This is a genomic window from Gordonia sp. (in: high G+C Gram-positive bacteria) (assembly GCF_047602025.1).
Lineage (GTDB): Bacteria > Actinomycetota > Actinomycetes > Mycobacteriales > Mycobacteriaceae > Gordonia.
The window spans coordinates 1-115,343 of the sequence record NZ_JASGII010000001.1 but is presented as its reverse complement, the minus strand read 5'-3'; the positions used below and the strand labels follow the sequence as shown (position 1 = coordinate 115,343).

Below are 115,343 nucleotides of genomic sequence, written 5' to 3'. Positions count from 1 at the left end.
ATCCGCGTCGCCGCCGCGGGCGTCAACCGAGCCGACCTCCTGCAGCGCCGCGGCCTCTATCCGCCGCCGCCCGGTGCCAGCGACATCATCGGACTCGAGGTCTCCGGCACCGTCGTCGACGTCGGCGGCCACATCACCGAATTCCGGACCGGCGACCAGGTCTGCGCCCTCCTGTCCGGCGGCGGCTATGCCGAGTTCGTGGCCGTCCCCGCGTCGCAGGTCATCCCGCTGCCCACCGGGGTCTCACTGCACGACGCCGCCGCCCTACCCGAGGTCGCCTGCACGGTCGTCTCCAACCTGCTGCTCACCGCGCACCTGCAGCCGGGCGAGACCCTCCTCATCCACGGCGGCAGCAGCGGCATCGGCACGCACGCCATCCAGCTCGCCAAGCACCTCGGCGCCCGCGTCGCCGTCACCGCGCGCACCCCCGAGAAGTTGGCCGCGTGCCGCGACCTCGGCGCCGACATCACCATCAACTACGCCGACGAGGACTTCGTCGAGGTGATCAAGGAGGCCGGCGGCGCCGACGTCATCCTCGACATCATCGGGGCGAAGTACCTGCAGCAGAACGTCGCCGCCCTGAGCACCGGCGGACGCCTCGTCATCATCGGCATGCAGGGCGGCATCACGGGGGAGCTGAACATCGCCCAACTGCTCGCCAAGCGCGCGGCGGTCATCGGCACCACGCTGCGCGCCCGCCCCACCTATGGGCCGGGCAGCAAGGCCGAGGTCGTCGCGGCCACCCTGGAGACCACGCTGCCCCTGCTCTCCAACGGGACGATCAAGCCCGTCGTCGACTCCCGTTTCCCGCTCGCCGACGCCGCCGCCGCCCACGCGCGCCTCGACAGCGGCGACGCCATCGGCAAGGTCTTGTTGATCGTCGATGAGTAAGCGCATCTGGCTGGTCCTCGCCGCCATCGCCGCCCTGGTGATCGGGCTGTCGATCGTCGACGGCCGCACCCGCCACGAATCACCGACGCCGCCGACCGCCTCACCCGCCGGAAAGACCGGAAACACCGGTAAGACCGGGCCGCTCAGCGGCCTCGCCCGCCGCACCCCCGACGATCCGCGCGCGCTCGGCCGTGTCGACGCCCCGGTCGTCATGGTCGTGTTCTCCGACTTCCGCTGCCCGTTCTGCGGCGTCTACGAACGCACCATTCAGCCACGGCTGATCCGCAAGTACGTCACTCCGGGCAAGCTCCGCATCGAATGGCGCGACGACCCCACCTTCGGAAAGCAGTCCGACTTGGCCGCGCGCGCCGGCTGGTCCGCGGCGGCACAGGGTCGGTTCTGGGAATTCGTCAGCGCCGTCTACCGGGACGCGCCCGAAACCGGCCACGCGGACCTGACCATCGACGTCCTCGTCGCCCGCGCCAAAGCGGCCGGGGTCAAAGACCTGAAGAAGTTTCGCGCCGACACCACCGGTGACACCTACGCCCACCAGGTGACCGGCGACGCCGAGCCGGTCCGCCGCTACGGCATCACCGGCACCCCGGCATTCGTCATCAACGGCGAGCCGATAATCGGGGTGCAGCCGATGGACGTCTTCGAGAGTCTGATCAACGACGCCGGCGGGCGCTGAGGATCAGGCGAGCTTGCCGTAGATCTCGCCGAGCGCGCGGAAGTCGTCCTCGCCGAGCACATCGATGACGTGTTGGCGGACCATCGCGTCGCGGCACGCGACGAGCTCACGCAGGTGCTCACGGCCGGCCGCGGTCGGGCGGACCCAGCGGTGGCGGGCGTCGTCGCCCTCGACGTCGTCGACGCGCTCGACCAGACCCTGGTCGATGAGTCGGCTGATCTGGCGCGAGATGGTGCTCATCTGGATGTGCGTGGCGGCGGCGACGTCCGAGATGCGCATCCGCGGCTCACGACCGAGCGTCTCCAGCACCCGCAGATCCGGCGACGACGAGAAGCCGGCGTCGGACAGTCCCTGGTTGACCTGCTCCAGCAGCTTCCAGCCGCCGCTGGTCACCGACTCCCAGACCCGACGTTCCTCCGGCGTGAGCTGCCCCTCGACGCCTCGGTTGTCGTGCTCGGGATTGCCTACCGCAGTCATGTGCCTCATCTCGTCTCCGTTGACTACGCGACAGTCTACCGAGTTCCATCGGTGACACCGCCGCCGCCTAATCGGACAAAACGGACCAACGCCGCTAAGCGAGCGAACCGAGCGTGCGCACCAGGTGGTCGACCTCGTACGGCGTCGAGTACGGCCCGAGTCCGACGGTCACCACGCCGCCCTCGTCGTCGACGCCGAGTTGCTCGAGCGCCGGGCTCGGCACGTTGGCGAGCGCCCGGATGCCGTTCTCGGCCAGCCGCCGCACGACCTGCTCGGCCGGCACGCCGTCGACCATGAAGCTGGTGATCGGGACGCGCTGCTCCGAGATTCCGTACACCTGCACCGACGACAGGCTCTGCAGCGAATTGATCAGATAGACGTCGAGGCGCTGGACGTACTCGAACAACCCGTCCATCGAGATGGACAGTCGCCGATGCCGTTTGCCGAGAGCGTCCTCGTCGAGGTCGGCGAGGTGCTCAATCGACGCAACGAGGCCCGCGAGCAGCCCGCCCGCCGGAACGTCGAGCTCCAGCCGGGCCGGTCCGGCGGCCGCGGGGTCGAGGGCGATCGGCTCGAAGTCGTCGATGCGACCCGGGTCGGCGAACACCATCGCCGCCATGCGCGGACCGCCCCACCGGTGCGCCGACAGCAGCACGACGTCGGCGCCCAAGTCGTCCAAGTCCAACGGGAGGTAGGGCGCGGCCGCGGTGGCGTCGACGACGAGCAGTGCGCCCGCCTGCTTCGCCGCCTCGGCGATCTCGGTGACATCGGTGATGGCCCCCGTCGTCGACGAGGCCAGCGGCACCGCGACCACCTTCGTCGCGTCCCCGATGACGTCGAGATACTGCTGCGTCGGCACCATCGCGGTCTCGATGTCGACCTCGGCCCACCGGATCCGCGCACCCGCGGCCCCGGCGCGACGCTCCCACGGCGCAATGTTCGCCGGATCGCTGTCCCGGGACACGACGACCTCGGTCCCCCACCACGACTGCGCGCCGAACGCGTCCACCAGGTCCGACAGCAGGTGCGCCACCGACGGCCCCAGAACGACACCCTCCGGCTCGCCGGACACCAGGTCGGCGATACCGCGCCGGGCCGAGGCGAGCGAGTCGGCCGCCGCCCGCGCACCCGGGTTGAAGGTGCCCGGGTCGGTGCCGAGCTCCCGGAATCCCGACGACGCGGCGGTCGCGACGGACGCCGGCACGAGCATCCCGGCCTGCGGGTCCAGGCGGATCCAACCGTCGCCCAGAACGGGGAACAACCCGCGCGCGTGGGCAACGTCGAAGGACATGCGGATCAGCGTATCCGGCAGCCCGGCCAGAACGCGTCACCTGGCACAATGGTCGCCATGAGTCACGGCTTCGGAATCCCCCTGCCCAACCCCGAGGACGAGGACGCGCCGCAGCAGATCATCGTCGTGGGCGGTGGCGGCGACGGCACCGGCGACGACGATTCGTCCGTCGCCGACCTCGTCGAACAGCCGGCGAAGGTCATGCGCATCGGCACGATGATCAAGCAGCTCCTCGAAGAGGTGAAGGCCGCGCCGCTCGACGACGCCTCCCGCAACCGGCTGCGCGACATCCACGCCTCGTCGATCCGCGAGCTCGAGGACGGCCTCGCCCCCGAGTTGCGCGAGGAACTGCACCGACTGGCGCTCCCGTTCTCCGACGACGCCACCCCGTCGGACGCCGAACTGCGCATCGCCCAGGCCCAGCTCGTCGGCTGGCTCGAAGGCCTCTTCCACGGCATCCAGACCGCGCTCTTCGCCCAGCAGATGGCCGCCCGCGCCCAGCTGGAACAGATGCGCCAGGGCGCGCTTCCCGGCCCCGGCGCACCCGGCGGGCCGCAGGGCCCGGGGCAGTACCTCTAGCCGCTTGTATGCTGGTGACCCGTGTCGGTAGCAGCGAATGAGCGGGTGATCCCTCCCGCGCCGGAGTCGTCGGATTCCCGAACGTTCCGACGCGCGGTCGCCGACCTCGTCGACGGCCTCTACAACTCCGAACTCTGGCTGCACCTGGGCTGGACCGACATCAAGCAGCGCTACAAGCGCTCGGTGCTCGGACCGCTGTGGATCACCATCGCCACCGGCGTCACGGCAATCGCGATGGGCATCCTCTACGGAACGCTCTTCGGCTTCACCATCAAGGAGTTCCTGCCCTACGTCATCCTCGGGCTGATCTTCTGGAACTTCATCCAGAACACCGTGCTCGACGGCTCGGTGGTCTTCTCCACCAACGAGGGCCTGATCAAACAGCTCCCGGCGCCGATCAGCGTGCACGTGTATCGCATCGTGTGGCGACAGTTGATCATCTTCGCGCACAACATCGTCATCTTCCTCGTCGTCGTCGCGGTGTTCCGGCCGCCGATCACGTGGGAGGCGCTGCTGTTCTTCCCGGCGATGGCCCTGTTCGTCCTCAATGCGATCTGGGTGACGATCGTCTTCGGCATCCTGTCGACCCGGTTCCGCGATATCTCGCAGCTGACGACGACGATCGTCCAGCTGGCCTTCTTCATGACCCCGATCATCTGGAAGCTCGGCCCGGAGATGGGCAACCGCGTGGGCAGCCGGGCCCGCCTCGTCGAGCTGAACCCGCTGTTCCACTACATCGAGATCACGCGCGGCCCGTTGCTCGGCGAGCACGTGGAGTTCTACCACTGGGCGGTGGTGATCGGCTGCACCGTCGTGGGCTGCGCCGCCGCGATGGTGATCATGCGCAACTTCCGCTCCCGCGTGGCGTACTGGGTTTAGGAGCGCACATGTCCGCAGAGAAGCGCGCCCACAGCGCCCGCAGCAAGAACCAGATCGTCTCGGCCGCCGACGTCCGCGTCGACACCTGGGACGCCTGCGTCGACTTCCCCATCTTCGACGCCAAGACCCGGTCGCTGAAGAAGTCGGTCATCGACCGCGCCGGCGGCGTCATCGGCGCCAACGACGCCGGGGTGCCGATGGTCGAGGCGCTGCGCAACATCAACCTGCACCTCGAGCACGGCGACCGCATCGGCCTCGTCGGCCACAACGGCGCGGGCAAGTCGACGCTGCTGCGCCTGCTGTCGGGGATCTACGAGCCCACCCGCGGCGCCTGCCGCGTGAAGGGCCGCGTCGCCCCGGTTTTCGACCTCGGCGTCGGCATGGACCCGGAGATCTCCGGCTTCGAGAACATCATCATCCGCGGCATGTTCCTGGGCATGTCCCGCAAGGAGATGCTCGCCAAGACCGACGACATCGCCGAGTTCACCGAGCTGGGGCCGCACCTGGAGATGCCGCTGCGCACCTACTCGACGGGTATGCGCGTGCGCCTGGCGCTCGGCGTGGTCACCAGCATCGATCCGGAGATCCTGATCCTCGACGAGGGCATCGGCGCGGTCGACGCCGACTTCATGCGCAAGGCGCGCGTCCGCCTGCAGGCGCTCGTCGAGCGCTCGGGCATCCTCGTGTTCGCCAGCCACTCCAACGAGTTCCTCGCCCAGCTCTGCGACCGCGCCCTGTGGATCGACAAGGGCGAGATCAAGATGGAGGGCGGCATCGAAGAGGTCGTCGGCGCCTACGAGGGCCCCGACGCCGCCGCCCAGGTGCGCGACGTGCTGGCCCGCATGGAGGACGAGAAGTGAGCCGGACGCCGGGAGCCACCGTAGTCGCGGTCGTGGTCACCCATCAGCGCGCGGAGCTGCTGAAAGCGTCGACGGCGGTCATCGCCGGCCAATCGCGCCCGGTGGACCACCTCGTCGTCGTCGACAACGCCGATGAGCGGGTCGTCGCCGACCACGTCGCGTCGCTGGCCATCCCCACCACCTACATCGGGTCCAAGCACAACCTCGGCGGGGCCGGCGGTTTCGCGCTCGGCATGCTGCAGGCCCTCGCGCTGGGCGCCGACTGGGTCTGGTGCGCCGACGACGACGGCCGCCCCGAGGGTCCCGATGTGCTGGCGACGCTGCTGGCCTGCGCCCAGCGGCACGGCCTCGGCGAGGTCTCCCCCGTCGTCGCCAACATCGACGACCCCGACGCGCTCGCCTTCCCGCTGCGCCGCGGCCTGGTGTGGCGCCGCAAGCGCTCCGAGCTGTTCGCCGACGGCGACGATCCGTCGGAGGACCTGCTGCCCGGCATCGCGTCGCTGATGAACGGCGCACTGTTCTCCGCCGACACCATCGATCGGGTCGGCGTGCCGGACCTGCGCCTGTTCGTCCGCGGCGACGAGGTCGAGATGCACCGCCGCCTGGTCCGCTCGGGCATCCCGTTCGGCACCTGTCTGACCGCGGCGTACCTGCACCCCGACGGCAGCGACGAGTTCCGCCCGATCCTCGGCGGCCGCATGCACACGCAGTACCCGGACAACGAGGCCAAGCGCTTCTTCACCTACCGCAATCGCGGCTACCTGATGGCCCAGCCGGGGATGCGCAAGCTGTTGCCGCAGGAGTACGCGCGCTTCGCCTGGTTCTTCCTCGTCCAGCAGCGCGACCCGGCGGGTTTCCGCGAGTGGCTCCGCCTGCGCAAGCTCGGCCGCACCGAGCACTTCGACAAGCCGTAGCCCGGGAACCAGCACCGCAAAACTAGAACATGTTCTAGTGTGAGGGAGACACGCTTTCCCCTCCCAAGGAGCACCCCCATGCGGTTCACATACGCCGAGGCGATGACCGACCCCAGCTACTACGCGCCCCTCGCCCAGGCCGCCGAGGCCGCCGGCTACGACGGCATGACGATTCCCGACTCGGTCGCCTACCCGGAGGAGTCCGACGCGAAGTACCCGTACACCCCGGACGGCAACCGCGAGTTCCTTGAAGGCAAGGACTTCATCGAGACCTTCATCCAGGCGGCGCACTGCGGCGCGGTCACGTCGACGATCCGCTTCACGCCGTTCGTGCTGAAGCTCCCGATCCGCCCGCCGGCCCTCGTCGCCAAGCAGGCCATGTCGGTGGCGGCCCTCACCAACAACCGTCTCGCCCTCGGCGTCGGCACCAGCCCGTGGCCGGAGGACTACGAGATCATGGGCGTCGACTTCGCCCGCCGCGGCAAGCGGATGGACGAGTGCATGGACATCATCAACGGGCTGTCGACCGGCGACTACTTCGAGTTCCACGGCGAGTTCTACGACATCCCCAAGATCAAGATGAGCCCCGCGCCCACCGAGCACATCCCGCTGCTCGTCGGCGGTCACGCCGACCTCGCCCTCAAGCGCGCGGTGCGCCGCGGCGACGGCTGGATGCACGGCGGCGGCCCCGCCGAGGAGCTCGACGACCTGCTCGACAAGATCGCCAAGATCCGCAAGGCCGAGGGCAAGGAGAACGACCCCTTCGAGATCCACGTCATCTCGATGGACGCCTACACCGTCGACGGCGTCAAGAAGCTTGAGGACAAGGGCATCACCGACGTCATCGTCGGCTTCCGCATGCCGTACATCATGGGCAAGGACGACGAGCCGCTGCAGAAGAAGATCGACCACCTGAACTGGTACGGCGAGAACGTCATCGCCAAGGTGAAGGGATGACCGGCCGCCTCGACGGCAAGGTCGCGCTGATCAGCGGCGGCTCCCGGGGGATCGGGGCGTCGCACGCACGACGGTTCGTCGCCGAGGGAGCCAAGGTCGTCGTCGGCGACATCCTCGTCGACCAGGGACGGGCGCTGGCCGACGAACTCGGCGACGACGCGCTGTTCGTCGAGCTCGACGTCACCGACCCGGCGTCGTGGCAGGGTGCCGTTGAGGCGACGACGAAGAAGTTCGGCGTGCCGACGGTCCTGGTGAACAACGCGGGCATCCAGAACGGCGGCCTGATCGGCTCCTTCGACCTCGACGAGTGGAACAAGATCGTCGCCATCAACCTGAACGGCACCTTCCTCGGCTGCCGCGCCGTCGCCGACCCGATGATCGCCAACGGCCGGGGCGGCTCGATCATCAACACGTCGTCGATCTCCGGCATCCTCGGCTCGACGGGCACCCACGGCTATTCGGCGACGAAGTTCGCCGTCCGCGGGCTGACCAAGTCGGTGGCCGTCGAGCTCGCCCCGCACAACATCCGCTGCAACTCGATCCACCCGGCGCAGGTGCGCACCGACATGACCGAGGGCATCCCGGAAGACTTCCTGCAGACCCCGCTCGGGCGCGCCGCCGACCCGGCGGAGATCACCAACGTCGTGCTGTTCCTGGCTTCGGACGAGAGTTCCTACTGCACGGCGAGCGAATTCCTCATCGACGGCGGCCTGACCTCGACCGTGCCGTACAACCTGCCGAGCAGTTCGTAACCCGCGTCGGTCACTTCATCTTGAAGATGACCGCGCGCTGCACGACGAAGTTGATGACCGTCGCGGTGCCCTGCGCGATGACGAACGACACCGCCGACGTCAGCCAGGTCTCCGTCGTCCACAGGTGTTCGAGCAGCGCGTAGAGCCCGACCTGCACGGCGAACGTCGTCAGGTAGAGCGCCATCACCGCGATGAACCGCGCGCGGCTGGGCTCGGCGCGGAAGGTCCAGCGCCGGTTGATGAGGTAGGCCGTCGTCGTGCCGAGGATGAAGCCGAGCGCCTTGGCGACCGCGGGATCCCAGCCGAGCCCCTTCTGCAGCAGCATGGTGAGCCCGAAGTCGAGGACCGCCGAACCCGCGCCGGTGATGATGAACCGGATGATCGCGGTCTTGAGGTCGACGTCGTCGGCCATCTCCTCCGGGCCGTCGAAGGGCAGCTCGACCGGCGCCGGGATATGCGGGTCGTGATCGGTCCCCTCGGGGAAGACGTCGTCGGGATTCACGGTGTCAGGCACCAGACCACCTTACGACCGCCACAAGTCGCTTCGGTCACAACCTCGCCGACCACAGATCCCTCTCAGGTCGACGCGGGTACCCTCTTCAGCGATGTCTACCAGTGAACTCCCCATCGAGACCCGACGCCTCGTCGGCTGGTCGCGCACCACGCCGATCACCGGCCACGTGCTGTCCACCCCCGACGTCGAGGTCATCGCCAAGGCCGTCGCGCAGGTCGCCGACGACGATGCCGACAAGCCGTCGTACCTGCGGCGCGGCGTCATCGCCCGCGGGCTCGGCCGCTCCTACAACGAGTCGGCGCAGAACACCGGCGGCCTGACCGTCGACATGACGCCGTTGAACAAGATCCACGACATCGACGGCGACACCGCGATCGTCGACGTCGACGCGGGCGTCAGCCTCGACCAGCTCATGCAGGCCGCACTCCCGGCCGGCCTCTGGGTGCCAGTACTGCCCGGCACGCGCCAGGTCACCGTCGGCGGCGCCATCGCCCACGACATCCACGGCAAGAACCACCACAGCCAGGGCAGCTTCGGCAACCACGTGCTGGAGATGGACCTGCTGACCGCCGACGGCAAGATTCGCAAGCTCACGCCGAAGGGTTCCGCCGGCGACAAGGACGGCTCGCTGTTCTGGGCGACCGTCGCGGGCATCGGCCTGACCGGCATCATCCTGCGCGCCAAGATCCAGATGAAGCGCACCGAGAGCGCCTACTTCATCGCCGACACCGCGCAGACCGCCAACCTGCAGGAGACCATCGACCTGCACCTGCAGGACGGTTTCGAGGACGGCTACGAGTACGCGTCGGGCTGGTTCGACACGATCTCCAAGCCGCCGAAGCTGGGCCGCGGCACCTTCTCGCGCGGCAACCTGGCCAAGGTCGACGAGCTGCCGGAGAAGTACGCGCAGAACCCGCTGCACTTCGACAGCAAGGCGCTGATCACCTTCCCCGACGTCTTCCCGCGCGGGCTGGCCAACAAGCTCAGCTTCTCCGCCGTCGGCGAGGCGTACTACCGGATGGGCCCGCCCAGCGAGGGCAAGGTCAAGAATTTGGCGCAGTTCTACCACATGCTCGACGTCTTCGGTGACTGGAACAACGCCTACGGCCGCGGCGGCGGCTTCGCCCAGTACCAGTTCATCGTGCCCACCGGGAACGAGCCGGAATTCATCCGGCTCATCGAGGACATCCAGGCCTCCGGCCACGTCAGCTTCCTCAACGTCATCAAGCTGTTCGGCGAGGGCAACAAGGCGCCGCTGAGCTTCCCGTTCCAGGGCTGGAACGTCTGTCTCGACTTCCCCGTCAAGCGCGGGCTGGCCGAGTTCCTCAACGAGCTCGACCGTCGCGTCATGGCGATGGGCGGGCGGCTCTACACCGCCAAGGACTCGCGCACGTCGGCGCAGAGCTTCCACGAGATGTACCCCCGGCTCGACGAGTGGCGCAAGACGCGTCGCAAGGTCGACCCCCATGGCGTCTTCATGTCCGACATGGGCCGTCGCCTCGAACTCGTCTAGCCACTCACCGAAGGAATCCCCATGATCAACGCCGTCGGCGCCCCCCAGTCCATCCTGGTCCTCGGAGGCAGCTCGGAGATCGGCCTCGCCATCGCCGGCGAGTACCTCAAGCTCGGCCCGGCCCGCGTCGTGCTGGCCTGCGTCCCCGGCGACGACGCCGCCGACGCGGCCGTCGCGCTGATGAAGGACTCCGGCGCCACCGACGTCAAGGTCATCGACTTCGACGCGCTCGCCACCGACAGCCACCCGGCCGTCATCGACGAGGCCTTCGCCGACGGCGACATCGACGTCGCGATCGTGGCCTTCGGCATCCAGGGCGACGACGAGCAGGCCTGGCAGGACCAGCGCCTGGCCGTCCTCGAGGCACAGATCAACTACACCGCCGCCGTGTCCGTCGGCGTGCTGCTGGGCGACAAGATGCGCGCCCAGGGCCACGGACAGATCATCGCGATGAGCTCGGTCGCCGGTGAGCGCGTTCGCCGCTCCAACTTCGTCTACGGCTCCACCAAGGCCGGTCTCGACGGCTTCTACCTCGGCCTCGGCGAGGCGCTCAAGGAGTTCGGCCCGCGCGTGCTGGTCATCCGCCCCGGCCAGGTCCGCACGCGACTGTCGGCGCACGTGAAGGAAGCACCGCTGACGGTCAACAAGGAAGACGTCGCACAGCTTGCCGTCGCCGCGGCCGGCAGCGGCAAGGAGATCGTCTGGGCGCCGGGTCCGTTCCGCTACATCATGATGGTGCTGCGGCACATCCCGCGCGCCATCTTCCGCAAGCTGCCGATCTGACCCGCCCCGCGGCGGATCGACTAGATTCACTCCCGTGAGCGCAGCGATCGGGAGCACCTCGTCCACCCCCACGACGGCCCTGCGGCTGGCCGCCGCCCTCGTCGGCGGCGCCGCGCTGTCGTGGCTCGGGTTGTTCGCGATCGGCACCGTCGACTGGCCCGCCTACAACGCGTCGAACGTGCTGCGCGCGCTGACGACGGTCGGCCAGGTGGGGGCCGTCGCCGTGCTCCTCGTCGCGGTGCTGCTCTACCGGCGCAATCCCGACGGCAACCGCCTGCTCCCCGACGCCCTTGCCGCGATCGGGATGTCGGGGCTGGTGACCGTCACCCTCGGCATGCCGCTGGCCGCGACCAAGCTGTACCTGTTCGGCCTGTCGGTGGACCAGCAGTTCCGCGTCGAGTACCTGACCCGCCTCACATCGTCGGCGAAGCCCGCCGACATGACCTACGACGGGCTGGCGCCGTTCTACCCGGGCGGCTGGTTCTGGCTCGGTGGGCGCTACGCGAACCTGACCGGCGCGCCCGGCTGGGAGGCGTACAAGCCGTGGGCGATCATCACGATCGCGGCCGCGGCCGCACTTGCCGTCGTGTTGTGGAACCGCATGATCGGCGCCGACCGCGGCATCGCCGTCTCACTCGCGGTGACCCTGGCCGTGCTCGCCTACGCCGCCCCCGAGCCCTATGCCGCGGTCCTGATCCTCCTGGGGGTCGCCCTGCTCCCGACGATCCTGGGTGCGCTGCGCGGACCCAAGGGCGTCCCCGTCGACGGGCTGTCGCTGTCGTCGACGCGCTGGCTCGCGGTCCTCGTGGCGGGCGCGTTCCTCGGCCTGTGCGCGACCTTCTACACGCTCTACGCCGGACTCTTCGCCCTCACGGCGGCACTGCTCGCGCTGTGGCTCGCCGGGACCGCCTGGGTGGCCGCCGCGAACAAGTCGGTCCCGAAGGCCGCCATTCGCAAGGTTCGCCGTCGCGCGCTCACCGTCTACGCGGGGCGACTGGCCGCCATGGCCGTCGTCGCCGGGGCGATCGCCCTGGTGCACTGGGGGCCGTACCTGGCCGCGCGCCTGCGGCACCAGCCCGCCAGCGGCGGCACCTACGAGCACTACCTGCCCGAGTCGGGCGCCGTCCTGCCCTTCCCGATGCTGAAGGTGTCCGCGTTCGCGCTGCTGACCCTCGTCGGCCTCGTCTGGGTGATCTGGCGCTTCCGTGAGCGGACCATCGCGCTGGCGCTCGGCACCGCGGTCGTCGCCGTCTACCTGCTCTGCCTGGCGTCGATGGCGCTGACCGCGACGGGCACGACGCTGCTGGCCTTCCGCCTGGAGCCGGTCCTCGTCGCGATCCTGGCGGCCGCGGGCGTCCTCGGTCTCGCCCAGGCGTCGTCGTGGGCGGTGGAGCGCTACGGCGACGTCCGCTTCCTCATCGGCGCCGTCGCGACCATCGCGGCGATCGCCGTCGCGCAGCACGTGCCGTCGATGCTGTCGGGCGACATCTCCATCGCCTACACCGACACCGACGGAAAGGGTGAGCGCGCCGACCTGCGCCCGGCCGGCGCCGCCGCGTACTACCCGCAGGTGCACAAGCTCATCGGCGAGCAGACCGGCAAGGCCGACGCCGACCTGGTCGTCCTCACCGCCGACTTCGACTTCCTCTCGATCTACCCGTACTGGGGCTTCCAGGGCCTGACGTCGCACTACGCGAACCCGCTCGCCGAGTTCGACAAGCGCGCTGCCGCCATCGAGCGGTGGTCGAAGGCGACGAGCACCGACGAGATGATCAAGAACCTCGACGCCTCGCCGTGGCGCGCACCCGACGCCTTCCTGTTCCGGCACAGCGCCGACGGCTACGCGCTCAAGCTCGCGCGCGACGTCTACCCGAACGATCCGAACGTGAAGCGCTACACGGTCACCTTCGACCAGGCCGCCTTCGCCGGTCCGGAGTTCACGGTCACCGAGATCGGCCCGTTCGTCCTCGTCGTGCGCAACCGGCCCACGCGGTAGCGGTCTCGATACACCGGGGTCTCGATACAACCGCTCCTCCGTCGCGGTCACTCGACCCAGGTCGCTAGCGGCTCGTCGGCACTCGACCACCGGTGGTCGAGTGAATCCCGAGCTCGCGAGGGATTTGTATCGAGACCCCTCAGCCGTCGGCCGAACCAGCGAGCACGTCGGCGAGGAACCGCACCGCGTACTCGTAGCCGCGGACGCCGAAGCCGGCGATGACGCCCTCGGCCAGCGGGGACACGTATGAGTGGTGCCGGAACGGCTCACGCCGGTGGATGTTGCTGATGTGGACCTCGACGATCGGCACCTCGGGGATTACCAGCGCATCGGCCAGCGCCACCGACGTGTGCGTCCACGCACCCGGGTTGATGATGATGCCGCCGACGTGGCCGCGGGCCTCGTGCAGCCAGTCGATCATCTCGCCCTCGTGGTTGGTCTGCGCCGCGCGCAGGCCGAAGCCCAGCTCGGCGGCCAGCTTCTCGCAGTCGCGCACGACCTCGGCGAGGGTCGTGTCGCCGTACACGTCGGGCTGCCGCAGCCCCAACGTGTTGAGGTTGGGGCCGTTGAGCAGGAGGAGGGGGAGCTTTCCGTTCTCGGCCATGGTCACAAGCCTATTCCGTTGGGCAAGCGGATAACGGTTGCCACGACCGCTACGGCTAACATTCCCCTTGTGACAGCCCAGACGGTCCGCCGAGCACGGATAGCCGCGATCATCACCGGCTTGCTCGGATTCCTGTTGGCGTTGGCGACGCCGCTGATGCCGGTCAACCAGACGACCGCCGAACTGTCGTGGCCGCAGCAGGGCGCGCTGCGCAGCGTCAACGCACCGCTGATCTCGTACGTGCCGATCGACCTGCAGATCTCCATCCCCTGCTCGGCGGTCGACCGCCTGCCCGACGACGGATCGGTCCTGCTCTCGACGGTCCCCAAGCAGGCCACCCCCGCCCCCGAGCGCGGACTGTTCATCCAGCGCACCGCCGACAAGACCGCCGTCTCGGTCACCGACCGCAACATCCAGGTCGCGACGGCCCCCCTCGCCGACGTCACCGGCCCGCGCTGCCGCAGCATCGACGTCACCGCCACCGCCGACGAGGTGAAGGCCGAGTTCGTCGGCCTGACCGGACCCGACGGCAAGCCGCTGACCGGCACCACCGCCGACCGCGACACCGAGCACGTCGACGACGACCAGCGCCCGCAGCTCACCGGCTTCTTCACCGACCTCGCCGGCCCCGCGTCGACGATCGCCGGTCTGCGCGCGCACGCCACCATCGACACCCGCTACAACACCCCGGCGACGCTCCTCAAGCGCGGAGTCCTGATCGTCGGCATCCTCGCCACCCTCGGATCGCTGATCGCCCTCGCCGTCCTCGACAACAGCGACGGCCGCGGCCACCGCCGCATCTTCCCGCAACGCTGGTGGCGACTGCAGCCGCGCGACTGGTTCGTCCTCGGCATGCTGGCCGTCTGGCACTTCGTCGGGCCCAACACCTCCGACGACGGCTATCTGCTCACCATGTCTCGCGTCGGGCAGCACAGCGGCTACACCGCCAACTACTTCCGCTGGTTCGGCGCCCCGGAGGCCCCGTTCGGCTGGTACTACTCGGTCTTCGGCTGGCTTTCCGAAGTCAACCTGTCGAGCCCGTGGCTCCGCCTGCCGGCCCTCGCGTGCGGCATCGCGGTCTGGCTCATCCTGAGCCGCGAGGTGCTACCGCGCCTGGGTCGCGCCGCCAGCCGTCCCGTCGTCGGCGCGACCGCCGCCGTCGCCTTCCTGGCCATGTGGTTCCCCTTCGACAACGGCCTGCGCCCCGAGCCGATCATCTGCCTGGGCGCCCTGCTCACCTGGTGCTCGGTCGAACGGGCCATCGCCACCGGTCGACTGCTGCCGGCCGCGATCGCCTGCATGATCGGCGCGTTCAGCCTCGCCGCCGGTCCGACCGGCCTGCTCGCCGTCGCCGCGCTGATCGCCGGTGCCCGCCCGATGATCCTCGCGCTCATCAAGCGCGCCAAGGACATCGACACCCAGCTCTTCGGCACCGCCACCCCCGACCGCAAACGCACCATCGGCACCTACGCCGCGCTGCTCGCCCCGATCGTCGCCGCCGGCACCTTCGTCGTGTTCGTCGTCTTCTCCAACCTGACGCTGCGCTCCTTCATGGACGCCAGCACGATGAAGACCGCACTCGGCCCGTCGCTGCACTGGTACAACGAGATCGACCGCTACTCGTCGCTGTTCGAATACTCGGCCAACGGCTCGATCTCCCGCCGCTTCGCGGTCCTCATCCTGCTGCTGTCGCTGTCGGTCTCGGCCGCGATGCTGCTGCGCAAGGGCCGTATCCCGGGCACGGCCAGCGGACCCACCCGGCGCATCGTCGGCATCGTCTTCGCTTCGCTGCTGTTCCTGATGTTCACGCCCACCAAGTGGACCCACCACTTCGGCGTCTTCGCCGGCCTCGGTGCGGCGCTGGCGGCGATCGCCGCGATCGCCGTCGGACACCAGGCCATGCATTCGCGGCGCAACCGCACGATCTTCGCCGCGCTGACGCTGTTCATCGCGGGCCTGGCGTTCACGGCGCCGAACTCGTACTTCTATTCGTCGGCGTGGGGCATGCCGTGGGGCGTCGAGCAGGTGACGTGGGGCTTCCGCGTCTCCAGCGTGCTCCTGCTCGCCTCGCTGCTGCTGCTGGCGCTGGCCCTGTTCTTCCACCTGCGCGAGCCGTTCACCGGCGCCGACCCCGTCGTCGACGAGCATCCGGCCGAGCGCACCCGACTGCAGCGCCTGCGCGGCGCCCTGACCTCCGAACCACTCGTGTTCGTGGTCGCGGCAGTCGTGCTCTTCCAGGTGATCACGGCCGTCTTCGCCGGGATCAAGCAGTCGTCGTCGTACTCGGTGCCGCGCTCCAACCTCGAGGCGCTGGTCGGCAAGGAGTGCGGCATGGCCGACAAGATCTGGACCGAGGAGAACCCCTCGCAGTTCCAGCTGCCGCCCGCCGACCGGACGCTCACGCCGGCGCAGGCCCTGGGCGGACCGCCGGCCGTCCCCGACGCCAACCCGGCCGACGGTCCGACGAAGGGCTTTCACCCCGACGGCGTGCCCACGGCCATCGTGACCACCGCGGCACAGGAGTCGCTCGGCGTCCTCGCCGGCACCGCCAACGTCGACCCGGGCGTCCTCTCGTCCAACAGCGGCGGCACCTCCGGCGGCCGCAACGAGCGACCGGGCATCAACGGCAGCCACGCACGACTGCCGTTCTTCCTCGACCCCGCCCGCACCCCGGTCCTGGGCAGCTTCGCCGAGGACGCGCAGGCCCCCGCCCGCCTCACCTCCGGCTGGTACGCGCTGCCGCGCGACTTCCAGAGCCATCCGCTGATCACCTTCTCGGCCGCCGGGTGGTTCGAGCGCCAGGACATGGTCCTCGAGTACTCGACGACCCCGGTGGGCCCGGACACCCGCGACGGCCAGCTGCAGGTCGCCGGTTCCACCCCGCTGATCGACCCGGGGCCGCGCCCGTCCTGGCGCAACCTGCGGCTCAACACCGACGCGCTGCCCGCCGACACGACCGCGGTGCGCATCGTCGCCCGGGACGACAACCTGGGGCAGGACATCTACCTCGCCGTCACCCCGCCGCGCCTGCCGACCATGAAAACGCTGCAGGAGGTCGTCGGCAAGCAGGACCCGGTGCACGTCGACTGGACCTCCGGCCTGGTGTTCCCGTGCCAGCGCCCCTTCGGCCACCACTACGGCGTCGCCGAGATCCCCAAGTGGCGCATCCGGCCCGGCTCGGACCTCGCGGCCGCGGTGTCGACGTGGCAGAGCTCGCTGGGCGGCGGCCCGCTCGGCTGGCTCGAGGTGTCCCAGCAGCCGGAAACGGTCGCGACGTATCTGAAGAACGACATCGGCCGCGACTGGGGCGCGCTGGAGGCGTACCGCCCGTACGACCCGACCAGCACCGCGCCGGCCGAGATCGCCACGGGCAGCCGCACCCGCAGCGGGCTGTGGCGACCTGCGCCGATCCGGCACTGAGGCACCCCGTCGGATCGGGTGGCGATGAGTAATTCCTCAGGCACATCGAATACGATCAGAATTCGTGTCTGTGTCTTCCACGCAATCAGCGGCGACCCCGCCCGACGGCTCGGCCGCTGACGAGTCGAGTCGGCTGAAATCCCTGCGCCTGGCCGCGATCGTCGCGGGCCTCGTGGGCATCCTCGCCTGTCTCCTGACACCGCTGCTCCCGGTGAAGGCCGCCGACCCCGTCATCACCTGGCCGCAGGGCCAGGAGCTGGGTGAATCCGCGTCGGTCACCGCCCCGCTGATCGCCCAGACCGCCAAGTCCGTCGACATCGCCATCCCCTGTTCGGTGCTGCGCGACCTGCCCCCGAACTCGACCGTGTTGACCACGCTGCCGTCGGGCGCCCCCGGTGGCCGCGGGCTGTCGGTCAAGGCCGGCGACACCGTCACCGTCATGAGCCGCAACTCGGTGCTGGCGACAGCCCCGCGCGCCGACCTGGCCCGCTGCGCCAAGCTGGCGATCCACTCCGACTCCGCGGGCCCGAGCGCCCAGTTCGTCGGACTCGGCCCGGTGACCAAGGCCGGTCCCGAGGCCCAGCCGCAGATCGACGGCATCTTCACCGGGCTCCCCCGCGACGTCGTCGCGCGCGCCGGCCAGCAGGGCCTGTCCGCGCGGATCGACGTCGACGACCGTTACGAGACGTCTCCGACGCTGCTCAAGCGCCTGGTCATCCTGATCGGCCTGCTCGCGGTCATCGCGTCCCTGGTCGTCCTCGCCCTCCTCGACCGTCGCTCGCCGACCGTCGCCGCGGCCCACGAGGAGGCGCTCGCCGACGAGGACGCCCCGCAGCGCACCGGCTTCCTCGCCTCGCTCCGACCGCGGTTGTCCGACGTCGCCGTCACCGGCGTGCTGCTCGTGTGGGCGCTGCTCGGCGCCGGCGGACCCGACGACGGTTACATCCTGAACATGGGCCGCGTCGCCGGCGAGGCCGGCTACCTGCCGAACTACTACCGCTTCTTCGGCATCGCCGAGGCGCCGTTCAACTGGTACTACGAATTCCTCGCGCACTGGTCGTCGGTCTCGACGTCGATGCTGTGGATGCACCTGCCGAGCCTGGCCGCGGGCCTGTTCTCCTGGTACATCCTGAGCCGCGTGCTGCTGCCCCGCCTCGGCGCCGCCGTGTCCCACGGCTGGCCGGTGTGGGCGGCGGCCGGGGTGTTCACCGCCTTCTGGATGCCGTTCTGCAGCGGCCTGCGCAGCGAGTCGATGATCGTCCTGGGCTCGCTGCTCACCTGGTGGGCGGTCGAATCGGCCATCACCTCCAAGCGCCTGCTGCCGGTCGGCCTGGCCATCGTCGCCGCCGCCTTCACCTTCGCCACCGCCCCGCACGGTGTCATCGGCCTGGCCCTGCTGCTGGTCGGCGGCCGCGCACTGCTGGCAATCGGCGTCGCCCGCGCCAAGGAGATCGGCTGGCTCGCCGTCCTCGCCCCGCTCGGCGCCGCCGGGCTGGCCGTGCTGCTGACCGTGTTCGGCGACCAGACCGCGGCCACCGTCGCCGAGGCGATGAAGATCCGCTACCAGGTCGGGCCGAACCTGCCGTGGTTCCAGGAGTACCTGCGCTACTACTTCCTGACGGTCACCACGCCCGACGCCGCCCTCGCGCGCCGCGTCCCGGTGCTGCTGCTGTTCGCCGGCGCCTTCATCACCATCGCGGTGCTGCTGCGCCGCGGCAGCATCGACGGGGTCCGCAACGGTCCCGCCTGGCGCGCGGTCGGCGCCATCGGCGTGACGATGATCCTGCTGGTCTTCACCCCGACCAAGTGGACGATGCAGTTCGGCATCTACGCCGGGCTGGCCGCGGCCGTCGCCGCCACCGCCACCCTGGCCGTCGCACAATCGGCCGCCCGGTCGACGCGAAACCTCACCGTCTTCGTGTCCGGCCTGATGTTCGCGCTCGCCGCCGCCACCGCCGGCAAGAACGCCTGGCCGTTCTTCTACGACACCGGGATCGCCTGGTTCGACCGCGCCCCGGTGATCGTCGGCATCCCGATGTCCACGATCTTCCTCGTCCTCGCCGTCGCGACCGGCGCGCTCGCCGCCTGGCAGCACCTGCGCCTGGACTACGTCGAGAACAAGGGCCTCGAGCACGAGGACGACCAGCAGCACCACGAGGAGCGCGGGAACCGGGTGCGCCTCGCGCTGGCCGGCATGCCGATCGCGGTCGTCGCCGGCGGCCTGGTGTTGCTCGAACTGGCCCTGTTCGCCAAGGCCGCGGTGTTCCGCTACCCGATGGCGACCGCCTTCTCCACGAACGTGTCGACCCTGCGCGGCCAGCCGTGCGCGCTCGCCGACAAGGTCCTCGTCGAGCCCAACGCCAACGACGGCATGCTGGTGTCCGCCGAGGGCCGCAACGCCTCCGACGCGCTGCGCGGCACGTCGGTCGGCTTCACCCCCGACGGCATCACCACCAACCTGTCCGCCGAGATGGGCAGCTCGCGACCCGGTCAGATGCAGGTCTCCGGATCGTCGTCGAAGCCGTTCGCCGTGATGGGCACGTGGGAGGCCGGCACCACCGGCGGCACCGGCCCGGCCACCGTCAACGGTTCCCGCGCCGCCCTCCCCTACGGCCTAAACCCGGCGACGACCCCGGTGCTCGGCAGCTACGGCTACAACGGCGAGGCCCGGCTGCAGTCGGACTGGTACCGCCTGCCCGACCGCAAGTCGTCGCCGCTCCTGGTCATCACGGCCGCCGGCGCCATCTCGACGGTCGACGCCTTCGGCGCCCGCACGTTCGGCCAGAACCTGCGCTTCCAGTTCGGCAAGCGCGGCCCCGGCGGCGCGTTTGAACCGCTGGGCCCGGGTACCGAGCTCATCGACCCCGGACCGGTCATTCCGAACCGTCCGTGGCGCAACCTGCGCGTGCCGATGTCGGCGGCACCGCCCGCGGCCGAGGTCATGCGCATCGTCGCCCTCGACAACAACCTGGGCACGTCGCAGTTCATCATGCTGACGCCGCCGCGCGCGCCCAAGGTGCAGACGCTGCAGCAGCTCGTCGGCTCGCAGGATCCGTCGCTGATCGACTTCATGGTCGCCGCACACTTCCCCTGCCAGCGCCCGATGGCCGTGCGCCACGGCGTGGTCGAGGTGCCGCGCTGGCGCATCCTGCCGGACTACGCGACCGCCCTGACGCAGTCCAAGACCTGGCAGCGCGCCTCCGACGGCGGACTCCTGGGGATCAGCGAGGCGACCACGTCGGCCGCCGCGGTCCCCAGCTACCTCGACGGCGACTGGCACCGCGGGTGGGGCGCCCTCCAGCGCCTGACCCCGCGCGATCCCGCGGCCGCACCGGCGACCGTGACGGTCGATCCGCGCAGGCAGTGGGGTTGGGCGCGCACCGGATCCATCAGGTTGGAGCACGGCAAGAATGAGTGACGCTGATATGACGACGACGCCTACCCGCCACCCGGGGCCGCGCTTCCTCACCGACAACGGCTACCGGGGGGCCAAGCTCCTCGCGACGATCGCCGGTCTGCTGGGCACGATCCTGGCCATCGCGATGACCGTGCTGCCCGTCGACCGCGACACCGTCACCATCAAGTGGCCGGAGTCGGGTTCCACGGCATCGGTCGTCGCACCGCTGGTCTCCTACGTCGCCACCGATCTCGACGTCGCCGTGCCCTGTTCGGCGGCGACGACCCTGCCCGCCGAGGGCGGCACGGTCCTCTCGACCATCCCCAAGGACGGCATGGCCGCCACCGCGCGCGGCCTGTTCATCAACGCCACGTCCGACGCGCTGCTGGTCATCGATCGCAACGTCGTGATCCTCAGCGCCCCGCGCCAGGCGGCCCAGTCCAACCCGGCCTGCCGCATCGTCTACCGCGGTGACGCCGACGGCGTGCGGGCGGCCATCGAGGGCCTCGACGCCGGACTGCCGCGCGCCCTGCTGAACTACCACACCGGCGACCACGAGATGCGCCCGCAGATCGTCGGCGTCTACTCGGACCTGCGCGGCGCCGCCCCGGCCGGCATGACGCTCACCGCCGACGTCGACACGCGCTACGTCACGAGCCCCACCTCGCTCAAGTTCGCCCTGATGGTGCTCGGCATCATCATGACGATCCTGTCGCTGTTCGCCCTCGCCCTCCTCGACGCGCGCGACGGGCTGAAGCACCGCCGGATCCTGCCCGCCGGCTGGTGGAAGTTCACCTGGCTCGACGGCCTCGTCACGACGATCCTGCTGCTCTGGTGGTTCGGCGGCGCCAACACCTCCGACGACGGCTACAACATGACCGTCGGCCGCATCGCCGGCGACGCCGGCTACGCCGACAACTACTTCCGCTACTTCGGCGTCCCGCAGGACCCGTTCGGCTGGCACTTCCAGGTCATCTCGTGGATGACCCACATCAGCGTCGCCGCGATCTGGATGCGCGTCCCCGCGCTGCTGTTGGGCCTGCTCGGCTGGTGGCTGATCAGCCGCGAGGTCATCCCCCGCCTGGGCCGCGCGGTCCGCAACAGCACCCCGGCGATGTGGGCCGGCGCCTTCGTCTTCCTGGCGATCTGGCTGCCCTACAACAACGGCATCCGCCCCGAGCCGGCCGAGGCCGTCGGCGCCCTGCTGACCTGGTGCTGCGTCGAGCGCGCCATCGCCACCCGACGGCTGCTGCCGTACGCGATCGCCGCGATCACCGCCGCCTTCACCCTCGCGCTCGCGCCCGGCGGCCTGATGGCCGCGGCCGCGCTGCTGGCCGGGCTGCGCCCGATCGTCAAGACGCTGGTCAGCCGGCACAAGCGCGACGGTTGGCTGCCGATGCTGGCGCCGATCCTCGCCGCCGGAACGTCGGTGCTCTACATGATCTTCGCCGACCAGTCGGTCATGCCGCTGGTCACCGGCAACAAGGTCGCCGCCGACGTCGGCCCGACGCTCGAATGGTGGCAGGAGCCGATCCGCTACTACTACCTGATCCTGCAGACCGGTGACGGCACGCTGTCGCGCCGCATCGGCATCCTGCTCATGCTGCTGTCGCTGTTCTACGTGATGTTCCGCCTGTTGCGCGGCCGACACCCGAACGGCGTCGCCCGGGCGCCGATCTGGCGCCTGATCGCGGTCATGCTCGGCACGATGTTCCTCATCTCCTTCACGCCGACCAAGTGGACGCACCACTTCGGCGTCTACGCGGGCATCGCCGGCGGCCTCGCCGCCGCCGCGGGCGCCCTGATGGCACCGCAGCTGCTCGCGTCGCGCCGCAACCGCGCGTTCGCGGCCGCCTCGGTCTTCTTCGTCACCGCCATGGCCTTCGCCGGCATCAACATGTGGTGGTTCGTCGGCAACTACGGCGTGCCGTGGCGCGACCGCCCGGTCTCGATCGCCGGCATCAACGTGAGCTGGATCTGGCTGGCGCTCGCCGTCGGCACCGCCCTGCTCGGCCTGTACTACCACTTCCGCGACGACTACGTCGACGAGGCGACGCGCACCGGACCGGTGGTGAAGTTCCCGATCAAGATCGCCCCGCTGCCCGCCGTGGCCACGCTGTGCGTCCTGTTCATGGTCGCCAGCCTGGCCAAGGGCGCGTGGGTGCAGCGCGACAGCTGGTCGTGGACCAAGTCCAACCTGCGGGCCGTCGCGGGCAACGAGTGCGCGCTGGCGAACGATGTCCTCGTCGCCACCGATCCCACCAGCGGCCTGCTGCCGCCCGCCGCGGTGAACGGGCGACCGGCGCCGGAGGTCCGCGACGGACTGGGCGCCGGCCCGGGCTTCACGCCGCAGGGCCTGCCGGAGAACGTCATGAAGTCGTCGACCACCGACGACGGCGGCGAGCTGCCGTCGCAGGAGAACCCCGGCGCCGCGGCCAACGAGTCCGCAGCCGGCGGCACCTGGGGCGGACCCGGCCCGGCGACGATCAACGGCTCGCGCAACCTGCTGCCGTTCAACCTCGACCCGGCGCGCACCCCGGTCCTGGGCTCCTACGGGGCGCCGGGCGGCACGGCGACGCTGGAGACCGGTTGGTTCCAGCTGCCGTTCAACACGTCGAAGCCCGACACGGACCGTCCGCTGATCACCGTCGCGGTCGCCGGTTCCGTGCAGGCCGTCGACATCGACAACATGGAGAAGACCGGTCAGAAGCTGGTCCTCGAGTTCGGCCGCCGCGGTCCGAACGGCGCCGTCGTGCCGGTCGGCCGCATGGCTCCGCTCGACGCGGGTGAGGCACCGGCCTGGCGCGATCTGCGCTTCCCGATCGCCAGCGCCCCGCGCGACGCCGACGTCGTCCGCATCATCGTCGACGACCACTCCGATGCCACGAAGGAATGGGTGGCCGTCACGCCGCCGCGCGTGGACCGCCTGACGACGCTGAACGATGTCGTGGGACGGACCGATCCGGTGTTCATCGACTGGCTGCCGGGCTTCGTGTTCCCGTGCCAGCGGCCGATCCGGGTCCAGAACGGCGTCCTCGAGGTGCCCAAGTGGCGCATCATGCCCGAGGCCGACGCCACCCGCCGCAACAGCCAGACCTGGATGGCCGGCAAGGCCGGTGGCCCGCTGGGCATCACCGAGGCCCTGCTGACCCCGACCCTGTTGCCGACCTACCTGCGCAACAACTGGGGCCGCGACTGGGGCGGGCTGCAGCGCTTCACCGAGATCGATCCCGCGCCGCCGGCCAAGCTCGAGCTCGGCACCAAGCGCGAGATGGGCCTGTGGAACCTGGCACCCATGCGCTCGACGGGCTACTGAGCCGGCTCGGGGGCGCCGTCGAGCGGGTGCTGCTCCTCGTCGCGCCAGAGCTTGGCCGCGATGTAGAAGAACACCGCCAGCGGCACCGGTAGCAGACCGGCGAGCACGAACGTCGTCGTGAGGCCCAGCCAGGCGCTGACCGGAGCGGCGATCGCCATCGACACCGGCATCAGCGCGATGGAGACGAAGAAGTCCAGGCTCGCGACGCGGCCGAGCAGCGCGGGCGGCACCCGCCGCTGCAGCAGGGTCCCCCACAGGACCATGGGGCCGTCGAAGAGCACGCCCATCACGAAGCCCGCGACGACGATCACCCACACCTTGTCCGCGAGGCCGACCAGGACCAGCGGCACGCTGGAGACGCCCCAGATCACGAACATCAGAGTCAGGTAGCGCCGCGGCATCCGGATCGATGCGAACGCCAGCGAGGTGATCGCCGCGCCGGCGCCGTAGGCCGCCAGCACGTAAGCGTGATCGGCGGCGTCGCCACCCATCCGCTCCTTCAGCAGGAACGGGATCAGCACCTCGACCGGGCCCATGGTGGCGAGGACCAGGACCGTCGAGTAGAGCAGCGTCGCCCACAACCACGGCGTCTTCCAGAGGTAGCCGAAGCCCTCGGCGAGGTCGCGCAGGACACCCTGGACCGGGTTGCCGCGCAGCGTCTCCGGCGTCTGGCGCAGCTGCACCGGGCTCATCATGAGGTAGCAGAGCCCCGACGCGACCGACGCGACCGCGGCGATGAGGACCGCGTTGCCGGGCGCGGTCGCCGCGATGACCCAGCCGGCGATCATCGGCCCGATCGCCTGGTACGCGACGGGTCGGATGAAGCCCTCGATACCGTTGGCCGCCTGCAGCTCATCCGACGGCAGGATCGACGGCAGCATCGCCGAGTAGGCCGGGTAGTACATGCCGGTCGTCACGCCCGCGAGCATCGCGGCGACGATCACGTGCCACAGCTGGAGCACCCCGGCAATCGACGCCGCCGCCACGATGCCGAACACGACGGCCTTGACCGCCTCCAGGCCGATCACGATGCGACGTTGGGAGACCCGGTCGGCCAGCACCCCGCCAAGCAGGGTGGAAACGACCATCCCGACCGCGGCGAGCGCCGTGGCCGCGGAGACCTGGCCCGCTCCGCCGCCGATGCCCATCACCTGCCACACCAGGGTGATGGTCCAGACGCCGTCGGCGAAGATCGAGAGGATCAGGCCGAACGCGAGCCATCGGTATTGGCGACGCGCGAACGGCACCAGTGCGCGCGGCAGCCGAGGTGCCACGAACTGTGGGGTGGGCGGAGTGACGGTCACCGATCGAGCATGCCCGAAAAGCGCCGTCGGCGGCGAGTGATTTTGAGCGCGGTGCGGCTACTCGCCGCCACCGGCCCCAGCGCCGCCGTCGCCACCGGAACCGCCGGCGCCACCATCGCCGCCAGCACCAGCGCCGGCGCCCGATCCACCCGAGCCATCGCCCGAGCCGCCGGTACCGCCATCGCCGGTTCCACCGTTACCGGTGCCACCGGTGCCGCTATCGCCATTGCCGGCACCCGTGCCGTCACCGTTGCCGGTGCCAGTGCCGGTGCCGGTGCCGTTGCCAGTGCCCTCACCGGTGCCGGGGGTGCCATGGCCGTCGCCGCCACCGCCGTCGTTGGTGCCCGGGGCGACCGTGCCGCCGTCACCGCCGTTGCCGCGGTCGTCGCCGCGGCCGCGCGGCGCTTCTTCCTGCTTGTCGCGGTCGCGGATGATGTCGAAGATCGAGCCCAATCCGTCCACGACGCACTGGGGGAAGGGCGAGCAGTCGAGCGGGGACCGTGCCTGCGCCGGAGCCGCGGTGGCCGCGGTTCCGGCGAAAATGGTTGCGGAGGCCGCCAGGGCGGTGAGGGCGCCGGTGGTGCGCTTCATGGGGAATGTCCTTCGGATCAGGTCAGGAGGCAATGACGTCCGACACGGCGTGAGCCGCTGCGCCGGACGAGGAGGGGCCAAGTCTTAGTGGTCGTGGCCCTCGTGGTTGGCGTGCTCGTCGTCGTCGTTGCCGGTCGTGGTCGACTCGACGCCGGGCCAGGTCGAGCCCTCTTCATTCCAGAGGCACTCGGGGTAGAGCTTGCAGTTGGCCGGGGCCGGGGCCGGAGCCGGATCGGCAACGGCCTGCGGGGCGGCAGCGGCGATGGCCGCACCGGCCGCGAGTGCGACGAGAGCTGCGGGGATGCGCTTCATAGTGACCGTCCTTGGCGTCTGATTCGCATGTACTCGATCGAGTGTACCGATGCGACCTTGGAGTTTCCTGGGCAGAATCAGATGGGCATCAGGTAGTTGCGGCGCGGGACGCGCGCGATCTGCTTGTCGCGCAGCTGGGCCAGCGCCTTGCGGATCTGCAGCCGCGTCTCCGACGGCTCGATGACCGCGTCGATGTAGCCCTTCTCCGCGGCCAGGTACGGGTTCGCCATCATCACGTTGTAGAAGTCGATGAAGTCGCGGCGCACCTTGTCCGCGTCGTGGGCCGACAGCCCCTCGGTCTGCCGACGGGTCAACAGCACCGCGGCCGACTCGGCGCCCATCACGGCGATCTTCGCCGACGGCCAGGCGAAGTTCATGTCGGCACCGAGCTGCTTGCAGCCCATCACCGCGTAGGCGCCGCCGTAGGCCTTGCGCAGCACGACGGTGATCTTGGGTACGTCGGCCTCGGTGTACGCGTAGATGAACTTGCCCGAGCGGCGGATCGTTCCCTTGGACTCCTCGGCCAGTCCGGGCAGGATGCCGGGGGTGTCCACCAGGAAGACCAGCGGGATGTCGAAGGCGTTGCAGATGCGGACGAAGCGCGAAGCCTTCTCCGCGGCGTCGGTGTCCAGCGTGCCGGCCATGACGCTCGGCTGGTTGGCGACGATGCCGACGCTGTGCCCGTCCGCGCGGGCGAAGCCGGTGAGGATGTTCGGCGCGAACAGCTCGCCGATCTCGTGGAAGTGCCCGTCGTCGAAGACCTTCATGATGACGTCGCGCATGTCGTAGCCGGCGTTGTCGCTGTCCGGCATGAACTCGTTGAGCGAGAGATCCGATTCGGTGATCTCCGGCTCGATGCCGGGGTTCACCACCGGCGGCTGCTCGTGGTGGGTCGACGGCAGGTACTCGAGGTACTCGCGGACCCACTCGAAGGCCGCCGCCTCGTCGGGGGCGACGTGGTGGATGTTGCCCCAGCGCGCCTGGTTGTGGGCGCTGCCCAGGTCCTCGGCGGACACGTCCTCGCCGTTGACCGCCTTGAGGATGTCCGGACCGGTGACGAACATGTAGCTCTTGTCCTCGACGCCGACGAGGATGTCGGTGTTCGCCGGGGTGTAGACCGCGCCGCCGGCGCACTTGCCGAGGATGATCGACACCTGCGGCGTCAGACCGGAGAGCAGCTCGCCGCGGCTGCCCATCTGCGCGTACCAGGCGAGCGAGGTGACGGCGTCCTGGATGCGCGCGCCGGCCGAGTCGTTGATGCCGACCATCGGGCAGCCGACCTTGCCGGCGAGTTCCATCAGCGCCGCGACCTTGCGGCCGAACATCTCGCCGACGGTGCCGCCCTGGACCGACTGGTCGTGCGAGAACGCGGCGACCGGGCGCCCGTTGACCAGGCCGTGCCCGGTAACGACGCCGTCGCCGTACCCCGTCTCCCCCGAGCCCGGCTCCTTGATGAGGGCACCGATCTCGACGAAGGTGCCCGGGTCGAACAGCATGTCGAGCCGCTCGCGGGGCGAGCAGATGCCCTTCTTCTCCCGCTTGGCGATCGCGCGCTCACCGCCGGGCTCCTTGGCCAGCTCGAGCTTGTGCTCGAGGTCGGCGAGCTTGTCTGCCGTCGTCCGGGCCATGTGCCTACCCCTTCTTCCCGCCGACGTTCTTCAGGCGCTTGGTCAGGTCCTTGCCGATCTTGGCGATGTACGGTTCGTCGACGATCGACAGGTGGTCGCCGCCGATGTGCACGATCTCCAGGTCGTCGACGACCTCGCCCCAACGACCGTCCTCGTCGATCTCGGCCCACTTGGGCTCGAGCTCGATGGCACCGTCGTGCATCCGGTCGGCGCGGTACAGGACCACCTTGCCGTCGTACGGGATGGGCTCGATCTGGTCGAGGATGCGGTTCTCGATGAACGAGGTCCGCTGGTGCTCGATGATGCCGCCGGGGATCTTGGTGTTGCTCATCGCCATCATCTCCATGATGATCGCGAACTGCCCCTCGTCGTCGGCCTCGACGAGCCGGTCCATCGGGATCGGCACATCGGGATCGAGGTCGTAGTTGCGGATGGCGAAGTCCTTCCACCGCTCCAGGCGCTCGCGCTTGGAATCGGGCGTCTCCACCATGTCTTCCTTGGGCCGCACGACGTCGATGAGGCCGATGAAGTCGACGTCCTCGCCCTCCTCGCGCAGCAACTGCGCGACGCCGTAGGCCAGCGCACCGCCGAAGGACCAGCCGACGAGCACGTACGGGCCGTGCGGCTGGATCTCGCGCAGCTTGGGCAGGTACTCGCGGACGCGCTCCTCGATCGGACCTTCGACGCCGCGGTCGAAGCCGATCACCGGCTGATCGTCGGGCAGCCGCTTGAGCAGCGCCTCGTAGGCCGAGGTGTTGCCGCCCGCCGGGTGGAACAGCAGGACCGGCACCGGGTCGCCCTTGGTGGTGTCGTAGGTCTTCTTGCCGTCCGGCACCAGGCGCAGGTAGCGCAGGAAGCCCTCGGTCGCCGCACCCGAGTCCAGGTACTGGCGGACGTACTCGGCCATCTCCTCGATGGTCTCGGCGTCCAGGATGTCCTCGACGTCGACGTCGCCGCCGGTGCGCTCGTTGAGCTTGTCGGTCAGCTTCTGCGCGACGTCCTCTTCGAGCACGGGCAGCTTGTTGAAGATGCCGCCGGCCGACTTGCCGGTGATCGTCGCGTAGACGCCGAAGGTCAGGCGTTCGGCCGCATCGCGCGGCGGCACGTCGGACCCGGCGGCGTCGGCCACCGACGCCTGGTCGGTGATGTCGACGTCCTTGGCGGGTGCGACCGCAGCCGCGGCCTTCGGAGCCTTGGCGGTGTCCTTCTTGGGCTCGGCCTTCTTCGGCTCGGCCTTCTTGGTCGCCTTCTTCGCCGTGGTCTTCTTGGCGGCGTCCTTATCCGGCTCAGCCTTCTTCGGCTCAGCCTTCTTGGTCGCCTTCTTCGCGGTCTTTGCGGGCTCGCTCGGCGCGGCCTTCTCGCCGGCCTTCTCCTTCGCGATCTGCTCGTCGATGTAGGCGTTGAGCGCCGCGGTGTCGAGTTCGCCGCCGTCGGCCGCGTTCTGCTCGAGCATCTCGAGCTCGTCGCGGTGGGTGACGGCGTAGTTCACGAACTTCTCGATGTCGGCCAGGTTCGCCTGACGCATCGCCTGCAGGTTCAGCTGCGGGATGTCGAACTCGTACTCGACGCGGTTCTTGATGCGCACGGCCATCAGCGAGTCGAGGCCCAGCTCGATCAGCGCGACCTCGCGCGGCAGGTCCTCCGGGTCGTAACCCATGGACTCGCCGACGATGGTCGCCAGTCGGTCGCCGACCTTCTCGCCCGACGCCGGATCCCACTTGTCGCCGATGTTGTCGATGACCTCGTCTTCTTCGATCACCGTCTCGTCGGCGAAGGCGGCGGCACCCTTGGAGTCGGTTTCCGCGACGGCTGCGGCCGGGGCAGCCTCGGCGGGCTTGTCCGCGGCAGCCCCGGTCTTCGCGGCCGCTCCGGTGACGACGGCCTCGAACAGGAGCTTGAAGCCCTTGCCCTCGGGGGCGTGCACGGTGACCGAGCCGCCACCGGGGTGCGGGCTCAGCGTCGTGGTGACGGTCCCCGACGTCGGGAAGGCGCCGTAGGCCTCGCTCGCGCCGACGGTCGGGTCGGCGAACACCTGTCCCGCCGCCGCGGCGACCAGTGCGCGCGGATCGTCGACGGCGGTGGCGTTGACCTCCCACGCGTGTCGGCCGTCGGGCAGTGCGACGTGGCTGCCGGGGATCTTGCCGGTGCCCGACCCGGTGGCCAGCTCGGCGGTCAACCAGTAGTCGCGACGGTCGTAGGCGGTGCGCGGGATGTTCGCGAAGCCGCCGGTGCCGAACAGCGCGGCGACGTCCATCGGGTGCCCGTGGACGTACAGCTTCATCAGGGCGTTGATGAGGCCGTTGCTCTCGTCCTCCTTGCGGCGCAGCGTCTCGACCAGCTCGGCGTCGTGCAGCCCCGCGTCGAAGGTGACCGCGGCGACCGAGATCAGGACCGCCGGATTCGGCGACAGCTCGACGAAGGTCCTGTGCCCGGCCTCGACGGCCTTGGCGATCGCCTGGCTGAACCAGACGCTGTGGCGCAGGCCCTTGAGGAAGTACTCGACGGTGTGGATCGGTTCGTGGCCGGCGCGGTAGAACTGCTCGCGGTCCACCGAGCTGTAGAGCCCGACCTTGAGCTTCTCCGGGACGATGCCGGTGATCTCGTAGGCGAGCTCGCCGAGGATCGGCTCCATCTGCGACGTGTGGCTCGCGCCCTTGGTCTGCAGCTTGCGGCCGAGTTTGCCCTCGTCCTCGGCACGGGTGACGATCGCATCGACCTGGTCCTCGGGTCCGCCGATGACGGTGTGCGTCGGCGCGGCGTAGACGCAGATCTCCAGGTCCGGGTAGTCGGTGAGGACGCCCTCGATGTCCTCGGCGCTGTACTCGACCAGGGCCATCCGGCGGATGTTGTCGCCCTCGAGCATGTCGTTGCCCTCGCCCATGAGGCGCGAGCGCTGGCAGATGACGCGGGTGGCGTCCGCCAGCGACAGCCCGCCGCTGATGTACGCGGCCGACGCCTCGCCCATCGAGTGCGGGACCAGGACGCCGGGGTCGGCGCCGAAGTGCCGCATGGTGTCGGCGAGCGCGACCTGGATCGTGTAGATGCCGATCTGGGCGGTCTCGATCTCGTAGGTCTGCGAATCGTCGAGGAACAGCTCGGCCATCGAGTAGCCCAGCTCGCGCTGGATGTACTCGTCGACGCGGTCGACGTGCTTCTTGAAGACCGGGTTTTCCAGGTAGAGCTGCTTGGCCATCTTGCGGTGCTGCGAGCCGAAGCCGGACAGCAGCCAGACCGCCGACGCCGCGTCGGGGGCGTCCGCGGTATAGACCAGCGGGTTGTTCTTGCCCTCGGCGATCGCCGTCATGCCCTTGAGCGCGTCCTCGTGGCTGCGGGCCATGACGACGCTGCGGGTACGACCGTGGTTGCGGTGCGCGAGCGCCCGGCCGATGTCGACGAGCGGGGTGTTTTTGCCCTCGTCCGACTCGAGCCACTCGACGAGGGCCTTGGCGGCCTTGCGGCGGCGCGAGGAGACGAAGCCGGAGACGACGAGCGGGATGACCGCGCCCTCCTGGGCGCAGGGCGCGAAGCCCTCGGCCGGATCGACCTCGACCTCCTCGACCTTCTCCTCGGTCTTCTTCGCCTGCGCGGCCAGCACGGCGCGCTCGGCCTCGGTTAGGTATTCCTCATCGTCATCGTCGACGTCGGCCGGGGCGGCCAGCGCCGTGGCCTCGTCGACGGCGGAGTCACCCGCGGCGGCGGGCACCGGGTGCAGGTCTTCGTCGCGGACCTCGCGCACGACGAGGTGCGCGTTGGTGCCGCCGAAGCCGAAACCGGAGACGCCGGCGATGGCGTGCCCGCTGTAGCGCGGCCAGTCCGAGTTCTCGGCGTTGACCTTGAGGTTGGTCGCCTCGAACTGGATGTACGGGTTGGGCCCGGCATAGTTCAGCGAGGCGGGCAGCTTGTCGTTGGTCAGCGACAACACGACCTTGGCCAGCGCACCGGCGCCGGCGGCGGACTCCATGTGCCCGAAGTTCGTCTTGGCCGAGCCGAGCAGCACCGGCTTGTCCGGCTCGCGACCCTTGCCGACGACACGGCCGAGGGCGTCGGCCTCGATCGGGTCGCCCAGGATGGTGCCGGTGCCGTGCGCCTCGACGTAGTCGACGGTGCGCGGGTCGAGCGCGGCATCGGTGTACGCGGCGCGCAGCACCTCGACCTGCGCCTCCGGATTCGGGGCGGGCAGGCCGTTGGAGCGGCCGTCGGAGTTGACCGCGGAACCGGCGATGACCGCCAGCACCTGGTCGCCGTCACGGCGCGCGTCGGCCATCCGCTTGAGGACGAACATGCCGCCGCCCTCGGAGCGGACCATGCCGTCGGCGTCGGAGGAGAAGGCCTTGATGTGGCCGTCCTTGGCGACGGCGCCGAGGGTGTCGAAACCGATGGTCGCGGCCGGCGTCAGGATCATGTTGACGCCGCCGGCGACGGCGGTGTCCGACTCGCCCGCGCGCAGGCTCTGCACGGCCTGGTGGACCGACACCAGCGACGACGAACACGCGGTGTCCACCGCGATCGACGGGCCGTGGAAGTCGAAGAAGTAGGAGACGCGGTTGGCGACGATCGACGTCGCGGTACCGGTCAGCGCGTAGGCGGCGGTCTCGTCGGTGCCCTCGCCGAGGCCGAGCGCGGCCAGCAACTGGTAGTCGTTGGTCGACGTGCCGATGAAGACGCCGACCTTCTGGCCCTTGAGGTCGCTGGGCGGGATGTGGGCGTGCTCGAGGGCCTCCCACGTCAACTCCAGCACCAGGCGCTGCTGCGGGTCGACCATCTCGACCTCGCGCGGGCTCATCTGGAAGAAGTCGCCGTCGAAGGCCTTCACGTCGTCGAGGTAGCCGCCGCGGGTGTTGCGCTCCTCGAGCACCTCGAGCATGCGCGGGTCGGACTTGAACTCGAGCCAACGGTCGTCGGGCAGGTCGGAGATCCCGTCGCGCCCGGTGATGAGCGCCTCCCAGGTGGACTCCGGGGTCTCGCCGGCCTTCGGGAAGCGGGTCGAGAAACCGATGACGGCGATGTCGTCGTCGGGGTTGCGCTCGCGCTCCCAGAAGGTGTCGAGCTCGTGCAGCCCCTCGTCGGGGTCGCCCTCGATGATGCGCTTGGCCAGCGATGCGATCGTCGGGTGGTTGTAGACGACGGTGGCGGTCAGCACGACGCCCGTCTTGTCCTCGATGTCGCCGCCGAGGGCGACGGCATCGCGCGAGGACAGACCGAACTCCTCCATGGGCCGGTCTTCGGGGATCTGGTCGACGGGCATGCCCGTCGCCTCCGAGACCCATTCGCGCAGCCAGTCGCGCAGCTCCTCGACGGTGAGGTCGCCCACGGTCTCGCCGTCGGCGCCGGAAGCGGCCGCCGCGGTCGAATCGTCGTCGGTGGCGTTATTCAATTCAGACATCGCGTCCCAGCCTACTGGTCGGGTGCGTCCGGGAAAGCCGTCTGCTGGTAGCCGCCGCGCAGGGTGCCGTCGACATAGGCGGCCTTGGTCGCCCGGCGGGCGATCTTGCCGCTCGAGGTGCGCGGGATCGAACCGGCCGGGACCAGCAGCACGTCGCGAACCATCACGCCGTGGCGCGCGGCGACCGCGGCGCGCACGGTGTCGGCGACCTCCTGCGGGTCGGTGCGCTTGCCGGGACCGCGCTCGGCGACGATGACCAGCTGCTCGGAGGCGTCGTCGGCGTCGAACTTCAGGCCGCTGGTGGCGTTGTCGAAGACGACCTGCGGCAGCTCGTTGGCCGGGACCGCGAACGCGGCGACATAGCCGGGGCGCAGCGCGGTGCTCGACTCCTGCGCGCTGAACTCGAGGTCCTGCGGGTAGTGGTTGCGGCCGTCGACGATGACCAGGTCCTTGACGCGGCCGGTGATGTAGAGCTCGTTGTCGAGCCACACGCCGTAGTCGCCGGTGGCCATCCAGTTGTCGCCCGACTCGGTGCCCTCGGCGTGGCTGCCGGACTTGAGCGGCTTCTTGAGCTTGTTGTGGAAGGTGGCCTCGGTCTCGTCGACCTTGTTCCAGTAGCCCTTGCCGATGTTGAGGCCGTGCAGCCAGATCTCGCCGACGTGGCCGTCGGGGCGCTCCTCACCCTTCTCCGGGTCGACGATGACGGCCCACTGGCTCATCGCGACCTGGCCACAGGACACCTGTGCGACCGCGTTCGGCGCGTCCTTGTCGACGAGGGTGAACTTGCCGGCGTTGAGGTCGTCGCGGTCGACGTAGATGGTCTTCGCCTCGTTCTCGCGCGCGGTGGCGGAGACGAACAGCGTGGCCTCGGCCATGCCGTAACAGGGCTTGATCGCGGTCTTCGGCAGGCCGTAGGGGCCGAAGGCGTCGTTGAACTTGTTCATCGAGCTGACGGTGACCGGCTCGGAGCCGTTGATCAGGCCGATGACGTTCGACAGGTCCAGTTCTTCGCCATCCTTCGGCAGGCCGCGGGCGGCGGCGTGCTCGAAGGCGAAGTTGGGGGCCGCCGAGAAGGTGCCGGCGCCGTCGCTGTGCGCGGCGAGCTCCTTGATCCAGCGGCTCGGGCGGCGCACGAAGGCCGCCGGGCTCATGATCGTGATGAACCGGCCGCCGAGCGCGGGCAGGATCACCGTGAGCAGGCCCATGTCGTGGAACATCGGCAGCCAGGTGACGCCGCGCGAGTTGAGGTCGATCTCGATCGTGTCGTAGATCTGCAGCACGTTGGCCGCGACCGCGAGGTAGGTGATCTCGACGCCGGCCGGCACGCGGGTGGAGCCCGACGTGTACTGCAGGTAGGCGACGGTGTCCTTGTTGTGGTCCTTGCCGGCGATCGGGGCGACCCAGGTCGAGCCGACCGAGTCGGGCACGGCGTCGACGGCGATGACGCGCGGGCGCTCCTTGGCGGGACGGTCGGCGAAGAAGTCGCGGACGGCCTCGGCGGACTTGGTCGAGGTGAGGATGGCGGTCGGCTTGCAGTCGTCGAGGACGGCGTGCAGACGGTCGGTGTGGCCCGGCTCATCCGGGGAGAACAGGGGCACCGCGATGTTGCTGGCGTACAGGGCGGCGAAGAAGCCGATGACGTACTCGAGCGACTGCGGCGCGAGGATGGCGACGCGGTCGCCGTGCTTGGTCACCTGCTGCAGTCGGGCGGCGACGGCGCGCAGGCGCTTGCCGAACTGGGCCCAGGTCAGGTCCTGGTACTCGCCTTCGCTCTCGCGGGAGTAGTCGACGAACCGGTAGGCGAGCGTGTCCGCCTGGTCGCGAACGTTGCGCTCGACGTAGTCGACGAGGGTGGCCTCCTCGTTGAAGGTGAGGTTGCCCTCCTCGTCGAGAAACTGTTCAAACTCGGTGTTCAGCAATTCATACTCCTGTGCGTGGCCGCGCGGTAGCGCGGGCGGCGGCGGGGTGGTCAGATCGGGGGCGTAGCGATTCCCGGTCCATCGCGCGCATCGTCCGGCACGCCCCGAAGGGTCTGCGGCGTGCCAGTCTGACGCGGATCTGCGGCTATCTTACTCTCCCTTAAGAATCGGAATGATCGGCGCAAAGGCATCCATCTGCGTCGGGAAGACTCCGACGAAGGACATCGACGTCCGCTCGCGCACGTGGCGGATCTGATCGGCGATCTGCTCGAAGGAGCCGATGGCGATGTACGGCGAGTTCAGGACGTCGTCGACGGTGAATTCGCAGTCCTGCTCGATGTTGGGGGGGTAGCCCGCGTCGAGGGCCTTGAGAGCCATTTCCGCGGTCGCGGTGCGGTCGTCGGTGATGATGATCATGGCGATCGTCCAGTTCAGTTCGATGTCGTCGAACCGGGCGTCGGAGACCTCGCGGAGGCGGTCGATCTTGGCGGCCGTCGCGTCGAGCGTCATGTCCGAGAGCAGCATCTTGCCCTCCGGCGAGCTCTTGGGCGCCACCGAGATGATGTCGGCGTGCTTGGCGGCCAGCTTCAGCATGCGGGGACCGCCACCGCCGACGGCGATCGGCGGGCGGGGGCCCTGGCGCGGGCGCGGGCTGCCCTCGAGTCCCTTGATCTGGTAGAACTCGCCGTCGAAGTCGACGGTCTCGCCGCGCAGCAGCAGATCGAGGATGGTGAGCGCCTCGTCGAGGCGGCGGATGCGGGTGCCGGGCGACTCGAATTCGATGCCTGCCTTGTCGAACTCGTCCTTCATCCAGCCGGCGCCGATGCCCAACTCCATGCGGCCCTTGGACAGCACGTCGATTGTGGTGACCTCCTTGGCCAGGATGGCCGGGTGGCGGAAACCGTTCGCCAGCACCGAGGTGCCCAGGCGGATGGTGCTCGTGGCCTGGCTCAGCGCGCCGAGCGCGGCCAGCGGGCCGACCTGGTTGCCCAGGTGGTCGGGGATGGCGAAAGCGTCGAACCCGTACTCCTCGGCGGTCTGGGCGAGTTGGACGAACTTGCGTGCGCCGCCCTCTTCTTTGTTGCCCTCACCACCGGCTCCGAAACGGAACTTCCGGGTCATCGATTACTCCTGCTTTCGCGTACTGAAACTTAACCGACGTTACGGTACGCGGTAGGCCTGTGACCGGCCAAATTGCCGAAAACCCCGATCCGGCGGGCGGCGTCAGAAGTGCTTGGGGTGCGGCGCGGCATCGATCGTGCGCACGGCATACGCGAACATCCACTGGGTGGCCGTGGCGCCGTTGTCCTCCCAATACCGCGGTGTGGCGTACATCGCATGGACCGGGTTGTTGATCGCCCCGGCGAGCTGTCCGATCGCGCGCAGCGGGTTGGTGATCGTCGGCGAGTCGCAGATGAGGTCGCCGGGGGCGCAGATGCCCTGGACGCGGTCGCGCAGCGTGCCGAAACCACCGGCGCGCTTGCCGTTCATCGAGATGCCGGGGAAGCGGTTCGCCAGGATCGGTCCGAGTGCCACCTCGGCGCCCTGCCCCGGCGGGTTGGGCCCGATGTTGTTCTGCTGGCCCTCGACCCGGCGACCGTCGGCGATGAGCCCGACGCCGACGACCAGGTCCTGATCGTCGGGGTCGATGATGCCGCGGCCGTTGCCGATGATGCTGGCGACGTCGCCGGCGATGACCGCGCCCTGCGAGAACCCCATGACGAGGAAGGTCGTGATCGGGCAGCGCTTGTTCAGCGCGGTGATGTGTCCGGCCGTGCGGGCATAGCCCTGGCGGCGGGACACGTCGTAGTCGGCCTGGTGGTCGGCGAGGTTCGTCGGGTTACGGAACTGCGCCATGTACGGGATCGTGTAAACCCGCGCCCGGTTGGCCGGGAAGCGCTGCTGCAGCGCCGACGACACCCGCAGCATCAACGACCTCGGGTTGGCGTGCGGCTGGTACGGATCGTCGTCGGCGCGCGACTCCCAGGTGCCCGGGATCACGACGACCTCGACGTCGGGGCAGTCGGCGGACTGTGCCGTCGGCCGCGTCCGCGGCGGGGGCTGCGGCTCCGGCGGGGTCTCCCGGGTGCAAGCGCGGATCAACAGCATCACCAGGGCGATGATGATGATCAGGCCCAACAGCACCATCAACCAGCGCCGCGTGCTGCGCTTGCGACTCATCGGATCAACAGTAGTACTCGTTGGCGGCCCGGATGACCTTGTCCGCCTTGATGTTCGCCGACTCGACGGTCTTCTCGCCGGGGCCGACGGCAGCGACGACGAAGGCCTTCATCGACGTCGGGTCGCCGCCCTTGCCGCGCTGGTCGCACACGAACTGGGCCATCGTGAAGGCGATCGTGTTGTCGGTGTCGCCCAGGATCACCACGTGCTGGCGCTTGAGGGCGTCGAGGTACCGCTGCTGCTTCGCGCTGACCGGCGCCTTGGGGGCGTCGGGCTTCTTGGGCGGCGTCGACGATGCGCCGGGGAAGTCCTTCGGCTGCGTCGTCGACGGGTTCGGCACGGTGGCCGGCATGCCGGGTTTGGAGGTGTCGGTGCCCGATGGCGGGGTGATCGTCGGCGACTCGAAGTGGGTGGTCGTCACCTCGGCCGCGCTGATCGGCGCCGTCGCCGTCGAATCATCACCGCCGCAGCCCGTGCTCACCGCCGCGACCAGACCCGCCGCCACCGCGACGAGCGTGATCCGCTGGAACCCTGTCACCGTTCTCCCACTTCCTAAGCCTTTGCCCGGGCAGGCGTTGCCCGGGCACTCAACCGCCCAGGCTACCCGCGAATGTGCGCCAACCGGCGCACCCGAAGCGGTGAACCTGCGGGAATGGCGAAGATTCTTGGCTGACTCTCAGTCGGTGGGCGAGAAAGTCTTCTCGCGGGCACCGCGCACCCACAGGTGCTCCTCGTCGTGGGCGGTCGCACCCTGGTGCTTGAGCTCGCGCTTGAGGATCTTGTTGGTGGCCGTCGACGGCAGCTTTCCGCTGATCCGCACATAGCGCGGCCACGCCTTGGGCGAGAGGTCCGGCTGCTCGGACAGGAACGCGGACAGCGCCTCCGGCGTCAGCTTCTCCTCGCCGGTCGGCACGATCGCGGCCATCACCGCGTCGCCGACCGTCTCGTCGGGCACGCCGTACACGGCCACCTGGCCGATCTGCGGCATCCGCTGCAGGATCCGCTCGATGGGACCGGCGGCGAGGTTCTCGCCGTCGACGCGCAGCCAGTCGCCGCTGCGGCCGGCCAGGTAGATCCAGCCGTCGGCGTCGACGTAGCCGAGGTCGCCGGACCAGTACATGCCGTCGCGCATGCGCTCGGCGGTCGTCTTCTCGTCGTTGTAGTAGCCGGTGAACATCCCAGCGCCCTGCGTGTTGACGATCTCGCCGATAGCGTCGTCGGCGTTGGCGAGGGCGCCGTTCTCATCGAACTCGGCCGTCGCGCACTCCTTCGACGTCTCCGCGTTGTAGACGGCGACGCCGGGGAAGCCCTTGCCGATCGAGCCGTGCGGGGTGCCGGGCTCGCGAGTGATGATGATGGCCAGCTCGCTGGAGCCGTAGCCGTCCCACACCATGCAGTTGAAGCGGCGGGCGAAGTCGTCGATGTCGCGGTCGGAGGCCTCGTTGCCGAAGGCCGCGCGCAGCGTGTTCTCGCCGTCGTCGGGCTTCTCCGGGGTCGCCAAGATGTAGGCCAGCGGCTTGCCGACGTAGTTCATGTACGTCACGTTCCACTTGCGGACGTCGTCCAGGAACGTCGACGCGGAGAACTTGGCCGGCACGATCGCGGCGCCGCTGGTGGCGGCCACGCAGTAGCCGCCGAGCAGCGCGGCCGAGTGGAACAGCGGCATCGACAGGTAGCAGATGTCGCCCGAGGTGATCCCGAACTTGTCCACCAGCGGCGGCCCGGCGAACGGGATCAGCATGTGGGCGAGCTGCACCGGCTTCGGGTCGCCGCTGGTGCCGGAGGTGAAGATCAGCATGAACGGGTCGGTCGCTTCGGGCGTCGAGTGCGGGACCAGCTCGGGCGCCTTCGCGACACGCTCGGTCCACTCCTTCGCCGAGGTGTTCACGACCTCGCAGTCGCCGAGGTCGAGGCCGTCGAGCAGCGGCAGGTGCTCGTCGTCGGTGAGCAGAATCTGGCAGTCGGCGCGCTTGATGTCGCGGGCCAGGCCCTCGCCGCGGCGGGTGTTGTTGATGCCCGCGGTGACGTAGCCGCCGAGGGCGCCGGCCGCGATGGCGATGAGCATCGTCGGGGTGTTCCCGAGCAGCACGCCGATGTGCATCGGGCGCTGTTTGTCCGCCGCGGCCAGCACCGTGGCGGCGACCTTGCGGGCGTCGGCGAGGTACTCCCGCCACGTCCACGTGCCGGTGTCGTGGAGGATCGCGGTGTTGTCGTCGTCAGCCCGCTCGGCGAGCAATTCGGTCACAGTGGCAGCCATGACCCAAATCTAGAACGTGTTTCAGAAACGCGCGGCGGATTGTCCGTTTTCCCGCCGAGTGGGCGGTCCCGACCCGCCGAGTGGGCGGCCCCAACCCGCCGAGTGGGCGGCCCCGACCCGCCGAGTGGGCGCCCCCAACCCGCCGAGTAGGCGGTCCCGACCCGCCGAGTGGGCGGCCCCAACGCATCGTGCCCGGCTCCTCGTCGGAGGAACCGGGCACGGCAGCGTCAGCGCCTAGTGGCCGAGCGCGGCGATGATGTCGTCGACGCGGTCCTTGGCGTCGCCGAACAGCATCTGCGTGTTGTCCCGGAAGAACAGCGGGTTCTGCACGCCGGCGTAACCGGCGGCCATCGACCGCTTGAACACGACGACGTCCTTGGCGTTCCACACCTCGAGGACGGGCATGCCGGCGATGGGCGAACCCGGGTCCTCGGACGCGGCCGGGTTGACCGTGTCGTTGGCGCCGATGACCAACACGACGTCGGTGTCGCCGAAGTCGTCGTTGATCTCGTCCATCTCCTCGACGATGTCGTACGGCACCTTCGCCTCCGCGAGCAGCACGTTCATGTGCCCGGGCAGGCGGCCGGCGACGGGGTGGATGCCGAAGCGGACGTCGACGCCCTTGTTGCGCAGCTTCTGCGTCAGGTCGGCGACCGGGTATTGCGCCTGCGCGACGGCCATGCCGTAGCCGGGGGTGATGATGACCGACTTGGCACCGGCCAGCATCTCGGCGACGGTCTCAGCGTTGACCTCGCGGTGCTCGCCGTAGTCGGTGTCGTCCGACGTCGGGGCCTCGATGCCGAAGCCGCCGGCGATGACGGAGAGGAACGAGCGGTTCATCGCCTTGCACATGATGTAGCTCAGGTACGCACCCGACGACCCGACGAGCGCGCCGGTGACGATGAGCAGCACGTTGCCGAGCAGGAAGCCCGCCGCCGCGGCGGCCCAACCGGAGTACGAGTTCAGCATCGACACGACGACCGGCATGTCGCCGCCGCCGATCGACGCCACCAGGTGCCAACCCAGGAACAGCGCCAGTGCGGTGATCGCGGCCAGCAGGATCCACGGGGTCTTGCCGGTGTGTCCGTCGGTGGTGACGTACCAGGCGGTCAAAGCCGCGAACAGCACCAGCGAGCCGACGTTGATAACGTTCTTGCCCGGCAGCATCAGCGGGGCGGACTTCATCCGCGCCGACAGCTTCAGGTTGGCGACGATCGATCCGGTGAAGGTGACCGCACCGATGAAGATGCCGATGGCGATCTCCGCCTCGTGCACGTTGGTCAGCGTGCGGATGTCGCCCGGGTTGACGCCGCTGCTGTGGAAGCCGCCGAGGGCGCCGTTCCAGCCGATGAGCACGGCGGCCAGGCCCACGAAGGAGTGCAGCAGCGCGATGAGCTCGGGCATGCCGGTCATCTCGACGACCTTGGCGCGCCAGAAGCCGATGGCCGCACCGATCGCCATGGCGGCGAACAGGATCGTGATGGGCAGCCACTTGTCCTTGAGCGCGTCCATGTCGTGGACGGCCGAAACGATGGTGGCGATCAGGGCGATCCCCATGCCGACGAGGCCGTAGGTGAGGCCGCTCTTGGCCGTCTCATGCTTGGACAGCCCGGCGAGCGACAGGATGAACATCAGCGCGGCGATGATGTACGCCGCGGTGGTGATGGCGGGAATGACTCCGGTGATCATTGGGTCAGGCCCCCTTGCTGAACATGGCGAGCATGCGACGAGTCACCGCGAAGCCACCGAAGACGTTGATGGATGCGACCAACACTGCGATGCCGGCGAGCACCCGGATGGCGAGGGTCGTCCCGTCGCCGAGGTGCATTTTCACCGGATCGAAGGCGAGCTGCACGATGGCGCCCACGACGACGATGCCGGAGATGGCGTTGGTGACCGACATCAGCGGCGTGTGCAGCGCATGCGCGACGTTGCCGATGACGTAGTAGCCGATCACGATGGCCAGTGCCAGCACGGTGAAGTACTCGGGCAGCGGGTCCGGCGAGACGAAGATCAGGCCGGCGAACGCCAGCAGGCCGACCAGCGCGATGCCTACCTTCTTGGCCGGCGACATCGGCGCCTTGGGCTCGGGTGCCTCGACCTGCGCGACCTCGGCCTTGGGGGCCGCGGACACCTGCACCGGCGGCGGCGGCCACATGCCCTCGCCGTCCTTGGTGACGGTGAGGCCGCGCTGCACGACGTCGTCCATGTCGAGGTCGATCTGGCCGTTCTTCTCCGGCGTGATCAGCTTCATCAGGTTGACGATGTTGGTGCCGTACAGCTGCGAGGTCTGCGCTGCCAGGCGCCCGGCCAGATCGGTGTACCCGAGGATCGTCACACCGTTCTTCGTGACGATCTTCTTGTCCTTCTTTGTGCCCTCGACGTTGCCGCCGTTGGCCGCGGCCATGTCGACGATGACCGAGCCGGGCTTCATCTCGGCGACGGTCTCGGCGGTGATGAGCTTCGGCGCGGGACGGCCGGGGATCAGCGCGGTGGTGATGACGATGTCGGCCTCGCGGGCCTCCTCCGCGTACATCGACGCGGTGGCGGCCTCCTGCTCGGCGGTCATCTCCTTGGCGTAGCCGTCCTCGGACTTCTCCGCCTCGAAGTCGATGTGGACGAACTCGGCGCCCATCGACTCGACCTGCTCGGCGACCTCCGGACGGACGTCGAAGGCACGCACGATGGCACCCATCGAGGACGCGGCGCCGATAGCGGCGAGGCCGGCGACACCGGCTCCGACGACGAAGACGCGGGCGGGCGGGATCTTGCCGGCGGCGGTGACCTGACCGGTGAACATGCGGCCGAACTCGTGGGCGGCCTCGACGACCGCGCGGTAGCCGGCGACGTTGGCCATCGACGACAGCACGTCCATCGACTGCGCGCGCGAGATGCGCGGCACGGCGTCCATCGCGAGGGCGGTGACGCCCGCCTTCTGCAGCTTCTCGACGAGTTCGGGGCTGCGGGCCGGGGCCATCATCGAGATGAGGACGGCGCCGCGCTTGAGCTTGCGGATCTCGGCATCGGTCGGGGCGTTGACCTTCACGACGATGTCGGCGCCCCACGCATCCGACGCGCTGCCGACGCGGGCGCCGGCGTCGACGAAGGCCCGGTCCGACTGCTCGGCGAGAGTGCCGGCACCCTTCTCGATGACGACCTCGTAACCGAGGCCCTCGAGTTGACCCACCGTCTTCGCGGTGGCCGCGACGAGGGTCTCGCCCGACTTCTTCTCCTTGGGGACGCCGATCAGCATGTCACTGCCTCCCCGCGCACGACTCCAACACTCATGTGCCGCTTCCTTTGCTTGACGTCGTTGTCAAAACGCGTGCCGCATATGCACGTGATCACCGACTCGCGCACTACTCCAAGCCGGTGATCGGTACCAGGCGACACGCTGCGCGGCACCTTCGATGCCGCGTGGGTCACAAACTGTCGATGAACATAACACGGTGCACGGTCCCACCTTCAGCCACAGTCGGATACCTCACACTTGGCCCGCGGGTGCGACGCCGGGTTCAGGCTTTGGCGCTCGCGGCGGCGTGCTTGCCGGCCCGACGCCCGAAGTAGGAGCCCTCGCCGAGCTGGGTGCCGCTGGCGTAGCCCTTGCCGTCCTGGGCGAGGTTCGCCGCGCAGGCGCCCGCCGCGTACAGCCCGGGGATGGGCTTGCCGCTCTCGTCGAGCACCTCGGCGTCGACGCTGGTGGCCATGCCGCCGATGGTGAACCCGGCGTACATCGCCTTGCCCAGGCTCATGTCGAACGCCGCCCACGGTCCCTGGTCCTGTGCGGCGAGGAACTCCTCGCCCTTGTGGAACTCGGGGTCCTCGCCCTTGGCGGCGTGCTCGTTGTAGTTGCCCAGCGTCTCGACGAGGTTGCCCGCCGGGATACCCAGGTCCTTCTCCATCTCCTCGACGGTCTCCCAACCGTCGATGAAGGGGCACAGCGGCATCTCGGGACGCTTCATGTGCGCCTCGTCGACGATGAGGAAGGCCGCAGAGTCGGGCTGCTCCATCACGAACTGCGAGGTGCGCGAGTGGTAGCTGTCCTCGGTGACGAACCGCTTGCCGTCCTTGTTGACGACGATGCCGGTCAGCAGGATCGACGGCGGGTAGACCGGCGCGGTCACGAAGGCCGAGTCCATGTGCTTGAGCTTGGCCCCGACGGAGGCGCCCATCCGGATGCCGAGGCCGTCGTCGTAGGTGCTGCCGAGGACGAAGGGCTTCTCGGCCATGTGCGGGACGTGCTCGGCGACCATCTCGGGGTTCATCACGAAACCGCCCGCGGCGATGACGACGGCACCCGCGCGGATGTAGCCCTCGCCCTCGGTCGACTTCCAGCGGACGCCGACGACCTTGCCGTCGTCGACGACGAGGTTGCGCGCGCCGACCTCGTAGCGGACCTCGACGCCGAGTTCCTGCAGGGCCTCCTGCAAGAAGTCGATGACCATCGACGCGCCGCCGGTGTCGCCGGGCTTGGGGACCTTGTGGCCGCGCGGGGCGGGCTTGGCGATGTTCTTGAAGGGGTAGACCTTCTCGTTGCCGGTGAACATCAGGCCCTCGGTGTTGGGCTGGATGACGGCCTTGCCCGGGAAGTACGAGCGCTCGAACTTCACGCCGAGGTCTTCGAGCCAGTTGAAGTGCTCGACGCTGTCGACGCAGTAGGCGTGGATCTTCTCCGGCTCCGGGTCGGGCGAGACCGCGGTGATGTACTTCTCCATCTCCTCGGCGGTGTCCTCGTGGCCGGTCGCCTGCTGCACCGCCGTGCCGCCGCCGAGGTAGAAGTGGCCGCCGGCCATGCGGGTGGTGCCGCCGGCGTCGGCGCCGCGCTCGAGCACCAGCACCTTGGCCCCGGCGCGCGCGGCCTCGACGGCGGCACTCCCGCCGCCGATGCCGAAGCCGATGATCAGCACGTCGACGGTGTCGGAGTAGTCGGTGACGGTGGAGGCGTCGATGGCCTCGGGAATGGTCGTGCCCTTGGCGTCCAGCGCGGTAGTCATGCCGGTCAGACTACTGCACGAACTAGAACGTGTTTCAGTTTCCCGACAGTGCGAGTTCCACCATCGGCAATGCGGTCACCGGAGCCCCGACGGCGGCCTCGATCGCGCCGCGCAGCCGCTCCCACGCCTGCGGATGCTTCTCCTGATAGGCCGCGAGCGCCGCCGACGCCTCATCGTCGGACATCATCCGCGCCCGAGTCGGGATGGACCGCCGACGACCGATAGAAACGCGGCACACCGGGTTGGCCGCGAGGTTCTGGTACCACTGCGATGCTGCCCCAAAACCGCTCACGACGACGACGCGGTCGGGCGCCGGGCGTTCGACGACTTCGAGGCAGACGTAGCGCGGCTCGCCCGACTTCCGCCCGATGTGCTCGAGCATCAGGATGCGCGAGCCGAACAGCCAGCCGAAGCCATGCCGGTACGCGCCGATGGGCGCGCGCACGAACCAACGATCCCGCAGGAGTCGGGCGAGCAAGCGATCGGTCACCGGCATCGTCGGGGCTATTTCACGAACCGGGAGATCGCGGCCATCGCCTCGTCGATCTTCTCCTGCGCCTCGTCGCCGCCCTTGGCCGCCGCGTCGACGACGCAGTGGTTCATGTGGTCGGTCAGCAGGCCCAGGCTGACGGACTGGAGCGCCTTGGTCATCGCCGACACCTGGGTGAGGATGTCGATGCAGTACGCATCCTCCTCGACCATGCGCTGCAGTCCGCGGGCCTGACCCTCGATCCGGCGCAGGCGCTTGAGGTAGTCGTCCTTGGCCGCGATGTAGCCGTGGTGGTGGCCGGCGTCGCCGTCGCACTGACAGTCGGCGGCCGTGGTCTGCTCGGTCATCGAAGGGCTCCTCTCGCCGTTGGCGATATACCCCCCAATGGTATCCGGAACCGGGCTATGACGGCCGGTTCCGCAGGACCTCGGCCAGCTTCTCGACGGCGGCGGCCAGCTCGTCGATGGCCTCGCGGACGTCGTCGCCCTCCGGCTCGGCCGGTGCGGGTGAAGTGGGATCGGGCGCTGCGGCGGGCCATGGCGACGGCTCGGCAACCGCCTCGACGACGTCTTTCTCCACCGTGGTGACCTCGACGTCGAGCGGTTCGCCCGGGTCGGGGGCGCTCGCCGCTGCCTCGTTCTCCTCGGGGAGGGGCACCGAGATGTCCAGCGGGTCGGCGGGGGGCGCCGGCTCGTCGGGGTTGCCGTAGAAGTGCATCCCGCCGTGCGCGATGAACAGCAGGCACTGCGTACCGGCGAGGTTGTGCATCCGGCAGGGCTCGTTGTCAACGATGCGGTGGGACTGGCCGGGGATGTCGTTCCAGAGCAGCCACGGGCGGCGGTCGCTGCGCGGTGCCGTGCTCGCGTCGGTGCCGTGGTCGCCGGAGTGGCCGTCGGACAGTCGGCAGGTCAGCAGCCAATTGGCGTCGGCGGCCAGGCCGAGCGCTGTCCGCTCGGGCTCGGTGGCGACTGCTGTAGCCCAGCACGCACCCGTCACAACTGCACCGCCTTCCCCCTCGGGGCCGCGCCCCGGGAACGTCCCCGAGGGTAACCGGGATCGGCCCTACGGCGCGACACCCCGATCCGCGAGTCCCGACCCGCCGACGAAGCCGTCGTCGGTCAGCCGGAAGTCGTTCGAGCGGGCCTGGCCGTCGTCGGCATCCGGGAAGTCGACGCGGCTGTGGCACCCGCGCGACTCGGTGCGCGCCAGCGCGGCGGCGCACACCCCGCCGGCGATCAGCGTCAGCGCCGCGTCTTCGTGATCTGCCCGGCTGCGCAGTTCGACGACCGGTGCCGCGGCAAGCTCGGCGGCCACCGCGCGCAGGCCGTCGGCGTCGCGGCGCAGCGCCACGCGGCGGCTCATCAGGTTCTGCAGCTCGTCGCGCGGCATCACCCGCGCCGTGCGAACCCCACTGTTCGGGACCTCCCCACCACCGGAAGCCCGCTGGGTTTGTCCCGCGGGCTTCGAAGCCCGGCCGATGGCCGCGGCGGCGGCACGGCCACCCATGACCAGACCTTCCAGGAGGCTGTTGGACGCGAGGCGGTTGGCGCCGTGCAACCCGGTGCGCGCGCACTCCCCCGCGGCGAGCAGCCCGGGCAAATCCGTACGACCATCCTCGTCGGTGACGATGCCGCCGCACAGGTAGTGGGCGCCGGGGACGATCGGGATCAGACCCGTCGAGATGTCGACGCCGGCGGCCTCGATACCCGCGCGGACCGTCGGGAAGCGCTTCGCGAAGTCGTCCATGTCGGAGATGTCGAGATAGGCGCAGTCGGCGCCGGTGCGCTCGATGGCGGCCTCCACGGCCCGGGCGACGACGTCGCGCGGGGCGAGGTCGCCCATCGGGTGCACGCCCTCGGTGACCGAATTGCCCTCGGCGTCGACGAGCTTGGCGCCCTCGCCGCGCAGCGCCTCGCTGACCAGTGAGCGCCGACCGCGCGCGCCCGCGACGTAGAGCATCGTGGGGTGGAATTGGATGAACTCGAGGTCGGCGACGCGGGCTCCGGCGCGCAGCGCCAGGGCGATGCCGTCGCCGGTCGCGCCGCCGGGGTTGGTCGTCGCGGCGTAGAGGTGTCCCGCGCCGCCGGTGGCGAGCAGGACCGTCGGCGCGTCCAGCGTGCCAGTGGACGTCGATGTCCCGTCGTCGACCAGGTACGCCACACCGGCGACCTCGCCGTCGGGTCCGGTGACGATCTCGGTGGCCGACGCATGGTTGAGGAGCTCGAGGTCGAGGCCGGACGCGATGGCCTCGTTGGTGGCGCGCTCGAGGGCGCGCTGCACCTGGGCGCCGGTCGCGTCGCCGCCCGCGTGGATGATGCGGCGCACGCTGTGCCCGCCCTCGCGGGTGCGCCGCAGGCGGCCGTCGGCGTCGCGGTCGAACTCGGCGCCGTCGTCGATGAGTGCGGAGACCGACGCCCAGCCCTCGCCGACGATCGTCTCGGTCGGGTCTGGTGCGACGAGGCCGGCGCCTGCGGCGAGGGTGTCGGAGACGTGGAGCGGGACCGAGTCCTCCGGGTTGTCGGGCAGGACGACGGCGATGCCGCCCTGTGCGTAGAAGGTCGCGGTTGGGCGCTCCGGCTGCCCCGAGTCGGCGCCGGAACCCTTGTTGAGCACGACGACGCGCAGCCCGGCGCGCGCCGCTTTGAGCGCAGCGGTCAGCCCGGCGACACCGGCACCCACGACGATCAGGTCGGCACTGCGCATCTCGCGGCCCTCCGTAGTTTTCGACTTGTAATCGAAAACCCTACCCCCTCGCGACGAACCGCACACTCGGCGAGGTCCGACCGCCCACTCGGCGTTGATTGACCGCCCACTCGGCGGATTTAGCGGAGGAAGTCGGCGGCGAGCTTTCCCCAGGTGGCGTGGTCGGCGGGGTTGTCGGCGACGTGGAGCTCGGCGTTCGGGAGGGCCTCGGCAAGGAGCTCCCCCGACGACACCGGGTGCGTCGGATCGCCGGTCCAGCTCAGGATCAGCGTCGGCTGGATGATCGTCGCGAGCTGCTCGCGCGGCGGCAAGTCGGTTTGCGCCGCCCCGCGGAACACCGCCGGCAAGACCTCGCGGGTGCACATGATCGGGGTGATGTTGCGCTTGCCGTCGGCCAGTGCGGGCGAGGCCGGAACGTCGACGCTGAGCTTCGCCAGCGCGGCGATCCCCTGGTCCTGCACCAGCTGCGCCGACCCCATGCGCACGCCATTGGTCGGCCGGCGGGTCTCCCAGAACGTCGGCGGGTTGCACAGCACCAGGCGACGGAAGCGATCCCGCCGGGTCAGCACCGCGCTGAGAATCGTCGCCGATCCCATCGACGACCCCATCGCATCGACGCGCGCCCCCACCGGCGGCTGCACGGCCTCGATCAGGCCCAGCAGGTCCTGGCCGAGTTCGTACCAGGTGTACTCGCGCGGGTCGGTGCCGCCGCTGGAGCGACCGTGCCCGCGGGCGTCGTAGCGGATCAACCGGTGCTCGGCCGACACCGGCCGCCAATCGAACTGCCCGGCGCTCTCCTGGGTGTAGGCCGCCGAGTTCATCCCATGTGCCCAGATGACCGGCGAGCCGGTGCCGGTCGAGTTGTAGGCGAGTCGCGCACCGCGAACGTCTGCGTACTGGAATGGCGGGGTCATGGCCGCAGCATACGGCCGGTCGAGCACGGCGAGGGCGATTCGACTCCGCAGGACCTAGGCCCCACCGCGCAGATTCGAGTTCGCATGCCGGTCCTCGGTAGAATTGCCCGCCATGAGTGCAGGACGCAGCAACCCGCGGCGCGCAGCCCCGACGAAGGTGCGGTCCACCTTGCCGAAGGTGAACCCACTGCACGAACTGGGTCGCGCCGGAGTCACCGGACTGGCCGCCGCGGCGGGCGTGACCCGCTTCGTCGGCAAGAGCGCCATCGGCGCGGTCCAGGGCCGCAAACCGTCGCGGCGCGACGTCGCCCGCGAGGTCCGCAACACCTTTGAGAGCCTGGGCCCGACCTACGTGAAGCTCGGTCAGCTGATCGCCTCGAGTCCCGGCGTCTTCACCGAGGAGATGTCGTCCGAGTTCGAATCCCTCCTCGACGACGTCGCGCCGGCCGACCCCAAGGCGATCGCCGCGCTGTTCAAGGAGGAGTTCGGCAAGCGGCCCGACGAGGTCTTCGCCGAGTTCGATCCCGAGCCGATCGCATCGGCCTCGATCGCGCAGGTCCACACCGCCAAGCTGCACGACGGCACCGACGTCGTCGTCAAGATTCAGCGCCCCGGCATCGGCGACCGCCTCGCCCCCGACGTCGCGATCTTGGAACGCGCGGCCGGCCTGATCGAGATCAGCGAATACGGCCGCATGCTGTCTGCCCGGCACGTCGTGGAGGACTTCGCCAATGGCCTCGACGAGGAGCTCGACTTCCGCAACGAGGCCGCCGCGATGCGCGAGTGGTTCGAGTGCCTGCAGTCCAGCGACTTCGGCGACCAGGTCCGCGTGCCGACCGTCTACGACGACTACACGACCCCGCGTGTCATGACGATGGAGCGCATCTACGCGACCCGCATCGACGACGCGGCCGCGGTCAAGACCGCCGGGCACGACGGCGTCGCGCTGTGCCGCACGCTGTTCCTGTCGCTGATGGAGTCCGCCTTCCACGGCGGGCTGTTCCACGGCGACCTGCACGCCGGCAACGTGCTCGTCGACGACGACGGCAAGCTCGTCCTGCTCGACTTCGGCATCGTCGGCCGGTTCACCCCGCGCACGCGGCGCATCCTGCGCCAGCTCGTCTACGACTTGATCGTCCGCAAGGACTACGAGTCGGCCGGGCGCGGCATCTTCCTGCTGGGCGCGGTCCACAACCCGGGGTCGAGCGCCAAGGGCGGCGCCGACATCAAGCAGGTCGCCATGCCGATGACCAGCACCGAGCTGGGCGAGATGTCCTACACCGACCTCGGCCGGCAGATGGCCGCCGTTGCCAAGGCCCACGACGCCCGCCTGCCGCGCGAGCTGGTCCTCGTCGGCAAGCAGCTGCTGTACGTCGAGAAGTACATGAAGCTGCTCGCGCCGCGCTGGAAGGCCATGGCCGACCCGCAGATCTTCGGCTACATGTCGTCGATCATGAAGGAGGCCGAGCGCGATCGTCGCGCCGATCAGGCCGCCAAGAAGTCGGCCGACGGCTAAGCCGGATCACAGGTCACGCCCGTTAAGCTGGTCGGCATGAAACGTTTCGTCCTGGGTGCGCTGGCCTTCCTCAGCTTTGCGTGCCTGACCGCGGCCGTCGGGACGAAGCTCTTCCTCGTGCCGCAGTTGCGCGTCGTGCCCCTCGACCTGGACATCACCAGCGTCGCGACGACCGTGCCCGCCGACGGCCAGGCCGGCAACCGCTTCCCGGCGACCGTCTTCGACCGCTGCTCGATCCGCGGCAAGAAGGCCGAGACCTTCGAGGCGCACCTGACCCAGCAGCGCCGCTCGCGGATCGTCGAGCCCTCCGACCGCCGCCAGGCGACGATCCAGTCGGCGCAGACGGTGCGGATCGACCGCATCCGCGAGGGCGACGGCAAGGAGTCGGACCCGACGATGGCCAAGGCCGGCGAGGAGCGCACCTGCAAGGACGGGCTGCTCAACGCCACCGTCGACCGCGTCTCGGTCAGCCGGCGCTCCTCGGTGCCCAACGGCGCGGTGAACAGCATCCAGGTCGAGGCCACCCCGGAGGACGGCAAGGTGAGCGACGTGTCCGTCGACGCCAAGCGCAAGGGCTTCCAGTACAAGTTCGGCTTCAACGTCAAGAAGCGCGACTACCTCTACTACGACCTCACCACCCGCCAGGACACGCGCGTGAAGTTCGTCGACGAGAAAGTCATCGACGGGGTGAAGACCTACCACTTCCAGACCGAGGTCCCCGAGACGGATCTGTCGACGCTGGAGACTCCGCAGGGCGAGGCCGCGCTGGGCACGATGCTGACGATGCCGGCGCGCTGGTGGGGCATCAGCGGCAAGGGCGTCAAGCCGGGCGACAAGATCTCGATGCACCGCTACGCGTCGTCGACGCGGCACGTGTGGGTGGAGCCGCAGACGGGCACCATCGTCGACGGCCGCGAGGATCAGAAGCAGTACTTCAAGTCGCCGGACCAGACCGACGACCAGCCGCGGGCGATTCGCGAATTCACCCTCCCGGCGCTCACGGCCACCTTCCAGTGGAACAAGGAGACCTCCACCGAGCAGGCGGCGCGCGCGACCAAGTACATGGGCCAGCTGAAGCTGGGCCAGGAGAAGCTGCCGTACATCCTCGGCGGCATCGGCGGCCTGTTGCTCCTGCTGTGGCTGGCCGGGCTGTACTTCACGCGCGGCTCGCAGGACGCCGCGGCGAAGAAGCCCGCCAAGTCCGACGACGATGCGACGCCCGCCGAGGGCACCCCCGCCGTCGACGACGGGCCGGCGCCGTGGGAGGACGAGCCCGCTACGACCGTGATGAGCACCGGGGTGACCACCACCGGCAGCGTGCCGATCATCGTCGCGCCGGATCCTTCGGCGCCGACCACCGCCTTCGGTGTCCCCGCCGTCGACGACGAGCACTGGCACTACAACCAGCACGGCCAATACGTCGCCGATCACGAGGAGCCCCCGGCTCCGCCGGAGACTCGTTAGCGGCGGGACTCCTCCAGCTCTCGCGCCACCGCTGCGGCGTCGGCGACCCGTTCGCCCGAGGCGGCCCGCTTCCCGCGCACCCGGCGGATCTCGACGACACCCGCGCCGATGATCGCCGCGGTCAACAGCAGGGTGCCGACCACGACGCCCGCGGCCGCCCCGGACAGGCCCTCGTAGAGCAGCCAGGCGCCGAAGGCGAAGAACAGGGCCGCCGCGCCGCGGCTGATGACCTTGGGCGGGAGGTGGCGGACCAGCGCGGCCCCGAGGAGGATCGCGAGGGCGTCGGCGGCGACCATGCCCAGCGTCGAGCCGATCCACACGCCGACCCAGTTGTTGTTGGTCGCCAGCGCGACGGTGGTGAACATCGTCTTGTCGCCGAGCTCGGCCAGGAAAAACGCCCCGGTGATCGCCAGGAAGGCCGACGCCCCGATGCGCGCCGGACGCATCGGGCCCGGGTCGATGGTGTCGCCGCGCAGGGTCCACAGGCCGAACACGATCATGGCCAGGCCCGCGACGACGGCGGTGAGGTGCGTCGGGATGGAGGCGCCGACGAAGTGGCCGACGCCGACCGACAGCAGGTGGATGACGGCGGTGGCCGTCGTGATGGCGGCGATGACGGTCCACGAGCGGTAGCGCATCGCGAACATCATCGCCATCAGCTGCGATCGGTCGCCCAGTTCGGCGACGAAGACCACGCCGAAGCTGAGCACCAGAGCAGCAATCATGCGTCCGACGGTAAACGGCCCCGCACGGGGTCGCAACAGATGGATTTCCCGTATTTATGCAGGTGGGGGGCACAAAATCAGGGTTTTGGGTTGCCTAACTTCTACTCCCGGGAACCCTGGGCGAAAAAGAACTCGGGGCCACCGCGTTGCGGTGACCCCGAGTCCATGGTTCTGCTGGGCTAGCTGCTGCCCATGCTGCCGGTGCCGAAGTTGTTGACACCGGTGCCGCCGCCGAAGAACGACGGGCGGAAGGTCTTGTAGTAAGACTCCTTGAAGCGACGCTGCCAGTAGTCCCACCAGTGACCGCCGTCGGGCGAGATGTGGGTGGTGACGCGAGCGCCGACCGTCTGGACGCGGGCGATGTACATCTGGCTGCTGATCGACGCGGCGGTCTCCAGCGGCACCATCTGCACGAAGCGCATCGGGTCGAAGTTCGGGCTGCCCGGGTTGATCGCGGTGTCGTACTTGCTGGTGATACCGGTGCCCGAGGAGATGTACACGTACTTGCCGGCCAGGTTGCCCGCCGACAGGAACGGGTCGTTGGCGGCCCACTGGCCACCCGGGTAGAAGCCCCACATGTTGTTGGGGTCGCCACCGATCTCGGCGACGGACGCCTGGATGCCCTGGGTGAAGCCCGGCATGGTGACCGTCGGGTAGCCGCTGTAGGAGGCGACCGAGCGGTAGAAGCGCGGGTGGCGCGACGCCAGGTTCAGCGCCGAGGTGCCCGACATCGACAGGCCGCCGATGCCGTTGCGGCGGTTGTCCGAGGAGTACTTCCGCTTCATGTAGCGCGGGAGCTCACGGGTCAGGAAGGTCTCCCAGCGGTTCAGGCCCAGACGCGGGTCGCGGCGCTCCCAGTTGGTGTAGAAGCTGCCGGCACCGCCGAAGGGCATGACCAGGTTGACACCCTTGCCACGCATGAAGCGGGCGACGTTGGTGTTGATCAGCCAGCCGGTGTCGTTGGCCGGGGCGCGCAGACCGTCCAGCAGGTAGATGGTCGGGGCGTTGGGCCGGTTGGCCGAGACGACGTACACGGGGATGCGCTTGTGCATCGAACGCGAGTAGACGTAGTCGGTGGCCCGGCGGGCGTCGGCGTCCGACGTCGTAACGGCCGTAGCCAGGCCGGCGCCGACCATCACGGTCAGGGCACCGGCGGTCAGCCGAGTGGCTCGAGTCAACATTCGTTGTAGTCCTTTGATTGGACAGCCCGCACTGATTTCGTACCGGGCTGCTTCGTCTTCTGGAATTGCTCGGATACCGCGTCAGGGACGACGTGGCTCCGGTCGCAGACAAGTGTAACGGCTAGATAACAGAGGGGCAAAAGGTTCCGGGGAGTCCGCCGGCCTTCCCTCCGGTGGATTGGGCATGTGACAACCCTATGACGTGCGGGTATGCAGACCACATCGGATTCGTCACAGAATAAACACGGTGCCACTCCAGATTACTCAGACCACAGCGGTCACAGCGCGGCGGCCCCTGCCATTGGCGACGGCCCCGCGGTGCGGTTGGATCGATGCCGGACCACCCGCGCGGTCGGCGCGGACACCTGGAGCGTAGGAGCGACACAGATGAAGAATGTCGGAGTGATCGGCGGCGGCACGATGGGAGCGGGGATCGCCGAGGTCGTCGCCAAGGCCGGTTCGACGGTGCGCGTGCTCGAGCGCGCCGAGGCCGTCGACGCCGCGCAGGAGCGGATCGCCAAGAGCCTGGCGCGCGGCGTCAAGGCCGGCAAGCTCAGTGAGGCGGACGCCGACGCCGCCCTCAAGCGCGTCACGGTCACCACCGACATCGACTCCTTCGCCGACTGCGAGCTGGTCGTCGAGGCTATGCCGGAGATCGAGTCGCTGAAGCTGGAGTACTTCCACAAGCTCGACGAGATCGTCAAGCCGACCGCGATCCTCGCGACCAACACGTCGTCGATCCCGGTGATCCGCCTGGCGAACGCCACCAAGCACCCCGAGCGCGTGCTGGGCATGCACTTCTTCAACCCGGTGCCGGTAATGAACCTCGTCGAGCTGGTCACCACCCTCAAGGTCGATCCGGACGTCGTGCGGAAGGCGAAGGACTTCGCGTCCAAGACGCTCGGCAAGAAGACCATCGAGTCCAAGGACCAGGCCGGCTTCATCGTCAACGCCCTGCTGGTGCCGTACCTGCTCAGCGCGATCCGCATGTACGAGACCGGTTTCGCCAGCGCCGAGGACATCGACGAGGGCATGGTGAACGGCTGCGGCCACCCGATGGGCCCGCTGCGCCTGGCCGACACCGTCGGCCTCGACGTCTGCCTGCCGATCGCGGAGAGCCTGTACGCGGAGTTCAGCGAGCCGCAGTACGCACCGCCGGTGCTGCTGCGCCGCATGGTCGACGCCGGCTACTACGGCCGCAAGTCCGGCCGCGGGTTCTACGAATACTGAGCGGCCCTAGCCGGTCACCCGGCGCACGAAGTCGATCGACTCGGCCAGCGCTCGCTGCGCCTGCGGCGTCGCCAGTTCGAACTGGAACTCGTGCTGCAGCTGGGCCGGCTCCGACTTGTCGTAGATCAACGTCGAGACGTCGACGCCCTTCTCCTTGAGGGCTGCGACGAACGGGATGCTCTGCGTCGGCGTCAGGGCGTCGGCGTTGCCGGCGCTGACCCACGTCGGCGGGTACTGCCCGGTGATGTGCTTGATCGTCGACATCTGATCGGCGGCGGCCGACGGCAGCTCACGACTGCCGGTGTAGGCCCAGAGGGTGTTGTTCACGCCCCAGCTGAAGATCCGGGCGATCGCGCTGTGCGGGTGATCCTTGGGGCCGAGCGTAAAGGCGTCGTAGACACCGCAGTTGAGCAGCGCCCCGCGCAGACTCGACGCACCGATGCCCGGTGTCACGCCGACCCGCTGGGCGAACTCCGGATTCGTGATGAGGGCGGCCAGCTGCGACGCGAGGTTGGCCCCGGCCGAATCGCCGGCCAGCACGATCTTGCCGGGATCGACGCCGTAGTCGGCGGCATGGTCGACGGCGAACCGCAACCCCTCGCTCAACTGCTTGACCGCCAGCGGGTACCGGCGGTCGGGCGCCAGCGAGTAGTTCAGCGACAGGACCGTGAAGCCCGCTCCGGCGAGCCGGGTCAGGTAGTGCGCCATATCCGTCTTGTCGCCGGACACCCAGCCGCCGCCGTGGATCCACACGATCGTCGGCGCCGGGCCCGTCGCCCCCGGTGCGCGGTAGACGTCGAGCATCGTGTCGGCCGGATACTTGCCGGCCACGGGTGAATCCGCCGGGGCGTACGAGATGTTGCTCGTGACCTGAACGTTCTTGTCGGCGTACTCCGCGTTGCGCTCGTGCATGGCGGCGCCGCCTTTGTCGAACACCTGGCGGGTCAGCACGGCCCCCGGCGTCGGCGTCACCTGGAGCACGAAGACGAGAGTGGCGAGGACGAACACGAGTGCGCTGAGGGCCCACCAGAGCCAGCCGCTGGTCAGAATCCGCTTCATGGCGTCCAGCATGCCCGACGACCTGTCGGGTTGCCGGTATTCCCACTACGCTCGGCACCCATGGGATCGCAGACCGACTTCGCCCCCGACGCCATCGTGGTCGGCTCCGGCCTGGCCGGACTCGTCGCCACCTACGAATTGTCGAAGGCGGGCAAGAAGGTGCTCGTCGTCGACCAGGAGAACCGCAACAACCTGGGCGGCCAGGCGTTCTGGTCGCTCGGCGGGCTGTTCCTCGTCGACACCCCGGAGCAGCGTCGCCTGGGCATCCACGACTCCGAAGAGCTCGCGCTGACCGACTGGCTGGGCTCCGCCGGTTTCGACCGCGACGACGAGGACTACTGGGGCCGCCAGTGGGCGCGGGCCTACGTGCACTTCGCCGCGACGGAGAAGCGCGACTACCTCCACGACCTCGGCCTGCGCATCACCCCGATCGTCGGCTGGGCCGAGCGCGGCGGCGGCTTCGCCGACGGGCACGGCAACTCGGTCCCCCGCTTCCACCTCACCTGGGGCACCGGCCCGGAGGTGGTGCGCGTCTTCGCCGAACCGGTCCTCGACGCCGAGCAGCGCGGCCTGGTCCGCTTCGCCTTCCGCCACCGCGTCGACGACCTCATCGTCGAGAACGACGCCGTCGTCGGCATCCGCGGGGCACGACTGGCCCCCACCGACGCCGACCGCGGCATCGCCACCTCGCGCGACGTCGTCGACGAGTTCGAGTACCGGGCGCCGCAGACGATCGTCACCACCGGCGGTATCGGCCACAACCACGAGCTCGTTCGCGACAACTGGCCCGTCGACCGCCTCGGTCCGGTCCCGAAGCACATGATCGCCGGTGTGCCCGCCTACGTCGACGGCCGCATGCTGGGCATCGCCGAGGCCGCCGGCGCCAACCTGGTCAACCGCGACCGGATGTGGCACTACACCGAGGGCATCCACAACTGGGATCCCATCTGGCCCGACCACGCCATCCGGATCATCCCCGGGCCGTCGTCGCTGTGGCTCGACGCGAACGGCAACCGCCTGGCCCCGCCGAACTTCCCCGGCTTCGACACCAACTCGACGATGAAGGCGATCCTCGCCACCGGCCACGACTACTCGTGGTTCATCCTCACGCAGTCGATCGTCGAGAAGGAGTTCGCGCTCTCCGGCTCCGAGCAGAACCCCGACATCACCGAGAAGAGCATCAAGGTCACCGCCAAGAGCCGCCTCGCCAAGGGGGCGCCCGGGCCCATCCAGAACTTCCTCGACCACGGCGAGGACTTCGTCACCGCGCCGACGCTGGCCGAACTCGTCACCAAGATGAACGCCATCAGCCGTGGTCCGAAGCTCGACCTGAACGACGTCGAGCGCATGGTGTCCGCGCGCGACGCCCAGCTCGACAACAAGTACTCCAAGGACGCGCAGCTGATGGCCATGACCAACGCGCGGCAGTACCTGGGCGACAAGGTCGTGCGCGTGGCCAAGCCGCACAAGCTCACCGACCCCAAACACGGCCCGATGATCGCGGTCCGGCTCAACATCCTCACCCGCAAGACCCTCGGCGGCATCCAGACCAACCTGGACTCACAGGTGATGGGCGCCGACGGCAACCCGGTCCCCGGGCTGTACGCCGCGGGCGAGGTCGCCGGATTCGGCGGCGGCGGGGTGCACGGGTACAACGCCCTCGAGGGCACCTTCCTCGGCGGCTGCATCTTCTCCGGCCGCGCCGCGGGTCGGGCGGCTGCGCGCAACGCCTGAGTGTCAGTCCTCGGCGATACCGTCCGCGCATGGAGAATCTGATCGGTGAACTCGGCGCGGCCCTCGGTGCAGACCAGGCCGAGCGAAAAGGCAAGCTCGAGGCCCTGTGGGACAGCATCGACCCAGGCGACCACGCGGCGCGGTGCATCGCGGCGCACTACATCGCCGACGCCCAGGACGACCTCGACGAGGAGCTCGCCTGGGACGAGCGTTCTTTAACCGAATCAGCCTTCGTGTCCGATGCCCAGTTGCAGGCCATCCACCCGACCCTGTCCGTCGTCGGGTTCCTCCCCTCCCTGCACCTGAACCTGGCCGACGGCTACCGGCGCCTGGGGAGGTTCGACAGCGCTCGGGCCCACTTGGAGAAGAGTCGCGAGTTTGACTTCGCCCTCGACGACGCCGATCCCGCGTACGCGGCCGGCATCCGCGACGCGCAAGCCGGCGTAGCCGACAAGATCAGCGTCGAAGACCTGTCATGACACCGGTGATCCAAGCCTGACCTGCACAAACCAAAGCCCGCCTAACGACGTAACGTCCGTCACCGTTTCGCCATGACACCGGCGCCGGCGGCACTGCTCTACTAGCCTGGAGAACCGTGGCCACGCCGCAGATGATCATCACCCGCAAGCATCAGCACGCGATCTTTCTCGTGCTGACGCTCAACGCCGCCGCGAGCATCGACGAGGTCCGCGACGTCATCGAGGGCTTCTCCGGGACGGTCCGCTCGGTGTCCTCGCGCGACCCCGACGCCAACCTCGTCGGCATCCTCGGCATCGGCTCCGACGCCTGGGACCGCCTCATCGCCGGGCCGCGGCCCAAGCTGCTGCACCCGTTCCGGGAGTTGCGCGGACCGCACACCGCGCCGTCGACCCCGGGCGATCTGCTCGTCCACCTCAAGTCCGACCACACCGGCCTCTGCTACGAGGTGGCCACCAAGGTCATCGATGCCCTCGGCGACAACGTCACCGTCGTCGACGAGGTGCACGGCTTCCGCTACTTCGACCTGCGCGACCTGATCGGCTTCGTCGACGGCACCGAGAACCCGGTGGGCCAGGACGCCATCGACGCGATCACCGTCGTCGACGATGACGAATCGCTGCAGGGCGGCAGCTACGTCGCCGTGCAGCGCTACGTGCACGACATGGCGCGCTGGCAGGGCCTCTCGACCGCCGAGCAGGAGAACGCGATCGGCCGCACCAAGGCCGACAACATCGAGATGGACGACGACGTGAAGCCGTCGAACTCGCACATCGCGCTCAACGTCATCACCGACGACGAGGGGAACGAGCTGGAGGTCCTGCGCGACAACATGCCCTACGGCTCGGCCGAGGGCGACCGCGGGACGTTCTTCATCGCCTACTCCGCGTCGCCGGAGATCACCGAGCGCATGCTAGAGAACATGTTCCTCGGCGACCCGCCCGGCAACACCGACCGCCTGCTCGACTTCACCACCGCCGTCACCGGCAGCCAATACTTCGCACCGCCCGCCGACTTCCTCGACGAGCTGCCGCCGGCGCCGGCCGAGGAGGCGCGGGCGACGGAGTCCGCCGCTCCCGAAACCACCGTCGACGACGAGCCGGAGCCGGTCACCCCGGACGGCTCGCTCGGCATCGGCTCGTTGCGCTGACCCCACCACCCCACCCGAGGAGAACCATGAACAACCTGCACCGCGAACTCGCTCCGATCTCTGCTGCCGCGTGGGAGGAGATCGAGGAGGAGGCGTCGCGGTCCTTCAAGCGCAACGTCGCCGGCCGACGCCTCGTCGACGTCGTCGGGCCGCTGGGCCTGGAGGCGTCGTCGGTCGGCACCGGCCGGGTGCACAAGATCGATTCGCCCAGCGACGGCATCCACGCGTCGCTGCGCGACACCCAGTCGCTCGTCGAACTGAAGGTGCCGTTCACGCTGAGCCGCGAGGCCATCGACAACGTCGACCGCGGTGCCAAGGACTCCGACTGGGACCCGGTCCGCGACGCCGCCCGCGACCTCGCGCTCGCCGAGGACCGCGCGATCTTCGAGGGCTACGCCGCCGCCGGCATCGACGGCATCGGGTCCAAGGCGCTCGGCCCGATCAAGCTGCCCGCTTCCGTCGCCGACTACCCCGAGGCGCTCGCCGAGGCCCTCTCGGCGCTGAAGCTCGAGTCGGTGGACCGTCCGTACTCGATGGTCGCGTCGACCAAGATCTACAACTCGATCAGCGAGGAGACCGACCACGGCTACCCGGTGCGCCAGCACCTGCAGCGCCAGCTGGTCGACGGCGACATCCTGTGGGCGCCCGCCCTCGACGACGCCTACGTCATCTCCACCCGCGGCGGCGACTTCGAGATGACGATCGGCCAGGACGTTTCGATCGGCTACGACTCGCACGACGCGGACGTCGTGAACCTGTACTTCATCGAGTCCTTCACCTTCCTCGTCTACACCGGCGAGGCCGCGGTCGCGCTGAAGACCACCAAGGGTAAGTAGGCCTCGCGCGTTGGCCGACTTCGCGACACCGAACCTGCCGGCTCGGGACTTCGACGCGTCGGAGGAGTTCTACCGGCGACTCGGGTTCGCGACGGTCTACAAGGCGGGCGGCTGGATGATCCTGCGGCGCGGTGGACTCACCCTCGAGTTCTTCGGCTTCCCGGATCTCGACCCGTCGACCAGCTCGTTCAGCTGCTGCCTGCGACTCGACGACCTGGACGACTTCTATCGGGTCGCCGCGGCCGCCGGTATTCCGGAAGCCCGTCGCGGATTCCCGCGCCTGCACCCGCCGACGGTGGAGGCCAGCGGCATGCGGATCGGCTACCTCGTCGACCACGACGGGACACTCGTCCGGCTGGTTCAGAACTGACGTTGCCGGGTATGCCCGGTTTCAGCAGGTAGCGATCTGAAACCTTGTGGCGCACACCCTGATCGACCAGTACCGTCGGCGGGGTGCTGATCAGCCTGCTGCGCCGCTACCTCGCCGGGTACAAGCGCAACCTGCTGCTCGTCGTGGTCCTGCAGCTGATCTCGACGGCGGCAATGCTGTACCTCCCAACGCTCAACGCCGACATCATCGACTTCGGCATCGCGCGCGGCGACACCGGCTACATCATGCGCACCGGCGGCATCATGCTGGCGATCACGCTGGCCCAGATCCTGGCGAGCGTGACCGCCGTCTACTTCGGTGCTCGCGCGGCAATGGGCGTCGGCCGCGACATCCGCCACGACCTCGCGCACCGGGTAAATTCGTTCTCCCAGCGCGAGTACAACCGCTTCGGCGCACCGTCGCTCATCACCCGCACGACCAACGACGTTCAGCAGGTGCAGATGCTCGCGTCGATGAGCGTCACCCTCGTCGTGATGGCCCCAATCATGTCGATCGGCGGCATCATCATGGGCATCCGCGTCGCCCCCGGCATGTGGTACATCCTGGCGATCGCGGTGCCGCTGCTCGGCCTGTTCATGGCACTGATGATCGGCCGCATGGTGCCCGCGTTCCGGTCGATGCAGGAACGCATCGACGCGGTCAACCGGGTGCTGCGCGAGCAGATCACCGGCATCCGCGTGGTGCGCGCCTTCGTCCGCGAGCCAGAGGAGATCGCCCGCTTCGGCGTCGCCAACACCGATCTCGCCGACACGTCGCTGCGCGTCGGCCGCGTGTTCGCGCTGATGTTCCCGATCGTGCAGGTGATCACCAACGTCACGATGGTCGCGATCATCTGGGTCGGCGGCCACCAGATCGTCGCGAAGGGCATGGAGATCGGCGCGCTGACCGCGATGATGACCTACGTCATGCAGATCATGATGGCCGTGATGATGGCGTCGTTCCTGGCGATGATGGCCCCGCGCGCGGCCGTCTGCGCCGAGCGCATCACCGAGGTCCTCGACACCCGCACCAGCGTCGAGCCGCCCGCCGATCCCACCGGGTTCCGCGGCGACCCGGCGACCGTCGCCTTCGACGGCGCGGCGTTCGCCTACCCGGGCGCCGACCAACCGGTCATCAGCGACCTCACCTTCGACTGCCGCCCCGGGACGACGACGGCGATCGTCGGCTCGACCGGGTCGGGCAAGTCGACGCTGCTCTCGCTCATCCCGCGCCTCATCGACACGACCGCCGGCACCGTCAGCGTCGGCGGGACCCCCGTGCACCAGCTCGACCCCGACGTCCTGCGCGAGGAGATCGGCTTCGTGCCGCAGCGGCCCTACCTGTTCTCCGGCACCGTCGCGTCGAACCTGCGCTTCGCCAAGGAGGACGCCTCCGACGAGGAGCTGTGGGAGGCACTGCGGATCGCGCAGGCCGAGGACTTCGTCTCCGCGATGCCCGAGGGCCTGGACACCCCGGTCGCCCAGGGCGGCACCACCGTCTCCGGCGGTCAGCGCCAACGACTGGCCATCGCCCGCGCCCTGGTCCGCAAACCGTCGGTCTACCTCTTCGACGACGCCTTCTCCGCGCTCGACGTCGCCACCGATGCGCGCCTGCGCGCCGCACTCGCGCCGGCGACCCGCGACGCGACGGTCATCGTCGTGGCCCAGCGCATCTCGACGATCGCGGGAGCCGACCAGATCATCGTCCTGGACCGCGGGCAGATTGTCGGCCGCGGCAAGCACGACGAGCTGCTCGCCACCTGCCCGACCTACGCCGAGATCGCCGAATCGCAGTTGGCGGTCACGGGAGGCGCGTCATGACCGGGCCGCGCGGACGCGGCGCCGGCGGCCCCATGATGGGCGGGCCGCCGGTGGAGAAGGCGAAGTCCTTCGGCCCGTCGATCAAGCGCCTGCTGCGACTGCTGCTGCGCTACCGCTTGGCGATGGTCGTGGTCGTGGCCGCGATCGTCGGCTCGGTGATCGCGACGTCGGTGGCACCGCGCATCCTCGGCCACGCGACCGACCTCATCTTCAACGGCGTCATCGGCGCGCGGTTGCCGGCCGGGATCAGCAAGGCGCAGGCCGTCGAGGGACTGCGCGCCCGCGGGCAGGGCACCTTCGCCGACATGGTCGCGTCGATGAACCTCACCCCCGGCGTCGGCGTCGACTTCTCCGCCGTCGCCCGCGTCCTCGGGATCGTCCTCGCGCTGTACCTGGCGGCCAGCCTGCTGGCCTGGTTGGCGTCGTACCTGCTGAACATCGTGGTCGTCGGGACGATCACGCGGCTGCGCGCCGACGTCGAGAACAAGATCCACCGGCTGCCGCTGCGCTACTACGACGAGCAGCAGCGCGGCGACCTGCTCAGCCGCGTCACCAACGACCTGGACAACCTGTCGCAGACGCTGCAGCAGACCATCAGCCAGTTCCTCAACTCGGTGCTGACGGTCATCGGCATCCTGGTGATGATGGTGTGGATCTCGCCGCTGCTGTCGCTCATCGCGCTGTTGACGATCCCCGCCGCCGGTATCGCGACCGCGCTCATCGCCAAGCGCTCCAAGCCGCACTTCCTGGCGCAGTGGTCGTCGACGGGCAAGCTCAACGGGCAGATCGAGGAGGCGTTCACCGGGCACGAGCTGGTGACCGTGTTCGGCCGGCAGCGCCAGACCGTCGAGGCCTTCGACGAGCGCAACGAGAAGCTCTACGACGCCAGCTGGCGCGCCCAGTTCATCTCCGGGATGGTCATGCCGGCGATCACCTTCCTCGGCAACGTGAACTACGTCGTGGTCGCCGTCGTCGGCGGGCTGCGGGTGGCGTCGGGGTCGCTGAGCCTGGGCGAGGTGCAGGCCTTCATCCAGTACTCGCGCCAGTTCACCCAGCCGCTCACGCAGATCGGCGCGATGTTCAACCTGATGCAGTCGGGTGTGGCCTCGGCCGAGCGGATCTTCGACATCCTCGACGCCGAGGAAGAGGTCACCGACCCGTCGGCGCCGGACACCCCCGACGTCGACGACGGCCGCATCGAATTCTCAAACGTGTCGTTCCGCTACACCGACGACGTGCCGTTGATCGAGGAACTGTCGCTGCTCGCCCAGCCCGGCCACCTCGTCGCGATCGTCGGCCCGACCGGCGCCGGGAAGACGACGCTGGTCAACCTGATCATGCGGTTCTACGACGTCGACGAGGGGTCGATCACCCTCGACGGCGTCGACACCCGGGCGATGACCCGCCGCGATCTGCGGTCGCGCACCGGCATGGTGCTGCAGGACTCGTGGCTGTTCGGCGGCACGATCTTCGACAACATCGCCTACGGAAACCCGACGGCCACCCGCGACGAGGTGATGGCGGCGGCGCGCGCCAGCCACGTCGACCACTTCGTCCGGACCCTGCCCGACGGCTACGACACCGTCATCGACGAGGAGGGCGGCGGCGTCAGCGCCGGTGAGCGCCAGCTCATCACGATCGCCCGCGCCTTCCTGGCCAAGCCGACGATCCTCATCCTCGACGAGGCGACCAGCTCGGTCGACACCCGCACCGAGTTGCTGATCCAGCAGGCGATGGCCACCCTGCGCACCGACCGGACGTCCTTCGTGATCGCCCACCGGCTGTCGACGATCCGCGACGCCGACACCATCGTCGTCATGGAGCACGGCCGGATCGTCGAGCAGGGCACGCACGACGAGCTGTTGGCCGCCAAGGGCGCGTACTACCGGCTGTACCAGAGCCAGTTCGCCGGCGCCCTCGACGCCTGACTCACGCGAGGGGATTGTCGTCGCGCGTTGACGATTGGGCCCGCGTGATGACAATCCACACGCGGGACTAGGCCGCCATCAGGTCGAGTCGCACCAACCAGGGGCGCAAGAGCCCGGGAAGCGCGCCCTTCGCGAGGTCATCCCACGTCCACCGCACCACCATGAACCCCAGTGCACGCAACTCGTCCTCGCGACGCTTCTCCCGCAGTACGGCGTCGCTGACGCTCTCGCCCGGCCGGAGCAGTCGACCGTACTTGACCGCACCGTCGAATTCGCCGATCAGCCTGTCGCCCCAACAGAAGTCGCAGCGGTACTTGCCGCTCGGGCAACGGAACTCGCGTTGCAAGACGGGTCCCGGCAGGCCCGCATCGATCATCTGAGCCCGACTCCAGGATTCACCGACGCTCTCAGCGTCCTTGTGCGCGTACTGCAGACCCCGGCGAGCGGCCCGCACTCCATAACGTCGACCGGTCAGCGCGGCGGCCAGCAGCTCGCGGTCCACATCGGCCCGCAGCGCGCTGTCGAAAGCCGTCAGCGCCTGGGCGAACCGACCCGACGTCGCCACGTCCACCGCGGTCCGGGCAAGCGTGGTCACCGACACCCCGTCGACGACAGTCACGTCCGCCGCACCCAATAACGACGAGTGGAGGTGCCGGTCTGCGGTGATGTTGCCCCCGCTGCCGTGGCCACTCGTGAGGTGCACCCGCTTCCTATCGGGACGAAGCAGCGGGAGGTCGTGAATCGCCGCGGCTGAAGCGTGGCTCAGCGGGTAGCCACCACTCGGTTCCGACGTCGCAACCGCGATCGAGCGCAAGCGGTACAGCCGGTCGGCGCCACGAGCGCCGTCGAAGCTGTCGCTGCGCGGCACGAACACTCCCGGGGTAAGTCGGATGAGATCCCCGGACCTCACCGCCGCCCGCAGTTCGTGGTCTGAGAAGTCGTCCGCCAGCGCCGCTTGGCGTCGGACGAGGCCGTACTGATCCAGTGGGTACATGCTCCTTAGACGCAATTGGAACGCCGGTTGGTTCCATCGCTCCGAGGTGCTCGAACGCTCCCGAGTGTGGATTGTCGTCGCGCGGTCACGATTGGCGGCGCGCGACGACAATCCCATCGCGCGAGACCCACTGGACGGAGAACCTTACCGCCGAGTAAGGTATCGGCCATGGCTATCAACACCGAGCTCCCGGAGAAGCTGACCTCCGCCGCTGAGCAGGCACACCTTGCCGCCGAGCACATCTTCCGCCCGATCTCGCGCAAGTACGACAAGGCCGAGCACGAGTACCCCGTCGAACTCGACGAGTTCGCCAAGCTGGCCAAGCAGGCCGCCGAGCGCGACAAGGCCGAGAGCGGCGACAAGCCGGCGTCGGGCGACACCGTCAACGGCGCCAACATGCGCGGCGTCATCACCGGCGCCGAGATGAGCTGGGGCGACGTCGCGCTGATGCTGTCGATCCCGGGCCGCGGCCTGGGCAACGCCGCCATCGCCGCGGTCGCCACCCCCGAGCAGCTGGAGCGCTTCGGCGACGTGTGGGCCGCCATGGCGATCACCGAACCGTCCTTCGGCTCGGACTCGGCCGCGGTCACCACGACGGCCACCCTCGACGGCGACGACTACGTCATCAACGGCGAGAAGATCTTCGTCACCGCCGGCTCCCGCGCTGACCACGTCGTCGTGTGGGCGACCCTGGACCGCTCGGTCGGCCGTGCCGCGATCAAGTCGTTCGTCGTGCCGCTCGACGCCCCCGGCGTCAGCGTGCCCCGCCTCGAGCACAAGCTCGGCATCAAGGCCTCCGACACCGCGGTCGTCGTGTTCGACAACGTGCGCGTCCCCAAGGAGAACCTCCTCGGCTCGCCGGAGATCGACACCAAGAAGGGCTTCGGCGGGGTCATGCAGACCTTCGACAACACCCGCCCGGTTGTCGCCGCGATGGCCGTCGGCGTCGGTCGTGCCGCCCTCGAGGAGATGCGCCGCCTGATCGAAGAGGCCGGCCACGAGATCGACTACGACAAGCCGGCCGCCGTGCAGCACGCCGCCGTCGCCGAGTTCCTCCGCCTGGAGTCGGACTGGGAGGCCAGCTGGCTGCTGACCCTGCGCGCCGCGTGGATGATGGACAACCGCGAGCCGAACTCGGTCGAGGCGTCGATGTCGAAGGCCAAGGCCGGCCGCACCGTCAACGACATCACCAACAAGGCCGTCGAGGTCGGTGCGACGGTCGGCTTCGGCGAGACGACGCTCCTCGAGAAGTGGGCGCGCGACGCGAAGATCCTCGACATCTTCGAGGGCACCCAGCAGATCCAGCAGCTGATCATCGCCCGCCGCATCCTGGGCAAGTCCAGCGCCGACCTGCGCTGACCGACTACCCGAAGAGCGCCGCGCGCAGCTTCTGATCGCGGCCGATCCGGGCCGAGTCGCGGCTGTACCGCTCGGCGGCGATCGCCGCGAGCACCCGTTCCGGCGGAGCCGGCGGCGGTGGCGGCGAGACGAACCGCAGCGCGTGGTTGACCAGATTCTGCCCGGTCACCGCCTGCACCTGCGGCGTGTACGTCGAGAACCGCAGCAGGTACCCGCGGATGCTGTTGGCGAGGGTCGGCGGTAACGGCGCGAGGTCCACGGTCGACGCCCATTCGGCCAGTTCCGGCGGCATGACCGCATGGTTCGCCGTCGGAATCGACGCGCGGTCCCGGATCACATACGTGCCGGCGACGAGGTCGCCGAGCCGCTTGTGCTTCGGGTTGATCGCCGCGGTGATCACGGCGGGTATGCCGTAGGACAGGTACATCTCGGGGATGCCGACCAGCGCCCGCGCGAAGGCCTGCCGCACCGTGATCGGCGCGGCGTCGTCGTTCACGGTCCGCAACCCGCACACCCAGTGCCCGAGGGTCTTGCCGCGCGTCAGCGTCTCGACCGCCGTCGGCAACAGCATGAAGACGATGACGCTCCACAGGATCACCAGGCCGCCGGCCAGCGCGCCGTCGATCCGCACGCTGCTGAGCAGCCGGACGAACGCGAGGATGCCGAAGAAGAACAGCGCCCATCCGAGCACGCAGTCGATCAGCCCGGACAGGATCCGCAGCCCGATGTTGCCCGGCGGCAGGTCGAGGGCGACGGCCTCGCCGGAGACGAAGTCGTCGCGGCCGACCCCGCGCGTGCCGCTGTGCGCCGGATTGACCGGCGGCGGCAGCGGCCGCAGCACCGGGCGGGGCGCCGGATACGGGCCGGGCACGACGGGGCGGGACATGCCCACGACTCTAGGGGAGATTCGACCGGCCGACACCGGCGTCGCCCCATGGCTAAGGTGACGGGGTGGACCTGGACGCCTATCTCGACGCACACCGGGCCGAGTGGAACCGCCTCGACGACCTGGTCAAGACGCGACAGCTGACCGGCGCCGAGTCCGACGAGCTGCTCGACCTGTACCAACGCGCGGCCACGCACCTGTCGGTCATTCGCTCGACCAGTCCCGACGCGCAGACGGTCGAGTACCTGTCGACGCTCGTCGCGCGCGCCCGGTTCCGCGCCACCGGCGCCCGCCCGTTCACCTGGTCCACCGTCGCGACGTACCTGACGCGCACCCTCCCGGCGGGGTTCTACCGACTGCGCTGGTGGTGGATGCCGATCATGATCGGCTCCTTCCTGCTGATGACGATCGTCGTCGCGTGGTCGCTGCAGCACCCCAACACGATGGCGTGGTTGTTCCAGCGGGTCGGCGGCCAGCAGTACGTCGACCAGGAATTCGCCAACTACTACTCCAGCCACCAGGCGCAGTACTTCGCCTTCCAGGTGTGGACCAACAACTTCCGCCTGGCACTGTTGGCGCTGGCGTTCGGCATCTTCTTCTTCCCGGTGGTGTGGGTGCTCTACGAGAACGTGCTGTCGATCGCGCAGGTGGCCGCCGTGATGATCGACAAGGGCCGCGCCGACGTCTTCTTCGGCCTGATCCTCCCGCACGGCCTGCTGGAGCTGACGTGCCTGTTCGTCGCCAGCGGGATCGGTTTGAAGCTGTTCTGGACGTGGGTGGCTCCCGGCCATCGCACCAGGTCGCAGGCCCTGGCCACCGAGGGGCGCACCGCGATGTCGCTCGGTCTCGGCCTGGTCGTGCTGCTGCTGATCTCGGGAATCATCGAGGCGTTCGTGACGCCGTCGCCACTGCCGACGTTCATCCGCGTCGGCATCGGCCTGGCCGCCTGGCTCGGCTTCCTCGCCTATGTCTTCATCCTCGGGCGCAAGGCCTACCGCGACGGTGCGACCGGCGACCTGGAGGACGAGGTCGACCGCGGCTCGCAGGCGCCGGTCGCGGCCTGAGTCTTCTGAGATTTCTCCCCTGCCGACCAACGGATGGCAATCTTCCCTTGAGGTGTCACCAGGGGAGGAATCTCAGCAGGACTACAACAACCCGCGCGACTTCAACGACAGATAGTGGTCGGCCAGGGCCGGCGGGAGGTCCTCCGGCGAGCGATCGATGACGGCGACACCGAGGCGCGCCAAAACGGCGGCGGTCTCCTCGCGCTGGGTGAGCGTGCGGGCCGACGCCGCGGCGCGGTAGGCCGACGCCGAGTCGCCGCGGTCGGCCAGCATGTCGTCGAGCGACGGGTCGGAGACCGACGCGATGACGATCTGGTAGCGCTGAGACAACACGGCCAGCGTCGGCAGCAACGACTCGGCGATCGCCGCCGGCTCCAACGGGGTCAGCAAGACGACCAGCGCCCGCTGCCCGACGGTCCGCGCGATCTCCGCGCCGAGTAGACCCCAGTCGGCTTCCAGCAGCGCCGGTTCGAGCGGCACCATCGCGGTGACCATCTCGTTGAGCAGGTTCACCCGTCGGGTGGCGCGCACCTTCTGGTGGATCACCCGGTCACCCGCGATGAAATCGACGCGGTCGCCCGCGTGCGAGGCGAGCGCGGCGAGCAGCAGCGCCGCATCCATCGCGGCATCCAGTCGCGGCACGTCGCCGATGCGCCCGGCCGAGGTGCGCGAGGTGTCGAGCAGGATCACGACGTGACGGTCGCGCTCGGGCTGCCACGTCCGCACGACCGTCGACCGTCGCCGAGCCGTCGCGCGCCAGTCGATCGACCGCACGTCGTCGCCCTCGACGTAGTCGCGCAGCGAGTCGAACTCGGTGCCCTGACCGCGGGTGCGGACCGCGGACCGACCGTCGAGCTGGCGCAGCGAGGCCAGCCGCGACGGGAGGTGCTTGCGGGAGTCGAAGGCGGGCAGCGCCCGGACGGACCCCGGCAGGAAGGACGAACGCTGGCGGCCGGCCAACCCGAGCGGCCCGTTGCGGCGCAGGGTGACGCGGATGGCGAGCCGGTCACCGCGGCGCGACGGCCGCAGCCCGACGTCGAGGTATTGCCGCTCCCCCGGCGCGACCGAGAGGTCCTTGCGGTTGCTGTAGCGGCCGGGCGGCGCGGGGTCGCCGGACCAGTCCAGCCGCAGCTGCTCCCACCAGTCGGCGAGGTCGGCGAAGAAGCCGGGATCGCGGGCCTCGTGGCGCAGCGGCTGATCGGTGGCACCGGCGCCGGCGGACGGCTGCCACGCGTCGCGCAGGCGACCCCGATAGCGGCGCCCGGACGTGTTGATCACCGACAGCCGCGTCGCCGTGTGCTCGCCGAGTCGGATCGGGTCGGTCTTGCCGCGCGTCACCTGCAGCGCCGACGTCGGGCCAGCGAGCGCGACGTCGAGTAGCCCCACGGCGGCGGCGAACAGCGCCCAGGCCGCCACCGTCCACCCCGTCGGCCAGATCAGCACCGGGATGGCGCCGAGCACGACGAGGAAGACGAAGCGGCCGGTGACGAACATCAGCGCGGGACGGGTACGGAGTTGATGGCGGCGTCGAGGACGGCCGAGACGGAGACCCCTTCGAGCTCGGCCTCCGGCCGCATCCCGAGACGGTGCGCCAGGGTCGACTGGGCGAGCGCCTTTACGTCGTCGGGGGTCACGAAGTCACGGCCGGACAGCCAGGCCCACGCCCGGCTGGTGGCGAGCAGGGCGGTGGCGCCGCGGGGGCTGACGCCCAGCGACAGCGACGGCGACATCCGCGTCGCGCGGGCGATGTCGACGATGTAGGCGAGCACGGCCGGGGCGACGGACACCTGGCGGACCGCGGCGACACCGGCGGCGATGTCGGCAGGCGAGGCCACCGGCCGCATGCCGGCGCCCGCGAGGTTGCGCGGGTCGAAGCCCGCGGCGTGCCGCGAGAGGATCGAGATCTCGTCGTCGCGCGGCGGCAGGGGCAGCGTCACCTTGAGGAGGAAGCGGTCCAGCTGGGCCTCGGGCAGCGGATAGGTGCCCTCGTACTCGACCGGGTTCTGCGTCGCGGCGACGACGAACGGCTCGGGCAACGCGCGCGGGACGCCGTCAATGGAGACCTGGTGCTCCTCCATCGCCTCCAGCAGCGACGCCTGGGTCTTGGGAGGCGTGCGGTTGATCTCGTCGGCGAGCAGCAGGTTGGTGAAGACCGGGCCCTCGCGGAAGGTGAACTCCGACGTCGCGTTGTCGAAGACGAGCGAACCGGTGACGTCGCCCGGCATGAGGTCGGGGGTGAATTGGACGCGCTTGGTGTCGACGTCGAGCGCCGCCGCGACCGAGCGGACGAGCAGCGTCTTGGCGACGCCGGGCACGCCCTCGAGGAGGATGTGGCCGCGGCAGAGCAGTGCGATCAGGATGCCGGCGACGGCGGAGTCCTGCCCGACGACGGTCTTGGCGACCTCGCCGCGCACGGCGGCGAGGGCGGCGCGGGCCTTATCGGAGTCGTTGTTCTGTTTCGTCATAGTGCGGGTCGGACTTCCTCTTCAAGGGTGGACAGGTTGGTGGCGAACTGGACGAGGCCGGCGTCGTCGACGGGCAGCGGCCCGACGAGGAGTGCGTGCACGTCGGCGATGGGACGGCCGGTGGCCCGGCTGACGGCGGCGACGATCTCGTCGACGGGCGCGTGGCGGGAGACGCCGAGGCGGCGCGGAATGGTGCGCAGCGCGCGCTCACGCAGCTGGGCGGCGGCACGCTGGGCGTCGCCGGAGGCCTGGTACAGCCGACCGCGGGCCTCGGTGGTCTCGGCGGCCTTGACGACGGCGGGCAGCGGTTCGGCGACGAGTTGGCCGAAGCGGCGGCCGCGCCAGAACATCAGGGCGAGCAGGACGATCAGGCCGAGCGCGATCATCGGCCGGATCCACCGGGGTACGTCGGGCTTGAGCTTGTTGTCCTGCTTCTTCTTGGTCGGCTCGTCGTTGTTCAGGTCGGTGGGGTCGGCGGCGAACCAGGTGATCTGCTCGCCCGCGCCGAGCACGCGCAGACCGATGCCGGCGTGGTCGGCGACGGTGATCTTGTCGTTGGTGAACCACGTCTGCGGCAGGACGACGATCTCGGGTCGATACGTCGTCGCGGGGAAGACGGCCACGGGCGCGGTGAGGGCGGTGCCGAAGCAGTTCTTCGAGTCGTCGTAGGTGCGCAGCAGGTAGTCGGTGTCACCGGCGCGGTCGGTGCGCGCGATACCGGCCACCGAGCAGTTCGCCGGCCCGACGCCGCTGGCGAGGGTGAACTGCACGAGGGCGTCGACCCCCCAGGCCGTCAGCACATCGGTGCTCGGGCTCAGCAGGACGACGCGCTTGGCGTGCTCCGACTTGTCCCGCAGGAGGCGCGACGTGCTCTTCGACGCCTGCGAGGCCGCGGACACGACGACCACCGTCGACGACGAGGCGTCGGGCAGGTCGCGCACCTCGCGCTGGCTGCGGCCGACCGAGACCTTGACCCCGTGCGTCTTGAGCGTCTCGGCGAGAGCACCGTTGCCGTCGGAGGTGTAGTTGGCGGGGTCGCCGGGTCGGGTGTTGCCCTTGGACGTCGACCCACCGCCGCCGTTGCTGATGATCGACACGACGGCCACGGCCGCAATCAACCCGACGACGAGCAGCAGCACACCGACGATCAGCCCGACGGACCGGTTGGTGCCGCTGCCCGGTGGCGGCACGGGCGGAGTGGCCGGCGGTGCCGCGGTCGGGGTGCTCATCGGTGCACCGGGGGCAGCAGGGGCAGGGACATCTCGGCCAGTTCGTCGTCGACGAAGCCGGCGGGCTTGGCGTCGCGCAGGTCGGTGTCGAGGCGCACGAGTGCGGCGGCCGCTTCCGGACTGGCCTGGCGGCCCCCGTACGCGACGGCGTCGAAGGCGTCGGCGGCCGAGTGCAGCGCCATCGTGTAGTCGCCGAAGACGTGGCGGAGTCGTCGGGCGATGTCGTGCGCGGTGGCCGACTGCGCGCCGAGCAGGAGGGTGCGGTCGGAGGCGGTCTGGGCGATGGCGCGCATGGCGTTGAGAACGGCGCCGTTGTAATCGCCGGCGGCGAGTGCGGTCGCGGCCGCCTCGCGGAACTGTTCCTGGGTGCCGACGATGCCGCCGAGGACGGCGCCGGGGCCGCCCGCCTCGTCGTCGCTCAGGTGGTTCGGCCGGGTCTCGCGGTACACCCGGTAGGCGATGTACGCCGCCCCCGCGACGAGCAGGACCAGCAGGATGATGCCGACGGTCTTCGCGAATCCGCCGTCGAGCAGTCGTGTGAGCCAGTCGAACGAGTGGCTGCGCTCCCTGGTCGGCTCGTTGTGTTGCGTCGGCGGCTTGTACCGGTCCTTGGACAGCTCGTCGAGGATCCAGGTGCGCGCGGTGGGGTTGTCGGGGTCGATCACGGCGCGACCTCTGCGGCGAGCAGTTCGACGTCGAGGGCCTCGGTCCGGATACGGGCGGCGAGGTAGGCCAGGACGGCGAACCCGGGAACCAGGAGCGAGACGATCGCGGCACCGAGCAGTCCGCTGAAGTGGGGGAGCCAGATGCCCAGCAGGGCCCACACCGCCCAGCCGAGGGTGGCCAGCAGTAGAGAAGCGACGAACACCGGCCAGACGAGGTGCGCGGCGGATCGTCCGGCGAGGCCGAAGGCGCGCGGCAGCGACCGGCCGAGTGGTTGGCCCTCGACCACGACGACGACTTGCGCCAGGAGCAGGGGTAGCGCGAGTGCGAGGACCGGCACCAGCAAGACGGCGAACAACAGCGGCTGGAGCAGGGGCAGGGGCCCGAACCGCGTCGCGTCGGCGAGCTTCTCGGCGAGCAGGGCCGCCAGGATCGCGGGACCGGCGAGGACGACCGCGCTGAGGACGTCGAGGACGAGCAGCGGGCCGAGTCGCTGACCGGCGACGCGGAGTGCGTCGCGCGGGGACAGGGCGTGACCGAGGGCCCGCGCGTGCAGCGGCGCGGCCAGCAGGCCGGTCAGCGCCACCGCCCCGATCACCGCCGCGACGCTTGAGACGAGGACGACGCTGCTCTTGTTGATCAGGTAGCAGCCGAGGTCCAGCAGAAGGAGCGGCAGCCACACCGCCACCCAGGCGAGCGCGACGATGCGGACGTTGCCGATCAGCACCGAGAACGTGCCGCTGATGACGTCGGAGGTCTTGAGCGGGCGCAGCGGGATCACGCCGGGCTTGTGCGCGCGCAGCCCGTAGTCGACGACGGGCTGCGGTTCGGGCAGGGCCGTGGGCGGTGGTCGAGTGCCGGCGACGGAGGAGCCGGTGTATCGAGACCCTTTGCCGGGCGGACCGGCCGCTTCGATATTCGGTGGGGTCCAGCCGGACGGCGGGGAAGGCTCAGCGACCGACATCGGACCCTCCCTCCTGCTGCTGATAACCACGAACGTACCTAGCAAACACCATTGCACTGCTACGGTGACTAGAACCTGTTCTAGTTTTGTCATTCGAGGAGAACACCTGCCATGGCCGATGCCGACCTGACCGCGAAGATCAACAGCGTCGTTGATTCCTACATCGACCTGCTGACCGACGGCACCCCCGAACAGATCGCCGACCTCTACGCCGAGGGCGCGACCGTCGAGGACCCGATCGGCGCCGAGCTGAAGAACACCCGCGAGCAGCTGGTCGAGTTCTACGGCCTCATCACCAACCTCGACGAGCACAAGGCCACGCTCAAGTGGAAGAAGGTCGTCGGCGACACCGCGGTCTTCGAGTTCCACCTCTTCACCAAGGCGGGCGACTCGGGCTTCGAGATCCAGCCGGTCGACATCATGGTCTTCAACGACGAGGGCAAGATCAAGTCGATGCGCGCCGTCTGGGATCCCGCCACCGACCTCAAGCAGGTCTAAGCCCGACGGCCCGTCGGCCGCAGCACCACCTCGGCCGGATGTGCGTCGGCCGGGGTGTTCACCGCGGTCGCGACGGCGGCGGCCACCGTCGCCGGATCCAGGAATTTCGACGGGTCGTACTCGTCGCCCTCGATGGCGACGATCTCGCGCTGCATGTCGGTGTCGATGCGCCCGGGGAAGATCGACGTCACCCGCAGCCCGGGTTCTTCCAGGCGCAGGGCGTCGGCCAGCGCGCGCAGCCCGAACTTGCTCGCCGCGTACGACGCCCAGCCCGGGTTGGCCCGCATCCCGGCGCCCGAGTTGATGAACACGACGTGCCCACCCGTCGCGCGGAGCGAGGGCAGCAGCAGTCGGGTCAGTTCGGCCGCGGCGACGAGGTTGACCTCGAGCACGTGCTGCCATTCGGACACCGGCGTCGAGGCCACCGGCCGCAGGCCCGATGCGACGCCGGCGTTGTGTACGAGGACGTCGAGTTCGGTGATCTCGGCGGCGGCCGCTGCGACGGCGTCGTAGTCGGTCAGCTCCACCGGGAAGGTCGACGCCCCGAGTTCGGCGGCGAGCCGGTCGAGCTCGGCCGACGGTCGGCCGCCGAGGATCAGGGCGTGCGTCGGTGCGAGCGCGCGGGCGATGGCGGCGCCGAGGCCGCGGCTGGCGCCGGTGATCAATGCGGTGGGCACGGATTCGACCCTACCGATCGGCACGTTCGCCTGTCCCCGACCCGTCCCGAGGGGATGATGGCCGGATGACCCCGGATCGTCGCATCACCGTGTCCTTGATCATCAGTCTCATCGTCGGCCTGGCCGTCGCCGCGGTGTACGGCCCGCGCGCCTACCACCGGGACATCCTGTCCTACGAGTTCTCCGGCGACCCCGGCTCCGATGCCGAGGCGCTCGACAGGGCGGTGCGCGCCGACTTCGGTTTCATCGTCGGCTACACGCTGGTGCTGGGCTCGTTGGCGCTGCTGTTGCGAGCGCATGCCCACACCGAGCGGGTCCACCGGATCGCCAGCGCCTTCGTGGTGCTGACCGTCGCGGCCGCCCTGTTCGACTACGTCGAGGACGCCGCGCTGCTGCAGCACAACGGCACCTGGTCGGCGCCCTTCGCGACGCTCAAGTTCCTGTGCCTGATCCCGGTGGTCGTCGGACTCCCGGTCCTGTACCTGGTGAACCGTCGGGCGGCGCGCCACCGCTGATGCGGTAGACAGGAGTCATGCCCGATCAGACCGCAGCGGTGCTGCGCCGCCTCGCCGCCTTTGGCGCGATCACGCGGATGACCGGCGACGTCGACGTGGTGACCGTCGACGGTGATGCGCTCGTCGTGAACGACGAGGGTGGCGATCTGCGGTTGCGCTACCCCGGTGGCGGCGACGAGGCGCCCGAGCAGGAGCTCCTCTGGATCACCGATGAGTCCGCCCAGCGGGAGGTCGTCGGCTGGGTCGAGGACTACCTCGACGACACCGCCATGGAGATCACCATCCGCCGTGACGATCTCGACGACCTGGTGGCCGACCCCTTTTCCCCGCGCACGGTCCAGCGGCTCATCTGGCACTTCCCGGGAGCCGACGCCGACGGGATCGCGGATTTCCTGGCCACCGTGCGGACACTCGGCTAGACCGTCCCCCGACCAACCGAACCCGCGAGAATCCCGCGCTAGGTTGGCGCAATGTCCGCACAGCTCCAGCTCAACGGCCTCGTCATGCTCTACGCCTACCTGCAGCGGATCTACGTCTACGACAAGGTCCTCGCGACTATTCCGGACCGGGCGCCCGAGCACCACGACCCCGCCAGCCCGCCCGAGCTGACGACGTTGATCGAGAAGACCGGCAAGACCATTGCCGCGTTCCCCACCGAGTCCGGACTCTCCGACGAGCAGGTCGACAGCTTCACCCCGGTCGTCGACTTCGCGCAGGCCGCCATGAGCAACCGGGCCGCCCATCCGGGAACGCCTCTGCGCGAGCAGCTCGCGGCCGTCGCCGGCGCTCGGTTCCACAACCAGCACCTCGTCGAAGGCCTGATCATGTGGGGCGACAACTACCGCCCGGAGACCGCCGACCAGTACCGGCAGCGCGTCCTGCCCGCCCGCAACGACACCCGACTCCTGACCGCCTTCGTCGCGAAGGCCTCCCTCGGCCAGCTCCCCGAGGAGGAGCAACTCCGCGTCGGCGAGTGGTACGACGCCGTCATCCGCACGACGCCCGGCGTCGACGGCGACATGGGGCTGATCACCAGTCTGCTGCGGGGGATTGATCCCTAGTTCCGACGTCGGGTTGCGGGGTCTCGATACACCCGAGTCGCTCCGCTCCTCGGGCACTCGACCACCGAGGAGTGCCGGTGGTGAGGATCACGCCCTCTCGACTTTTATTTCGTATGCCTAAGTAATAACCTGGGCTCATGCGCTCAGACGACGACCTGGCCCGGGAACTGCGCCCGGCGATCACCCGTCTCTACCTCGCGCTGCGCCGACGCGCACCCGTGGCAGAACTGAGCGCGGCCCAGGCGTCGGCCCTCTCCTCCCTGCTCTTCCACGGCCCGCAGCGGATGGGCGCGCTCGCCGAGCACGAGGGCATCCGCATGCCGACGGCGACCGCCCTCGTCGACGGGATGATCAAGCTCGGCCTTGTGCAGCGACAGCCCGACCCCGACGACCGTCGTGCCGTCATCGTCACCCTCACCGCCAAGGGCCGAGCCGAGGTCGAGTCGGTGCGCCGACGGCGCGACGACGCCTTGGCCGACGCCCTCGCCCAGCTCACCGACGAGCAGCGCCAGGCCCTCGCCGCCGCCGGCGACGCCCTCGTCGACCTGCAGCGCCTGCTCGAGAGCACCCCGACCACCACCAGCCGCACCACCAAGGAGACCGTGCACCCGTGACCACGACGAAACAGCAGAACCACGACCACCCGCCGCTGATGGAGGTCTTCCGCCAGCAACCCCGCGCCGTGTGGGTGACCGCCTTCGCCGCGGTCATCGCCTTCATGGGCATCGGCCTGGTGGACCCGATCCTCAACACGATCGCCGAGGCGCTCGGGGCACCCGAGTCGAAGCTGACCCTGCTGTTCGGCGTGTACCTCGGCATCCAGGTCTTCGCGATGCTGATCACCGGGTGGTCAGCCTTCAAGTTCGGTCCCAAACGCACCCTGACCGTCGGCCTCGCGCTCATCGTCGTCGCCGCCGGGGCCAGCGCCTTCGGCTCCAACATCGACCAGCTGATCGCGCTGCGCGTCCTGTGGGGCCTGGGCAACGCCCTGTTCATGGCGACGGCGCTCGCCTTCATCGTCGGCCAGGCCAAGGGCGGCCAGCGCGGCGCCATCCTGCTGTACGAGGCGGCGCTCGGCGTCGGCCTCGCCGTCGGCCCGCTGCTGGGCGCGCTCCTGGGCACCGTCAGCTGGAAGGCCCCGTTCGCCGGCACCGCGCTCCTCATGCTCATCGGCGCGATCCTCTGCGCCTGGATGCTGCCCGCCGACGGCCCGCGCACCGGGCGTCCGGCAGTCCGCATCGTCGACCCGCTCAAGGCCCTGCGCAACCGCACCCTCGCCCTGACCGGCATCGGCTCGGCGTTCTACACCGGCGCCCTGTTCACCGTCGTCGCGTGGTCCCCGCTCGCCCTCTCGACCGCCGACAAGGCCAGCGGCGGCCCGGGTGTCGGCCCGATCGCCGTCGGCGGCGTGTTCTTCGGCTGGGGCCTGCTCACCGCGGTCAGCGGCGTCTTCCTCGCGCCCCGCGTCGCCGACGCCCTCGGGCAGAAGGAGGGCGTCCTCGCCAGTGTCGGGGTGTACGCCGCCGTCATGCTGCTGGGCGCGTACGGCGCCGTCGAGCACTCGGTCGTCCTGATCGGCCTCGCGATCATCGCCTCCGGCGTTCCCGGCGGCGTGCTCAACACCCTCTTCACCAGCGTCGCCATGGCCAGCGGTTCGGCGGACACCCCGCGGTCGGTCTCCAGCGCCGGCTACAGCTTCCTGCGCTGGATGGGCGGCGCCGCGTCGGCGATGATCGTCGCGCACCTGGCGCACTGGTTCGGCAGCCCGGCGCCCTACCTGTTCGCCGCCGCGTACTGCCTCATCTCGATCGCCGTCGTGTCCCAGGTCCGGGTCAGCACGAAGGCCGACCACGCACCGGTCGACGAGGAGTCCGTCCTGATCGGCGCCGAGGAGCAGTAGGTAGGTTCCGACGTCGGCTTGCGGGGTCTCGATACAAATCTCTCGCTGCGCTCGCGATTCACTCGACCACCGGGTTGAGCGTGACCTTGACCGACGTGCCGCGCGGGTCCTGCCGGGCGACGGCGAAGCCGGTGCGTTCCTGACCGTCGAGGTGAATGGTGATGGGCCCGCCGTCGGGGTAGAAGTTGCGCCACCACGACTTGTGCTTGGCGCCGGCGACCCCGATGATCACCTCGTCGCCGCGCCGACGATATGCGACGACCAGGCTGATCGGCCGACCGCTCTTGCGCCCGGTGTAGGAGATCTCCGCCATTGACCGGCCCAGCGCCGACCCGACGACGGGAGCGCTGAGCAGCGGCGTGACGACCTTGTTCGCCGCGGCTGCGACGCGTTGGAAGGCGCTCATCACTCCTCCGGAAGGTCGGCCGAGCAGTGCAGCGCTCCGCCCGAGCTCTGCCCCTCGGCGAGCACCTTGCCGCCGGCGAGGATCTGGCAGGTGACCGAGCCGCGGATGACGATGCCGTTGAAATCGGCGAAGCCGTCGACGTAGTCGGTCTGCGACCACGGGGACCGCACCGTCGCCAGGATCCGCTGGATCCCGTTCGCACTGAAGCGCACGCCGATCAGGTCGCCGTCGCCGATCAACCGGTAGGTGACCTGGCCCGGCTGGTACTGCGGGGTCGTCTCGGTCGGCGTCGGCGACGGGGTGCTCGTCTCCGAGGTCGTCGTCTCCTCGGTGGTCGTCGTCGAACTCGTCGCGGGCGCCGGATCGTCACCGCCGCGGCCGCCCACCACCGACACGAGGAAGGCGATCAGCAACAGCACCAGCAGACCGCCGATGACCGTGCCGATGAGCGCCTTCGTGCGCCCGTCGAGGCCGCCGCCACCATTGCCTCCGTTGCCGCCGCCGGTCGCGTACTGACCGGTCTGCCCGGCATACGGATCGCCGTACTGACCGGTCGGCGGGTACTGGTCGGGCGGGTAGTAGCCGGTGGTCGGGTTGTCCGGATCGAACCTGCGCGTCGACGACCCGAACGGGTCCTGCGGATTCTGGGGTTGCGTCATGCCACCATTCTGGCATTGACCGGCGCCGCAGCACCCATCGTTACTCCCCGGCGATGGCGTCGAGCGGCTTCGTGCGCGCCGCCCGGATGGCCGGCCACACCGCCGCGACGACACCGACGATCGCCGCGCCGACCAGCGTGATGACGATCAACGACCACGGCAGGACCGGGTTCCCGATCCCCCACTCGCGCAGCGTGCGGACCACCGCGATGGCCAGGCCGACGCCCAACAGCACACCCAGCGTCGCGCCGAACAGGGCGATGAGGACCGACTCCAGGTAGATCATCCGGCGCACTTGCGGCCGGACCATACCGATGGCCCGCTGCATGCCGATCTCCTGCCGCCGCTCGACCACCGACAGCGCGAGCGTGTTCACGATGCCGAGCACCGCGATGAGCAGCGCCAGGCCGAGCATCGCGTAGAGGACGCCGAGCATCTGGTCGATCAACGACGACACCGAGCTCTTGTACTGGTCGGCCGTCTGCACCTGCACGGTCAGATACTTCGACGTCGCGTCGGCCAGCCGGCGCTGTAGCGCGGCCTTGTCGGTCCCGTCGGCCGCCTTCACGAAGACGCCGAGCATCATCTGCGACGCCTGCGGCACGACCTGGTTGTAGGCGTCGCTGCCGAGCAGCCACGAGCCGAGGCCGTCGCTGCGCTCGAAGACGCCGACGACGGGGATGTCGACGGTGGTGCCGTCGCCGCGGGTGAAGGTGACTGTCGTGCCCGGGTCCCACCCCTGGCCGCGGGCGGTCGGTGCGTCGACGATCATGCCGTCGTCGGTCACATCCTCGCCGTCGACGATCTTGTAGTTGATCAGGTCGCGCAGCTTGCCGCCCATGACGCCCCGGCCCATGACCTGCTTGTCGTCGACGGTCGAGACGGCCAGTCCGGTGCCGACCGCCTCGTCGACGCCGTCGGTGTTCTTGACCGCCTGCAGCACCGGCGGCGGCACGGGGAGGTTGTTGACGCCGGTGACGAAGAAGTCGGCCTTCACGTTCTTGTCCAGCGACTCGTCGACGGTCGCCTTGAACGTCGAGCCGAGGGTGCCGATCACCGCGACGAGCATCAGGCCGATGGTGAGGGCGAACGCCGTCGCCGCGGTGCGCCGCGGGTTGCGGGCGGCATTGGTGCGGGCCAGGTGGCCGAGCTTGCCGAACGGGAGGGTGATCACCCCGATGACCGCCAGGAACGGCCGCGACAGCGCGGGTGCGGTCAGCACGACCGCGACGATCAGCAGGACCGCGCCCAACCCGACGGCGAGCGCCGGTCCGACGCCCTGGTGCAGCGCGGCGGCCACCGTGATGGCGATGCCCGCCGCGGCGAACAGGACGCCGACAACCGTCCGGGAGTGCAACGACTTCGGCTCGGCCATCGTCGAACGCATCGCCTCGACCGGCGCCACCCGCGCGGCACGACGGGCCGGCAGCCATGCGCTGAGCATCGTGACCACGACGCCGACGACCAGGGCGGCGATGATGGCGGTCGGCGTGATCCGCAGGCCACCGTCGGGCAGGCCGGTCGTCGCGATCGCGATGGCCCGCAGCCCGGCCGCGAGCCCGATGCCGACGACCAATCCGATGGCCGACCCGACCAGGCCGACGAGGAATGCCTCGGTGAGCACGGATCTGGAGACCTGGCCCTCGCTCGCGCCGATCGCCCGCAGCAGCGCGAGTTCGCGGTTCCGCTGGGCGACGATCATCGCGAACGTGTTGTAGATGATGAACGTCCCGACGATGATCCCGATCCCGGCGAACGCCAACAGGATGTAGGTGAAGATCTGCAGGAACTTGTTGATCGCGTCCTTGCTCTCCTGCCGCACCTCGTCGCCGGTCTGGATCTTCAGCGCCGTCGGGCCGAGCAAGTTGCGCACCCGCCGGGCCAGCTCGTCGTCGGAAACGCCGTCTTGCGCCGAAAGTTGCACGGTGCCCGAGTGGCTGCCGTCGGAGTAGAGCTGGCGGGCGGTGTCCTCGTCGAACGCGACGTTGACGAACCCGCCGACCTCCACCGGCCAATCGAGCAGGCCCACGACTTTGACGTCGAGCGGCTCGGACGTGCCCTGCCCGGCCACGACGCGGGTGCGCGACCCGACCTTCAACCCGGCCTTGTCGGCGGCGGTCTTGTTGATCGCGACCTCACCGGGGCGCCGGGGCCCACGGCCGCCGGGCAGGATCGTGTTCTCGGCCTTGGCGACGGCCTCGCTCGGCGACAGGTAGGTGGTGCCGATGCTCGGCGCATTGCCGGTCTGCAGCGGTTTGCCGTCGGCCTGCGCGACGGCGACCAGTCCGTTGTAGTTGATCGAGAGGCGGTCGTAGCCCAGCTGCTCGCGGTTGGCGACGATGGTGCTGACGATCGAGTTGGGCACGCCCGGGCTGACCTGCGCCCCCGACGCCTGGATCGCCGACGGGTTCTTCGGTGCGACCTGCACCGCGACGCCCTGCGCCGTCTTGTCGAAGATGCTGGTGAACGCGTTGGAGATACTCGAGGTGAAGATGATCGAGCCGGCCACGAACGAGGTGCCCAGCACCACGGAGAAGATGGTGAGGAAGAGGCGGACCTTGTGCGCGGCGAGGTTCCGGACCGACACCCGGCGCATGACTGACGCCACGACTACTTCTTGCCCTTGTTGATCCGGATCGGCTTGGTCTCCGCAGCGTGGAGCGGGCCCCGGCCGATGGCGATGACCTCGGTGTCGGGGGCGTCGTCGGCGATCTTCTCGTCGAGGTTGCGCATCACCGCGAAGACGCTGTCGGCGTCGGGGTTGCGCAGCTCGTGCACGATCTGGCCGTCGGCGAGGAAGACGACGCGGTCGGCGTAGGAGGCCGCGCGCGGGTCGTGGGTGACGATGACGACGGTCTGGTCGAAGTCGTCGGTGGCGGCGCGCAGGATCGAGAGCACCTCGCCCGACGAGCGGGAGTCGAGGTTGCCGGTCGGCTCATCGCCGAAGATGATGGCCGGCCGCCCGACGAGGGCGCGGGCACAGGCGACGCGCTGCTGCTGCCCGCCGGAGAGTTCGCTGGGCCGGTGGTCGAGGCGGTCGGCCAGGCCGAGGCGGGTCACGACGGTGTCCATCCACTGCTCGTCGACCTTGCGGCCGGCGATGTCGCACGGGAGGGTGATGTTCTCCCGCGCGGTGAGCGTCGGCACCAGGTTGAACGACTGGAAGACGAACCCGATGCGGTCGCGGCGCAGGATCGTCATGGCCTTGTCGTCTAGGCCGTCGAGCGAGGTGTCGCCCAGCCGGACCTCCCCCGACGTCGGGTTGTCGAGGCCGGCGAGGCAGTGCATCAGCGTCGACTTGCCCGAGCCCGACGGGCCCATGATGGCGGTGAACTCCCCGACGGGGAACTCGACGTCGACCCCGCGCAGCGCGTGCACGGCGGTGTCTCCCGATCCGTAGACCTTGGCCAGGTCTGTCGCGCGCGCAGCGAAGTCTTCGATCACGGCATGGCGTGGCGTCATGGTTCTACCGTGCCACATCGGGCCGCGTTCCGACATCGGCCCACGAGGAGCCCGGAAGGGGAAGCCATACGCCCACCGTGGGTCCCCGGTTGGCGGCGAGGCCGCCCCTCTGCATAGGATTCGACCGCACATAGTGGTCAGACACACGTCGGACCCGCCACGGTCTATCCAGGAGTTAACACACATGGCCGAAATCAAGAAGAACGCCAAGAAGGCGGCCGACGAAGCCGTCGACGCCACCAAGAAGGCAGCCAAGACGACGAAGAAGGCCGCCGGCAAGACCGCCGACGCCGTCGAGAAGGCCGCCGACAAGACTGCCGCCGCCACCAAGAAGGCAGCGGGCAAGACCGCTGACGCCGTCGAGAAGGCTGCCGACAAGACTGTCGACGCCACCAAGGACCTCACCGCTGAGGCCCGCGACGACGTGAAGAAGGCCAACGTCTTCGGCCTCGGTGCCCTCGGCGCCGGTGTGCTGGCGCTGATCTTCTCGGTGTTCAACCACTACGTCTACGCGAAGGGTGTCGTCCCGGCGCTCGGCGTGCAGGTTCGCGAAGGCGGCGTCAACGCGTGGCACGGCTGGGCGCTGGTCGGCAGCCTGCTGGTCCTCGCTGCCGTCATCGTTCTCGTCGCGGCCGTGTTCTTCGACGAGGTCATCCCGGCCGGTCCGTGGAACCTCGTCGCCGCCACCCTGGCCGGCGTCGGCACGCTGATCCTGATCATCCGCGGCCTCACCCTCAAGGAGAGCGTCGACTTCGGGGGCATCCTCGAGGAGAACATCGGCATCGGCTGGTCGGGCTGGGCCCTGATCGTCGCCGGTCTGGCCACCACCGTCCTGGCTGCTCTCGCCGCCCAGGGCAAGGGCGCCAAGGCCAAGCGCAAGAAGGCCAAGCGCTAGATCTTCGGCAATCCGCGAACGCCGTCTGCCCCCTCGGGGCGGGCGGCGTTCGTCGTTGGGGCCACCGCTGGTCCGCAAACCCGACCCAACGGAACAAAACCCCGCACCTTTTCGGTGCGGGGATTGTCCTGAACTGTCGGGTTTGCGGGGCGGCTAGTCGGCGAGGCGCTTGGTGAGCGCGTCGAGCTCGGCGCCCAGCTCGGCGGGGAGCTTGTCGCCGATGAAGTCGAACCACTCGTTGATCGAGGGCAGTTCCTTCTGCCACTCGGCGGAGTTCACGGTGAGCGCCTCGGCCACGTCGGCGGCGTCGACGTCGAGACCGTCGAGGTTCAGCGACTCGGGGGTCGCGACGATCCCGATCGGGGTCTCCTTGCCGTCGGCCTTGCCCTCGATGCGGTTGATGATCCACTCGAGCACGCGGCTGTTCTCACCGAAGCCCGGCCACAGGAAGCGGCCGTCGTCGCCGCGGCGGAACCAGTTGACGTAGTAGACCTTCGGCAGCTTGGCGCCGGCCTTCTGGCCGATGGTCAGCCAGTGCTGCAGGTAGTCGCCGACGTTGTAGCCGATGAACGGCAGCATGGCCATCGGGTCGCGGCGGACCTGGCCGACGGTGCCCTCGGCGGCGGCGGTCTGCTCGGAGCCGACCGTCGCACCCATGAAGACGCCGTGCGCCCAGTCGCGGGCCTCGGTCACCAGCGGCACGGTGGTCTTGCGACGACCGCCGAAGAGGATCGCCGAGATCGGCACACCGGCCGGGTCGTCCCACTCGGGGGCGACCGACGGGCACTGCGACAGCGGGGTGCAGTAGCGCGAGTTCGGGTGGGCGGCCGGCGTCTCGGTCTTGCCGCGGTACCAGTCCTGGCCCTTCCAGTCGACGAGGTGCTCGGGGTCGCCCTCGAGGCCCTCCCACCAGATGTCGCCATCGTCGGTGCGCGCCACGTTCGTGTAGATCGTGTTGCCGGCCTCGATGGTCTTCATCGCGTTCGGGTTCGACGAGTGGTTGGTGCCCGGGGCGACGCCGAAGAAGCCGAACTCCGGGTTCACCGCGTACAGCTGGCCGTCCTTGCCGAACCGCATCCAGGCGATGTCGTCGCCGACGGTCTCGGCGCGCCAGCCGGGGATGGTCGGCTGGATCATGGCGAGGTTCGTCTTGCCGCAGGCGCTCGGGAAGGCGGCGGCGACGTAGTACGACTTGTTCTCTGGGCTGATCAGCTTGAGGATCAGCATGTGCTCGGCGAGCCAGCCCTCGTCGTGGGCCATGGCCGACGCGATGCGCAGCGAGTAGCACTTCTTGCCCAGCAGCGCGTTGCCGCCGTAGCCCGAACCGTAGGACCAGATCTCGCGGTCCTCCGGGAAGTGGGTGATGTACTTGTCCGGGTTGCACGGCCACGGCACGTCGGCCTGGCCCGGCTCGAGCGGGGCGCCGACCGAGTGCAGGCCCTTCACGAAGAAGCCGTCGTCGCCGAGGGCCTCGAGGACCTTGGGGCCGACGCGGGTCATCACGCGCATCGAGAGCACGACGTACTCCGAATCGGTGATCTCGACGCCGAGCTTCGGGTCGTCGCTGCCGAGCGGGCCCATGCAGAACGGGATGACGAACATCGTGCGCCCGCGCATGCAGCCGCGGTACAGCTCGGTCATGGTGGCCCGCATCTCGTCGGGGTCCACCCAGTTGTTGGTCGGGCCGGCCTGCTCTTCGGTCTTGCTGCAGATGAAGGTGCGGGACTCGACGCGGGCAACATCGGCGGGGTCGGAGAGGGCGAGGAAGGAGTTGGGCTTCTTCTCGTCGTTGAGCTTGACCATGGTGCCGGCCTCGACCAGCTGCTTGGTCAGGCGGTCCCACTCCTCGTCGCTGCCGTCGGACCAGACGACGCGGTCCGGCTGGGTCAGCTCGGCGACCTCGGCGACCCAAGCGAGCAGGTCAGCGTGTTTCGTGGGTGCGCTGGCGGCGTCCAGCCCGGGAATCGTGGCAGAGGTCATGGGTGGGTCTCCTGAAGTCTCGACCGCCTGCAGCGCGGTCAGTCTGCCCCTCAGGATAGTCGATTGACCTGCTTGATCACGAGTTGGGTTCGCCACTCCAGGCCCTTCGTCCCACCCGTCACACGGGCCCCCGGGAGAGACGGTCGGGGCCAGTCAACCCCCCGATTACGACTGGCCCCGACCGCAAGTCTTGGACGCTCTGCCGCTCACCGCAGCCGTCCCGGCTTCGTCGCGCTCCACCGCCCGGTCTCCCGGTCGTACACCGACGACGACACCGACCCGTCGGTGGCGATCCGCGTGATCCGGTCGACGCCGCCGTCCCGGTCCGAATCGGTGAACACCGTCAAGCCGTCGGCGTCGGTCCGCGACAGGCTGTCGCGCACCCCGTCGGCATCGGTGTCGACCGTCGCCGGACCCAGGTCCCACACCCGGTGGTCGTCGGCCAGCCACAGGTGCTCGCCGACGCCCCCGGCGCCCGGCGCATCACCGGTGAAGTCGTCCTCGAAACCGTCCATCAGTTACTTAGACGCAGCGCGCCCGCGAACGGTTCCCTCGGATTTTCCAGCGCCCGCCTCAAGCGGCTCGGCGGACCCGGGCGACGACAGCCGGTTCGACGCCGGACAGCAGCGCCGCGACCCGCCACTCGGTGCGCGCCCGGGCGTCGGCGACGACCTCGGCGACCCACGCGCGGGCCTGACCGCGCAGCGCCACCCGACGTCGCAGCGCCACGACGCCCCCGGCGACAGCGACGCCGAGCAGCGTCGCCAGCAGCAGCGCCCACCACCCGGGCAGCCAGCCGGACATCGACCCGGCGACCAACCGTCCGATCCCGAGTCCGCTGGAGGCGCCCAGCACGACGATCACCGCGTCCTCGGCGCCCCACCCGCGGCCCGGCCACGGCACCGGTGTGCGCGCCGGACCGGGCGGCGGACCCTGGCGCTCGTGCGCGTCGAGCCCGACCGTCGCGGTCGCCCGCAGGTGCTGCGCGTGCCCGGCGGCGGCATCGACGACGCGTGTCTCGAAGTCGTCGACGGCGGTGCGCAGCCACCGCGTGAACGCGTCGACGTCGCCGGCCCGCAGTACCGCCGCCTCCCGACCGCCCACGGCCGCGAGTTCGCGGAACCCGGTGTGGATCGCGCCGCCGGCCCAGGTGCGCACGGCCGCCGAACCGACGCGCAGGCCGGTGAGGCGCTCAGCGGAATCGCGGCGGGACAGTTTGGCCGCGGCACATGCCGTCGACTGCTCGTCGGCCCACGCCAACAGCTCGTCGACCCCGGACGGACCGTCGCCCGGCAGGCCCAGGGCGACGGCGAATACCGGCAGCGCGCCGTGCGGGTCGAGGTCGTCGCACCAGCGCTCGACGCGCGCCGGCCACGTCGGGCAGTCCTCGATGCCGCACCCGACGAGGGCGACGGCATCGCAGCGCTGGGCCAGCCGGCGGACGTCGACGACCGAGGGCGGGTCGGCGGCGACGTCGAAGCACCACAGGCCGACCGCGGCGGGTCCGCCGTCGCTCACGGCGAATCCCTCGGCGACCAGCACGCGCTCGAGTACAGCTGAATCGTTGGCTCCCGGACCGGCCAGGACCACCCGGCCGAATCGCGCCCCCCGACGCTCCGACATGTCGAACCTCCCCGTAGTCGACAGTCCCCATGTAAGCAGGTGAGACCATGGTCGGGTGAGCGAAACCGTCGATCAGTCCCGCCTGTACCCGCGCGTGACCAGCTTCCGGTTCCGGCGCGGCACCCTGACGCCGGGGCAGCGCCGCAACTGGGAGACCCTCTGGCCCACGCTGGGCCGCGACCTGCGCGTCGGCCGCGACCCCGACGGCAAGGTCACCGAGCCGCCGCTGAACGCCGACGGGTGGTTCGGCCGCTCGGCGCCGCTGATCCTCGAAATCGGTTCGGGCACCGGTGTTTCCACCGCCGCCATGGCCGCCGACGAGCCGGAGTTCAACGTCATCGCCGTCGAGGTCTACCAGCCCGGCCTGGCCCAGCTGCTCGGCCTCGTCGACCGCGGCGGGCTCACCAACGTGCGCATGATCCGCGGCGACGCGGTGATCGTGTTGGACGAGCTGATCGAGGACAAGAGCCTGCAGGGGATCCGCGTCTTCTTCCCCGACCCGTGGCCGAAGGCCCGCCACCACAAGCGCCGACTGCTGCAGTCGGGGACGATCGCGACGATGGCCGAAAAGCTCGTCGACGGCGGAGTGCTGCACATCGCCACCGACCACGCCGACTACACCGAGTGGATCCGCGAACTCCTGGAGAACCAGGACACCACGCGCACCCACGTCGTCCCGCTCGACGGCGACTCCCCCATCTCGCTGGCCCGGCCGACCACCAAGTTCGAGGCGCGCGCCGCCGACGAGGGCCGCGTCGTCACCGAGTTCGTCTACACCCGCGCCGAGGGGGAGCAATGAGCACCGACACCGCCGCACCCGGCACCGCCGAGGTGATCTCCGGGCAGTCGCAGGCCCGTCGGGTCCTGCTCGTCTGGGACGCCCCGAACATGGACATGGGCCTGGGCGCCATCATCGGCGGTCGACCCACCGCCGCGCACCGGCCGCGCTTCGACGCCGTCGGCCGGTGGCTGCTCGGCCAGACCGATCAGTTGCGCGCCAAGGACGACGCGGGATCGTTGCCCGCCGGCGTCTCCGCGCAGATCGAGCCCGAGGCCACCGTCTTCACCAACGTCAGCCCCGGCAGTGCGGACGTCGTCCGGCCGTGGGTCGACGCGCTGCGCAACGTCGGCTACGCCGTCTTCGCCAAGCCCAAGATCACCGACGACTCCGACGTCGACGAGGACATGCTCGACCACATCGAGCTGCGCCACGCGACGACCGGGCTCGCCGGGCTCATCGTCGCCTCCGCCGACGGCCAGGCCTTCCGCGAACCGCTCCTCGACCTCGCCAAAGACGGCGTGCCGGTCACCGTCATCGGCTTCCGCGAGCACGCCAGCTGGGCGCAGGAACTCGACGGGATCACCTTCGTCGACCTCGAGGACATCCCCGGCGTCTTCCGCGAACCGCTGCCGCGCATCAGCCTCGACGCCCTGCCCGACGACGGCGCCTGGCTGCCCCCGTTCCGGCCGCTGTCGTCGTTGCTGCGCTGACCACGCAAACGCGAAAACGGCCCTGCTCAGCCTTATTTCAGGCCGGACCTGGAAGAATGGCGCGACGTGGGTCTCGCGCCGGGCACGGGCGGGACCGGGTGAGGAAAGGACCTCGAGGTGTTCGGATGGATCGGTGACTTCGTCTACCGACTGCGCTATGCCGTCATCGCCGTCATGGTGGTTCTCATGGCCGGCCTCGGCATCTACGGCCTGGGCCTGCCCGGCAAGCTCTCGCAGAGCGGCTGGTTCGATCCGACGTCGGAGTCGGTGAAGGGCTCGGAGTACGCCGACAGCGCGCTCGGCCGCGACCACAAGTCCGACATCGTCCTCATGGTCACCCCGCCCGACGGGCAGAAGATCACCGACGCCGAGTTCCAGACCAAGGTCGAGAACTTCGTCAACGACCTCGTCGACAAGTACGGCGAGAAGACCCTCAAGGACAAGGCCATCGTCGGCCGCGACCACCCCGGCATCTACGACCCCTTCAACAACGGCGACGGCAGCCCGTTGGCGAAGGAAGCGCAAAAGCAGATGCAGGCGCGCATGTTCAACGTGGAGAAGAACAAGGCCTTCATCAGCATCGGCGTCGCGGCGTGTCCGCGGAAGAAGGACAAGATCACCGAAAAGGTCGATCCCGGCTGCGTCGACGACACCCTGAGCCTCGCCAACTTCAAAGACCTCAAGCCCGCCTTCGACAACATCGACCAGAAGTTCGACCTGCAGGGCACGCGCTTCGACCTCGCCGGTCTGCAGCCCATCGCCAACGCCATGAGCCTGGGCATGGAGAAGGACATCAAGCGCGCCGAGCTGCTGGCCCTGCCGGTCGTGGCGCTGATGCTGCTGTTCGTCTTCGGCGGTGTGGTGGCCGCCGCACTGCCGGTGTTCATCGGCGGCCTGACCATCGCCGGCTCGTTGGGCATCATGACGTTCCTGGCGTCGGTGACCGAGCTGAACATCTTCGCCCAGTCGGTGGTGACGCTGATCGGCCTGGGCATCGCCATCGATTACGGCCTGTTCATCGTCAGCCGTTTCCGCGAGGAATTGGCGGAGGGCTATACGACGAGAGCCGCGGTCCGAAGATCGGTCATGACGGCGGGGCAGACCGTCTGGTTCTCGGCGACGATCATCATTGCCGCCATCGCCTGTCTGCTGCTCTTCCCGCAGGGCTTCCTCAAGTCGGTTGCCTATGGCGCGATCGCGTCGGTCGCCCTGGCCGCGTTCCTGTCGATCACGGTGCTGCCGGCGATCCTGGCGATCCTCGGGCCGAAGATCGACGCCTTCGGCCTGTCCTTCCTGCGTCGCACCAAGACCAAGCAAGAGGTCGAGGACGGATTCTGGGGCAAGCTGTCGGGCTGGGTGATGAAGCACCCGGTCAAGACCGCGGTCCCGACGGTCCTGCTGCTGTTGGCCCTGATCTACCCGTTCTTCAACATCAACTTCGGCGGCATCAGCGAGAAGTACCTGCCGCCCAACAACTCGACGCGCCAGGCGCAAGAGTCGTTCGACAAGGCCTTCCCGGAGGCCCGCACCGAAGAGGTCAAGGTCATCGCGATCTACGACCCGGACGCCCCCGGTGTCGACGACAAGCTGCCCAAGCTGGAGGCGGCGGTCAACACCCACGACGGCGGCCTGCCGACCGACCAGCACTACTTCACCAAGAAGTTCACGCTGGCCTCCGACCCGTCCGGCGGCGGCGGCGACGCCGACACCCTCTCCGTGGGCGGCAAGGACTACATGCTGGTCCAGATGTCGGCCGGGCTGGTCAACCCGTCCGACACCAAGAAGACGGCCGAGGCGGTCAAGTTCCTCCGCTCGGTCGACAAGGACGGCCTGCGCGTCTACATCGCCGGCACGCCGACGCTGACCCAGGACTCGATGGACGCCATGATGAAGCGGTTGCCGCTCATGACGGTGATCCTGGTGCTGGTCACCGGCTTCCTGATGTTCCTGGCCTTCGGCTCGGTGGTGCTGCCCATCAAGGCGGCGCTGGTCTCAGCGCTCGGCCTGGGCTCCACGCTGGGCATCTTGACGTGGATCTTCGTCGAGGGCCACGGCGCCAGCATCGCGAACTTCACCCCCGGCCCGCTCTTCGCGCCGGTGCTGGTGTTGATCATCGCCATCGTGTTCGGGCTGTCGACCGACTACGAGATATTCCTGTTGTCCCGCATGGTCGAGGCCCGGCAGAAGGGGGCGTCGACGACCGAGGCGATCCGCGTCGGCACCGCCCACACCGGACGACTGATCACGGCCGCCGCCGCGATCCTCGTCGTGGTCACCGGTGCGTTCGCGCTGTCGGAGATCGTGATGATGAAGTACATCGCCTTCGGCATGATCGCGGCGCTGATCCTCGACGCCACCATCATCCGCATGCTGTTGGTGCCGTCGACGATGAAGCTCCTCGGCGACGACTGCTGGTGGGCGCCCAAGTGGATGCAGGCGCTGCAGCGCAAGCTCGGCCTGGGCGAGACGATCCTGGAGGTCGAGCCCGACCAGATGGTCGACGCCGCGGCCGCCCCGGGCAACAAGTCGTTGTCGGCCGGCGCGGTCATCTCCAGCGCGCCGACGTCGGCGATCACCGGCATCAACCGGGTGTCGCGGCGCACGCGACGCGCGGCCGAGCGCGCCGCACAGGAGGCGGAGGAGGCGGGTCTGCCCGTCGCCGACATCCCCGACGACGCGCCGCCGGCCACCACCCGGTTCGCGCGGCCCGACGCCCCGGCCGAGCCCGAGCCCACGCTGCGCCGCCCGCCGGCGGTGACCCCCAGCGTGACCCGGTCCAAGCCGCAGCCCGAGCCCGTCGACGACGCCGCGCCCGATACCGGCGCCTGGCGCCTCGGCGAGGGCGGCATCCGGTTCGACAACCCCGCTCCGACCACCCCGCCGCCGACCCCGTCGCGGCAGGCCGGTCCGCCGCCCCAGCAGCGCCGACCGCAGCAGCCCCCGGCCCCGCCGGGTCCGCCGCCGCAGCAGGCCCCGCTTGCTCCCGAGCACGGCGCCCACGAAGTCGATCCGGAGGGCAAGCGCGCCGCGGGCAACCGCGATCAGGAGATCAGCGTCCAGGACCTCCTGCGCCGCGCCCGCGAGCAGGGCGGCTCCTAACGGTGGTCGAGTGAATCCCGAGCTTGCGAGGGATTTGTATCGAGACCCCCGGCGCCCGGCTACTCGTCGTCCAAGCCGTGCTCGATGGCGTAGCGGGTGAGTTCGACGCGGTTGGCCAGTTGCAGCTTCCGCAGCGACGACTGCACGTGGTTCTCGACGGTGCGATGGCTGAGGAACAGCTTCTCGGCGATCTGCTTGGCGGTCATGCCCTTGGCGACGTAGCGCAGGACTTCGGTCTCGCGCGGTGACAGGACCGGCTTCTCCGGGTCGGCGGGTCCCTCGGTCGACATCCGGCGGAATTCGCCGAGGACCAGTCCGGCCAGCCCCGGCGTGAACACCGCCTGTCCGTCGGCGGTGGCCCGCACCCCGGCGACCATCTCCTCCCGCGACGCGCTCTTCACCAGGTAGCCGGTGGCCCCGGCCTTCACGGCCTCGAGGACGTCGTCGCGCTCGTCAGAGGCGGACAGGACCAGCACCCGCGTCGACGGCGACGCCGCGATCACCTGCGCGGTGGCCTCGGCGCCGGTGCCGTCGGGCAGCTGCATGTCCATCAGCACGACGTCCGGCCGCACGGCCGCGGCCCGGCGCACGGCGGCACCGACCCCGTCGGCGGTCGCGACGACCTCGAAGCCCTCGCCGACGAGGTCGCGCTCGATCCCGTCGCGCCACATCGGATGATCGTCGACGACCATCACGCGAATCGTCATCAGCCCTCCTCCCAGGTCCGGGGCACGGTCAGCTCCCAGTCTGTCCCGACGCCCGGCGTCGAATCCAGTTCCACCGATCCGCCGAGCGATTCGATCCGCCCGATGATCGCCTGCGCGACGCCGAGCCGCCCCTCGGCCGCCGCCGCTTCCAGCCGTCCCGGTTCGATGCCAGCGCCGTCGTCGCGGATGCTGACCACCAGGGTCTCGCCCAGGTCTTCCAGGAGGACGAACGCCTTCGCCGACGGGCCCGCGTGCCGCGCGACGTTGTCGAGCGCGTTGGCGACGGCGCCGTCGATCTCGGTGCCGACTGCGGCCGGTACGCGCACCGACCCGCTCGGCGTGCTGACCGACACCCGCGGTCCGGCGTGGTGGCGCAGCCGGGCGACGAGATCGACGTCGTCACCGCCGGCCCCGTCGTAGCCACGGTCCTCGTCGGCGTTGTCGGTGAGGAAGTGGCGCAGGGCGCGCTCCTGCTCGCCCGCGAGATCGGCGAGCCCGGCGGTGTCGCCGCCGATCTCCCGGCCCCGTCGCGAGATCAGCGCCAGTGCCTGCAGCACACCGTCGTGGACGTGGCGGGCGAGGCGGTCGCGCTCCTCGCCGGCGGCGGCAAATCGCGCGGCCTGGGTCAGCAGCTCATGGCTGCGGCGGGCGCTGGTGGCCGCCCAGCCGACGACCAGTCCGAGGAACAGCAGTTGGATGAGTTGGGCGTTGCGGCCGAAGTTCAGGTCGACGTGCCCCTTCACGAACACCGACGACGCCCACACCACCAGCCCGGTCAGCGCACCGCCGGTCGCCCCGCCGAGGATCGCCGCGGAGATCACCGCGTTGCACGCCCAGAGCGTCGTCGGCCACGACTGGTTGCCCGCGATCCACGCGGCGGAGGCGACGGCCGACGTCGACAGGATCAGCCCGGCGGTGACGGCGATGTCCGCGCCCACCCAGCGCCAGTTGCGGCCGAAGCCGTTGAGGTAGGCGACGGCGCACGCGATCGACCACGCGACCAGGACGCCCCCGAGGACGACTGCCGTTCGCGGCCGGTCGAGGTCGTCGTTGATCGTGAACTGGAATCCGACCGAGTACAGCAGCGACAGCGCCCGGAACACCTGCGCGGCGCGCCAGAGCGGGGCGGCGGCATCCTCGTCGACGCTCTCGCGCACCCGCGCCAACCACGCGCGCCGGGCCGCCGCCCGCGACTCCTGCCCGACCGGCGTCGACATCACTTGTCCCAGGTGGGCGGGTCGGGGTCGGCGGTGAGCACCAGCCCGTCGGTGGTCTCCGGCGCGTCGGCGGCGCTGCCGTTGAGTTCGCGGATCGCGGTGTTCAGGAAGGCGATCAGCGGAACCGCCAGCAATCCGCCGATGATGCTGCCGAGCACGATGCCCGCGGCGATCGCGAGCACGACGGCGACCGGGTGGAGTCGCACCGTGCGGCCCATCAGGAACGGCTGCAGCACGTGGCTCTCGAGCTGCATGACGGCCACGACGATGGCCAGCGCGATCAGGGCGGCCACCCAACCGTTGGTGACCAGGGTGACCAGCACCGCGACGCCGCCGGTGACCAGCGCACCGACGATCGGGATGAACGCGCCGAAGAACACCAGTGACGCCAGCGGCAGGGCCAGGTTCACGCCGAGGAGCTTGAGGCCGATGCCGATGCCGAGTGCGTCGACCAGCGCGACGATGACCGTCGCGCGCACGTAGCCGACCAGGGTGCCGAAACCGGCGTGGCCCGCCTCGTATGCGCGCTGGCGGTAGTTGGCCGGGACCAGCTTGGTCAGAAACGCCCAGATCTGGCCGCCGCCGTAGAGGAAGAAGATCATCAGGAACAGCGTCAGGAAGGCGCCGGTGACGATCTCGGTGGCCGTCGACGCCGTCGACAGCGCACCGCCGGCGACCTTCTGCTGGTTCTTCTCCAGGAAGTCGATGACGTCCTTGCCGACGTGGTCGACCTGCTTCTGCTGCAACCCGATCGGGCCGTTGATCAGCCAGTCCTTGAGCGAGTTGACGGTCGCCTTGACCTGGTCGGTCAGCTGGGGGAAACCGTTGACGAACTCCTTGCCGACGTAGGCGAGGATCACCCCGACGGTGCCCAGGACGGTGATCATCGACGCCACGACCGCCAGGGAGCGGGGGACGCCGTGACGGTTCAGGAAGTCGACGAGCGGTACCAGGCCGGCGGCGCCGAGGACGGCGATCGCGACGGGGACCATCACCTCGCGGAAATGCCAGAAGCCGATGAACAGCACGGCGATGAAGGCGCCGATGACGAGTAGGCGCCACGACCAGGCGGCAGCGGCGCGAACGCCGCGCGGGACGGGGTGTTTGTCGGCAAACGATTCGGTCACGGACCAAGACTAGGCAGAATACGGCGGCTTGGGGGTTAGGTACCCTGACCCGCATGGCAAAATCGCCGCGCGACTTCCTGCGGCGGAACCGTACGTGGCTCCGTTGGATCGTGATCATCGCGGTCGCGGCGATCCTCGTCGTCGAGGCTTATCTCATCCGCGATCAGTTCGGCGCCGCGTGGCGCCGCGTCGGCGACATCCACTGGGGTTGGCTCACCGCCTGTTTCGTCGCCTCGATGCTGAACCTGGATTCCTTCGCCCGGGTGCAGCGCGCCCTGTTCCACTCGGCCGGCGTCATCGTGTCGCAGTGGCGCTCGCTGTCGGTGATCCTCGCGGCCAACTCGCTGAGCCAGACGATGCCCGGCGGCCAGGTGCTGGCGCCCGCCTTCACCTACCGCGAGACCCGGCGCTGGGGCGCCAACCCCGTCGTCGCGTCGTGGCAGGTCGTCATGGCCGGCCTCATCTCCGGCGTCGGCCTGATGATCCTGGGCCTCGTCGGCGCACTGATGGCCGGCGGCAGCAAGAACCCGTATTCGGTGGTGTTCTCCATCCTCGGCGTCCTCGCGTTCCTCGCGGTGCTGCAGTACCTGGTCAGCCACCCGGCGACCGTGCACGCCTGGGGTTCGCGGATCCTGCGCTGGCACAACGACCTGCGCAACTGGCCCGAGTCGACCGGGCAGGAGCGGCTGGCCCGGATGATCGACCAGCTCGGCGCGGTGCAGCTCACCCGGACCGACGGCATGAAGGCCTTCGGTTGGAGCCTGTTCAACTGGATCACCGACATCTTCTGCCTGCTCTTCGCCTGCTGGGCGCTGGGCACGCGGCCGTCGATCGCGGGCGTGGCGCTCGCCTACGCCGTCTCGAAGGGGACCGCGGCCGCCGTCGCGGTGCTGCCCGGCGGCATCGGTCCCGCCGACGTGGCGATGATGCTCACCCTGGGTCCGGCCGGCGTCGACCAGGGCACCGCGGCCGTCGTCGTCATCCTCTACCGCCTGGTCAGCTGGCTGCTAGTGTCCCTGATCGGCTGGGTGGTCATCGCGGTCATGTTCCGCAGTCGCATCAAGGGCGACGTCGACGACGTCCACGAGGGCGACGACCTGGAGGAGGGCCTGCGAGCCGGGCCGCCCGCCGATCCCGACCGCCCGCTCGTCGACTTCACCGACGATCAGCGCCGCCTGATCCTGGGTCACGATCTGCCCGAGGGCGCCGAGGAGGACGACTACGACGACGAGCCGCCCGGACCGCCGGATGACGAGGCGTGGAAGCTACCGTAGGTCCATGACCTCCCGGATCCGCTCCCGCCGCCCGCAGCTGCACCTTCCCCTGCTCGTGTCGGCGGTGCTCGACGTCCTGATGATCGTGTTGTTCGCGGTCGCCGGTCGGCGCAGCCACGACGAGGGCGTGAACATCGCCGGGATCGCCGCCACCGCGTCGCCGTTCCTCGTCGGCGCCGCCATCGGGTGGGCGCTGATGTACGTCTACGCGCAGGTGGGCGCGCCCGAGGCGGGTGCGCGGGTGTTCCGCCCGGAGCGCGTCGTGCCGTTCGGCATCGCCGTCTGGATCTCGACCGTCGTCGTCGGCATGATCCTGCGCGCCGCGCTCGGCGCCGGTACCGCGCCGTCGTTCATCGGCGTCGCGACGTTGACGCTGCTGGTGTTCCTGGTCGGGTGGCGGACCACCGCCGACCGGCTCTACCGCCTGGTCAAGGGCTAGCGGACCGACAGGTACTTCTGCACCGCCTGCAGGGCGGCGGAACCCGATCGCGGGCCCTCGGTATAGACCACGATCACCTTGCCGCCGACCAGGCCGAGGAACCAGCCGGGGCCGTTCGGACCGTTGGTGCCGACGAGGGCGCGCATGCCCTTGGCGCCCTTGAGGTCGCTGGCGTCGCCGGTGCGGACGGTGCGCGACATCGCGGCCAAAATCGGGCGGGTCAGCGCGCCGTCGAGGTTGCCGAGCTCGCCGTCGTGGATCTTGGTGGTCTGCCCCTTGATGATGAACGGGGCGACCGACTTCTTCTCGCCGGACATCGAGCGCGACAGCGCGACGCCGAGGGCGCCGACATTCAGCAGGGAGGCGCGGACCTCGCCGGGCCGGTAGTCGATGCGCTGGATCGAGACGCCCGGTCGCTGCGGCGACGAAGCGCCGGGGACGGTGAACACGAGGCCGAGGCCGAGGTGGTCGAGCAGCTCGTCCGACGGCGTGCCGGTGGCCTTGGCCTGCTTGGTGATCGCGTCGAAGACCGGGGCCAGCGCGGAGCCGGTCAGGTATTCGCCGTCGATGCTGATACCGCGGTCAGCGGCGGCCTTGTTGCGGCCCATGCCGAGGATGCCGCCGGTCTTGGCGTCGAGCGCCAGGATCGTCGTCGGCTGTGCGACGTCGAGTGCGGCGTCGCCGACGGCGCTCTGGACCCGCGGGCTGACGGTGGTCGAGATGTCGCCGCCGGAGCGGCCGTCGTCACCGGCTTGGCGCTCGGGTGCGCGCCCGGGCTGCTCGACGACGACCTGCCAGCCGGCGGTCGCGTCGCGGATGGCCTGCCAGTAGTTGCCGAGCCCGTCCTCGAGCGGCGAGCTGAGCTGGCGGTTGGTCATCACGAGCTTCTCGCCCTTGCGGACCGTGACACCGGGGATCCGCGCGGGGTTGCCGTCGAGGACCTTCATGTCAGGGTCGCGCAGGGTGACCGCGACGACGGGCTCGTTGGGGTGCGCCGCGATCTTCTGCAGGATGACGTCAGAGGTGATCTGCGGGGCCATCGGCGCGATGACGCGGGCCGTCGCGCGGACCGTCGCGCCGAGGTCCTTGGTCAGACCCGGGTTGATGACGATGTCGTTGACGGCGCTGCGCACCATGAACGGCTTGCCATTAGCGGCGAGGACGCGCGGGGCGCGCTTGGCGTCGGCGCGCACGTTGCGCAGGACGCCGCCCGGGCGCAGGCCCGGGTAGAGGAGCGAGGGCTCCCACTGCACGCGCCAGCCCGACGACAGCTTGCGGGCGGTGCCCTGCGTCTCGGTGGCGAAGGAGCGCTTGTCGTCCCAGCGGTAGGTGGTCTGCAGGGTGAAGCCGGCGGTGCCGTCGTTGAAGTCCTCGGCGCGCTTGACCTTGGTGTCGACGGCCATGGCGTGCATGCCGTCCATCGTCTCGGTGAGGGTGTCGGCGGCCTGACCGGGCGCGGTCGTCAGTTCCGACGCGCGCTTGATGTTCTGCTGCGAGATCGCCGACGCGTAGTCGTGGACGACGGCGGCGGCACCGGTAGGCGTCGACGAGCACGACGTCACCGTCACGCAGGACGCCGCGGCGGCCACGACGGCCATGGATGTGTAGAACCTCATAAGTCACAATTTTCACATCTGTCACAGGGTGGTGGCTACTTCAGGCAGCACCGGGTCCATGACAATCGCGTCACGCCGCCATAACGCCGAGTGGGCGGTCCAGTTACGCCGAGTGGGCGGTCCAACGCCGCCGAGTGGGCAGTGCGATCACGCCGAGTGGGCAGTCATTCGCCCAGCGTCTTGCCCATCACCCAGATGAGCGCCTCGGCCTGCTCGTCGGAAGCGCCGACGAGGGCCCCGCCGCCGAGCCCGGAGCCGCGCACCGCATCCCCGACGGCCAGCGGCACGTCGTCGAACCTGACCGCGCCCTCCGTGACGAAGACGTGGGCGAAGCGGTTCGACGGCAGTTCGACCCGCTGTCCCTTGGTCAGCCGCGCGGCCCACAACGTCGCCGACCGGTTTCTGATCCGAATGGCCGAGTCGACCGCGGGGTCCCCCGACGCAATCGGGATCAGGCCGCCCGCGGCGAGGTCGGCCCCGATGTCGGCCTGGTCATAACCGGGGTCGAGACCGAACTCGTCGGGCATGACCCACATCTGGACATAGCTGACGTCGACGGTCCCGGCGCCGTCGACGCGCAGCCCGTCGGTCGCGGTCCACGTGTCGTTGCGCTCGGAGTGTTCGATGCCGGTTCCCGCGCTCATCCGCTGCGCGAGCCCGGGGTAGACGATGCCGCTGTGGCCGTGGGAGTCCTGGTGCACAAGGCTGCCCGAGCGCACCCAGGTGATGATCTCCGTCTCGCGGTGCGGGTGGGTGTCGAAGCCCTCGCCGGGGCGCAGCGTCTCGTCGTTGTTGACGAGGAGGACGCCGTGGTGGGTGTTCTCCGGGTCGTAGTGGTCGCCGAAGGAGAAGCTGTGCGACGACGACAGCCAGTCCGTCGTCGTCACGGACCGGTCGCCGGCGCGGTGCACCGTATAGGTCATGCGTCCAGTCTGGCACCGCACACTCGACGGATTCCAGGTGCCCACTCGGCGACGTTGGGGTGCCCACTCGGCGTTGATCGACCGCCCACTCGACGAATGGGGGATTTCAGGCAGGATGGAGATCGTGACTGCGACTGCCCCCATCTCCGGCCTCGACCTCTCCTTCACCGACGACTCTGTGCGCGCCCAGGACGACCTGTACGCCCACTTCAACGGCAAGTGGTTGGCGACCCACGAGATCCCCGCCGACCGGAGCATCGACGGCTCCTTCCTCGTGCTGCGCGACCGCGCCGAGGAGGACGTCCGCGACATCATCACCGCCGCGGCTGACTCCGACGCCGCGCCGGGCAGCGACGAGCGCAAGATCGGCGACCTCTACGCCTCGTTCATGGACGCCGACCGTATCGAGGAACTCGGCCTCGCGCCCATCACCGGCGGACTGTCGGCCATCGGCGCGATCACCGACCAGGCCGGCCTCGCCCAGGCGCTCGGCGCCTTCCAGCGCGGCGGCATCGGCGGACTGTTCGGCGTCTACGTCGACACCGACTCCAAGAACTCCGACCGCTACCTGGTGCACATCGTCCAGTCCGGCCTCGGCCTGCCCGACGAGTCCTACTACCGCGAGGACGCCCATGCCGATACCCGCGCGGCGTACGTCGCCCACATCGAGAAGATGTTCGCCCTCGCCGACGTCGACGATCCGGCGGGCGCCGCCGCGACGGTCGTGGATCTCGAGACCGCGATCGCCTCCCACCACTGGGACGTCGTCAAGCGTCGCGACGCCGACGCCACCTACAACCTCACCTCCGCCGCCGACTTCGCGAAGGAGGCCGCCGCCTTCCCGGTGGACGTCTGGATCAAGACCCTGGCCGGCGGCGACACCGACGCCTTCGCCGAGGTCAACGTCGGACAGCCGTCGTTCATCACCGGAGTCGCCGGATTGCTCGCCGACCGCCCGATCGACGACTGGAAGACCTGGTTGCGCTGGAAGCTGCTCCACTCGGCCGCGCCGTACCTTCCCGCGGCCTTCGTCGACGAGAACTTCGACTTCTACGGCCGCACGATGTCCGGCGCACCGGAGATCCGCGAGCGCTGGAAGCGCGGCGTCGGGTTCGTCGAGGGCGCCATGGGCTTCGCCGTCGGCCGCCTCTACGTCGACAAGCACTTCCCCGCCGCGGCAAAGGCGCGGATGGACGAGCTGATCGCCAACCTCGTCGAGGCGTATCGCCGCAACATCACCTATCTCGACTGGATGACCCCGGCCACGCGCAAGAAGGCCCTCGCCAAGCTCGACGCGTTCAACCCGAAGATCGGCTATCCGGCCCACTGGCGCGACTACTCCGCGCTGACCGTCGACCGCGACGACCTCATCGGCAACGTCGCGCGCGCGTCGGCCTTCGAGTACGACCGCGAGCTCGGCAAGATCGGGCAGCCCGTCGACCGCGACGAGTGGTTCATGACGCCGCAGACGGTGAACGCGTACTACAACCCGGGCATGAACGAGATCGTCTTCCCGGCGGCCATCCTGCAGCCGCCGTTCTTCGACGCCGACGCCGACGACGCGGTCAACTACGGCGGCATCGGGGCGGTCATCGGGCACGAGATCGGCCACGGCTTCGACGACCAGGGCGCCAAGTACGACGGCCAGGGCAACCTCGTCGACTGGTGGACCGATGCGGACCGCACCGAATTCGCCAAGCGGACCCGCGCGCTGATCGACCAGTACGACCAGTTCACCCCGACCGGCCTGAGCCCCGACCACAAGGTCAACGGCGAGTTCACCATCGGCGAGAACATCGGCGACCTCGGCGGGCTGTCCATCGCGCTCGTCGCCTACCGGATCGCCAACCCAGATCCGCCGGTCATCGACGGGCTCACCGGCGAGCAGCGCCTCTTCTACAGCTGGGCGCAGATCTGGCGGACCAAGACCCGCGAGGCCGAGGCAGTCAAGCGCCTCGCCATCGATCCGCACTCGCCGCCGGAGTTCCGCTGCAACGGCGTCGTCCGCAACGTCGACAGCTTCTACGACGCGTTCGACGTCAAACCCGGCGACAAGCTCTATTTGGAGCCGGACCAGCGCGTCCGCATCTGGTAGCCGTCGCCCACAGAACTAGAACGTGTTCTAGTATGGCCTTCGTGGATGTCTCTTACGACGCAACGAAACGCGAACTGGCCACCGACAAGGGGGTCATCCGGTACCACGAGGCCGGCGACCCCGACGCCCCGCCGCTGATCCTGCTGCACGGATCCGGCCCCGGCGTGAACGGGTGGCGCAACTATCGCGGCAACCTGGGCTTCTTCGCGCAGACCCATCACACCTTCATCCTGGAGTTCCCCGGCTTCGGCGTGAGCGACCCGGTCGAGGGCCACCCGGTCCTCACCGCCGGCAGCTCGGTCACCCGCTTCATGGACGGCCTCGGCATCGAGTCGGCGCCGATGATCGGCAACTCGATGGGCGGCGTCGTCGGCATCAACCTGGCGATCAAGAAGCCCGAGCGCGTTGCCAAGCTGGTCACCATCGGCGGCGTGGGCCCGAACATTTTCAGCCCCTCCCCCAGCGAGGGACTCAAACTCCTGCAGGAGTTCACCGACGCCCCCGACCGCGACAAGCTCATCCGGTGGCTCAACTCAATGGTCTACGACCGCTCCATCGTCACCGACGAGCTCATCGAGGAGCGGTGGGAGGCGGCGACGAATCCGGACGCCCAGAAGACCGCCGCGATGATGTACGGCTCCAAGGCATTCGAGATGCAGCAGCAGTTCATGGCCGCCGCCGACACCCCGCCGTACTGGGCGATGATGCACAAGGTCGCCTGCCCGACGCTGCTCACCTGGGGCCGCGACGACCGCGTCAGCCCGCCGGACATGGCGATGGTGCCGATGCGCCTCATCCCCGACGCCGAGCTGCACATCTTCCCCAAGTGCGGGCACTGGGTGATGATCGAGGCCAAGGAAGCCTTCGAGTCGACGGTTTCGGCGTTCTTGAACCGCTGACGCCTCGCTAGGCTCGAGAGCGTGTCCGACGACGTCCACCGCTTTCCCGGCGACCCCGACGAGTGGCGGTCCGTCGACGAGAACGTGGGCACGGTCGACGGAAAAATGGGCACAGTCGACGAGAATGTGGGCACGCTCGACGACCATCGGCGCGGCCATCCTCGTTGGCTGATCACGGGCACCGTCGTCGCCACCTTCCTGGCGATCGCCCTGCTCGCGGGCACCCTCGTCGTCGGGAAGCTCCGCGGGGGGACCACCACCACGCCCGGCGCGACGGTCACCTCCTACCTCCAGGCCCTTGCCGCCGGCGACGCCCAACGTGCACTCTCCCTCGGCGCCCATCCGCCCGAGTCGACGCGGTTCCTCACCGACGACATCCTCAAGAAGCAGATCGCCAAGACCCCGATCAGCGACATCGAGGTGCTCCGCGAGTCCACCGCGCAGGCTTCCCGAGCGACCGTGCGGATGTCGGCCCGCTTCGGCGACACCACCTCGGAGTTCAGCGTGCTGACGGTGAAGTCGGGCAAGGGCTGGAAGATGATGCGCACGGCGATCCGGATCCGCGGCTTCGATGGCGCCAAGACCGGCCGACTGCTCACGCTGTTCGGTCAGCCGATCAGCGGGGACATCTCCGTGTTCCCCGGTTACGCCCAGTTCGCCGGCACGGGTCCGAACCTCACGGTGTCGTCGTCGAACGCTTTCGTGAAGCCGGACTGGTTGATGCTCGGCATGGCGTTCCCGTCGCAGCTGCGCCTCAAGGTCGTCCCGACCGCAGCCGGGGCCGACGCCGCCGAGAAGGCGATCAAAGCGGCCTTCGCCCAGTGCCTGTCGTCGACCGACCTGCGTCCGCCGCGCTGCCCCAACCGCGTCTACTCCCTCGGCGCGGTGCCCGGGTCGGCGAAATGGGGCGAGCCCTCGGAGTTGAAGTTCGGGCGCACCCTGTTCCTCTGGCGGACCACGACGCTGGTGTACTCCCTCGGCTCAATGACCTTCCCGGTCACCTACACCGCGGCCGACGGCCCGACGAGCGAGACCGTGCGCCGCTACGTGACGGCCCGCGTCGATCTGTTGTCGAACCCGCCGACGGTGACGTTCTAGCCGCGGTAAGAAGTGCGCTGACCTGGTCGATCAAGGACGTCATGTGGCGGCGTAGCCAAGGGCCTTACGGAGGCCAAGCACTTGATCGAGGTCCGGTGACGACGGCGAGCCACTCAACGTCACGATGCGCCCAGCTCCGCCGCACGGCGAGACCTGGATTGAATTGCCCAACTCTCGCAAGTTGGCCTCGACTCGGTCTGACAGGTACGTCTTCCAGCCGACTTGGATGTCGCCTGACTTTCCACCGTGCTCACGAACCTTGAGGATTAAGTCGAAGTCCCACGTGCTCAGCCAGTCGGGGTCCCAAATCTCCGCGACAGCTCGCAGGCATTTGTCGATCCCGCTGACCGAGGTCAGCTCGGGTGATCGCAGGACCAACTCGATGCTGTTCTTTCCCCTGGAGTCCGACGCTGCCACCTGCATACCCAGCGGAAAGCGCTCTCCCTCAGCGAGATACAGATCGCATGCCCAGTGCGGCGGATTCGGCCCTCCCCACCGCTCGTCGGTGCGACGTCGAATGGCTTGAACGACGGCTGCCGGATTGGTCACGTCGACGGGCACCCGGGTGAGGAGGTCACTCCCGGCCGGCGCGCTCTGCATCTCAACCCAAACGCCTGCGACGGCAGGCAGGCCGTCGACCGTCTGCCGGACTAACGCAGCGACCTCGTCGACCGATTGCTCTCTGTATCCCCATCGTCCCAGCAGCGTCACCGGCGTCATGCTCATCGCCGTACTCTCAGCGGCGCCGCAGGATCGACACCGCGAAGTCGGCGCCGTCGTGCCACGGGCGCAGGTCCCAGGTCGCCAGGCGCAGGTCCAGCGACAGCCCGGCGGCCGTCGCCGCCGCGTCGAAGTCCGCCACCGACAGCTCCCGGTTCGTGTGGAACCCGACGACGAGCCGCCCGTCGTCGGCCAGGTGCGCCGCGAGTCGCTCCAGCACCAGCTGTTCGGTGCCCGGTGCGAGGAAGACCATGACGTTGCCGGCGCACACGATGACGTCGAATGGCTCGGCGAGCCCGCGGGCCGACAGGTCCAGTTCGGACAGATCGCCGACGAGCCACGTCGGCCCCGGGTGGTCCTCCTCGGCCGCCGCTATGAGCTTCGGGTCGACGTCGACGCCGACCACCGCGTGCCCGACGTCGTGCAGGTGGCCGCCCAGTCGCCCGGGTCCGCAGCCGGCGTCGAGGATGCGCGCGCCGCGCGGCACCATCGCATCGATCATCCGGGCCTCACCGGCGAGGTCGGCGCCGTCGGCAGCCATCGTGCGGAACCGCTCGATGTACCACTCGCTGTGGCCCGGTTTGGTCTCGGTGATCCAGCGCGGCTGGGGAGTGCTCATGCCCCCAGCCTAGGCAACCGATCAACCCGCGGCGGGCAGCAGGATCGTGAAGATCGCACCCGTGCCCGGCCCGCTGCTCGACGCCGTTAGCGTGCCGCCGTGGGCGTCGACGAGGGCCCGCGCGATCGTCAGCCCGATGCCGGTGCCACCCGCTTCACGGTTGCGCGAGGTGTCCGTCCGATAGAAGCGGTCGAAGACGTGCGCCAGGTGTTCAGCGGAAATCCCGTCGCCGGTGTCGGTGACCTCGATGGCGACCCGGTCGCCGACCGACTGCGCGTCGACGGTGACGCGCCCGCCGGCGGGGGTGTGCCGCTGCGCGTTGTTGAGCAGATTCGCCAGCACCTGCGCCATCCGCTCGGGGTCGACGCGGATCGGCGCCGACGACGACCGTCCGGTCACCAGTTCCACCCCACCGTCGGCGAAGCGCGCCCGCGCCTCGCGCACCGCGGCGCCGACAATGGCGTCGGCGGTGGTGTCGGTCAACCGGAGGGACGGCGAGCCCTCGGTCACCGACGACACCTCGGCGATGTCGTCGGCCAGCCGCTGCAGTCGCCCGGTGGCCGACCGAACGACGCCGAGGGTGCGCTCGTCGGGTTCGCGGATCCCGTCCTCGATCGCCTCGAGCGTCGCCGTGATCGTGGCCAAGGGGGTGCGCAACTCGTGCGCCAGGTCCGACAGCATGCGGCGGCGCGTGTCCTCGACGTGCTCGAGTTTGTCGGCCAGGGAGTTCACCGTCCCGGACAGCTCGTCGAACTCGTCGGCGACCCCCGACGGCGCGACGCGGGCCCGGTAGTCCCCGGCGCCGATCCGCGCGGTCGAGGCCGCCACCTGCGACACCGAGCGCTGGACGCGTCGGGAGATCGCCCAGCTCATCGCCGCGGCGACCAGGATGGAGACCCCGACACCGACCGTGATGGCCAGGACCGTCGAGATGGCGAACGCGTGCTCGACGTGCGCCGCCTGCTCCGATCCGCGCGGCAGGTGCGCGTGATCGAGGTGGCTGTGGAACACCGTCGGCGCAATCGCGTAGGCGACCAGGCCGGCGGTGCCCGCGCACAGCGCGATCAGCAACCCCTGCAGCAACAGCAACCGCCCGGCGACGCCGCGGGGCAGTCGACGCCACAGCGCTCCTCCGCGCTCAGCCATCCTCGACCCCCGGCCCCATTCGGTAGCCGACCCCGCGCACGGTGCGGATGAACCGTCCGGCGGCGGCCGAGTCGCCAAGCTTGCGGCGCAGGCTGGCGATGTGAACATCGACGAGATGATCGTCGCCAACCCAGTCCGCTCCCCACACCCGGTCGACCAACTCGGTGCGCCGGAACACCACGCGCGGATTGCTGGACAAGACGTCGAGGATGTCGAACTCGGTCCGCGTCAAGGCGACGCTCTCGCCGTCGACGCTCGCCTCCCGCGCCCGTGGGTCGATGACGAGGCCGCCGATGACGCGCCGATCGTTCTGGTCGACCGCCGCACCCGACCGAGGCCGCCGCAGCAGTGCGTCGATGCGGGCCATCAACTCGCGCGGGCTGAACGGCTTGGTCACGTAGTCGTCGGCGCCGACCGACAGCCCGATCAACGTGTCGACCTCGTCGGTGCGCGCGGTGACCATGATGATGTATGCATCGGTGAAGGTGCGGAGCCGACGGCACACCTCGACACCGTCCAGCGACGGCAGTCCGAGGTCGAGAACCACCAGGTCGGGCGGATCTGACCGTGCCACGGCGACCGCCTCATGGCCGTCCGTGCATAGGCTGGCGTCGAAACCGCCGCGGCTGAGATACTCGCGCAGGAGCTCGCCCAGGTCGGGTTCGTCCTCGACGACCAGCGCGCGCAATCCCAGCGCACCGCGTCGGGTTTCGGGAACGGTCACCACCCCATCGTGGCCGGTCCGCCGCCCGATTGCCTCCCCAGGGTGCGATCTTGACCAGATCTTGAGGTTGCGCCGCGGTGTGCCTTGAGGCCCGGGGGCCACCGTTGACGACGTACCCGATCGAGAGGAGCCGACGCCCCATGCGTGAAACACCACCGCAGATCCGCGGCACCGGTCTCGCCGGACTGGTCGGCAACACCCCCGTCGTCCAGATCGGCGAACCCTTCGCCCCCGACAGCGCACCGTTCTGGGCCAAGCTGGAGAGCTACAACCCCGGCGGCGGCATGAAGGACCGTCCGGCGCTGCACATGGTCGCCCGGGCCCGCGAGCGCGGCGACCTCGCCCCCGGCGCACGCATCATCGAATCGACCAGCGGCACCCTCGGCCTCGGCCTGGCGGTGGCAGGCACCGTGTACGGCCACCCGGTCACCGTGGTCACCGACCCCGGTCTCGAGCCGATCGTCGTCCAGACGCTCGCCGCCGCCGGAGTGCGCGTCGACATCGTGCCCGAGCCCGCGGCCGTCGGCGGCTGGCAGCAGGCCCGCCGCGACCGCGTCGACGAATTGCTGGCGCAGGATCCGACCGCGTGGTCGCCGGACCAATACAACAACCCCGACAACGTCGCCGGCTACGACTCCCTCGCCCGCGAGATGCTCGACCAGCTCGGCCGGATCGACGTCCTCGTGTGCTCGGTCGGCACCGGCGGTCACTCGGCGGGCGTGGGCCGGGTGCTGCGCGAGGCCAATCCCGATCTGGAGATCATCGGAGTGGACACCGTCGGTTCGACGGTGTTCGGCCAGCCGGCGGCCCCTCGACTGATGCGCGGCCTCGGCTCCAGCATCTTCCCGGCCAACGTCGACTACCCGATGTTCTCCGAGGTCCACTGGGTCGGCCCGGCCGAGGCGGTGTGGGCCTGCCGACAACTGGCCGCCAACCACTACGTCTCCGGCGGCTGGAGCGTGGGCGCGGTGGCGCTCGTCGCCGGGTGGGCCGCCCGCACCCGCCCCGGCGCCCGCGTCGCGACGATCTTCCCCGACGGCATGACGCGATACGTCGGGACGATCTACGACGACGACTACTGCCGCGACAACGGGCTGCTCGGCGGGGAACCGCCACAGCAACCGCTGACCATCGACGACCCGTTCGGCACCCGCGTGACACAGTGGACGCGATGCCCCAAGCCACAGGATCCGACGACGGCGGTGACCGCCGACGCACTGCGCCTCGCCCCGCCCCGGGAACTGGGCGCGACGCGACGGTGAGCGCGTCCGCCGCCGGGCGACAGTCGTGGTGGTCCACCTTCTCCTCGTTCGACCGCGCGAGCAAGGTGTTGATGGTTAACCAGTTCGCGATCAACCTGGGCTTCTTCATGCTGGTGCCCTATCTGGCGGCCTACCTGGGCGGCACATTGGGACTGGCGGCCTGGCTCGTGGGCCTGGTCCTGGGCGTGCGCAACTTCTCCCAACAGGGCATGTTCCTGGTCGGCGGGACGTTGGCCGACCGGCTCGGTTACAAGAAGCTCATCGTCGCCGGGTGTCTGCTGCGCAGCGGCGGCTTCGCCCTCCTGGCGACGGTGCAGTCGGTCCCCGGGATCCTGATCGGGGCCGCCGCCACCGGATTCGCCGGCGCCCTGTTCAACCCGGCGGTGCGCGCCTATCTGGCCGAGGACTCGGGGGAGCGCCGCGTCGAGGCCTTCGCCGTCTTCAACACCTTCTACCAGGCCGGAATCCTGCTCGGCCCGCTCGTCGGCGCGGCACTGGTCGGCTTCGACTTCCGGATCGCCGCGTGGGTGGCCGCCGCGATCTTCAGCGCGCTGACCGTTGCCCAGCTCTTCGCCCTCCCCGACGATCCGGGCCGCACGTCGGCCGCGCGCGATTCAGTGCTGCAGAACTGGGGTGAGATCGTCGCGAATCGGCGGTTCATCCTGTTCTCCGCGGCGATGATCGGCAGCTACGTCCTGAGCTTCCAGGTCTATCTAGTGCTGCCGATGATGGCCCAGGAGTGGAGTTCGACGCCGCGCTGGGCATCGATCATCACGTCCGGGGTGTTCGTTGTGACCGGCGTCGTCGCCATCGCCGGACAGATGGGCGTCACCGCCTGGGCGGGCCGGACGTTCGGCGCGACCCAGGCCCTCGTGGTCGGCATGATCGTCATGGGACTGGCCTTCCTGCCCCTCATCGCACCCGCGCTGATCGGCGGCACGCGTGTCGTTGCGGCGGCCCTGTTCGTGACCGCGATCGGTCTGGCCGTTGCGACGATCCTGATCTTCCCGTTCGAGATGGACACCATCGTGCGCCTCGCCGACGACCGCCTGGTCGCGACGCACTACGGCATGTACAACACGATCGTGGGCGTCGGCATCCTGATCGGCAACGTCGCGACCGGCGCCCTGTTCGGCTGGGCCGTACGGCACGGGATGCCCGTCGCCGTCCCGATCGTGTTGGCGGCCATCGGGCTGACGACGGCCGTCGTACTCGCCCGGTGGCGGCGGGCCGACGACCTCAGCGCCGGCCGGACACGTCCGGCTCCCGCCTGACATAGGCGGCGGGCTCCTCGCCGCGGATGACCGCCACCATGTTGCGGAAGGCGCCGCTGTCCGGGTCGTCGAAGTAAGCGCCGTGGCCGTGGGCGCCGCGCACCCGCTGCCCGTCGTGATAGTCGCCGCTGTCGATCCGGGTGACGCCCGGCGTCGTGTCCGGGTCTCCCCCGTGGGCGCCCGTCGCCTGAAACGGGTGGATCGGATCGCCCGGCGGCGTCACCGAGAACCGATGCGGCTCAGCCGGATTCGACCAGGCATCCGACCCGCCCGGCAGCACCCCGGTGCCCGACGCGGACGCGTAGATAACGCGGTCGGCGCGCAGACCCAGCTGCTCGGCCGTCCCGACGACCGCTCCCCCGTACGAGTGGCCCAGGTAGACCGTCGCGGCGCCGGGCGCGCGGGCCGCCACCTCGACGTCGAGCGACCGTCCGAACTCGACCAGTCGCGGCGCCAGCGTCTCGGCGAACCTCGGCGACAGCGCCGACGGCAGATCCGGCGGCAGCACCCCGTCCATGTAGAGGAAGACCGGCGAACCGCTGCGATTCGCGAAGTTCCAAGCGGCCGTCCGGTTGGCCGCGGCCGTGTCCATCCGGGTGCCGGTCCCCGGCACGTACACCGCCGCCGAGCGCGTGCCCGGCCCCAGCGACCCGTACATCTCCACCGAGCGGCCGGCCGGGGTGTTCGCGAAGGAGATGAACTGCCGCGACACCTGGCGTCGGGGATTGCCCGGGTCGGCGACCGACCCCAACATCTCCCGCAGCTGTCGAGCGCGCGGCCGATCGCCGGCGCCGCGCCGGATCTCGCCGTCGAGCGCCTCCTCGATGCCCCGCCGATTCGCCGCGATACGGACCGGGAACGGAACGCCGTCGAGGTTGCCCATGGCCTGCGGGTTGGCGATGACCAGTCGGTCGATGTCGCGCGGGCTCATCCGCGCCAGAAACTCTCGTCGCCCGACGGGCGTCATCGCGACGAGTCGGGTGACCACCTGGTCGGGGTCGCGCGGTCCCTCCGGCGTCGTGACGTCGACGTGTCCGTCGACCATCGCGTCCAACTCGGCCACGAGGACCTTCAGCTCCGCGGCACGACGACGGTCCGCGGCGTCCAGGTCCGCCAGCGCCTTCCGCAGCCGCTCGTCGGCCTCGACGACCGCCCGGTCCTGGTCGGCCGTCGGGATCTGCGCGAAGACCTCGTCGCGGCTGAACTCGGGCACCTTGTCCGCGGCCATGGCCGCCTCGTCCGACAACCGCAGCACCGCGGCACGACCGTCGGCCAACTCCGCCCCGGCCGCTTCGACGGCGTCGGCGAAGGCGGAGATGGCCCGCGCCACCTCGGTGACGTGGTCGACCTCCTCGTCGAACCGCCGGGTCGCCCAGTCGCGCGCGCTCCCCCGCCAGGTGCTCGCCCGACGCAGGCTCTCCCGAGAGTCGACGATCCCGTTGCGCAGCGCGTTGCTCGAACTGCGGGCCTCGCGGGCCGCATCGGTCATCGGCCGGTCCGGCCAGGCGGCGACCTGCTCGGCGGTGAGCATCTAACGGCCCGCCAGGGCGGCTAGCACGCGGGCGGCCCCCGCGTCGTCGACAACCGACGCCGACCGCAGCCGCTCCGCTGCAGCACTGAGTGCGTCGAGGCGATCGGCGATGTTGCGCCCGAGTCGCACGACCGGATCGGCGGCGGTGGACACCACGCGCATGCACTCGGCGTTGCCGGGCGGGCGGGCCAGGTCGTCGACGGTCAGCCGGGCGAGCGCCTGCCCCGCGCGACGCCAGTCACGGACGAGGGCGGACATCTCCACGGGGTCGACGGCGAAACGGGCTGATTCCGGTGGTGGGCTCATGCACCTTAGACGCAGGGGCCCCGGCGAACGGTTCCCCCGGCCCGACCGACCGGTTCCGCGCGGCTATCGGAAGGAGGACAGGTCCGTCCGGATGAGCATCACGTTGTAGTCGTCCCAGCGGGAGGCGACGTAGTACAGCGAGCTGCCGGTCTCGCGCGGCCAGATGTAGGGCGCGTACAGCTTGCTGATCTGCGACGCGGGCACGATCACCCGCGGTCCGCTCCACGGGCCCTCCGGCTTGGTCGCGGTGCGCATCGTGATGCTGCCCTTGCGGGAGCCGAGCATGACGAAGCGGTTCAGATACTTGTTGAAGCGCACCGAGATCTCGGCGATCGGCTCCTGGGCGATCTTCACCGCGTCGCCGCTGTAGCCCGACCACTGCCCGCCGCCCCGGTAGTACTGATAGGCGTTCATGTCGAGGATGCGGCTCGCGGGCACGCGCGAGAGGAACAGCGCCCCGTAGCGGCCGTTGGGCGTGCCGTACTGGTAGACCCAGGGGCCGCGACGCAGGAAGGCGCCGACCTGGAAGCGCCCCTGCCCGGTGTTGGTCTGCGGGACGCCGGGGATGTTCAACTCGTAGCGCGAGCGGATCGTGTTGTTGTCGACGGTCCACGTCTGGCCGTTGTCGCGCGAGACGGCGATGGCCGAGAAGTTCGTTTCCCAGCGGCCCGCGGCACCCCAGCGGATGATCGACATGAAGGACAGGTACTGCACGCCGCCGATCGAGATGCCGGCGGTCGGGATGCGGCCGATCTCGATGTTCTTCACGCCGACGCCGTTGGTGATCGGCTGGGCGAACGTCGGGTGGGCGGCGGTCACCGACGCACCGGAGCGGTTGTTCCCCGGACGCGCGTTCGGGAAGGTGATGCCCTTCGACAGGTCGCTGTTGCCGTTGGCGCGCAGCATCGTGTTGTGCCGCCACACCAGCGCGCCGTTGCACTTGCCCCAGGTGTCGCCGAAGGCCATCAGGACCTGGCCGCGGCCGTTGTCCCACGGGACGCCGACGTCGGTGGCGGTGATCGAGAAGCGCTTGTCGGTGCGGTTGGGGCTGAGCGGGCCGGTCACCCATTCCACCGTCTGCGATGGTCCGCCGCGCAGCTTCTTGAGCGGCAGCTGCGGCTTCTTGCCGGGCGCCGAGTAGCTGCCGAAGTCCAGACTGCCCATGCCGATGCGCGACGATGCCGCGCTGCCGGTGCTGCCGACGTCGTGGCCGACCGGGCCCAGGGCGTTGCAGGGCGACGCCTGGGCGGCCGGCGCGGCGGTCGCGCTCACCACGGAGGCGGCGACGGCGGCCGAGATCCCGACGGCGACGGTGCGTTTGACGGACATGGTTAGGAATCCTAGCTCTTGTTACAGGTGTGACTATTGTTGCTTGCTCTCTGGGTGTTCTCGCTGGTCGCGACCGAATCGCAATGCACCCGTTACGGGCCCGGCCGCACCCCGTCGTTCGGGTGGGGGGTTCGAATCACGGTGGTTCTATGGGGGCGGCGGGCCGTCGTCGACACATAGCGTCGCAGCGAATCAACGTTCCCCGCCGCGGCAGGTCCCACGGCGAGAACACCCACCGAAGAAAGCGATCTCGCCATGTCCGCCACCCGCCTCCTCGCCGCCGCATCGTCGCTCGCCGCCGCGGCCTGCATGGGCGCCGGCATCGCGACCGCCTCGCCCACCGCCGACAAGCCCGTCCACTACGCGGTGAGCCAGACGGCCGACGGTGCCGCCATCACCGTCGCGGGCGGATCCTTCACCCGGGAAGACGGCAACCTCACGATCCGCAACGGCCACGGCCGGCCCGTCGCCCAACTGCCGTTGACCTACCGCGTCGACAACCTCGCCCGGCCGATCGCCGCGACGGTCTCCGGCGACACCGCGACGCTCACCCCGGTTCGCGCCGGCGCGCCCCGCCGCGTGACCCCGATCGCCCACGACCGCATATTCGGACTCGACCAGGTGAAACACAAGGCGTCGGAGTCCTTCACCCAGCGCGACCGCGAGGCGCTCACCGCCTTCTCCAACCGCTCGACGGTCGGCAGCTTCGTCAGCGCGGCGATCGGCGCCGCCCTGGGCGCGGGCTCCGGCTGCATCATCGGCGCGCTCGTCGGCGCGGCGGTCACGCTGCCCGTGGCCGAGCTCCTGGGTGCCGGTCCGTTGGCCGGCTGCATCGCCGGTGCGATTGTGCTGGCTCCCGCCGGGGCGGCCGCGGGTCTGCTGTTCGTCGGCCTGCCGATCATCGCGTTCTCGGCCTTCCAGTACTTCTCGACGGTGTTCTCCCCGTGCACCGCGGAGGGCCAGTACTGCCAGGATCCGGCGACGGCGAAGCCCAAGGCCAAGAGCGCCGCGCGGGTCCAGCGCGCCGCCGCCTGAGCGTCGGGCGCGGCCGGTAACGTCGTTGCGCGTGAGTGACGACGACATCGTGGAGATCTCCACCGACGGGGCCTGCCTGGGCAATCCGGGCCCCGGCGGTTGGGGAGCGGTGTTGCGCTACAAGGGCCACGAGAAGCGGATCTCCGGTGCCGCCCCGGACACCACCAACAACCGCATGGAGCTGACCGGCGCGATCGAGGGACTGGCCGCGCTGACCAAGCCGTCGACGGTAGTCCTCTACACCGATTCCAGCTACGTCCGGAACGGCATCACCAAGTGGGTGGCCGGCTGGGAGCGCAACGGGTGGCGCACCGCCGACAAGAAGCCGGTGAAGAACGTCGAACTCTGGCAGCGCCTCATCGAGGAGGAGTCGCGGCACCGGGTCACCTGGAAATGGGTGAAGGGCCACAACGGCGACTACTACAACGAAATCGCCGACGAGCTGGCCACGACCGCCGCCAAGGAGCTGCGCGACGGAGCCTGACTGCGCGCCCTAACCACGGGACGCGACGGCAAACGTCCGCCTGAACGGGAAGACTGCGCCGAAGTCGCGAGCCGGGTAAGCGGCGCGCAACATGGTCCGATACTCCTCGGCGAATCGTGGGCGCAACTGGTCGTCGAGCCCCTGGAGGAAGGGCCGCGCGCCGGTCCCGGAGATCCACTCGAATACCGGGTCGTCGCCGGTGAGAACGTGCAGGTAGGTGGTGGACCAGGCGTCGACCCGCAGTCCGTTGTCGGTGAAGTAGTCGAGGTAGGCGTCGGGTCCGACGCGCTTGAGCCGTCGCGCACCAGAAAGCGCAGCCCGGTACGGCTCGCGATCGGCGAGCTCGTATAACAGTCGGTGCGCGGGCTCGTCGGCGTTGTCCGGCACTCCGACGGCAATCACGCCGCGCGGGGCGAGAGCTTCAAGCTGGCGATCAAGGACGGCCCACTGATCGTCGACCCATTGCAGCATCGCGTTGGATACGATCAGGTCGACGGTGTCGGCCGGTCGCCACGTCTGCGCGCTCGCAACTTCGTAGCGCACTCGCGGGTCGTCGTTCCCCGCCTCTGCTCTTGCCATCATCTCGGGCGACGAATCCACACCGAGGATCTCCGCGTCGGGCCACCGGCTGCGCAGGAAATGCGTCAGGTGGCCGGGCCCGCAACCGAGGTCGACGATTCGGCGGGCGTCGCCCGGTCCCAGATCGACGGCGCTGAGCAGCTCGACGAACGGTCGGGTGCGGTGGTCGGCGTACGCCAGGTACGTCGTCGGGTCCCAAGTGGCCACGCGGCAGAGCGTACGCCGAGTGGGCGGTACAACCCCCGCCGAGTGGGCGGTCACCGTGCCCCGAGTGGGCGGCACCGAGCACGGCTACGATCGAGTCGTGGGCCCAATCCTCACGTTCGTCGCGTCGTACTGGTGGCTGATCTTCCCGATCAGCGCCATCGTCGGGCCCTGGATCCACCGCTACAACAAGGCCGTGGAGAAACGCCGCCAGTACAAACTCGAGATGGCGAAGGCGAAGTCGGCCGCGCAGATCGAGGAGAACCGGCTGACCCGGGTGAACGCCGAGCAACTGCGCACCGCCCTGCGCACCCACGACGACGTCGATCAGCGCTGGTGGGACTACGAGATCGACCTCGCCACGATCATCAGCTACCCCATGCTCGTCGACGTCCGCGAACCCCTCACCCGCGACTTCCACAAGGCGAAGAGCCGGGCCGACCTGCTGCGACCCCCGCCGGGCGCCACCATCGACGACCCGGCCGAGTTCGTCGAATACCGCGAGGCCGTCGTCGACTATGCCGCCGCCTTCGACGCCGCCGAGCGCGAGGCCCGTCGTCGCAAGCAGGCCGACTTCTCGCCGGTGGAGCGCGATTCGTTGGAGCGGGCGCGGCGCCTGGTCATGATCGCCGCCGACGAGGCCGCGACGCCCGCCGAGCGGCAGGCCGCCTATCGGAAGGCCCGCACGGAACTCGACGGGTTGATCGAGGTCCCGACGGTCGGGGCCGAGCAGCTCGAGCGGTCGATCGCCAAAGAGCTGGAGGCTTAACCGCCCGATCAGGGGACGACGTTGACCATCCGGCCGGGCACGACGATGACCTTGCGCGGCTCGCCGTCGAGGAGCG

The 115,343-nt window shown here is 69.6% G+C and carries 99 protein-coding genes (1 of these 99 running past the window's edge); 46 read left to right on the top strand and 53 right to left on the bottom strand.

What is annotated here, in order from left to right; translation table 11 throughout:
* Both QM728_RS00495 and QM728_RS00490 read left to right on the top strand, forming a co-directional pair.
* A protein-coding gene (locus QM728_RS00495) for an NAD(P)H-quinone oxidoreductase (protein WP_415030097.1) crosses the window boundary here: on the top strand, window positions 1-891 show its 3' portion. 81 nt of this gene lie to the left of the window's left edge; 891 of the gene's 972 nt are visible here — the last part of the coding sequence; its start codon lies off the left edge, out of view; it ends in the stop codon at window positions 889-891.
* Window positions 884-1,582 (top strand): DsbA family protein, encoded by a 699-nt coding sequence (locus QM728_RS00490; RefSeq protein ID WP_415030096.1) that lies wholly within the window; start codon window positions 884-886, stop codon window positions 1,580-1,582. Before QM728_RS00495 ends, QM728_RS00490 begins: the two co-directional genes overlap by 8 nt.
* Window positions 1,583-1,585: 3 nt before the next feature.
* On the opposite strand, the gene QM728_RS00485 is transcribed toward QM728_RS00490, so the two are convergent.
* Window positions 1,586-2,059 (bottom strand): MarR family winged helix-turn-helix transcriptional regulator, encoded by a 474-nt coding sequence (locus tag QM728_RS00485; RefSeq protein WP_415030095.1) that lies wholly within the window; start codon window positions 2,057-2,059, stop codon window positions 1,586-1,588.
* Between the two features lie 94 nt (window positions 2,060-2,153).
* Window positions 2,154-3,350: an aminotransferase class V-fold PLP-dependent enzyme gene (locus tag QM728_RS00480; protein ID WP_415030094.1), complete on the bottom strand. Its 1,197-nt coding sequence runs from the start codon at window positions 3,348-3,350 to the stop codon at window positions 2,154-2,156.
* Between the two features lie 57 nt (window positions 3,351-3,407).
* Here QM728_RS00480 and QM728_RS00475 point away from each other — a divergent pair, with 57 nt between their 5' ends.
* The 6 genes from QM728_RS00475 to QM728_RS00450 all read left to right on the top strand — a co-directional run bounded on the left by QM728_RS00475 (window position 3,408) and on the right by QM728_RS00450 (window position 8,291).
* On the top strand, window positions 3,408-3,929 hold the full coding sequence (locus tag QM728_RS00475) for a bacterial proteasome activator family protein (RefSeq protein WP_415030093.1): 522 nt from the start codon (window positions 3,408-3,410) through the stop codon (window positions 3,927-3,929).
* A gap of 21 nt (window positions 3,930-3,950) precedes the next feature.
* Window positions 3,951-4,808 carry an ABC transporter permease gene (locus tag QM728_RS00470; RefSeq protein ID WP_415030092.1) on the top strand — a complete coding sequence of 286 codons (858 nt, stop codon included), beginning with the start codon at window positions 3,951-3,953 and terminating at the stop codon, window positions 4,806-4,808.
* An 8-nt stretch (window positions 4,809-4,816) separates the two neighbouring features.
* A complete protein-coding gene (locus QM728_RS00465) occupies window positions 4,817-5,668 on the top strand; it encodes an ABC transporter ATP-binding protein (protein ID WP_415030091.1) in 852 nt (283 codons plus the stop codon).
* Complete coding sequence (locus QM728_RS00460) at window positions 5,665-6,582, top strand: glycosyltransferase (protein ID WP_415030090.1); 918 nt, start codon at window positions 5,665-5,667, stop codon at window positions 6,580-6,582. The genes QM728_RS00465 and QM728_RS00460 overlap by 4 nt, the downstream gene beginning before the upstream one ends.
* A 78-nt stretch (window positions 6,583-6,660) precedes the next feature.
* Window positions 6,661-7,539: a TIGR03619 family F420-dependent LLM class oxidoreductase gene (locus QM728_RS00455; RefSeq protein WP_415030089.1), complete on the top strand. Its 879-nt coding sequence runs from the start codon at window positions 6,661-6,663 to the stop codon at window positions 7,537-7,539.
* Window positions 7,536-8,291 (top strand): glucose 1-dehydrogenase, encoded by a 756-nt coding sequence (locus QM728_RS00450; RefSeq protein WP_415030088.1) that lies wholly within the window; start codon window positions 7,536-7,538, stop codon window positions 8,289-8,291. Before QM728_RS00455 ends, QM728_RS00450 begins: the two co-directional genes overlap by 4 nt.
* Before the next feature lie 10 nt (window positions 8,292-8,301).
* Here the strand turns inward: QM728_RS00450 and QM728_RS00445 are convergent, their stop codons facing one another.
* Complete coding sequence (locus QM728_RS00445) at window positions 8,302-8,808, bottom strand: GtrA family protein (protein WP_415032809.1); 507 nt, start codon at window positions 8,806-8,808, stop codon at window positions 8,302-8,304.
* Between the two features lie 88 nt (window positions 8,809-8,896).
* Between QM728_RS00445 and QM728_RS00440 the strand changes: the two genes are divergently transcribed.
* The 3 genes from QM728_RS00440 to QM728_RS00430 are packed head-to-tail and all read left to right on the top strand — an operon-like array spanning window position 8,897 to window position 13,097.
* A complete protein-coding gene (locus QM728_RS00440; protein WP_415030087.1) occupies window positions 8,897-10,318 on the top strand; it encodes an FAD-binding protein in 1,422 nt (473 codons plus the stop codon).
* A gap of 21 nt (window positions 10,319-10,339) precedes the next feature.
* The gene (locus QM728_RS00435; RefSeq protein WP_415030086.1) at window positions 10,340-11,101 is read left to right on the top strand and encodes a decaprenylphospho-beta-D-erythro-pentofuranosid-2-ulose 2-reductase; all 762 of its coding nucleotides are present in this window, start codon (window positions 10,340-10,342) and stop codon (window positions 11,099-11,101) included.
* 34 nt (window positions 11,102-11,135) lie between these two features.
* Window positions 11,136-13,097, top strand: a complete 1,962-nt coding sequence (locus QM728_RS00430; RefSeq protein ID WP_415030085.1) for an arabinofuranosyltransferase — start codon at window positions 11,136-11,138, stop codon at window positions 13,095-13,097.
* Between the two features lie 139 nt (window positions 13,098-13,236).
* On the opposite strand, the gene aroQ is transcribed toward QM728_RS00430, so the two are convergent.
* The gene (gene aroQ, locus QM728_RS00425) at window positions 13,237-13,701 is read right to left on the bottom strand and encodes a type II 3-dehydroquinate dehydratase (protein WP_415030084.1); all 465 of its coding nucleotides are present in this window, start codon (window positions 13,699-13,701) and stop codon (window positions 13,237-13,239) included.
* A gap of 69 nt (window positions 13,702-13,770) precedes the next feature.
* On the opposite strand from aroQ, the gene QM728_RS00420 reads away from it, so the two are divergent.
* The 3 genes from QM728_RS00420 (at window position 13,771) to QM728_RS00410 (ending at window position 23,834) form a co-directional block, all read left to right on the top strand.
* Window positions 13,771-17,121 (top strand): arabinosyltransferase domain-containing protein, encoded by a 3,351-nt coding sequence (locus QM728_RS00420; protein ID WP_415030083.1) that lies wholly within the window; start codon window positions 13,771-13,773, stop codon window positions 17,119-17,121.
* A 64-nt stretch (window positions 17,122-17,185) separates the two neighbouring features.
* Complete coding sequence (locus QM728_RS00415) at window positions 17,186-20,539, top strand: arabinosyltransferase domain-containing protein (RefSeq protein WP_415030082.1); 3,354 nt, start codon at window positions 17,186-17,188, stop codon at window positions 20,537-20,539.
* Window positions 20,532-23,834 carry an arabinosyltransferase domain-containing protein gene (locus QM728_RS00410; protein WP_415030081.1) on the top strand — a complete coding sequence of 1,101 codons (3,303 nt, stop codon included), beginning with the start codon at window positions 20,532-20,534 and terminating at the stop codon, window positions 23,832-23,834. Before QM728_RS00415 ends, QM728_RS00410 begins: the two co-directional genes overlap by 8 nt.
* Here the strand turns inward: QM728_RS00410 and QM728_RS00405 are convergent.
* From QM728_RS00405 to QM728_RS00320, 18 genes are all read right to left on the bottom strand, one after another.
* Complete coding sequence (locus QM728_RS00405) at window positions 23,828-25,138, bottom strand: MFS transporter (protein ID WP_415030080.1); 1,311 nt, start codon at window positions 25,136-25,138, stop codon at window positions 23,828-23,830. The two genes, QM728_RS00410 and QM728_RS00405, sit on opposite strands and share 7 nt — an antisense overlap.
* A gap of 57 nt (window positions 25,139-25,195) precedes the next feature.
* Complete coding sequence (locus QM728_RS00400; RefSeq protein ID WP_415030079.1) at window positions 25,196-25,729, bottom strand: hypothetical protein; 534 nt, start codon at window positions 25,727-25,729, stop codon at window positions 25,196-25,198.
* Between the two features lie 84 nt (window positions 25,730-25,813).
* A complete protein-coding gene (locus tag QM728_RS00395; RefSeq protein WP_415030078.1) occupies window positions 25,814-26,041 on the bottom strand; it encodes a hypothetical protein in 228 nt (75 codons plus the stop codon).
* A 77-nt stretch (window positions 26,042-26,118) separates the two neighbouring features.
* Window positions 26,119-27,669: an acyl-CoA carboxylase subunit beta gene (locus QM728_RS00390; protein WP_415030077.1), complete on the bottom strand. Its 1,551-nt coding sequence runs from the start codon at window positions 27,667-27,669 to the stop codon at window positions 26,119-26,121.
* A 4-nt stretch (window positions 27,670-27,673) separates the two neighbouring features.
* Window positions 27,674-33,052, bottom strand: coding sequence for a polyketide synthase Pks13 (gene pks13 / locus QM728_RS00385; RefSeq protein ID WP_415030076.1), 5,379 nt, complete (start codon window positions 33,050-33,052; stop codon window positions 27,674-27,676).
* A gap of 11 nt (window positions 33,053-33,063) precedes the next feature.
* Window positions 33,064-34,971: a long-chain-fatty-acid--AMP ligase FadD32 gene (gene fadD32, locus QM728_RS00380; RefSeq protein ID WP_415030075.1), complete on the bottom strand. Its 1,908-nt coding sequence runs from the start codon at window positions 34,969-34,971 to the stop codon at window positions 33,064-33,066.
* A gap of 150 nt (window positions 34,972-35,121) precedes the next feature.
* Complete coding sequence (locus tag QM728_RS00375; RefSeq protein ID WP_415030074.1) at window positions 35,122-36,093, bottom strand: LLM class F420-dependent oxidoreductase; 972 nt, start codon at window positions 36,091-36,093, stop codon at window positions 35,122-35,124.
* Between the two features lie 102 nt (window positions 36,094-36,195).
* Window positions 36,196-37,152 carry a cutinase family protein gene (locus QM728_RS00370; RefSeq protein ID WP_415030073.1) on the bottom strand — a complete coding sequence of 319 codons (957 nt, stop codon included), beginning with the start codon at window positions 37,150-37,152 and terminating at the stop codon, window positions 36,196-36,198.
* A gap of 4 nt (window positions 37,153-37,156) precedes the next feature.
* On the bottom strand, window positions 37,157-37,690 hold the full coding sequence (locus QM728_RS00365) for a DUF732 domain-containing protein (protein WP_415030072.1): 534 nt from the start codon (window positions 37,688-37,690) through the stop codon (window positions 37,157-37,159).
* Between the two features lie 138 nt (window positions 37,691-37,828).
* Window positions 37,829-39,409 carry a fatty-acid--CoA ligase FadD1 gene (fadD1, locus tag QM728_RS00360; protein ID WP_415030071.1) on the bottom strand — a complete coding sequence of 527 codons (1,581 nt, stop codon included), beginning with the start codon at window positions 39,407-39,409 and terminating at the stop codon, window positions 37,829-37,831.
* Between the two features lie 234 nt (window positions 39,410-39,643).
* Complete coding sequence (gene pntB / locus QM728_RS00355; RefSeq protein ID WP_415030070.1) at window positions 39,644-41,098, bottom strand: Re/Si-specific NAD(P)(+) transhydrogenase subunit beta; 1,455 nt, start codon at window positions 41,096-41,098, stop codon at window positions 39,644-39,646.
* A gap of 4 nt (window positions 41,099-41,102) precedes the next feature.
* A complete protein-coding gene (locus QM728_RS00350; protein ID WP_415030069.1) occupies window positions 41,103-42,662 on the bottom strand; it encodes a Re/Si-specific NAD(P)(+) transhydrogenase subunit alpha in 1,560 nt (519 codons plus the stop codon).
* Window positions 42,663-42,924: 262 nt separating this feature from the next.
* Complete coding sequence (locus QM728_RS00345; RefSeq protein WP_415030068.1) at window positions 42,925-44,403, bottom strand: FAD-binding protein; 1,479 nt, start codon at window positions 44,401-44,403, stop codon at window positions 42,925-42,927.
* Between the two features lie 34 nt (window positions 44,404-44,437).
* The gene (locus QM728_RS00340; RefSeq protein WP_415030067.1) at window positions 44,438-44,899 is read right to left on the bottom strand and encodes a nitroreductase family deazaflavin-dependent oxidoreductase; all 462 of its coding nucleotides are present in this window, start codon (window positions 44,897-44,899) and stop codon (window positions 44,438-44,440) included.
* Between the two features lie 8 nt (window positions 44,900-44,907).
* The gene (locus QM728_RS00335) at window positions 44,908-45,240 is read right to left on the bottom strand and encodes a metal-sensitive transcriptional regulator (protein WP_415030066.1); all 333 of its coding nucleotides are present in this window, start codon (window positions 45,238-45,240) and stop codon (window positions 44,908-44,910) included.
* 55 nt (window positions 45,241-45,295) lie between these two features.
* Window positions 45,296-45,889 (bottom strand): hypothetical protein, encoded by a 594-nt coding sequence (locus tag QM728_RS00330; RefSeq protein ID WP_415030065.1) that lies wholly within the window; start codon window positions 45,887-45,889, stop codon window positions 45,296-45,298.
* Window positions 45,890-45,955: 66 nt separating this feature from the next.
* On the bottom strand, window positions 45,956-47,596 hold the full coding sequence (gene nadB, locus QM728_RS00325; RefSeq protein ID WP_415030064.1) for an L-aspartate oxidase: 1,641 nt from the start codon (window positions 47,594-47,596) through the stop codon (window positions 45,956-45,958).
* A 119-nt stretch (window positions 47,597-47,715) separates the two neighbouring features.
* The gene (locus QM728_RS00320; protein WP_415030063.1) at window positions 47,716-48,510 is read right to left on the bottom strand and encodes an alpha/beta fold hydrolase; all 795 of its coding nucleotides are present in this window, start codon (window positions 48,508-48,510) and stop codon (window positions 47,716-47,718) included.
* A gap of 112 nt (window positions 48,511-48,622) precedes the next feature.
* Between QM728_RS00320 and QM728_RS00315 the strand changes: the two genes are divergently transcribed.
* Together QM728_RS00315 and QM728_RS00310 are read left to right on the top strand one after the other, a co-directional pair.
* Window positions 48,623-50,026, top strand: a complete 1,404-nt coding sequence (locus QM728_RS00315) for an ABC1 kinase family protein (protein WP_415030062.1) — start codon at window positions 48,623-48,625, stop codon at window positions 50,024-50,026.
* Window positions 50,027-50,062: 36 nt separating this feature from the next.
* Window positions 50,063-51,490 (top strand): DUF3068 domain-containing protein, encoded by a 1,428-nt coding sequence (locus tag QM728_RS00310; RefSeq protein WP_415030061.1) that lies wholly within the window; start codon window positions 50,063-50,065, stop codon window positions 51,488-51,490.
* Here QM728_RS00310 and QM728_RS00305 read toward each other — a convergent pair.
* Window positions 51,487-52,215 (bottom strand): TMEM165/GDT1 family protein, encoded by a 729-nt coding sequence (locus tag QM728_RS00305; protein WP_415030060.1) that lies wholly within the window; start codon window positions 52,213-52,215, stop codon window positions 51,487-51,489. The two genes, QM728_RS00310 and QM728_RS00305, sit on opposite strands and share 4 nt — an antisense overlap.
* Window positions 52,216-52,394: 179 nt before the next feature.
* The gene (locus tag QM728_RS00300; RefSeq protein WP_415030059.1) at window positions 52,395-53,396 is read right to left on the bottom strand and encodes an alpha/beta hydrolase; all 1,002 of its coding nucleotides are present in this window, start codon (window positions 53,394-53,396) and stop codon (window positions 52,395-52,397) included.
* A gap of 387 nt (window positions 53,397-53,783) precedes the next feature.
* On the opposite strand from QM728_RS00300, the gene QM728_RS00295 reads away from it, so the two are divergent.
* The gene (locus tag QM728_RS00295; protein WP_415030058.1) at window positions 53,784-54,626 is read left to right on the top strand and encodes a 3-hydroxybutyryl-CoA dehydrogenase; all 843 of its coding nucleotides are present in this window, start codon (window positions 53,784-53,786) and stop codon (window positions 54,624-54,626) included.
* Between the two features lie 6 nt (window positions 54,627-54,632).
* On the opposite strand, the gene QM728_RS00290 is transcribed toward QM728_RS00295, so the two are convergent.
* The gene (locus QM728_RS00290) at window positions 54,633-55,685 is read right to left on the bottom strand and encodes an alpha/beta hydrolase (RefSeq protein ID WP_415030057.1); all 1,053 of its coding nucleotides are present in this window, start codon (window positions 55,683-55,685) and stop codon (window positions 54,633-54,635) included.
* A gap of 60 nt (window positions 55,686-55,745) precedes the next feature.
* On the opposite strand from QM728_RS00290, the gene QM728_RS00285 reads away from it, so the two are divergent.
* From QM728_RS00285 to QM728_RS00255, 7 genes are all read left to right on the top strand, one after another.
* On the top strand, window positions 55,746-57,419 hold the full coding sequence (locus QM728_RS00285) for an FAD-binding dehydrogenase (RefSeq protein ID WP_415030056.1): 1,674 nt from the start codon (window positions 55,746-55,748) through the stop codon (window positions 57,417-57,419).
* A gap of 29 nt (window positions 57,420-57,448) precedes the next feature.
* Window positions 57,449-57,898, top strand: a complete 450-nt coding sequence (locus QM728_RS00280) for a hypothetical protein (protein ID WP_415030055.1) — start codon at window positions 57,449-57,451, stop codon at window positions 57,896-57,898.
* Window positions 57,899-58,014: 116 nt separating this feature from the next.
* A complete protein-coding gene (locus QM728_RS00275) occupies window positions 58,015-59,046 on the top strand; it encodes a Dyp-type peroxidase (protein ID WP_415030054.1) in 1,032 nt (343 codons plus the stop codon).
* Between the two features lie 26 nt (window positions 59,047-59,072).
* A complete protein-coding gene (locus QM728_RS00270; protein ID WP_415030053.1) occupies window positions 59,073-59,882 on the top strand; it encodes a family 1 encapsulin nanocompartment shell protein in 810 nt (269 codons plus the stop codon).
* Window positions 59,883-59,892: 10 nt separating this feature from the next.
* Entirely contained in the window at window positions 59,893-60,252 is a 360-nt protein-coding gene (locus tag QM728_RS00265; RefSeq protein WP_415030052.1) for a bleomycin resistance protein, read from the top strand.
* Between the two features lie 83 nt (window positions 60,253-60,335).
* Window positions 60,336-62,072 (top strand): ABC transporter ATP-binding protein, encoded by a 1,737-nt coding sequence (locus tag QM728_RS00260; RefSeq protein WP_415030051.1) that lies wholly within the window; start codon window positions 60,336-60,338, stop codon window positions 62,070-62,072.
* On the top strand, window positions 62,069-64,000 hold the full coding sequence (locus QM728_RS00255; protein ID WP_415030050.1) for an ABC transporter ATP-binding protein: 1,932 nt from the start codon (window positions 62,069-62,071) through the stop codon (window positions 63,998-64,000). Before QM728_RS00260 ends, QM728_RS00255 begins: the two co-directional genes overlap by 4 nt.
* Window positions 64,001-64,067: 67 nt before the next feature.
* On the opposite strand, the gene QM728_RS00250 is transcribed toward QM728_RS00255, so the two are convergent.
* Window positions 64,068-64,994 carry a hypothetical protein gene (locus QM728_RS00250; protein ID WP_415030049.1) on the bottom strand — a complete coding sequence of 309 codons (927 nt, stop codon included), beginning with the start codon at window positions 64,992-64,994 and terminating at the stop codon, window positions 64,068-64,070.
* 168 nt (window positions 64,995-65,162) lie between these two features.
* Here QM728_RS00250 and QM728_RS00245 point away from each other — a divergent pair, with 168 nt between their 5' ends.
* Window positions 65,163-66,353 (top strand): acyl-CoA dehydrogenase family protein, encoded by a 1,191-nt coding sequence (locus QM728_RS00245; protein ID WP_415030048.1) that lies wholly within the window; start codon window positions 65,163-65,165, stop codon window positions 66,351-66,353.
* 4 nt (window positions 66,354-66,357) lie between these two features.
* Here QM728_RS00245 and QM728_RS00240 read toward each other — a convergent pair whose 3' ends face one another.
* On the bottom strand, window positions 66,358-67,239 hold the full coding sequence (locus tag QM728_RS00240; RefSeq protein WP_415030047.1) for an RDD family protein: 882 nt from the start codon (window positions 67,237-67,239) through the stop codon (window positions 66,358-66,360).
* 65 nt (window positions 67,240-67,304) lie between these two features.
* Between QM728_RS00240 and QM728_RS00235 the strand changes: the two genes are divergently transcribed.
* Window positions 67,305-68,303: a stage II sporulation protein M gene (locus tag QM728_RS00235; protein WP_415030046.1), complete on the top strand. Its 999-nt coding sequence runs from the start codon at window positions 67,305-67,307 to the stop codon at window positions 68,301-68,303.
* Window positions 68,304-68,384: 81 nt separating this feature from the next.
* Here QM728_RS00235 and QM728_RS00230 read toward each other — a convergent pair whose 3' ends face one another.
* From QM728_RS00230 to QM728_RS00210, 5 genes are read right to left on the bottom strand one after another with little or no spacing between them, the layout of a single operon-like run.
* A complete protein-coding gene (locus tag QM728_RS00230) occupies window positions 68,385-69,797 on the bottom strand; it encodes a DUF58 domain-containing protein (RefSeq protein ID WP_415030045.1) in 1,413 nt (470 codons plus the stop codon).
* Entirely contained in the window at window positions 69,797-70,768 is a 972-nt protein-coding gene (locus QM728_RS00225; protein WP_415030044.1) for an AAA family ATPase, read from the bottom strand. The genes QM728_RS00230 and QM728_RS00225 overlap by 1 nt, the downstream gene beginning before the upstream one ends.
* Complete coding sequence (locus QM728_RS00220; RefSeq protein ID WP_415030043.1) at window positions 70,765-71,997, bottom strand: DUF4350 domain-containing protein; 1,233 nt, start codon at window positions 71,995-71,997, stop codon at window positions 70,765-70,767. Before QM728_RS00220 ends, QM728_RS00225 begins: the two co-directional genes overlap by 4 nt.
* The gene (locus tag QM728_RS00215) at window positions 71,994-72,662 is read right to left on the bottom strand and encodes a DUF4129 domain-containing protein (protein ID WP_415030042.1); all 669 of its coding nucleotides are present in this window, start codon (window positions 72,660-72,662) and stop codon (window positions 71,994-71,996) included. The genes QM728_RS00220 and QM728_RS00215 overlap by 4 nt, the downstream gene beginning before the upstream one ends.
* Window positions 72,659-73,624: a hypothetical protein gene (locus tag QM728_RS00210; RefSeq protein WP_415030041.1), complete on the bottom strand. Its 966-nt coding sequence runs from the start codon at window positions 73,622-73,624 to the stop codon at window positions 72,659-72,661. The genes QM728_RS00215 and QM728_RS00210 overlap by 4 nt, the downstream gene beginning before the upstream one ends.
* 111 nt (window positions 73,625-73,735) lie before the next feature.
* On the opposite strand from QM728_RS00210, the gene QM728_RS00205 reads away from it, so the two are divergent.
* Complete coding sequence (locus QM728_RS00205; protein ID WP_415030040.1) at window positions 73,736-74,122, top strand: nuclear transport factor 2 family protein; 387 nt, start codon at window positions 73,736-73,738, stop codon at window positions 74,120-74,122.
* Here the strand turns inward: QM728_RS00205 and QM728_RS00200 are convergent.
* The gene (locus tag QM728_RS00200; protein WP_415030039.1) at window positions 74,119-74,799 is read right to left on the bottom strand and encodes an SDR family oxidoreductase; all 681 of its coding nucleotides are present in this window, start codon (window positions 74,797-74,799) and stop codon (window positions 74,119-74,121) included. The two genes, QM728_RS00205 and QM728_RS00200, sit on opposite strands and share 4 nt — an antisense overlap.
* Before the next feature lie 65 nt (window positions 74,800-74,864).
* Here QM728_RS00200 and QM728_RS00195 point away from each other — a divergent pair, with 65 nt between their 5' ends.
* From QM728_RS00195 to QM728_RS00175, 5 genes are all read left to right on the top strand, one after another.
* The gene (locus tag QM728_RS00195) at window positions 74,865-75,314 is read left to right on the top strand and encodes a hypothetical protein (RefSeq protein WP_415030038.1); all 450 of its coding nucleotides are present in this window, start codon (window positions 74,865-74,867) and stop codon (window positions 75,312-75,314) included.
* A gap of 17 nt (window positions 75,315-75,331) precedes the next feature.
* Window positions 75,332-75,733 carry a hypothetical protein gene (locus QM728_RS00190; RefSeq protein ID WP_415030037.1) on the top strand — a complete coding sequence of 134 codons (402 nt, stop codon included), beginning with the start codon at window positions 75,332-75,334 and terminating at the stop codon, window positions 75,731-75,733.
* Window positions 75,734-75,784: 51 nt separating this feature from the next.
* On the top strand, window positions 75,785-76,375 hold the full coding sequence (locus QM728_RS00185) for a hypothetical protein (RefSeq protein ID WP_415030036.1): 591 nt from the start codon (window positions 75,785-75,787) through the stop codon (window positions 76,373-76,375).
* Window positions 76,376-76,512: 137 nt separating this feature from the next.
* Window positions 76,513-76,989 (top strand): MarR family winged helix-turn-helix transcriptional regulator, encoded by a 477-nt coding sequence (locus QM728_RS00180; protein ID WP_415030035.1) that lies wholly within the window; start codon window positions 76,513-76,515, stop codon window positions 76,987-76,989.
* 38 nt (window positions 76,990-77,027) lie between these two features.
* The gene (locus tag QM728_RS00175) at window positions 77,028-78,275 is read left to right on the top strand and encodes an MFS transporter (RefSeq protein ID WP_415032808.1); all 1,248 of its coding nucleotides are present in this window, start codon (window positions 77,028-77,030) and stop codon (window positions 78,273-78,275) included.
* Between the two features lie 58 nt (window positions 78,276-78,333).
* Here QM728_RS00175 and QM728_RS00170 read toward each other — a convergent pair whose 3' ends face one another.
* The 4 genes from QM728_RS00170 to QM728_RS00155 are packed head-to-tail and all read right to left on the bottom strand — an operon-like array spanning window position 78,334 to window position 82,802.
* Window positions 78,334-78,681 carry a hypothetical protein gene (locus QM728_RS00170; RefSeq protein WP_415030034.1) on the bottom strand — a complete coding sequence of 116 codons (348 nt, stop codon included), beginning with the start codon at window positions 78,679-78,681 and terminating at the stop codon, window positions 78,334-78,336.
* Complete coding sequence (locus QM728_RS00165; RefSeq protein ID WP_415030033.1) at window positions 78,681-79,340, bottom strand: hypothetical protein; 660 nt, start codon at window positions 79,338-79,340, stop codon at window positions 78,681-78,683. The genes QM728_RS00170 and QM728_RS00165 overlap by 1 nt, the downstream gene beginning before the upstream one ends.
* Window positions 79,341-79,380: 40 nt before the next feature.
* Window positions 79,381-81,936, bottom strand: coding sequence for an ABC transporter permease (locus QM728_RS00160; protein WP_415032807.1), 2,556 nt, complete (start codon window positions 81,934-81,936; stop codon window positions 79,381-79,383).
* A gap of 14 nt (window positions 81,937-81,950) precedes the next feature.
* Window positions 81,951-82,802 carry an ABC transporter ATP-binding protein gene (locus QM728_RS00155; RefSeq protein WP_415030032.1) on the bottom strand — a complete coding sequence of 284 codons (852 nt, stop codon included), beginning with the start codon at window positions 82,800-82,802 and terminating at the stop codon, window positions 81,951-81,953.
* Window positions 82,803-82,986: 184 nt separating this feature from the next.
* Between QM728_RS00155 and QM728_RS00150 the strand changes: the two genes are divergently transcribed.
* A complete protein-coding gene (locus tag QM728_RS00150; RefSeq protein ID WP_415030031.1) occupies window positions 82,987-83,697 on the top strand; it encodes a hypothetical protein in 711 nt (236 codons plus the stop codon).
* 153 nt (window positions 83,698-83,850) lie between these two features.
* Here QM728_RS00150 and QM728_RS00145 read toward each other — a convergent pair whose 3' ends face one another.
* From QM728_RS00145 to QM728_RS00135, 3 genes are all read right to left on the bottom strand, one after another.
* Window positions 83,851-85,677, bottom strand: coding sequence for a phosphoenolpyruvate carboxykinase (GTP) (locus tag QM728_RS00145; protein WP_415030030.1), 1,827 nt, complete (start codon window positions 85,675-85,677; stop codon window positions 83,851-83,853).
* A 206-nt stretch (window positions 85,678-85,883) separates the two neighbouring features.
* Window positions 85,884-86,192 carry a DUF6802 family protein gene (locus tag QM728_RS00140; RefSeq protein ID WP_415030029.1) on the bottom strand — a complete coding sequence of 103 codons (309 nt, stop codon included), beginning with the start codon at window positions 86,190-86,192 and terminating at the stop codon, window positions 85,884-85,886.
* A gap of 58 nt (window positions 86,193-86,250) precedes the next feature.
* Entirely contained in the window at window positions 86,251-87,300 is a 1,050-nt protein-coding gene (locus tag QM728_RS00135; protein WP_415030028.1) for a hypothetical protein, read from the bottom strand.
* Window positions 87,301-87,355: 55 nt separating this feature from the next.
* On the opposite strand from QM728_RS00135, the gene trmB reads away from it, so the two are divergent.
* The 3 genes from trmB to QM728_RS00120 all read left to right on the top strand — a co-directional run bounded on the left by trmB (window position 87,356) and on the right by QM728_RS00120 (window position 91,890).
* On the top strand, window positions 87,356-88,099 hold the full coding sequence (gene trmB, locus QM728_RS00130) for a tRNA (guanosine(46)-N7)-methyltransferase TrmB (protein ID WP_415030027.1): 744 nt from the start codon (window positions 87,356-87,358) through the stop codon (window positions 88,097-88,099).
* The gene (locus tag QM728_RS00125) at window positions 88,096-88,791 is read left to right on the top strand and encodes an NYN domain-containing protein (RefSeq protein ID WP_415030026.1); all 696 of its coding nucleotides are present in this window, start codon (window positions 88,096-88,098) and stop codon (window positions 88,789-88,791) included. Before trmB ends, QM728_RS00125 begins: the two co-directional genes overlap by 4 nt.
* A 117-nt stretch (window positions 88,792-88,908) precedes the next feature.
* Window positions 88,909-91,890, top strand: a complete 2,982-nt coding sequence (locus QM728_RS00120; RefSeq protein WP_415030025.1) for an MMPL family transporter — start codon at window positions 88,909-88,911, stop codon at window positions 91,888-91,890.
* Window positions 91,891-91,949: 59 nt separating this feature from the next.
* Here the strand turns inward: QM728_RS00120 and QM728_RS00115 are convergent, their stop codons facing one another.
* From QM728_RS00115 to QM728_RS00105, 3 genes are read right to left on the bottom strand one after another with little or no spacing between them, the layout of a single operon-like run.
* A complete protein-coding gene (locus QM728_RS00115; RefSeq protein ID WP_415030024.1) occupies window positions 91,950-92,597 on the bottom strand; it encodes a response regulator in 648 nt (215 codons plus the stop codon).
* A complete protein-coding gene (gene macS / locus QM728_RS00110) occupies window positions 92,597-93,814 on the bottom strand; it encodes a MacS family sensor histidine kinase (protein ID WP_415030023.1) in 1,218 nt (405 codons plus the stop codon). Before macS ends, QM728_RS00115 begins: the two co-directional genes overlap by 1 nt.
* Entirely contained in the window at window positions 93,814-94,941 is a 1,128-nt protein-coding gene (locus tag QM728_RS00105; RefSeq protein WP_415030022.1) for an AI-2E family transporter, read from the bottom strand. Before QM728_RS00105 ends, macS begins: the two co-directional genes overlap by 1 nt.
* A 53-nt stretch (window positions 94,942-94,994) precedes the next feature.
* On the opposite strand from QM728_RS00105, the gene QM728_RS00100 reads away from it, so the two are divergent.
* Together QM728_RS00100 and QM728_RS00095 are read left to right on the top strand one after the other, a co-directional pair.
* Window positions 94,995-96,215: a lysylphosphatidylglycerol synthase transmembrane domain-containing protein gene (locus QM728_RS00100; protein ID WP_415030021.1), complete on the top strand. Its 1,221-nt coding sequence runs from the start codon at window positions 94,995-94,997 to the stop codon at window positions 96,213-96,215.
* A gap of 4 nt (window positions 96,216-96,219) precedes the next feature.
* Complete coding sequence (locus QM728_RS00095; protein WP_415030020.1) at window positions 96,220-96,654, top strand: DUF3054 domain-containing protein; 435 nt, start codon at window positions 96,220-96,222, stop codon at window positions 96,652-96,654.
* Here QM728_RS00095 and QM728_RS00090 read toward each other — a convergent pair.
* Both QM728_RS00090 and QM728_RS00085 read right to left on the bottom strand, forming a co-directional pair.
* Complete coding sequence (locus tag QM728_RS00090) at window positions 96,651-98,270, bottom strand: NTF2-like N-terminal transpeptidase domain-containing protein (protein ID WP_415030019.1); 1,620 nt, start codon at window positions 98,268-98,270, stop codon at window positions 96,651-96,653. The two genes, QM728_RS00095 and QM728_RS00090, sit on opposite strands and share 4 nt — an antisense overlap.
* 164 nt (window positions 98,271-98,434) lie before the next feature.
* Window positions 98,435-99,193, bottom strand: a complete 759-nt coding sequence (locus tag QM728_RS00085) for a pirin family protein (protein WP_415030018.1) — start codon at window positions 99,191-99,193, stop codon at window positions 98,435-98,437.
* Between the two features lie 115 nt (window positions 99,194-99,308).
* Here QM728_RS00085 and QM728_RS00080 point away from each other — a divergent pair, with 115 nt between their 5' ends.
* Genes QM728_RS00080 through QM728_RS00070 form a run of 3 tightly spaced genes read left to right on the top strand, consistent with a single transcriptional unit; the run spans window position 99,309 to window position 103,285 of the window.
* Complete coding sequence (locus QM728_RS00080) at window positions 99,309-101,288, top strand: M13 family metallopeptidase (RefSeq protein WP_415030017.1); 1,980 nt, start codon at window positions 99,309-99,311, stop codon at window positions 101,286-101,288.
* Window positions 101,289-101,329: 41 nt separating this feature from the next.
* A complete protein-coding gene (locus tag QM728_RS00075) occupies window positions 101,330-102,187 on the top strand; it encodes an alpha/beta fold hydrolase (protein WP_415030016.1) in 858 nt (285 codons plus the stop codon).
* A 21-nt stretch (window positions 102,188-102,208) separates the two neighbouring features.
* Window positions 102,209-103,285 (top strand): hypothetical protein, encoded by a 1,077-nt coding sequence (locus QM728_RS00070; protein WP_415030015.1) that lies wholly within the window; start codon window positions 102,209-102,211, stop codon window positions 103,283-103,285.
* Between the two features lie 39 nt (window positions 103,286-103,324).
* Here the strand turns inward: QM728_RS00070 and QM728_RS00065 are convergent, their stop codons facing one another.
* Genes QM728_RS00065 through QM728_RS00050 form a run of 4 tightly spaced genes read right to left on the bottom strand, consistent with a single transcriptional unit; the run spans window position 103,325 to window position 106,494 of the window.
* Complete coding sequence (locus QM728_RS00065) at window positions 103,325-104,011, bottom strand: hypothetical protein (protein ID WP_415030014.1); 687 nt, start codon at window positions 104,009-104,011, stop codon at window positions 103,325-103,327.
* A gap of 10 nt (window positions 104,012-104,021) precedes the next feature.
* Complete coding sequence (locus tag QM728_RS00060) at window positions 104,022-104,624, bottom strand: class I SAM-dependent methyltransferase (protein ID WP_415030013.1); 603 nt, start codon at window positions 104,622-104,624, stop codon at window positions 104,022-104,024.
* A gap of 21 nt (window positions 104,625-104,645) precedes the next feature.
* Window positions 104,646-105,770 carry an ATP-binding protein gene (locus tag QM728_RS00055; protein WP_415030012.1) on the bottom strand — a complete coding sequence of 375 codons (1,125 nt, stop codon included), beginning with the start codon at window positions 105,768-105,770 and terminating at the stop codon, window positions 104,646-104,648.
* Entirely contained in the window at window positions 105,763-106,494 is a 732-nt protein-coding gene (locus QM728_RS00050; RefSeq protein WP_415030011.1) for a response regulator transcription factor, read from the bottom strand. The genes QM728_RS00055 and QM728_RS00050 overlap by 8 nt, the downstream gene beginning before the upstream one ends.
* 140 nt (window positions 106,495-106,634) lie before the next feature.
* Between QM728_RS00050 and QM728_RS00045 the strand changes: the two genes are divergently transcribed.
* Together QM728_RS00045 and QM728_RS00040 are read left to right on the top strand one after the other, a co-directional pair.
* Window positions 106,635-107,756, top strand: coding sequence for a PLP-dependent cysteine synthase family protein (locus QM728_RS00045; protein WP_415030010.1), 1,122 nt, complete (start codon window positions 106,635-106,637; stop codon window positions 107,754-107,756).
* 71 nt (window positions 107,757-107,827) lie between these two features.
* Window positions 107,828-109,030 carry an MFS transporter gene (locus tag QM728_RS00040; RefSeq protein WP_415032806.1) on the top strand — a complete coding sequence of 401 codons (1,203 nt, stop codon included), beginning with the start codon at window positions 107,828-107,830 and terminating at the stop codon, window positions 109,028-109,030.
* Here the strand turns inward: QM728_RS00040 and QM728_RS00035 are convergent.
* The 3 genes from QM728_RS00035 to QM728_RS00025 all read right to left on the bottom strand — a co-directional run bounded on the left by QM728_RS00035 (window position 108,996) and on the right by QM728_RS00025 (window position 112,196).
* A complete protein-coding gene (locus QM728_RS00035) occupies window positions 108,996-110,561 on the bottom strand; it encodes a hypothetical protein (RefSeq protein WP_415030009.1) in 1,566 nt (521 codons plus the stop codon). The two genes, QM728_RS00040 and QM728_RS00035, sit on opposite strands and share 35 nt — an antisense overlap.
* Complete coding sequence (locus QM728_RS00030; RefSeq protein WP_415030008.1) at window positions 110,562-110,867, bottom strand: hypothetical protein; 306 nt, start codon at window positions 110,865-110,867, stop codon at window positions 110,562-110,564.
* Between the two features lie 63 nt (window positions 110,868-110,930).
* Window positions 110,931-112,196, bottom strand: a complete 1,266-nt coding sequence (locus QM728_RS00025) for a DUF4185 domain-containing protein (protein ID WP_415030007.1) — start codon at window positions 112,194-112,196, stop codon at window positions 110,931-110,933.
* A 255-nt stretch (window positions 112,197-112,451) separates the two neighbouring features.
* Between QM728_RS00025 and QM728_RS00020 the strand changes: the two genes are divergently transcribed.
* Together QM728_RS00020 and rnhA are read left to right on the top strand one after the other, a co-directional pair.
* Complete coding sequence (locus QM728_RS00020) at window positions 112,452-113,231, top strand: hypothetical protein (protein ID WP_415030006.1); 780 nt, start codon at window positions 112,452-112,454, stop codon at window positions 113,229-113,231.
* A gap of 31 nt (window positions 113,232-113,262) precedes the next feature.
* Window positions 113,263-113,715, top strand: a complete 453-nt coding sequence (gene rnhA / locus QM728_RS00015; RefSeq protein WP_415030005.1) for a ribonuclease HI — start codon at window positions 113,263-113,265, stop codon at window positions 113,713-113,715.
* Window positions 113,716-113,724: 9 nt separating this feature from the next.
* Here rnhA and QM728_RS00010 read toward each other — a convergent pair whose 3' ends face one another.
* A complete protein-coding gene (locus QM728_RS00010; protein ID WP_415030004.1) occupies window positions 113,725-114,501 on the bottom strand; it encodes a methyltransferase domain-containing protein in 777 nt (258 codons plus the stop codon).
* 97 nt (window positions 114,502-114,598) lie between these two features.
* Between QM728_RS00010 and QM728_RS00005 the strand changes: the two genes are divergently transcribed.
* Window positions 114,599-115,267, top strand: coding sequence for a hypothetical protein (locus QM728_RS00005; RefSeq protein ID WP_415030003.1), 669 nt, complete (start codon window positions 114,599-114,601; stop codon window positions 115,265-115,267).
* Window positions 115,268-115,343 lie beyond the last annotated feature (76 nt).

What these genes read in the sequence shown, in the direction of transcription:
- QM728_RS00490 (WP_415030096.1), top strand. Translation starts at nt 884, where the DNA reads ATGAGTAAGCGCATCTGGCTGGTCCTCGCCGCCATCGCCGCCCTGGTG.
- QM728_RS00245 (WP_415030048.1), top strand. Translation starts at nt 65,163, where the DNA reads ATGGCTATCAACACCGAGCTCCCGGAGAAGCTGACCTCCGCCGCTGAG.
- QM728_RS00155 (WP_415030032.1), bottom strand. Translation starts at nt 82,802, where the DNA reads ATGACGCCACGCCATGCCGTGATCGAAGACTTCGCTGCGCGCGCGACA.
- QM728_RS00220 (WP_415030043.1), bottom strand. Translation starts at nt 71,997, where the DNA reads ATGAGCACCCCGACCGCGGCACCGCCGGCCACTCCGCCCGTGCCGCCA.
- QM728_RS00035 (WP_415030009.1), bottom strand. Translation starts at nt 110,561, where the DNA reads ATGCTCACCGCCGAGCAGGTCGCCGCCTGGCCGGACCGGCCGATGACC.
- QM728_RS00025 (WP_415030007.1), bottom strand. Translation starts at nt 112,196, where the DNA reads ATGTCCGTCAAACGCACCGTCGCCGTCGGGATCTCGGCCGCCGTCGCC.
- QM728_RS00485 (WP_415030095.1), bottom strand. Translation starts at nt 2,059, where the DNA reads ATGACTGCGGTAGGCAATCCCGAGCACGACAACCGAGGCGTCGAGGGG.
- QM728_RS00055 (WP_415030012.1), bottom strand. Translation starts at nt 105,770, where the DNA reads ATGGCTGAGCGCGGAGGAGCGCTGTGGCGTCGACTGCCCCGCGGCGTC.
- QM728_RS00350 (WP_415030069.1), bottom strand. Translation starts at nt 42,662, where the DNA reads ATGCTGATCGGCGTCCCCAAGGAGAAGAAGTCGGGCGAGACCCTCGTC.
- pntB (WP_415030070.1), bottom strand. Translation starts at nt 41,098, where the DNA reads ATGATCACCGGAGTCATTCCCGCCATCACCACCGCGGCGTACATCATC.
- QM728_RS00270 (WP_415030053.1), top strand. Translation starts at nt 59,073, where the DNA reads ATGAACAACCTGCACCGCGAACTCGCTCCGATCTCTGCTGCCGCGTGG.
- QM728_RS00090 (WP_415030019.1), bottom strand. Translation starts at nt 98,270, where the DNA reads ATGAGGTTCTACACATCCATGGCCGTCGTGGCCGCCGCGGCGTCCTGC.
- QM728_RS00145 (WP_415030030.1), bottom strand. Translation starts at nt 85,677, where the DNA reads ATGACCTCTGCCACGATTCCCGGGCTGGACGCCGCCAGCGCACCCACG.
- QM728_RS00300 (WP_415030059.1), bottom strand. Translation starts at nt 53,396, where the DNA reads ATGTTGACTCGAGCCACTCGGCTGACCGCCGGTGCCCTGACCGTGATG.
- QM728_RS00435 (WP_415030086.1), top strand. Translation starts at nt 10,340, where the DNA reads ATGATCAACGCCGTCGGCGCCCCCCAGTCCATCCTGGTCCTCGGAGGC.
- QM728_RS00280 (WP_415030055.1), top strand. Translation starts at nt 57,449, where the DNA reads ATGGAGAATCTGATCGGTGAACTCGGCGCGGCCCTCGGTGCAGACCAG.
- QM728_RS00410 (WP_415030081.1), top strand. Translation starts at nt 20,532, where the DNA reads ATGAGTGACGCTGATATGACGACGACGCCTACCCGCCACCCGGGGCCG.
- QM728_RS00315 (WP_415030062.1), top strand. Translation starts at nt 48,623, where the DNA reads ATGAGTGCAGGACGCAGCAACCCGCGGCGCGCAGCCCCGACGAAGGTG.
- QM728_RS00440 (WP_415030087.1), top strand. Translation starts at nt 8,897, where the DNA reads ATGTCTACCAGTGAACTCCCCATCGAGACCCGACGCCTCGTCGGCTGG.
- QM728_RS00180 (WP_415030035.1), top strand. Translation starts at nt 76,513, where the DNA reads ATGCGCTCAGACGACGACCTGGCCCGGGAACTGCGCCCGGCGATCACC.
- QM728_RS00175 (WP_415032808.1), top strand. Translation starts at nt 77,028, where the DNA reads ATGGAGGTCTTCCGCCAGCAACCCCGCGCCGTGTGGGTGACCGCCTTC.
- QM728_RS00400 (WP_415030079.1), bottom strand. Translation starts at nt 25,729, where the DNA reads ATGAAGCGCACCACCGGCGCCCTCACCGCCCTGGCGGCCTCCGCAACC.
- QM728_RS00195 (WP_415030038.1), top strand. Translation starts at nt 74,865, where the DNA reads ATGACCCCGGATCGTCGCATCACCGTGTCCTTGATCATCAGTCTCATC.
- QM728_RS00465 (WP_415030091.1), top strand. Translation starts at nt 4,817, where the DNA reads ATGTCCGCAGAGAAGCGCGCCCACAGCGCCCGCAGCAAGAACCAGATC.
- QM728_RS00375 (WP_415030074.1), bottom strand. Translation starts at nt 36,093, where the DNA reads ATGACCCGGAAGTTCCGTTTCGGAGCCGGTGGTGAGGGCAACAAAGAA.
- QM728_RS00135 (WP_415030028.1), bottom strand. Translation starts at nt 87,300, where the DNA reads ATGTCGGAGCGTCGGGGGGCGCGATTCGGCCGGGTGGTCCTGGCCGGT.
- QM728_RS00345 (WP_415030068.1), bottom strand. Translation starts at nt 44,403, where the DNA reads ATGACTACCGCGCTGGACGCCAAGGGCACGACCATTCCCGAGGCCATC.
- aroQ (WP_415030084.1), bottom strand. Translation starts at nt 13,701, where the DNA reads ATGGCCGAGAACGGAAAGCTCCCCCTCCTCCTGCTCAACGGCCCCAAC.
- QM728_RS00395 (WP_415030078.1), bottom strand. Translation starts at nt 26,041, where the DNA reads ATGAAGCGCATCCCCGCAGCTCTCGTCGCACTCGCGGCCGGTGCGGCC.
- QM728_RS00190 (WP_415030037.1), top strand. Translation starts at nt 75,332, where the DNA reads ATGCCCGATCAGACCGCAGCGGTGCTGCGCCGCCTCGCCGCCTTTGGC.
- QM728_RS00160 (WP_415032807.1), bottom strand. Translation starts at nt 81,936, where the DNA reads ATGCGCCGGGTGTCGGTCCGGAACCTCGCCGCGCACAAGGTCCGCCTC.
- QM728_RS00185 (WP_415030036.1), top strand. Translation starts at nt 75,785, where the DNA reads ATGTCCGCACAGCTCCAGCTCAACGGCCTCGTCATGCTCTACGCCTAC.
- pks13 (WP_415030076.1), bottom strand. Translation starts at nt 33,052, where the DNA reads ATGTCTGAATTGAATAACGCCACCGACGACGATTCGACCGCGGCGGCC.
- QM728_RS00310 (WP_415030061.1), top strand. Translation starts at nt 50,063, where the DNA reads ATGAAACGTTTCGTCCTGGGTGCGCTGGCCTTCCTCAGCTTTGCGTGC.
- QM728_RS00370 (WP_415030073.1), bottom strand. Translation starts at nt 37,152, where the DNA reads ATGAGTCGCAAGCGCAGCACGCGGCGCTGGTTGATGGTGCTGTTGGGC.
- QM728_RS00100 (WP_415030021.1), top strand. Translation starts at nt 94,995, where the DNA reads ATGGCAAAATCGCCGCGCGACTTCCTGCGGCGGAACCGTACGTGGCTC.
- QM728_RS00390 (WP_415030077.1), bottom strand. Translation starts at nt 27,669, where the DNA reads ATGGCCCGGACGACGGCAGACAAGCTCGCCGACCTCGAGCACAAGCTC.
- QM728_RS00095 (WP_415030020.1), top strand. Translation starts at nt 96,220, where the DNA reads ATGACCTCCCGGATCCGCTCCCGCCGCCCGCAGCTGCACCTTCCCCTG.
- nadB (WP_415030064.1), bottom strand. Translation starts at nt 47,596, where the DNA reads ATGCGCAGTGCCGACCTGATCGTCGTGGGTGCCGGTGTCGCCGGGCTG.
- QM728_RS00230 (WP_415030045.1), bottom strand. Translation starts at nt 69,797, where the DNA reads ATGTTCGTCACCGGCCGCTTCGTCTTCCTCGTCGTGCTCGGCGCCATC.
- QM728_RS00240 (WP_415030047.1), bottom strand. Translation starts at nt 67,239, where the DNA reads ATGTCCCGCCCCGTCGTGCCCGGCCCGTATCCGGCGCCCCGCCCGGTG.
- QM728_RS00320 (WP_415030063.1), bottom strand. Translation starts at nt 48,510, where the DNA reads ATGACCCCGCCATTCCAGTACGCAGACGTTCGCGGTGCGCGACTCGCC.
- QM728_RS00225 (WP_415030044.1), bottom strand. Translation starts at nt 70,768, where the DNA reads ATGACGAAACAGAACAACGACTCCGATAAGGCCCGCGCCGCCCTCGCC.
- QM728_RS00170 (WP_415030034.1), bottom strand. Translation starts at nt 78,681, where the DNA reads ATGAGCGCCTTCCAACGCGTCGCAGCCGCGGCGAACAAGGTCGTCACG.
- QM728_RS00205 (WP_415030040.1), top strand. Translation starts at nt 73,736, where the DNA reads ATGGCCGATGCCGACCTGACCGCGAAGATCAACAGCGTCGTTGATTCC.
- QM728_RS00165 (WP_415030033.1), bottom strand. Translation starts at nt 79,340, where the DNA reads ATGACGCAACCCCAGAATCCGCAGGACCCGTTCGGGTCGTCGACGCGC.
- QM728_RS00480 (WP_415030094.1), bottom strand. Translation starts at nt 3,350, where the DNA reads ATGTCCTTCGACGTTGCCCACGCGCGCGGGTTGTTCCCCGTTCTGGGC.
- QM728_RS00040 (WP_415032806.1), top strand. Translation starts at nt 107,828, where the DNA reads ATGGTTAACCAGTTCGCGATCAACCTGGGCTTCTTCATGCTGGTGCCC.
- QM728_RS00150 (WP_415030031.1), top strand. Translation starts at nt 82,987, where the DNA reads ATGGCCGAAATCAAGAAGAACGCCAAGAAGGCGGCCGACGAAGCCGTC.
- QM728_RS00065 (WP_415030014.1), bottom strand. Translation starts at nt 104,011, where the DNA reads ATGAGCATGACGCCGGTGACGCTGCTGGGACGATGGGGATACAGAGAG.
- QM728_RS00295 (WP_415030058.1), top strand. Translation starts at nt 53,784, where the DNA reads ATGAAGAATGTCGGAGTGATCGGCGGCGGCACGATGGGAGCGGGGATC.
- QM728_RS00045 (WP_415030010.1), top strand. Translation starts at nt 106,635, where the DNA reads ATGCGTGAAACACCACCGCAGATCCGCGGCACCGGTCTCGCCGGACTG.
- QM728_RS00080 (WP_415030017.1), top strand. Translation starts at nt 99,309, where the DNA reads ATGGAGATCGTGACTGCGACTGCCCCCATCTCCGGCCTCGACCTCTCC.
- QM728_RS00335 (WP_415030066.1), bottom strand. Translation starts at nt 45,240, where the DNA reads ATGACCGAGCAGACCACGGCCGCCGACTGTCAGTGCGACGGCGACGCC.
- QM728_RS00210 (WP_415030041.1), bottom strand. Translation starts at nt 73,624, where the DNA reads ATGTCGGTCGCTGAGCCTTCCCCGCCGTCCGGCTGGACCCCACCGAAT.
- QM728_RS00455 (WP_415030089.1), top strand. Translation starts at nt 6,661, where the DNA reads ATGCGGTTCACATACGCCGAGGCGATGACCGACCCCAGCTACTACGCG.
- fadD1 (WP_415030071.1), bottom strand. Translation starts at nt 39,409, where the DNA reads ATGGCTGCCACTGTGACCGAATTGCTCGCCGAGCGGGCTGACGACGAC.
- macS (WP_415030023.1), bottom strand. Translation starts at nt 93,814, where the DNA reads ATGTCGACGCCGGTCGGGCAGGAGTCGCGGGCGGCGGCCCGGCGCGCG.
- QM728_RS00475 (WP_415030093.1), top strand. Translation starts at nt 3,408, where the DNA reads ATGAGTCACGGCTTCGGAATCCCCCTGCCCAACCCCGAGGACGAGGAC.
- QM728_RS00085 (WP_415030018.1), bottom strand. Translation starts at nt 99,193, where the DNA reads ATGACCTATACGGTGCACCGCGCCGGCGACCGGTCCGTGACGACGACG.
- QM728_RS00030 (WP_415030008.1), bottom strand. Translation starts at nt 110,867, where the DNA reads ATGAGCCCACCACCGGAATCAGCCCGTTTCGCCGTCGACCCCGTGGAG.
- QM728_RS00250 (WP_415030049.1), bottom strand. Translation starts at nt 64,994, where the DNA reads ATGTACCCACTGGATCAGTACGGCCTCGTCCGACGCCAAGCGGCGCTG.
- QM728_RS00340 (WP_415030067.1), bottom strand. Translation starts at nt 44,899, where the DNA reads ATGCCGGTGACCGATCGCTTGCTCGCCCGACTCCTGCGGGATCGTTGG.
- QM728_RS00115 (WP_415030024.1), bottom strand. Translation starts at nt 92,597, where the DNA reads ATGACGATTCGCGTGATGGTCGTCGACGATCATCCGATGTGGCGCGAC.
- QM728_RS00140 (WP_415030029.1), bottom strand. Translation starts at nt 86,192, where the DNA reads ATGGACGGTTTCGAGGACGACTTCACCGGTGATGCGCCGGGCGCCGGG.
- QM728_RS00060 (WP_415030013.1), bottom strand. Translation starts at nt 104,624, where the DNA reads ATGAGCACTCCCCAGCCGCGCTGGATCACCGAGACCAAACCGGGCCAC.
- QM728_RS00290 (WP_415030057.1), bottom strand. Translation starts at nt 55,685, where the DNA reads ATGAAGCGGATTCTGACCAGCGGCTGGCTCTGGTGGGCCCTCAGCGCA.
- QM728_RS00450 (WP_415030088.1), top strand. Translation starts at nt 7,536, where the DNA reads ATGACCGGCCGCCTCGACGGCAAGGTCGCGCTGATCAGCGGCGGCTCC.
- QM728_RS00305 (WP_415030060.1), bottom strand. Translation starts at nt 52,215, where the DNA reads ATGATTGCTGCTCTGGTGCTCAGCTTCGGCGTGGTCTTCGTCGCCGAA.
- QM728_RS00125 (WP_415030026.1), top strand. Translation starts at nt 88,096, where the DNA reads ATGAGCACCGACACCGCCGCACCCGGCACCGCCGAGGTGATCTCCGGG.
- QM728_RS00285 (WP_415030056.1), top strand. Translation starts at nt 55,746, where the DNA reads ATGGGATCGCAGACCGACTTCGCCCCCGACGCCATCGTGGTCGGCTCC.
- QM728_RS00255 (WP_415030050.1), top strand. Translation starts at nt 62,069, where the DNA reads ATGACCGGGCCGCGCGGACGCGGCGCCGGCGGCCCCATGATGGGCGGG.
- QM728_RS00020 (WP_415030006.1), top strand. Translation starts at nt 112,452, where the DNA reads ATGTCCGCCACCCGCCTCCTCGCCGCCGCATCGTCGCTCGCCGCCGCG.